113 protein-coding genes and 1 pseudogene (1 of these 114 running past the window's edge) are annotated in these 115343 nt (G+C 54.5%); 48 read left to right on the top strand and 66 right to left on the bottom strand.

Annotated elements, in window-relative coordinates:
- The 3 genes in view from prmC to hemA are tightly spaced (at most 40 nt apart) and all read right to left on the bottom strand, a layout consistent with a single transcriptional unit that may run on beyond the window.
- Positions 1-425, bottom strand: the 5' portion of a protein-coding gene (gene prmC / locus ABLU80_RS24435; protein ID WP_015705084.1) for a peptide chain release factor N(5)-glutamine methyltransferase. The gene continues 427 nt to the left of window position 1, outside the view; only the first 425 of its 852 coding nucleotides appear in the window; its start codon is at positions 423-425; the stop codon falls past the left edge of the window.
- Complete coding sequence (gene prfA / locus ABLU80_RS24430; protein WP_015367109.1) at positions 425-1507, bottom strand: peptide chain release factor 1; 1083 nt, start codon at positions 1505-1507, stop codon at positions 425-427. Before prfA ends, prmC begins: the two co-directional genes overlap by 1 nt.
- A gap of 40 nt (positions 1508-1547) precedes the next feature.
- The gene (gene hemA, locus ABLU80_RS24425) at positions 1548-2804 is read right to left on the bottom strand and encodes a glutamyl-tRNA reductase (protein ID WP_015367110.1); all 1257 of its coding nucleotides are present in this window, start codon (positions 2802-2804) and stop codon (positions 1548-1550) included.
- Positions 2805-3075: 271 nt separating this feature from the next.
- Between hemA and lolB the strand changes: the two genes are divergently transcribed.
- From lolB to dauA, 4 genes are all read left to right on the top strand, one after another.
- Positions 3076-3690 carry a lipoprotein insertase outer membrane protein LolB gene (gene lolB, locus ABLU80_RS24420; protein WP_015705083.1) on the top strand — a complete coding sequence of 205 codons (615 nt, stop codon included), beginning with the start codon at positions 3076-3078 and terminating at the stop codon, positions 3688-3690.
- Positions 3690-4541: a 4-(cytidine 5'-diphospho)-2-C-methyl-D-erythritol kinase gene (gene ispE / locus ABLU80_RS24415; protein ID WP_015367112.1), complete on the top strand. Its 852-nt coding sequence runs from the start codon at positions 3690-3692 to the stop codon at positions 4539-4541. Before lolB ends, ispE begins: the two co-directional genes overlap by 1 nt.
- A 181-nt stretch (positions 4542-4722) precedes the next feature.
- Complete coding sequence (gene prs / locus ABLU80_RS24410) at positions 4723-5670, top strand: ribose-phosphate diphosphokinase (RefSeq protein ID WP_015367113.1); 948 nt, start codon at positions 4723-4725, stop codon at positions 5668-5670.
- Between the two features lie 124 nt (positions 5671-5794).
- Positions 5795-7486, top strand: coding sequence for a C4-dicarboxylic acid transporter DauA (gene dauA, locus ABLU80_RS24405; protein WP_026612348.1), 1692 nt, complete (start codon positions 5795-5797; stop codon positions 7484-7486).
- Positions 7487-7529: 43 nt separating this feature from the next.
- Here the strand turns inward: dauA and ychH are convergent, their stop codons facing one another.
- A complete protein-coding gene (gene ychH, locus ABLU80_RS24400) occupies positions 7530-7805 on the bottom strand; it encodes a stress-induced protein YchH (protein WP_015367115.1) in 276 nt (91 codons plus the stop codon).
- A 270-nt stretch (positions 7806-8075) separates the two neighbouring features.
- Between ychH and pth the strand changes: the two genes are divergently transcribed.
- Both pth and ychF read left to right on the top strand, forming a co-directional pair.
- A complete protein-coding gene (gene pth, locus ABLU80_RS24395) occupies positions 8076-8660 on the top strand; it encodes an aminoacyl-tRNA hydrolase (protein ID WP_063446713.1) in 585 nt (194 codons plus the stop codon).
- A 117-nt stretch (positions 8661-8777) separates the two neighbouring features.
- Complete coding sequence (gene ychF / locus ABLU80_RS24390; protein ID WP_015705079.1) at positions 8778-9869, top strand: redox-regulated ATPase YchF; 1092 nt, start codon at positions 8778-8780, stop codon at positions 9867-9869.
- Positions 9870-9911: 42 nt separating this feature from the next.
- Here ychF and ABLU80_RS24385 read toward each other — a convergent pair whose 3' ends face one another.
- The 7 genes from ABLU80_RS24385 to ABLU80_RS24355 form a co-directional block, all read right to left on the bottom strand.
- Positions 9912-10640, bottom strand: coding sequence for a DUF6708 domain-containing protein (locus ABLU80_RS24385; RefSeq protein WP_063446714.1), 729 nt, complete (start codon positions 10638-10640; stop codon positions 9912-9914).
- Between the two features lie 480 nt (positions 10641-11120).
- Complete coding sequence (locus ABLU80_RS24380) at positions 11121-11684, bottom strand: DUF1440 domain-containing protein (protein ID WP_015367118.1); 564 nt, start codon at positions 11682-11684, stop codon at positions 11121-11123.
- A gap of 160 nt (positions 11685-11844) precedes the next feature.
- Positions 11845-12870 carry an LLM class flavin-dependent oxidoreductase gene (locus tag ABLU80_RS24375; RefSeq protein ID WP_045410867.1) on the bottom strand — a complete coding sequence of 342 codons (1026 nt, stop codon included), beginning with the start codon at positions 12868-12870 and terminating at the stop codon, positions 11845-11847.
- A 155-nt stretch (positions 12871-13025) separates the two neighbouring features.
- The gene (locus ABLU80_RS24370) at positions 13026-13784 is read right to left on the bottom strand and encodes a class I SAM-dependent methyltransferase (protein WP_063445825.1); all 759 of its coding nucleotides are present in this window, start codon (positions 13782-13784) and stop codon (positions 13026-13028) included.
- A 10-nt stretch (positions 13785-13794) separates the two neighbouring features.
- Positions 13795-14052, bottom strand: a complete 258-nt coding sequence (locus ABLU80_RS24365; protein ID WP_015705074.1) for a YjhX family toxin — start codon at positions 14050-14052, stop codon at positions 13795-13797.
- Between the two features lie 299 nt (positions 14053-14351).
- Positions 14352-14891: a DUF2058 domain-containing protein gene (locus ABLU80_RS24360; protein WP_015367123.1), complete on the bottom strand. Its 540-nt coding sequence runs from the start codon at positions 14889-14891 to the stop codon at positions 14352-14354.
- Positions 14892-14941: 50 nt separating this feature from the next.
- Positions 14942-15424, bottom strand: coding sequence for a cold shock domain-containing protein (locus ABLU80_RS24355; RefSeq protein ID WP_020079125.1), 483 nt, complete (start codon positions 15422-15424; stop codon positions 14942-14944).
- Between the two features lie 171 nt (positions 15425-15595).
- Here ABLU80_RS24355 and ABLU80_RS24350 point away from each other — a divergent pair, with 171 nt between their 5' ends.
- Both ABLU80_RS24350 and ABLU80_RS24345 read left to right on the top strand, forming a co-directional pair.
- The gene (locus ABLU80_RS24350) at positions 15596-16486 is read left to right on the top strand and encodes an oxidoreductase (protein WP_348850558.1); all 891 of its coding nucleotides are present in this window, start codon (positions 15596-15598) and stop codon (positions 16484-16486) included.
- Positions 16487-16590: 104 nt separating this feature from the next.
- Positions 16591-17070: an Rrf2 family transcriptional regulator gene (locus ABLU80_RS24345; RefSeq protein ID WP_077203256.1), complete on the top strand. Its 480-nt coding sequence runs from the start codon at positions 16591-16593 to the stop codon at positions 17068-17070.
- A 64-nt stretch (positions 17071-17134) separates the two neighbouring features.
- On the opposite strand, the gene oqxB is transcribed toward ABLU80_RS24345, so the two are convergent.
- Both oqxB and ABLU80_RS24335 read right to left on the bottom strand, forming a co-directional pair.
- Entirely contained in the window at positions 17135-20287 is a 3153-nt protein-coding gene (gene oqxB, locus ABLU80_RS24340; protein WP_047465826.1) for a multidrug efflux RND transporter permease subunit OqxB, read from the bottom strand.
- Positions 20288-20310: 23 nt separating this feature from the next.
- Positions 20311-21486 (bottom strand): efflux RND transporter periplasmic adaptor subunit, encoded by a 1176-nt coding sequence (locus tag ABLU80_RS24335; protein ID WP_015367128.1) that lies wholly within the window; start codon positions 21484-21486, stop codon positions 20311-20313.
- Positions 21487-21816: 330 nt separating this feature from the next.
- On the opposite strand from ABLU80_RS24335, the gene ABLU80_RS24330 reads away from it, so the two are divergent.
- The 4 genes from ABLU80_RS24330 (at position 21817) to ABLU80_RS24315 (ending at position 24623) form a co-directional block, all read left to right on the top strand.
- The gene (locus tag ABLU80_RS24330; protein WP_015367129.1) at positions 21817-22167 is read left to right on the top strand and encodes a helix-turn-helix domain-containing protein; all 351 of its coding nucleotides are present in this window, start codon (positions 21817-21819) and stop codon (positions 22165-22167) included.
- 126 nt (positions 22168-22293) lie between these two features.
- Positions 22294-22704 (top strand): cell envelope integrity protein TolA, encoded by a 411-nt coding sequence (gene tolA, locus ABLU80_RS24325; protein WP_087877284.1) that lies wholly within the window; start codon positions 22294-22296, stop codon positions 22702-22704.
- A gap of 82 nt (positions 22705-22786) precedes the next feature.
- Positions 22787-23515 (top strand): MerR family transcriptional regulator, encoded by a 729-nt coding sequence (locus ABLU80_RS24320; protein ID WP_015705067.1) that lies wholly within the window; start codon positions 22787-22789, stop codon positions 23513-23515.
- Positions 23516-23663: 148 nt separating this feature from the next.
- Positions 23664-24623 (top strand): DUF523 and DUF1722 domain-containing protein, encoded by a 960-nt coding sequence (locus ABLU80_RS24315; RefSeq protein ID WP_015367132.1) that lies wholly within the window; start codon positions 23664-23666, stop codon positions 24621-24623.
- Positions 24624-24657: 34 nt separating this feature from the next.
- Here ABLU80_RS24315 and yajD read toward each other — a convergent pair whose 3' ends face one another.
- The 3 genes from yajD to icd form a co-directional block, all read right to left on the bottom strand.
- Positions 24658-25005, bottom strand: coding sequence for an HNH nuclease YajD (gene yajD / locus ABLU80_RS24310; RefSeq protein WP_015367133.1), 348 nt, complete (start codon positions 25003-25005; stop codon positions 24658-24660).
- Positions 25006-25138: 133 nt separating this feature from the next.
- Entirely contained in the window at positions 25139-25438 is a 300-nt protein-coding gene (locus tag ABLU80_RS24305; RefSeq protein WP_015367134.1) for a hypothetical protein, read from the bottom strand.
- A gap of 197 nt (positions 25439-25635) precedes the next feature.
- Positions 25636-26886, bottom strand: a complete 1251-nt coding sequence (icd, locus tag ABLU80_RS24300; RefSeq protein WP_015705065.1) for an NADP-dependent isocitrate dehydrogenase — start codon at positions 26884-26886, stop codon at positions 25636-25638.
- Between the two features lie 239 nt (positions 26887-27125).
- Here icd and rluE point away from each other — a divergent pair, with 239 nt between their 5' ends.
- The 8 genes from rluE to ABLU80_RS24260 all read left to right on the top strand — a co-directional run bounded on the left by rluE (position 27126) and on the right by ABLU80_RS24260 (position 35004).
- Complete coding sequence (gene rluE, locus ABLU80_RS24295; RefSeq protein ID WP_213796284.1) at positions 27126-27776, top strand: 23S rRNA pseudouridine(2457) synthase RluE; 651 nt, start codon at positions 27126-27128, stop codon at positions 27774-27776.
- 21 nt (positions 27777-27797) lie between these two features.
- Entirely contained in the window at positions 27798-28256 is a 459-nt protein-coding gene (locus ABLU80_RS24290) for an NUDIX hydrolase (protein ID WP_015367142.1), read from the top strand.
- Positions 28257-28312: 56 nt separating this feature from the next.
- On the top strand, positions 28313-29419 hold the full coding sequence (gene mnmA / locus ABLU80_RS24285; RefSeq protein ID WP_348850554.1) for a tRNA 2-thiouridine(34) synthase MnmA: 1107 nt from the start codon (positions 28313-28315) through the stop codon (positions 29417-29419).
- Positions 29420-29475: 56 nt separating this feature from the next.
- A complete protein-coding gene (gene hflD, locus ABLU80_RS24280; RefSeq protein WP_015367144.1) occupies positions 29476-30117 on the top strand; it encodes a high frequency lysogenization protein HflD in 642 nt (213 codons plus the stop codon).
- A 3-nt stretch (positions 30118-30120) separates the two neighbouring features.
- Positions 30121-31491, top strand: coding sequence for an adenylosuccinate lyase (gene purB / locus ABLU80_RS24275; RefSeq protein WP_015367145.1), 1371 nt, complete (start codon positions 30121-30123; stop codon positions 31489-31491).
- Positions 31492-31659: 168 nt separating this feature from the next.
- Positions 31660-32334, top strand: coding sequence for a two-component system response regulator PhoP (phoP, locus tag ABLU80_RS24270; RefSeq protein ID WP_015367146.1), 675 nt, complete (start codon positions 31660-31662; stop codon positions 32332-32334).
- Positions 32331-33797 (top strand): two-component system sensor histidine kinase PhoQ, encoded by a 1467-nt coding sequence (gene phoQ, locus ABLU80_RS24265; RefSeq protein ID WP_015705063.1) that lies wholly within the window; start codon positions 32331-32333, stop codon positions 33795-33797. The genes phoP and phoQ overlap by 4 nt, the downstream gene beginning before the upstream one ends.
- A gap of 85 nt (positions 33798-33882) precedes the next feature.
- Positions 33883-35004, top strand: coding sequence for a cupin domain-containing protein (locus ABLU80_RS24260; RefSeq protein ID WP_015367148.1), 1122 nt, complete (start codon positions 33883-33885; stop codon positions 35002-35004).
- A gap of 298 nt (positions 35005-35302) precedes the next feature.
- Here ABLU80_RS24260 and ABLU80_RS24255 read toward each other — a convergent pair whose 3' ends face one another.
- A complete protein-coding gene (locus ABLU80_RS24255; protein ID WP_348850553.1) occupies positions 35303-35794 on the bottom strand; it encodes a transposase in 492 nt (163 codons plus the stop codon).
- A gap of 86 nt (positions 35795-35880) precedes the next feature.
- Entirely contained in the window at positions 35881-37104 is a 1224-nt protein-coding gene (gene pepT / locus ABLU80_RS24250) for a peptidase T (RefSeq protein WP_045361297.1), read from the bottom strand.
- 254 nt (positions 37105-37358) lie between these two features.
- On the opposite strand from pepT, the gene potA reads away from it, so the two are divergent.
- From potA to potD, 4 genes are read left to right on the top strand one after another with little or no spacing between them, the layout of a single operon-like run.
- Complete coding sequence (potA, locus tag ABLU80_RS24245; RefSeq protein ID WP_020079134.1) at positions 37359-38495, top strand: spermidine/putrescine ABC transporter ATP-binding protein PotA; 1137 nt, start codon at positions 37359-37361, stop codon at positions 38493-38495.
- Positions 38479-39336 carry a spermidine/putrescine ABC transporter permease PotB gene (gene potB / locus ABLU80_RS24240; protein ID WP_015705059.1) on the top strand — a complete coding sequence of 286 codons (858 nt, stop codon included), beginning with the start codon at positions 38479-38481 and terminating at the stop codon, positions 39334-39336. The genes potA and potB overlap by 17 nt, the downstream gene beginning before the upstream one ends.
- Entirely contained in the window at positions 39333-40118 is a 786-nt protein-coding gene (gene potC / locus ABLU80_RS24235; RefSeq protein WP_012968557.1) for a spermidine/putrescine ABC transporter permease PotC, read from the top strand. Before potB ends, potC begins: the two co-directional genes overlap by 4 nt.
- Positions 40115-41161 carry a spermidine/putrescine ABC transporter substrate-binding protein PotD gene (potD, locus tag ABLU80_RS24230; RefSeq protein WP_020079135.1) on the top strand — a complete coding sequence of 349 codons (1047 nt, stop codon included), beginning with the start codon at positions 40115-40117 and terminating at the stop codon, positions 41159-41161. Before potC ends, potD begins: the two co-directional genes overlap by 4 nt.
- Before the next feature lie 79 nt (positions 41162-41240).
- Here potD and ABLU80_RS24225 read toward each other — a convergent pair whose 3' ends face one another.
- The 6 genes from ABLU80_RS24225 to lolC form a co-directional block, all read right to left on the bottom strand.
- The gene (locus ABLU80_RS24225) at positions 41241-42869 is read right to left on the bottom strand and encodes a long-chain fatty acid--CoA ligase (protein WP_320944320.1); all 1629 of its coding nucleotides are present in this window, start codon (positions 42867-42869) and stop codon (positions 41241-41243) included.
- 233 nt (positions 42870-43102) lie between these two features.
- The gene (gene cobB, locus ABLU80_RS24220) at positions 43103-43927 is read right to left on the bottom strand and encodes a Sir2 family NAD+-dependent deacetylase (protein ID WP_047037522.1); all 825 of its coding nucleotides are present in this window, start codon (positions 43925-43927) and stop codon (positions 43103-43105) included.
- A 14-nt stretch (positions 43928-43941) separates the two neighbouring features.
- Positions 43942-44853: an N-acetylglucosamine kinase gene (gene nagK / locus ABLU80_RS24215; protein WP_348850552.1), complete on the bottom strand. Its 912-nt coding sequence runs from the start codon at positions 44851-44853 to the stop codon at positions 43942-43944.
- Positions 44854-44958: 105 nt separating this feature from the next.
- Positions 44959-46203 carry a lipoprotein-releasing ABC transporter permease subunit LolE gene (gene lolE, locus ABLU80_RS24210; RefSeq protein WP_047739883.1) on the bottom strand — a complete coding sequence of 415 codons (1245 nt, stop codon included), beginning with the start codon at positions 46201-46203 and terminating at the stop codon, positions 44959-44961.
- A complete protein-coding gene (gene lolD, locus ABLU80_RS24205) occupies positions 46203-46904 on the bottom strand; it encodes a lipoprotein-releasing ABC transporter ATP-binding protein LolD (RefSeq protein WP_015367168.1) in 702 nt (233 codons plus the stop codon). The genes lolE and lolD overlap by 1 nt, the downstream gene beginning before the upstream one ends.
- Positions 46897-48096, bottom strand: coding sequence for a lipoprotein-releasing ABC transporter permease subunit LolC (lolC, locus tag ABLU80_RS24200; protein WP_275518970.1), 1200 nt, complete (start codon positions 48094-48096; stop codon positions 46897-46899). Before lolC ends, lolD begins: the two co-directional genes overlap by 8 nt.
- A 338-nt stretch (positions 48097-48434) precedes the next feature.
- Here lolC and mfd point away from each other — a divergent pair, with 338 nt between their 5' ends.
- Positions 48435-51881, top strand: a complete 3447-nt coding sequence (gene mfd / locus ABLU80_RS24195; RefSeq protein ID WP_015705052.1) for a transcription-repair coupling factor — start codon at positions 48435-48437, stop codon at positions 51879-51881.
- A 165-nt stretch (positions 51882-52046) separates the two neighbouring features.
- Positions 52047-53006 (top strand): L,D-transpeptidase family protein, encoded by a 960-nt coding sequence (locus ABLU80_RS24190; protein ID WP_015705051.1) that lies wholly within the window; start codon positions 52047-52049, stop codon positions 53004-53006.
- A gap of 230 nt (positions 53007-53236) precedes the next feature.
- Here the strand turns inward: ABLU80_RS24190 and bhsA are convergent, their stop codons facing one another.
- The gene (gene bhsA, locus ABLU80_RS24185) at positions 53237-53494 is read right to left on the bottom strand and encodes a multiple stress resistance protein BhsA (RefSeq protein ID WP_015705050.1); all 258 of its coding nucleotides are present in this window, start codon (positions 53492-53494) and stop codon (positions 53237-53239) included.
- Positions 53495-53618: 124 nt separating this feature from the next.
- Here bhsA and ABLU80_RS24180 point away from each other — a divergent pair.
- From ABLU80_RS24180 to ABLU80_RS24170, 3 genes and pseudogenes are all read left to right on the top strand, one after another.
- Positions 53619-53681, top strand: a pseudogene (locus ABLU80_RS24180) (hypothetical protein); the annotation flags it as partial.
- A gap of 62 nt (positions 53682-53743) precedes the next feature.
- Positions 53744-54379, top strand: coding sequence for a TetR/AcrR family transcriptional regulator (locus ABLU80_RS24175; protein WP_015705049.1), 636 nt, complete (start codon positions 53744-53746; stop codon positions 54377-54379).
- 226 nt (positions 54380-54605) lie between these two features.
- The gene (locus ABLU80_RS24170; RefSeq protein ID WP_020079138.1) at positions 54606-56795 is read left to right on the top strand and encodes a TonB-dependent siderophore receptor; all 2190 of its coding nucleotides are present in this window, start codon (positions 54606-54608) and stop codon (positions 56793-56795) included.
- A gap of 56 nt (positions 56796-56851) precedes the next feature.
- On the opposite strand, the gene ABLU80_RS24165 is transcribed toward ABLU80_RS24170, so the two are convergent.
- The 16 genes from ABLU80_RS24165 to pabC all read right to left on the bottom strand — a co-directional run bounded on the left by ABLU80_RS24165 (position 56852) and on the right by pabC (position 70554).
- Positions 56852-57391, bottom strand: coding sequence for a glycine zipper 2TM domain-containing protein (locus ABLU80_RS24165; protein ID WP_072050328.1), 540 nt, complete (start codon positions 57389-57391; stop codon positions 56852-56854).
- Between the two features lie 205 nt (positions 57392-57596).
- Positions 57597-58901, bottom strand: a complete 1305-nt coding sequence (locus ABLU80_RS24160; RefSeq protein ID WP_015367177.1) for an NAD(P)/FAD-dependent oxidoreductase — start codon at positions 58899-58901, stop codon at positions 57597-57599.
- A 244-nt stretch (positions 58902-59145) separates the two neighbouring features.
- Positions 59146-59688: an alpha/beta hydrolase YcfP gene (gene ycfP, locus ABLU80_RS24155; RefSeq protein ID WP_015367178.1), complete on the bottom strand. Its 543-nt coding sequence runs from the start codon at positions 59686-59688 to the stop codon at positions 59146-59148.
- A 36-nt stretch (positions 59689-59724) separates the two neighbouring features.
- The gene (nagZ, locus tag ABLU80_RS24150) at positions 59725-60735 is read right to left on the bottom strand and encodes a beta-N-acetylhexosaminidase (RefSeq protein WP_348850551.1); all 1011 of its coding nucleotides are present in this window, start codon (positions 60733-60735) and stop codon (positions 59725-59727) included.
- A 23-nt stretch (positions 60736-60758) separates the two neighbouring features.
- Positions 60759-61586, bottom strand: a complete 828-nt coding sequence (gene thiK / locus ABLU80_RS24145) for a thiamine kinase (RefSeq protein ID WP_048228649.1) — start codon at positions 61584-61586, stop codon at positions 60759-60761.
- On the bottom strand, positions 61567-62205 hold the full coding sequence (gene lpoB / locus ABLU80_RS24140) for a penicillin-binding protein activator LpoB (protein WP_162182273.1): 639 nt from the start codon (positions 62203-62205) through the stop codon (positions 61567-61569). The genes thiK and lpoB overlap by 20 nt, the downstream gene beginning before the upstream one ends.
- Before the next feature lie 21 nt (positions 62206-62226).
- The gene (locus ABLU80_RS24135) at positions 62227-62601 is read right to left on the bottom strand and encodes a YcfL family protein (protein WP_015367182.1); all 375 of its coding nucleotides are present in this window, start codon (positions 62599-62601) and stop codon (positions 62227-62229) included.
- 4 nt (positions 62602-62605) lie between these two features.
- Positions 62606-62962, bottom strand: a complete 357-nt coding sequence (hinT, locus tag ABLU80_RS24130) for a purine nucleoside phosphoramidase (protein ID WP_015705043.1) — start codon at positions 62960-62962, stop codon at positions 62606-62608.
- A gap of 186 nt (positions 62963-63148) precedes the next feature.
- On the bottom strand, positions 63149-63673 hold the full coding sequence (locus ABLU80_RS24125; protein WP_348850550.1) for a hypothetical protein: 525 nt from the start codon (positions 63671-63673) through the stop codon (positions 63149-63151).
- A complete protein-coding gene (locus ABLU80_RS24120; RefSeq protein WP_348850549.1) occupies positions 63673-64401 on the bottom strand; it encodes a hypothetical protein in 729 nt (242 codons plus the stop codon). The genes ABLU80_RS24125 and ABLU80_RS24120 overlap by 1 nt, the downstream gene beginning before the upstream one ends.
- 151 nt (positions 64402-64552) lie before the next feature.
- Entirely contained in the window at positions 64553-65986 is a 1434-nt protein-coding gene (gene ptsG / locus ABLU80_RS24115) for a PTS glucose transporter subunit IIBC (protein WP_015367184.1), read from the bottom strand.
- 296 nt (positions 65987-66282) lie between these two features.
- Positions 66283-67077 carry a metal-dependent hydrolase gene (locus ABLU80_RS24110; protein WP_020079141.1) on the bottom strand — a complete coding sequence of 265 codons (795 nt, stop codon included), beginning with the start codon at positions 67075-67077 and terminating at the stop codon, positions 66283-66285.
- Between the two features lie 10 nt (positions 67078-67087).
- Entirely contained in the window at positions 67088-68092 is a 1005-nt protein-coding gene (gene holB, locus ABLU80_RS24105; protein WP_032711395.1) for a DNA polymerase III subunit delta', read from the bottom strand.
- A complete protein-coding gene (gene tmk / locus ABLU80_RS24100) occupies positions 68089-68730 on the bottom strand; it encodes a dTMP kinase (RefSeq protein WP_020079143.1) in 642 nt (213 codons plus the stop codon). Before tmk ends, holB begins: the two co-directional genes overlap by 4 nt.
- The gene (yceG, locus tag ABLU80_RS24095; protein ID WP_047079602.1) at positions 68720-69742 is read right to left on the bottom strand and encodes a cell division protein YceG; all 1023 of its coding nucleotides are present in this window, start codon (positions 69740-69742) and stop codon (positions 68720-68722) included. The genes tmk and yceG overlap by 11 nt, the downstream gene beginning before the upstream one ends.
- Before the next feature lie 2 nt (positions 69743-69744).
- The gene (gene pabC, locus ABLU80_RS24090; RefSeq protein ID WP_348850548.1) at positions 69745-70554 is read right to left on the bottom strand and encodes an aminodeoxychorismate lyase; all 810 of its coding nucleotides are present in this window, start codon (positions 70552-70554) and stop codon (positions 69745-69747) included.
- Positions 70555-71003: 449 nt separating this feature from the next.
- On the opposite strand from pabC, the gene ABLU80_RS24085 reads away from it, so the two are divergent.
- The 5 genes from ABLU80_RS24085 to ABLU80_RS24065 all read left to right on the top strand — a co-directional run bounded on the left by ABLU80_RS24085 (position 71004) and on the right by ABLU80_RS24065 (position 76436).
- Complete coding sequence (locus ABLU80_RS24085; protein ID WP_047079604.1) at positions 71004-71540, top strand: fimbrial protein; 537 nt, start codon at positions 71004-71006, stop codon at positions 71538-71540.
- Positions 71541-71619: 79 nt separating this feature from the next.
- A complete protein-coding gene (locus tag ABLU80_RS24080) occupies positions 71620-72297 on the top strand; it encodes a molecular chaperone (protein WP_047079605.1) in 678 nt (225 codons plus the stop codon).
- A 26-nt stretch (positions 72298-72323) separates the two neighbouring features.
- Entirely contained in the window at positions 72324-74885 is a 2562-nt protein-coding gene (locus ABLU80_RS24075) for a fimbria/pilus outer membrane usher protein (protein WP_260841769.1), read from the top strand.
- An 8-nt stretch (positions 74886-74893) separates the two neighbouring features.
- Positions 74894-75895, top strand: a complete 1002-nt coding sequence (locus tag ABLU80_RS24070; RefSeq protein WP_285178265.1) for a type 1 fimbrial protein — start codon at positions 74894-74896, stop codon at positions 75893-75895.
- 100 nt (positions 75896-75995) lie between these two features.
- Positions 75996-76436: a fimbrial protein gene (locus ABLU80_RS24065; protein WP_227505444.1), complete on the top strand. Its 441-nt coding sequence runs from the start codon at positions 75996-75998 to the stop codon at positions 76434-76436.
- 64 nt (positions 76437-76500) lie between these two features.
- On the opposite strand, the gene fabF is transcribed toward ABLU80_RS24065, so the two are convergent.
- The 8 genes from fabF to yceD all read right to left on the bottom strand — a co-directional run bounded on the left by fabF (position 76501) and on the right by yceD (position 82935).
- On the bottom strand, positions 76501-77742 hold the full coding sequence (gene fabF, locus ABLU80_RS24060; protein WP_047079608.1) for a beta-ketoacyl-ACP synthase II: 1242 nt from the start codon (positions 77740-77742) through the stop codon (positions 76501-76503).
- An 88-nt stretch (positions 77743-77830) separates the two neighbouring features.
- A complete protein-coding gene (gene acpP / locus ABLU80_RS24055; RefSeq protein WP_000103754.1) occupies positions 77831-78067 on the bottom strand; it encodes an acyl carrier protein in 237 nt (78 codons plus the stop codon).
- A 210-nt stretch (positions 78068-78277) separates the two neighbouring features.
- Entirely contained in the window at positions 78278-79012 is a 735-nt protein-coding gene (gene fabG, locus ABLU80_RS24050; protein ID WP_015367190.1) for a 3-oxoacyl-ACP reductase FabG, read from the bottom strand.
- A gap of 12 nt (positions 79013-79024) precedes the next feature.
- Positions 79025-79954, bottom strand: coding sequence for an ACP S-malonyltransferase (gene fabD, locus ABLU80_RS24045; protein WP_020079146.1), 930 nt, complete (start codon positions 79952-79954; stop codon positions 79025-79027).
- Positions 79955-79969: 15 nt separating this feature from the next.
- Positions 79970-80923, bottom strand: coding sequence for a beta-ketoacyl-ACP synthase III (locus ABLU80_RS24040; protein WP_015367192.1), 954 nt, complete (start codon positions 80921-80923; stop codon positions 79970-79972).
- A gap of 53 nt (positions 80924-80976) precedes the next feature.
- A complete protein-coding gene (plsX, locus tag ABLU80_RS24035; RefSeq protein ID WP_086557245.1) occupies positions 80977-82077 on the bottom strand; it encodes a phosphate acyltransferase PlsX in 1101 nt (366 codons plus the stop codon).
- A gap of 146 nt (positions 82078-82223) precedes the next feature.
- Positions 82224-82397 carry a 50S ribosomal protein L32 gene (gene rpmF / locus ABLU80_RS24030; protein ID WP_000290724.1) on the bottom strand — a complete coding sequence of 58 codons (174 nt, stop codon included), beginning with the start codon at positions 82395-82397 and terminating at the stop codon, positions 82224-82226.
- 16 nt (positions 82398-82413) lie between these two features.
- The gene (gene yceD / locus ABLU80_RS24025) at positions 82414-82935 is read right to left on the bottom strand and encodes a 23S rRNA accumulation protein YceD (protein WP_015705036.1); all 522 of its coding nucleotides are present in this window, start codon (positions 82933-82935) and stop codon (positions 82414-82416) included.
- 141 nt (positions 82936-83076) lie between these two features.
- Between yceD and ABLU80_RS24020 the strand changes: the two genes are divergently transcribed.
- The gene (locus ABLU80_RS24020) at positions 83077-83661 is read left to right on the top strand and encodes a nucleoside triphosphate pyrophosphatase (protein WP_348850547.1); all 585 of its coding nucleotides are present in this window, start codon (positions 83077-83079) and stop codon (positions 83659-83661) included.
- Positions 83662-83714: 53 nt separating this feature from the next.
- On the opposite strand, the gene rluC is transcribed toward ABLU80_RS24020, so the two are convergent.
- The gene (gene rluC, locus ABLU80_RS24015; RefSeq protein ID WP_072205611.1) at positions 83715-84668 is read right to left on the bottom strand and encodes a 23S rRNA pseudouridine(955/2504/2580) synthase RluC; all 954 of its coding nucleotides are present in this window, start codon (positions 84666-84668) and stop codon (positions 83715-83717) included.
- Between the two features lie 825 nt (positions 84669-85493).
- Here rluC and rne point away from each other — a divergent pair.
- Positions 85494-88718: a ribonuclease E gene (rne, locus tag ABLU80_RS24010; RefSeq protein WP_348850546.1), complete on the top strand. Its 3225-nt coding sequence runs from the start codon at positions 85494-85496 to the stop codon at positions 88716-88718.
- 39 nt (positions 88719-88757) lie between these two features.
- Here the strand turns inward: rne and ABLU80_RS24005 are convergent, their stop codons facing one another.
- On the bottom strand, positions 88758-89696 hold the full coding sequence (locus ABLU80_RS24005) for a LysR family transcriptional regulator (protein ID WP_045367190.1): 939 nt from the start codon (positions 89694-89696) through the stop codon (positions 88758-88760).
- Between the two features lie 109 nt (positions 89697-89805).
- Between ABLU80_RS24005 and ABLU80_RS24000 the strand changes: the two genes are divergently transcribed.
- Entirely contained in the window at positions 89806-91020 is a 1215-nt protein-coding gene (locus tag ABLU80_RS24000) for an MFS transporter (protein WP_047079612.1), read from the top strand.
- A 54-nt stretch (positions 91021-91074) separates the two neighbouring features.
- On the opposite strand, the gene murJ is transcribed toward ABLU80_RS24000, so the two are convergent.
- From murJ to rimJ, 4 genes are all read right to left on the bottom strand, one after another.
- Entirely contained in the window at positions 91075-92610 is a 1536-nt protein-coding gene (gene murJ / locus ABLU80_RS23995; RefSeq protein WP_348850545.1) for a murein biosynthesis integral membrane protein MurJ, read from the bottom strand.
- Positions 92611-92723: 113 nt separating this feature from the next.
- Complete coding sequence (locus tag ABLU80_RS23990; protein WP_348850544.1) at positions 92724-93647, bottom strand: Gfo/Idh/MocA family oxidoreductase; 924 nt, start codon at positions 93645-93647, stop codon at positions 92724-92726.
- Between the two features lie 2 nt (positions 93648-93649).
- Complete coding sequence (locus ABLU80_RS23985; RefSeq protein WP_015367202.1) at positions 93650-94297, bottom strand: YceH family protein; 648 nt, start codon at positions 94295-94297, stop codon at positions 93650-93652.
- Between the two features lie 9 nt (positions 94298-94306).
- Positions 94307-94891 (bottom strand): ribosomal protein S5-alanine N-acetyltransferase, encoded by a 585-nt coding sequence (rimJ, locus tag ABLU80_RS23980; protein ID WP_015367203.1) that lies wholly within the window; start codon positions 94889-94891, stop codon positions 94307-94309.
- A 227-nt stretch (positions 94892-95118) separates the two neighbouring features.
- On the opposite strand from rimJ, the gene mdtH reads away from it, so the two are divergent.
- The 7 genes from mdtH to ABLU80_RS23945 all read left to right on the top strand — a co-directional run bounded on the left by mdtH (position 95119) and on the right by ABLU80_RS23945 (position 100472).
- Positions 95119-96327, top strand: a complete 1209-nt coding sequence (mdtH, locus tag ABLU80_RS23975) for a multidrug efflux MFS transporter MdtH (protein ID WP_348850543.1) — start codon at positions 95119-95121, stop codon at positions 96325-96327.
- Positions 96328-96441: 114 nt separating this feature from the next.
- Positions 96442-97002: a lipoprotein gene (locus tag ABLU80_RS23970; RefSeq protein ID WP_015367205.1), complete on the top strand. Its 561-nt coding sequence runs from the start codon at positions 96442-96444 to the stop codon at positions 97000-97002.
- Between the two features lie 130 nt (positions 97003-97132).
- On the top strand, positions 97133-98179 hold the full coding sequence (gene pyrC / locus ABLU80_RS23965) for a dihydroorotase (protein ID WP_063446674.1): 1047 nt from the start codon (positions 97133-97135) through the stop codon (positions 98177-98179).
- Between the two features lie 73 nt (positions 98180-98252).
- On the top strand, positions 98253-98498 hold the full coding sequence (gene dinI, locus ABLU80_RS23960; RefSeq protein WP_015367207.1) for a DNA damage-inducible protein I: 246 nt from the start codon (positions 98253-98255) through the stop codon (positions 98496-98498).
- A gap of 304 nt (positions 98499-98802) precedes the next feature.
- Positions 98803-99057 (top strand): biofilm formation regulator BssS, encoded by a 255-nt coding sequence (gene bssS, locus ABLU80_RS23955; RefSeq protein ID WP_015367208.1) that lies wholly within the window; start codon positions 98803-98805, stop codon positions 99055-99057.
- Between the two features lie 124 nt (positions 99058-99181).
- Entirely contained in the window at positions 99182-100300 is a 1119-nt protein-coding gene (gene solA, locus ABLU80_RS23950) for an N-methyl-L-tryptophan oxidase (RefSeq protein ID WP_213796298.1), read from the top strand.
- Between the two features lie 58 nt (positions 100301-100358).
- The gene (locus tag ABLU80_RS23945; RefSeq protein WP_015367210.1) at positions 100359-100472 is read left to right on the top strand and encodes a YceO family protein; all 114 of its coding nucleotides are present in this window, start codon (positions 100359-100361) and stop codon (positions 100470-100472) included.
- On the opposite strand, the gene ABLU80_RS23940 is transcribed toward ABLU80_RS23945, so the two are convergent.
- Entirely contained in the window at positions 100458-101522 is a 1065-nt protein-coding gene (locus ABLU80_RS23940) for a rhodanese-related sulfurtransferase (RefSeq protein ID WP_047079616.1), read from the bottom strand. The genes ABLU80_RS23945 and ABLU80_RS23940 overlap by 15 nt on opposite strands.
- A gap of 207 nt (positions 101523-101729) precedes the next feature.
- On the opposite strand from ABLU80_RS23940, the gene ABLU80_RS23935 reads away from it, so the two are divergent.
- The 3 genes from ABLU80_RS23935 to ABLU80_RS23925 all read left to right on the top strand — a co-directional run bounded on the left by ABLU80_RS23935 (position 101730) and on the right by ABLU80_RS23925 (position 104552).
- The gene (locus tag ABLU80_RS23935; protein WP_015367212.1) at positions 101730-102650 is read left to right on the top strand and encodes a Kdo(2)-lipid IV(A) acyltransferase; all 921 of its coding nucleotides are present in this window, start codon (positions 101730-101732) and stop codon (positions 102648-102650) included.
- 173 nt (positions 102651-102823) lie between these two features.
- On the top strand, positions 102824-104074 hold the full coding sequence (mdtG, locus tag ABLU80_RS23930; RefSeq protein ID WP_015705027.1) for a multidrug efflux MFS transporter MdtG: 1251 nt from the start codon (positions 102824-102826) through the stop codon (positions 104072-104074).
- A 91-nt stretch (positions 104075-104165) separates the two neighbouring features.
- Positions 104166-104552 carry a MysB family protein gene (locus tag ABLU80_RS23925; protein ID WP_015705026.1) on the top strand — a complete coding sequence of 129 codons (387 nt, stop codon included), beginning with the start codon at positions 104166-104168 and terminating at the stop codon, positions 104550-104552.
- On the opposite strand, the gene ABLU80_RS23920 is transcribed toward ABLU80_RS23925, so the two are convergent.
- The 3 genes from ABLU80_RS23920 to mdoG all read right to left on the bottom strand — a co-directional run bounded on the left by ABLU80_RS23920 (position 104553) and on the right by mdoG (position 108916).
- Complete coding sequence (locus tag ABLU80_RS23920) at positions 104553-104780, bottom strand: YceK/YidQ family lipoprotein (RefSeq protein ID WP_015367215.1); 228 nt, start codon at positions 104778-104780, stop codon at positions 104553-104555.
- A 61-nt stretch (positions 104781-104841) separates the two neighbouring features.
- Positions 104842-107370: a glucans biosynthesis glucosyltransferase MdoH gene (mdoH, locus tag ABLU80_RS23915; RefSeq protein ID WP_047045269.1), complete on the bottom strand. Its 2529-nt coding sequence runs from the start codon at positions 107368-107370 to the stop codon at positions 104842-104844.
- Positions 107363-108916 (bottom strand): glucans biosynthesis protein MdoG, encoded by a 1554-nt coding sequence (gene mdoG, locus ABLU80_RS23910; protein WP_015367217.1) that lies wholly within the window; start codon positions 108914-108916, stop codon positions 107363-107365. Before mdoG ends, mdoH begins: the two co-directional genes overlap by 8 nt.
- Positions 108917-109168: 252 nt before the next feature.
- Between mdoG and mdoC the strand changes: the two genes are divergently transcribed.
- Positions 109169-110329 carry a glucans biosynthesis protein MdoC gene (gene mdoC / locus ABLU80_RS23905; protein WP_015705023.1) on the top strand — a complete coding sequence of 387 codons (1161 nt, stop codon included), beginning with the start codon at positions 109169-109171 and terminating at the stop codon, positions 110327-110329.
- Positions 110330-110373: 44 nt separating this feature from the next.
- On the opposite strand, the gene ymdB is transcribed toward mdoC, so the two are convergent.
- The 7 genes from ymdB to ghrA form a co-directional block, all read right to left on the bottom strand.
- Positions 110374-110898 carry an O-acetyl-ADP-ribose deacetylase gene (gene ymdB / locus ABLU80_RS23900; RefSeq protein WP_015367219.1) on the bottom strand — a complete coding sequence of 175 codons (525 nt, stop codon included), beginning with the start codon at positions 110896-110898 and terminating at the stop codon, positions 110374-110376.
- Positions 110899-110988: 90 nt separating this feature from the next.
- Complete coding sequence (locus ABLU80_RS23895; RefSeq protein ID WP_348850542.1) at positions 110989-111291, bottom strand: type 1 fimbrial protein; 303 nt, start codon at positions 111289-111291, stop codon at positions 110989-110991.
- Positions 111292-111521: 230 nt separating this feature from the next.
- Positions 111522-111818 (bottom strand): fimbrial assembly protein, encoded by a 297-nt coding sequence (locus tag ABLU80_RS23890; RefSeq protein ID WP_223575861.1) that lies wholly within the window; start codon positions 111816-111818, stop codon positions 111522-111524.
- A 287-nt stretch (positions 111819-112105) separates the two neighbouring features.
- Positions 112106-112588 carry a DUF1097 domain-containing protein gene (locus ABLU80_RS23885; protein WP_015705019.1) on the bottom strand — a complete coding sequence of 161 codons (483 nt, stop codon included), beginning with the start codon at positions 112586-112588 and terminating at the stop codon, positions 112106-112108.
- Between the two features lie 102 nt (positions 112589-112690).
- A complete protein-coding gene (locus tag ABLU80_RS23880; RefSeq protein ID WP_063446671.1) occupies positions 112691-113245 on the bottom strand; it encodes a molecular chaperone in 555 nt (184 codons plus the stop codon).
- A 23-nt stretch (positions 113246-113268) separates the two neighbouring features.
- Positions 113269-114006 carry a phosphatase gene (locus ABLU80_RS23875; protein WP_015367224.1) on the bottom strand — a complete coding sequence of 246 codons (738 nt, stop codon included), beginning with the start codon at positions 114004-114006 and terminating at the stop codon, positions 113269-113271.
- An 85-nt stretch (positions 114007-114091) separates the two neighbouring features.
- Positions 114092-115030, bottom strand: a complete 939-nt coding sequence (ghrA, locus tag ABLU80_RS23870; protein ID WP_015705016.1) for a glyoxylate/hydroxypyruvate reductase GhrA — start codon at positions 115028-115030, stop codon at positions 114092-114094.
- Between the last annotated feature and the right edge of the window lie 313 nt (positions 115031-115343).

Genomic DNA, 115343 nt, shown 5'->3' with positions numbered 1-115343 from the left:
ATAAAATCAACGGCAGTGACCTCGCAGTCCGCCCGCTCGCTGGCCAACGCCAGGGCGATAGCGCCGGTGCCGGTGCCAAGATCCAGGATACGGCAGGCCGTCTGCGGCAAGCGTACCAGCGCCTGCTCGACCAGGCATTCGGTGTCGGGCCGCGGGATCAGCGTCGCCGGCGAGACAAACAGCGGCAGCGACCAGAACTCGCGCTGACCAACCAGATGAGCCACCGGCTCGCCGTTGGCGCGGCGCGCCAGCAATGCTTCCAGCTCCGCCAACTGTTCCGCCGTCAATACGGTTTCGTCAAAAGCGAGGATCCAGGTCCGCGCTTTGCCGGTGACGTACCCCAGTAAGATCTCGGCGTCGCGACGCGGGCTGTCGCTCGCGCCGAGCCGGGCTATTGCCTGAGTAAGCCACTGTCGAAAGGTCATCATTCCTGCTCGGAAAGCGCCGCCAGCTGGTCAGCCTGGAATTCCTGCACAATCGGTTCGATCAGCATATCCAGTTTGCCTTCCATGGTTTCATCCAGACGGTAAAGAGTCAGGTTGATACGGTGGTCGGTCACGCGCCCCTGTGGGAAGTTGTAGGTACGATTGCGGTCGCTGCGGTCGCCGCTGCCCAGCAGGTTACGGCGGGTAGACGCTTCCGCCTGCTGACGCTTGGCGACTTCGGCGGCGCGAATACGCGCACCCAGCACCGACAGCGCCTTGGCTTTGTTTTTATGCTGTGAACGTTCGTCCTGACACTCAACGACGATACCGGTCGGCAAGTGGGTAATACGGATAGCGGAGTCGGTGGTGTTGACGTGCTGACCGCCCGCGCCCGAGGAGCGGAAGGTATCAATACGCAGGTCCGCCGGGTTGATATCCGGCATTTCGGCTTCCGGCAGCTCCGGCATCACCGCCACGGTACAGGCGGAGGTGTGGATACGCCCCTGGGATTCGGTCGCCGGAACGCGCTGGACGCGATGGCCGCCGGATTCAAATTTCAGCCGCCCATAGACGCCGTCGCCGCTGATCTTGGCAATCACTTCTTTAAATCCGCCATGTTCGCCTTCGTTGGCGCTCATGATTTCGACCCGCCAGCGGCGGGCCTCGGCGTAGCGGGTGTACATGCGGAAGAGATCCCCGGCGAACAGCGCCGCTTCATCGCCGCCGGTGCCGGCGCGAACTTCGACAAAAGCGTTACGTTCATCGTCCGGATCTTTCGGCAGCAGCAGCACCTGCAGCTGTTGTTCCAGCGCTTCGCTTTTTTCTTTGGCATCGCGCAGCTCTTCCTGCGCCATTTCGCGCATTTCCGGATCGTCGAGCATCATCTGCGCGGTTTCGATATCGTCCTGCACCTGGCGCCAGTCGGTATAGCAGCGGGCAACATCGCCAAGCTGCGCATATTCGCGCGACAGCGCGCGGAAACGGTCCTGGTCGGCAATGGTGGCGGCGTCGCCAAGCAGCGCCTGAACTTCTTCATGGCGTTCGTACAGAGCTTCCAGTTTAGCAACAATAGAAGGCTTCATAGGCGTGAATTCACCCTGTCTTTAAATAGAGAAATGTGCGCTATTCCAGCCCGAGGCTGTTGCGCAGAATATGCAGGCGTTCATCATCCCCGTCACGGGCAGCCTGCTGAAGAGATTTGGTTGGAGCGTGGATCAGGCGGTTGGTCAGCTTACGGGCCAGATCTTGCATAATTTCCTGCGCATCGCCGCCCTGCTCCAGCGCGGCAAGCGCTTTCGCCGTCAGCTCCTCGCGAACCTGCTCGGATTGGGAACGATATTCGCGGATAGTCTCGCTGGCGCTTTGGGCGCGCAGCCAGGCCATAAATTCGCTGGTTTCCTGCTCGACGATCGATTCCGCCTGCACCGCCGCGGCCTTACGCTGCGCCAGATTGTGCTGAATGATATTTTGCAGGTCATCAACGCTGTACAGATAGGCGTTGGCCAGCTTGCCGACTTCCGGCTCGACGTCGCGGGGCACCGCGATATCCACCAGCAGCATCGGCTGATTGCGGCGCGCCTTCAGCGCGCGCTCGACCATCCCTTTGCCGATGATCGGCAGCGGGCTGGCGGTAGAACTGATAATTATATCGGCGTCTTTTAAGCGCTCGTCGATATCGCTGAGGGCGATAACTTCCGCGCCGACTTCATCCGCCAGCGCCTGGGCGCGTTCACGGGTGCGGTTGGCAATCACCATTTTGCGAACGTTATGTTCGCGCAGATGGCGGGCGACCAGTTCGATAGTTTCCCCCGCGCCAACCAGTAACACCGTGACGCTGGAGAGCGATTCAAAAATTTGCCGAGCCAGCGTACAGGCGGCGAAAGCAACGGAAACGGCGCTGGCGCCGATATCGGTTTCGGTCCGTACGCGCTTAGCCACCGAGAACGATTTCTGGAACATGCGCTCCAGTTCGCTGACGTTCAGATGGCCGCGGCTGGAATCCGCAAACGCTTTTTTCACCTGCCCGAGGATTTGCGGCTCGCCAAGCACGAGTGAATCCAGGCCGCTGGCGACACGCATCAGATGGCTGACGGCGTCGTTATCCTGATGCCAATAAAGACTTTTACGTAGGTCTTCTTCATTCAGGCCGTGGAAGTCACATAGCCAGCGGATCAGCGCTTCCTGCAGGTTGTCCTGCTCTTCAACGCTGAGATACAGCTCCGTGCGATTACAGGTAGATAACACTACCCCGCCCTGCACCATCGGCTGAGCCAATAAGCTCTCCAGCGCCTTGTCGAGCGTATCCGGCGAAAACGTTACGCGTTCTCGCAGCGCTACCGGAGCTGTTTTGTGGTTGATGCCAAGAGCTAAAAGGGTCATGGTGAGGGAATAGTACCAGCGTTGCTAAGGTTAGTCTGAGCGCATCATACAGGATGCGCGTACTCAATAAAAGAGACGCCCCCCTTTTGGAGTAATAGTCAGGGCTTAATAGCCACTAACGGTAATTTTTTGATTTCAGACAACTTGAACGTAGACGCTATCGGCCAGCGACGCTAGCATTAAGGGTTATTATTGCAACCCGCTACACAAATCGGTGTGCGAACCATCAGTCGCCGCATTTCACTGTAGACATCAAGGATTTGTCATCATTATGAATCGACTGTTCCGCCTGCTGCCGTTGGCAAGCCTCGTTCTGACCGCCTGTGCAATCAATACTCCGCCGCAAGGGCCCGGCAAAAGCCCGGACTCCCCGCAATGGCGCCAGCACCAGCAGGATGTCCGCAACCTTAACCAGTTCCAGACCCGCGGGGCGTTTGCCTATCTTTCCGATGAGCAGAAAGTGTATGCCCGTTTCTTCTGGCAACAAACCGGCCAGGACCGCTACCGCCTGCTGCTGACCAACCCGCTTGGCAGCACCGAACTGTCATTAACCGCGCAGCCGGGCGGCGTCCAATTAATTGACAACAAAGGCCAGACCTACAATGCCACCGATGCCGAAGAGATGATTGGCCGCCTGACCGGCATGCCGATCCCGCTTAACAGCCTGCGTCAGTGGATTATCGGCCTGCCGGGCGATGCAACCGACTATTCGCTGGATGACCAGTACCGCCTGCGCGAACTCAACTACACGCAGAACGGTAAAACCTGGCACGTGACCTACAGCGGCTACACCAGCGACACCAAACCCACCCTGCCGTCAAATATGGAACTCAACAACGGCAGCCAGCGCATCAAGCTGAAAATGGATAACTGGATTGTGAAATGATGAGTCGCTGGCCCGCCCCCGCAAAATTGAATCTGTTTTTGTATATCACCGGTCAACGCGCCGATGGTTATCACACGCTACAGACGTTGTTTCAGTTTCTCGACTATGGCGACACGCTGACCATTGAACCGCGCCGCGACGGCAAACTGCGGTTGTTAACGCCGGTCGCCGGCGTGCCGGATGAAGAGAACCTGATTATTCGCGCCGCCAGGCTACTGATGGCGGCGGCGGAGTCTCACGGTCAACTCCCCGCAGGCAGCGGCGCGGATATCAGCATCGACAAACGCCTGCCGATGGGCGGCGGCTTAGGCGGCGGCTCTTCTAACGCCGCGACGGTGCTGGTAGCCCTCAATCATCTGTGGGGCTGCGGGCTTAGCGAAGACCAGCTGGCGACGCTTGGGCTACAGCTCGGCGCCGATGTCCCGGTTTTCGTTCGCGGTCACGCGGCGTTTGCCGAAGGGGTTGGCGAGATTCTCACCCCGGTCGATCCGCCGGAAAAATGGTATCTGGTCGCCCACCCGGGCGTGAGTATCCCGACGCCGATCATTTTTCGCGATCCGGAGTTACCACGAAATACCCCGAGCAGGTCAATTAATACCTTACTAAACTGTGAATTCGGCAACGATTGCGAGGTTATCGCAAGAAAACGTTTTCGTGAGGTTGATGCAACGCTTTCCTGGCTGTTAGAATACGCGCCGTCGCGCCTGACTGGCACAGGAGCCTGTGTGTTTGCTGAATTTGACACCGAATCCGCCGCTCGTCAGGTGCTGGAAAAAGCCCCGGAATGGCTGCAAGGCTTTGTTGCGCGAGGAATAAATGTCTCGCCGCTGAAGCAAGCCCTACTGAAGTAATTCTGCTTTTTGCATGAATAACGGCAAGTTTGCCGGGCAAACAGAGTATCGGTGACAACGTCACCCTGTTCCAGACGTTGCATCGTGCTCTTTAATACACCGCCTGGATGAGATGGCGCCGGCCCGCACAGTTTAATGGCCCGTTTCATCCACCACTGGACGCATGCCTGAGGTTCTTCTCGTGCCTGATATGAAGCTTTTTGCTGGTAACGCCACCCCGGAACTAGCACAACGTATTGCCAACCGCCTGTACACTTCTCTTGGCGACGCCGCTGTAGGTCGTTTTAGCGACGGCGAAGTCAGCGTACAAATCAACGAAAACGTACGCGGTGGTGATATTTTCATCATCCAGTCCACTTGTGCTCCCACCAATGACAACCTGATGGAATTGGTTGTTATGGTTGATGCCCTGCGTCGCGCTTCTGCAGGTCGTATCACCGCTGTTATCCCTTACTTCGGCTATGCCCGCCAGGACCGTCGCGTACGTTCCGCTCGTGTGCCAATCACCGCTAAAGTCGTCGCTGACTTCCTGTCCAGTGTCGGCGTTGACCGCGTACTAACCGTTGACCTGCACGCTGAACAGATTCAGGGCTTCTTTGATGTTCCTGTTGATAACGTATTCGGTAGCCCAATTCTGCTCGAAGATATGCTGCAGCTGAATCTGGACAACCCGATCGTGGTTTCTCCGGACATCGGCGGCGTGGTTCGCGCTCGCGCTATCGCGAAGCTGCTGAACGATACCGACATGGCGATCATCGATAAACGCCGCCCGCGCGCTAACGTTTCTCAGGTGATGCATATCATCGGCGACGTCGCTGGCCGTGACTGCGTGATGGTTGATGACATGATCGATACCGGCGGTACCCTGTGTAAAGCAGCGGAAGCGCTGAAAGAACGCGGTGCGAAACGTGTCTTCGCCTACGCGACTCACCCGATCTTCTCCGGCAATGCTATCCAGAACATTAAAAACTCTGTGATTGATGAATTCGTCGTCTGCGATACCATTCCGCTGACGCCGGAAATCAAAGCGCTGGACAAAGTCCGCACCCTGACCCTGTCAGGTATGCTGGCCGAAGCGATTCGTCGTATCAGCAACGAAGAATCCATTTCCGCTATGTTCGAGCACTAATCGAGCCCAGCCGAAAAACCCGCTGCGGCGGGTTTTTTTGTCTCTGGTTCATATTTGTATGACTAATGCCTCCTTCACCTGCCATTCAGTTGACAGATGATGCGCTCATGGATGAAACATTATTGTGAATAGATTATTTTCCTCACATGTGATGCCTTTCCGCGCCCTCATCGACGCTTGCTGGAAAGAAAAATACACTGCATCGCGCTTTACCCGCGATCTCATCGCCGGGATAACCGTCGGGATCATCGCTATCCCGCTGGCGATGGCGTTAGCAATTGGCAGCGGCGTAGCGCCTCAATATGGACTCTACACCTCGGCGGTGGCGGGAATCGTCATCGCCCTGACCGGCGGTTCACGCTTTAGCGTTTCCGGCCCCACCGCGGCCTTCGTGGTGATCCTCTATCCGGTGTCACAACAGTTTGGCCTGGCCGGCTTGCTGGTGGCGACGCTAATGTCGGGTATCTTCTTAATCCTTTTCGGCCTCGCCCGCTTTGGCCGTCTGATTGAATATATCCCGCTTTCAGTCACCCTTGGCTTTACCTCCGGTATCGGCATCACCATCGGTACCATGCAAATTAAAGACTTCCTTGGTCTGCAGATGGCGCATGTCCCAGAGCACTATCTGCAGAAAGTCGGCGCGCTGGTGATGGCGCTGCCGACAATTAACGTTGGCGATGCCGCCATCGGTATCGTGACGCTGGGTATTCTGATTTTCTGGCCGCGTTTGGGCATCCGCCTGCCGGGGCACCTGCCGGCGCTGCTGGCGGGCTGTGCGGTGATGGGCATCGTTAATTTACTCGGCGGACATGTGGCGACCATCGGCTCGCAGTTCCACTATATCCTCGCCGATGGCAGCCAGGGCAACGGTATCCCGCAATTGCTGCCGCAGCTGGTGTTGCCGTGGGATATGCCGGGCTCGGAGTTCACCCTGAGCTGGTCGTCGCTGCGCGCGCTGCTGCCTGCCGCCTTCTCTATGGCGATGCTGGGCGCCATTGAATCACTGCTCTGCGCGGTGGTGCTCGATGGTATGACCGGCACCAAACACAAAGCGAATAGCGAGCTGGTCGGCCAGGGCCTGGGCAATATCATCGCGCCATTCTTTGGCGGCATTACCGCCACCGCGGCGATTGCTCGCTCCGCGGCTAACGTGCGCGCCGGCGCGACCTCGCCGATTTCCGCGGTGATCCATGCCCTGCTGGTGATCCTCGCGCTGCTAATCCTCGCCCCGCTGCTCTCGTGGCTGCCACTGTCGGCCATGGCTGCCCTGCTGCTGATGGTAGCGTGGAACATGAGCGAGGCGCATAAGGTGATTAACCTGCTACGCCACGGGCCAAAAGACGACATCGTTGTGCTGCTGATGTGCATGTCGCTGACCGTGCTGTTCGATATGGTCATCGCTATTAGCGTCGGTATCGTGCTGGCTTCGCTGCTGTTTATGCGCCGCATCGCGCGCATGACGCGACTGGCGCCGGTCAACGTTGAAGTGCCGGACGATGTACTGGTGCTACGGGTGATCGGCCCGCTGTTCTTCGCCGCGGCGGAAGGATTGTTCACCGATTTGGAAAGCCGGATTGCAGGCAAGCGCGTGGTGGTGCTGAAGTGGGATGCGGTGCCGGTGCTGGACGCCGGCGGTCTTGACGCTTTCTTGCGCTTTGTGAAGCGCCTGCCGGAAGGCTGCGAGCTGCGGGTATCGAACCTTGAGTTCCAGCCGCTGCGTACTTTAGCGCGCGCAGGCGTCCAGCCGATTCCGGGACGCCTGAGCTTCTACCCGGACCGTACCGCGGCGCTGGCGGATATTGAATTAACGCAATAAAAGAGAGGCTCGCCGGAAGGGAGATCCGGCGAGCTGAATTCAGTTAGCTGTGACGATGCTGGTCGCGACGGCAGCGTTTATCGTAGTGGCGTACCCACCAATAGCGGTCGGAGACTCTTTCATGACCGCCAACGCGAGCGCCCGCCAGCCACAAAACGGCGCCGACGAAAATACTCAACACCGCGCCATGAGCAAAGAATTGCGGCAGGTTAAATTGTGGAAGCTGGTTTAAAATAGAGTAACCAACGCCGACCACCATCACAACCAACCCTAAACCCATCAGTATGTTACCGAGTAACGAAGCGTTTCTGCGTTTCATATGTCACCTCCGGACCTTGGGCTACATGGGAATATCCCCAAAATTTATAGGTTAAGTATAGACAATAGGGATATGAGTGATTGCGTGAGTGATCACATTCGGGAACATCTGATCAACAAAAGTTTACAAATAAGCCACTGAACAACATCAAATTCTAATGGTTCAAAGTGGAAATTATCAGCAACGGTAGCGTTTCGCTGGCAGAATTTTGTCAAGCGCCGACGCAGGCAGTACACTACGCGGCAAAGTACGCCTATGCAGGAATAAAAAGTGACGATAAAACTGATTGTCGGCCTGGCTAACCCCGGAGCGGAATACGCGGCAACGCGCCATAACGCCGGCGCCTGGTACGTAGATTTACTGGCTGAGCGCCACCGCGCGCCGCTGCGAGAAGAGAGCAAATTCTTCGGCTATACCTCGCGCCTGAGCCTGGCGGGGGAAGACGTGCGCCTGCTGGTGCCGACCACCTTTATGAATCTCAGCGGCAAAGCGGTGGCCGCGATGGCTACCTTTTACCGTATTAATCCGGATGAAATTCTGGTCGCCCACGACGAGCTCGATTTACCCCCCGGCGTCGCTAAATTCAAACTTGGCGGCGGACACGGCGGTCATAATGGCCTGAAGGACATTATCAGCAAGCTGGGTAATAACCCAAACTTTCACCGCTTACGCGTCGGAATTGGCCATCCGGGCGATAAAAATAAAGTTGTCGGCTTTGTGCTGGGTAAACCACCGGCCAGCGAACAGAAGCTAATTGACGAAGCGGTTGATGAAGCGGCGCGCTGTACCGAGATGTGGCTGAAAGACGGTTTAACCAAAGCAACCAACCGTTTACACGCCTTTAAAGCGCAATAAGCGTCCGACGTGCGGAATTTTTGCCGCACACCGTGTATAATAGGCGAAGCTATTTACTTTTCTACAGTCTGTTATTCATAACAGACTGATTATCCAAAGATTAAGGTGATTTAAATCATGGGATTCAAATGCGGTATCGTCGGTTTGCCCAACGTCGGCAAATCCACCCTGTTCAATGCGCTCACCAAAGCAGGTATTGAAGCGGCCAACTTCCCGTTCTGTACCATTGAGCCGAACACCGGTGTCGTACCGATGCCCGATCCGCGTCTGGACAAACTGGCTGAGATCGTCAAGCCGCAGCGTATCCTGCCGACGACCATGGAATTCGTTGATATTGCCGGTCTGGTTAAAGGCGCGTCCAAAGGCGAAGGCCTGGGTAACCAGTTCCTGACCAATATTCGTGAAACCGAAGCCATCGGCCACGTAGTGCGTTGCTTTGAAAATGACAACATTATCCACGTCGCGGGTAAAGTCGATCCGGCGGAAGATATTGACGTTATCAACACCGAGCTGGCGCTGTCCGACCTCGACACCTGCGAACGCGCCATTCACCGCGTGTCCAAGAAGGCCAAAGGCGGCGATAAAGACGCTAAGGTTGAACTGGCCGCGCTGGAAAAATGCCTGCCGCAGCTGGAAAAAGCAGGCATGCTGCGCGCGCTGGATCTAAGCAAAGAAGAGAAAGAAGCGATCCGCTATCTGAGCTTCCTGACCCTGAAGCCGACCATGTACATCGCCAACGTTAACGAAGACGGTTTTGAAAACAACCCGTATCTCGACCAGGTTCGCGCTATCGCTGAGCAAGAAGGTTCCGTGGTGGTTCCGGTTTGCGCCGCCGTTGAATCCGACATTGCCGAGCTGGACGACGAAGAGCGTGACGAGTTCATGGCCGAGTTGGGCCTTGAAGAGCCGGGCCTGAACCGCGTGATCCGCGCAGGCTACGCTCTGCTGAACCTGCAGACCTACTTCACCGCTGGCGTGAAAGAAGTTCGCGCATGGACCATTCCGGTTGGCGCTACCGCGCCACAGGCTGCCGGTAAAATCCACACCGACTTCGAAAAAGGCTTTATCCGCGCCCAGACCATCGCCTATGAAGATTTCATTGCTTATAAAGGTGAACAAGGCGCGAAAGAAGCCGGTAAAATGCGTGCGGAAGGGAAAGACTACATCGTTAAAGATGGCGACGTGATGAACTTCTTGTTCAACGTCTAATCCCGGACGATAAAATCCGCGCTCCGGCGCGGATTTTTCATTCTATGAGGCGGCCGTTGTTGATTCCCGGTCAATCTCTTCTGGCCAGTGTATATTTTTAAATGGCGTCCAGCTAAGCGGAATTTCCGTCTTCAGCGGTTTATCCGACACGGCCTTGCCCTGCATATATTGACAGCAGTGGCTCCATAGCCCGTAAATCATTTTTATATCGCCCACCGTCCAGCTAAGAATAAATCGGTCGACAACCTCGTCTGTTCCTGGTTTACAGACTGCACAATACAAGCGGTGGCCATAATCTGCGCGTCCGGCCATAAATATCCTTTCGCCACGAATATCTGCCCAGTTGAACACCTTAATGGTTGTTGGCCAACGCTTCCATGGCCAGACGCTACGCTGATGCTCATAGACATACACCTTCTGGCGTTTACGATTAAAACGGACAGGAGCACCACGAGGAACGAATAATAATGTTCGAAAACAAAACAGTGGGAATGAGATACATATAAAAAAATATATTAAATTGCCAAATAAATCATATATAAAGCCTAAGCTAATAGTCATAGCAAAAAAATTGCAAAGGGGTATAAGTGAAATAATTGCAAAAAACCATAGCCCTCCCCATCCGTGATTTTCGTAACGCGGGATCTCCATCCATACATCATTAATTTCATTTACCCGAATCAACCGGGGATAGTAACGCTGTTCTTCCGTTGGTTCGGATAGATCTTCATCCCAGTATTTTGCCTGCGGGATTAAACGGGATTTTTTCATGACTAATTCACCATTATAGAGTCAACTTTTTCTGGCATCGCTTTTCCAGGTAACCGCACTTTCAGGTATATTCTTTCGTTTTCCCTCAGTAAACCATACTCTGGAGTTTTGCCGTATTCTGTCTGCAGTTATTGACATTTTATCAAAACCAATCGACGCTGGAATTAACAATACCAGTGGCAATAGATAAACTCAGAAACAATAACGAAGAGGAATATATCCATGTAAATTTCAAATAATTTATATGAGTCGTCACACTAATAGTTTCGTCAATAAATATTAGTAGGACTAATAAAACACCGCAAATAAACCATCGTAGTTTTAACATTACTTATCGGCAAAGTAAAATCATCCGTCAACATTTCACACTATAGCAATTTGCATCATTGCTTCTCAACTCGATAATAATGAAGTATCCCGGATAACAAATCTACGCCGAAGCATAGATTTGTTTTATAGTCTTATCTACTATATTTTGACTTATCTGAATGGCGCATCTAACGGAATTTCTGCGTCAGGCTCATGGGTAATTCGGTTACGCAGATCGCGGCGGATCATCTCAATTGCCCAGAACCAAAAAATATGGCCAAGCAGTTCGGAAATATATTCATCAGCCGGAATGTTTAATAACGACGGCGTAAGTCCTAATAGCGGAAATGAAATCCAGTGTACCGCAATGGTGGCGACAATCCCGGCCCACACTCCCTGCCATAATTTAACTTTTGGGAATATCTCCGCCACCACGCAATAGCCAATCGCGAACACCAGCGAAAAGATGATATGCGTGACCATTACCGGGTTGATGATATGCTCAGAGAAGGTGTAGACGGTATGTGTAGGGTCAATGCCAAGATAGTCGCGTAAAAAGAGATAAGGAGGATTAAATTCATCACGCCCACCGGAAAATGTTCGCGGCGGCAGAGGTACTTCCGCCCCCCACTTAACGAATGCCGACATAATTCCGGCAATAACCCCAACTAATAATGCGACGCCATAGCGACGCCGACCTGGTGCAGTTTGTACAAAAAAATCCTTAATTGCCATAAATCCCTCGCCATGAATAATATTGTTACAGCATTGCAATATTCTTTAAGTCTGCGCGGGTATGGCTTGATCAAGATCACTTTTTTTGTTCAAAAGATAAACAAAGCTAATATTTTTATGTCATCGCGGAGCATCAATTAATGCCCCGCGTGGCATTCTTTTAATCACGCCAACCCATTGCCGGTGCAACGTGCTTCAGAATAGACTCAATCACGTGAGCGTTATAATCCACGCCCAGCTGATTCGGCACCGTCAGCAATAAAGTATCCGCTTCTGCGAGCGCCTCATCCTGTTTCAGTTGCTCGATGAGCTTATCGGGTTCAGCGGCATAGCTGCGGCCGAAAATGGCGCGGGTTTTCTCATCAAGAAAACCAATACTGTCGCTGTTATCCCGGCTGGAGCCAAAATACATCCGGTCGCGATCGTCCATCAGGGCAAAAATACTCCGACTGACCGATACCCGCGGCGTACGCGTGTGCCCCGCCTCCGTCCAGGCCTGACGATAAGCGCGGATCTGTTTCGCCTGTTGGATATGGAATGGTTCGCCCGTCTCATCATCTTTAAGCGTCGAGCTCTGCAGGTTCATACCGAGCTTCGCCGCCCACATCGCCGTGGCATTAGAGCCAGCGCCCCACCAGATACGCTCACGTAGTCCGGCGGAGTACGGCTCGAGACGCAGCAATCCCGGCGGGTTGGGGAACATCGGTTGCGGGTTGGGTTTAGCGAAACCTTCGCCGCGCAGCACGTCCAACAGCACCTCAGTGTGGCGCCGCGCCATGTCAGCGTCGGACTCGCCATCCTGCGGTTGAAAACCGAAATGACGCCAGCCATCAATCACCTGTTCCGGCGAGCCCCGGCTGATGCCAAGCTGTAAACGCCCACCGGCTATCAAATCTGCAGCGCCGGCATCCTCCGCCATATATAGCGGGTTTTCGTAGCGCATGTCGATAACGCCGGTGCCAATCTCAATCTTTTTAGTTTTCGCGCCGATAGCGGCCAGCAGCGGGAACGGTGAACTGAGCTGGCGGGCGAAATGGTGAACCCGAAAATAGGCGCCGTCCGCGCCTAACTCTTCGGCGGCAACGGCCAGATCGATGGATTGTAAAAGCGTGTCGGCAGCGGAACGGGTCGCCGACTGCGACGATGGCGTCCAGTGGCCAAATGACAAAAATCCAATCTTTTTCATGAGGATAGCCCCTGATTTCGGCAAAACATTCAGCAGACGCGGAGATAACGTTCCGCGTCTGCTTGTGGTTCTCCTACTCTACCCCTTAGCCAAAATGTATAAATGGCGTTTATTTAACAGAATGGTTCAAATAAATTGACCAAATATAACGAGAGTTATTTCTGCATCAGCGCAAAAACGCCCCAACCGAAATATTCCCGGGTATAAGTGACGTGGCGAAGCGGTGCGGCATCGAGCTCCGCACGTACCTCAACCGCAAATTCATCATCGGGATTCGCCCGCAGCCAACGGCGCATCGTTAGCCATTTAGCGGCTTCATAACGGTCCCACCCTTCGCGGTCAGCCAGCACCATCTCAACAATGTCATAGCCCAGTTCGCCAAAAGTGGCGACCAGCGCTGGAAGCGGCAACAAATCGGCCACCGCAGAAACGCCGCAGGCGCGCGCTTGTTCTTCTGTGGCGGGTACCTTACGCCACCAGGGTTCCCCGATAAGTAGCATACCGCCAGGCTTAAGGCTGCGGGCTAACTGCGCCACGGTTCCAGCGACGCCGCCGGCAATCCACGTCGCGCCGATACAGGCCGCTACATCGTATTGCCGTTCGGCAACGTAACCTGCCGCATCGCTATGGAGAAAAGTGACGCGATCGCTAACGCCAAGCGCTGCGGCGCGTTGTTTAGCCTGCGCGGTAAACAATGGGCTCATATCAATGCCCAGACCGCCGATAGCATGGTCCCGCGCCCAGGTGCAGAGCATTTCTCCAGAACCGCTGCCAAGGTCGAGGATTTGCGCCCCTGCCTGCAGGCGAAGTACGCGGCCAAGCGTGGCATATTTTTCCGCCGTGAAGGGGTTATGGATACGATGTTCACTTTCGCTGATGGTAAAGATACGTGGGATATCGATAGTTGTGGTCATGTCACTCTCCTTAGCGGTTATCCGGCTGGGCGCGAACGTTATTCAGCCCGCTGGTGTTGATGCGGTACGGTTGGCCGTTAACGGATTTAATCAGTTTTTTAGTGCGGAGTTTTTTGAAGACGGCGAGCGTACAGTCGCTGAGCAGTAGGCCTTCGCGGCTATAGCACTCCACGGCGATGACGCGGCCTGAGGTATCGCGAATGTGCGCAATACGTCCGCCTTTCGCGAGAACGTGTAAGGTACGTTGTTCCTGACGGGATAAATTCATACTGGAAAACCTGTTTAATCATCATGTGCAAAACGTGCAAACACGCAGCGGTGTCCGCATTCGATTTCAGCGCAGTGATAACCAGCCCGGCCTGAAAGGTCGGCAAACTGATTATCAGATGATTACATTCTCCAGCATCAAAGCCTCGGTAGAGTTGAAAGGTATTTACCGGCTGGATGATAACATCCAGTGACAGAAAGGATATTTATAAACGGGAAAATTGTGATCGGTATCTGAAATTGCGCCCCCGCCCCATGACGAAAGGCGCACAATGAATGGCAGCAACGCATTGCTCCTGATTACCACATCAAATCATCAGGTACTTTAAAGTCAGCGTACGGATCGTCTTCGTCCTCTGCTTCCTGGCTCAGGGCGCTGTTCAACACAATACTCTCGGCGTCGCGCTGGGCGATTTTATCCGCCACGCTGGCAGGGATAATCGCGTATTCATATTTACCGTTATTATCAACAGCGAGACGGGCAATCGCCAGACGGCCGCTAATGAGCTGCGCCTGGGTGGTTTTATCCACATCAATGTTTTTGATGAGATTATTATCCGTAAAGTTAAAAGCGATATGGCCTTTCGCAATCGTGATTCGGTTCATTTCGATCAGCTGCTTAACCTGCGCTTTATACTCTTTTGCTAAAGCCGCTTGCTTTTGCTGCTCGCTGAGCTGCTTGTCGCGCTCAAGCTGGGCTTTTTTGTTTTCCTCAACGGCCTCGCGGGCTTCACGCGCCTGCACACGTGACTTTTTCGCCGTTCTCTGAACCTTAGCCATCTTTTTACTGGTGACCAGACCCGCTTTCAGCATCTGCTCTTGTAAGGTAAGTTTTGTCATCGTCGTTTCTACAATCGTTTGAATTATGATTCGGATACGGAAAATCAGGGTCAGACTTTAAGGAGCTTCACCGTGGCGTCGATGTCGATTTCATCTTCAGAGAAGATGAGCGTGGTGCCCTGAAAGGTAGTGATCGCCAGCTTTTTCAGCGTACGCATTTCACCCGGCTTCACGCTCGCTTTGGGCTTGATGCTGTTCATCAGCAGCCCCACGGAGAGCACCGCATTTTCCTTGTCGATACGCGTATCTGCCGGCACTTCCTCACTGTAGACCAGGTAAGACTTGATCGATGTCAGCTTCAGGCGCTCACCGGCAATATACAGATGTTTGCTTTCCGGGATGACCTTCACCGCGTAAGCCGATAGACCTTTATTATTGGTCGTAGGTTCAAACGTGACCGCCGCATCTTTCTTAATCAGTTCCGGATTGGCGACCTTAATCACGTGAAAATAGCGGTTATCACCATTTTCATCTTTGATAAATCCGAAACCTTTATCTTTAAACCACGTTGTGATCGTACCGTTCATCGCCATTACCGCCTGATTAATCGTTTATCTACTCAATTTTGCAGCGCGCAGTTTAAAGCACAATGCCAGCGTAGACCATGCCTTTGCTCTAAGTGTTGCCCGATATCGGCAATTGATCCTGGCTTTTGCCGAAAATTTGATTCATTAATGAATACGGTTCATTCAGGAGAATGCATGATGCCTAATCTACCCTCCATTGCGTTGCTAGGTCCTGGCGCTATTGGCACGACCATTGCCGCCGTACTGCATGAAGCGGGCCGCAAACCGGTGCTCTGCGGGCGCACCGCGCATCAACGGTTGGTTTTGCGCCACGAAGACGGCGAAACGATCATTCCAGGACCAGTATTGACCGATCCGCATACGCTGGAACACCCGATTGAGCTGCTGTTTGTGGCGGTGAAAACCACCCAGGTAGCGGATTGCGCGGGCTGGCTTACCGCGCTGTGCGATAAAAACACGGTGGTATGCGCACTACAGAACGGTGTCGAACAGGAAAGCCTGCTTAAACCCTATGTTAACGGTGCAAAGGTGTTGCCTTCGGTCGTCTGGTTTCCGGCACAACGTGAGGCGGATGCTTCGGTATGGTTACGCGCCAAACCGCGCCTGACGCTACCCGATACGCCGCAAGGGCAGAAGATAGCCGAGGTTCTCGACGGTACCCGCTGCACGGTTGAGTTGACGGCAGATTTCACATCGGTCGCCTGGCGGAAACTGCTGCAAAACGCCGTCGCGGGCCTGATGGTACTGGCAAATCGTCGCGCCGGGATGTTTTCGCGCCAGGACATCACCGGGCTGGCGCTGGCCTATCTACACGAGTGTCTGGCGGTGGCCCGCGCCGCAGGGGCGGTACTCGCCGATAGCGTGCCGCAGGAAATTGTTGAAGGGTTTCATCAGGCGCCGGCGGATTTAAGCACCTCAATACTTGCCGACCGTCAGGCCAATCGTCCGCTGGAATGGGACATCCGCAACGGAGTCATACAGCGCTATGGCCGAACGCTGGGCGTTGCCACCCCCATCAGCGATGTCGTCGTGCCGCTGCTGGCGGCTGGAAGCAAGGGGCCTGGCTAAGATTGCTTCAAAAAAATTACCGTATTTGTTATAGTGTTACTCACTGATTATTTACCTCTGCGGTGCCAAAAAGAACAAGATTCACCGCAACCCAGGACAAGAAAATGCTAGATTACCGCTTCCCGACAGCTTTGCAGATGGTTCTCAGCGTAGCGATGGCGGAGCAATTGGGTGAACGTTCGACGAGTGCGATCCTGGCCTACGGCCTGGAAGCCAACCCGAGCTTTATCCGTAAACTCATGGTTCCGCTCACCCGCGACGGCATCATCGTCTCCACACTTGGCCGCAACGGCTCTATTCATCTTGGCCGTCCTGCCGATCAAATCACGCTGCGTGATATCTATCTTTCCGTTATTGAAGATAAAAAACTGTGGGCGTCTCGCCCTGAGGTCCCGGCTCGCTGCGTAATCAGCGCCAACGCCTGCTGGTACTTTAAGTCCGTAGCCGATGAAGCCGAGCAGGCGTCGCTCGCGGTGTTAGCTCGCCATACCGTGGCAAGCGCCCTGGAAGAGGTCAAAAAAGCCGATACCAGCGGCTGCGACCCGCTGCCTGAGCTGACTGCCCGCTATAAAGAAGCGCATTAACTTTTCTTGTTGCGAAAAAAAACCGCCTTAAACGAAAAGGCGGTTTTTTGTTATTAGCAGCGACCTACTCAGGCAGGACGTCCCTAACCGGTTTGCCGCGCGTCACCAGTTTTCGCAGCGTCACGTAAAACACCGGCGTCAGGAACAGCCCAAACAGCGTCACGCCGAGCATACCGGAGAACACCGTGATCCCGGTGACGCCGCGCACTTCCGCCCCCGCGCCGTGGCCAAGAATCAGCGGAATCGTCCCGGCAATAAAGGCAATCGAGGTCATGATAATCGGGCGTAAGCGCAGACGACAGGCTTCCAGCGCCGCTTCCATAATCCCTTTGCCCTGAATTTCCAGTTCGCGGGCAAACTCGACAATCAGAATCGCGTTTTTACAGGCCAGCCCCATCAGCACTACCAGCCCCACCTGCACAAATACGTTATTGTCGCCGCCGGTCAGCCAGACGCCAAACAGCGCGGAGAGCATGGTCATCGGGACGATAAGGATCACCGCCAGCGGTAGCGTCCAGCTTTCATATAGCGCCGCCAGCACCAGGAACGCCAACAATACCGCGACCGGGAAGACGATCAGCGCCGTATTGCCCTGCGTGGCCTGCTGGAAGCTGAGATCCGTCCACTCAATATTCATCCCATTCGGCAGTATCTGCTTAGACATGCCCGCCAGCTGCGTCATCGCCTGCGTGGACGAGAGCACGCGGGGATCGGCATCGCCAATCAAATCCGCCGCCGGATAACCATTGTAGCGAATCACCGGATCCGGCCCGTAGGTGGTATTAATATTCACCATACTGCCAATTGGCACCATTTCGCCCTGATTATTGCGGGTGCGTAAATTAGCAATATCTTCCACGCTGTCGCGGAACGGCCCGTCAGCCTGCGCCATTACGCGCCAGGTACGCCCAAACTGGTTAAAGTCATTCACATACGATGACCCCAGATAAGTTTGCAGCGTCCCGAAAAGGTCGGTCAACGACACGCCCTGCGCTTTCGCTTTATCTCGATCGACCTGCACATCCAGCTGCGGCACGTTCGCCTGATAGGTCGAGATCGGGAAATGCATCCCCGGCGTCTGCATAATCGAACCCGACATCGCGTTCACCGCGTTTTGCAACGCGCCATAACCCAGACCGGCGCGATCCTGAATATACAGTGAATAGCCGGAACCCTGACCCAGTCCTAAAATCGGCGGCGGCAGAATCGAGAAACCAAAGCCCTGCTGAATTTGCGCGATTTTGGCGTTAATCTCGGCATTAATTTCCGCAGCGGTGTGTTTTCGCTGATCGAACGGTTTCAGACCAAAAAAGACCGTCCCGGTATTCGGCGTATTGGTGAACTGCAGCGCATTAAGCCCCGGAAACGCCACCGCATAATCTACGCCTTCGGTATTCATACCGATTTCGCTCATTTTGCGGATTACGGCGTCGGTGCGCGCCAGTGAAGAGCCTTCGGGCATTTTCACACCGCCAATTAAATACAGTTTATCCTGCGTCGGAATAAACCCGCCGGGTACGACTTTAAACATCACGCCAGCGGCGCAGAGCAGCAGGACGTAGACCACAAACACCGCGCCGCGTCGCCCGAGCGTTTTGCCTACCAGCCCCTGATAGCCGTTTGAGCTACGATGGAAAAAACGGTTAAACGGACGGAAAATCCAGCCGAACAAGCGATCGATAAGCCGGGTCGGGAAGTCTTTCGCTGCGCCGTGCGGTTTTAACAGCAGCGCAGCCAGCGCTGGCGAGAGCGTCAGGGAGTTGATGGCGGAGATCACCGTCGATATCGCAATCGTCACCGCAAACTGCTTATAAAACTGCCCCGTTACCCCGGAGAGGAACGCCATCGGCACAAACACCGCGCACAACACCAGCGCGATAGCGATAATCGGCCCGGAGACTTCGCGCATCGCCTGATGCGCCGCCGCTAGTGGCGCCAGCCCCTCTTCGATGTTTCGTTCAACGTTTTCCACCACCACGATGGCATCATCCACGACGATACCGATCGCCAGTACCAACCCGAACAGACTCAGGGTATTCAGCGAAAAGCCCAGCAGATAAAGAATGCTGAAGGTACCCACCACCGATACCGGCACCGCGATAAGCGGAATAATCGACGCACGCCACGTCTGCAGGAACAAAATCACCACCAGCACCACCAACACCACCGCTTCCAGCAGCGTTTGCACCACCGCGCGAATCGAATCACGCACAAACACGGTCGGATCGTACGGCGCCGCCCATTTCATATCTTCCGGGAAACGGGTGGAGAGTTCGTTCATTTTCGCGCGTACGGCGTTAGACAAATCGATAGCATTCGCCCCCGGCGACTGGAAAATACCAATCCCGACCGCGTCTTTATTGTTAAGCTGGGAACGTAGCGCATAGCTACCCGAGCCCATTTCGATACGCGCCACGTCGCGCAGGCGCACCAGCGAACCGTCTTGCGCCGTTTTCAGAATAATATTGCCAAACTCTTCTTCCGTATGCAGACGCCCCTGGGCGTTAATAGAGATCAAAAAATCGCTCTCTTTCGGCAGCGGCTCGGCGCCCAGCTGTCCGGCGGAAACCTGAACGTTTTGCTCCTGCATCGCCGTCACCACATCCGATGCGGTTAACCCGCGCGCCGCAACCTTATTGGGATCCAGCCAGATGCGCATCGCATATTCACCCGAGCCAAAAATCTGGATCTGCCCGACGCCTGGCAAACGCGCGAGTTCATCTTTTACTTTCAACGTGGCGTAGTTACGCATATACAGTGAATCGTACTTACCGCCGGGTGAAAACAGATGCACCACCAGCGTCAGCGTTGGCGATTGCTTCTGGGTGGTGATGCCTAAACGGCGCACATCTTCCGGGAGACGCGCCTCGGCCTGCGAGACCCGGTTTTGCACCTGAACCTGCGCCTGATCGGGGTCGGTTCCCGGACGGAAAGTGACGGTAGTGACCAATACGCCGTCAGAGCCTGCGACGGACTTCATGTACATCATATTTTCGACGCCGTTGATGGCTTCTTCCAATGGCGTCGCCACGGTTTCGGCGATCACTTTCGGGTTGGCGCCGGGATATTCCGCCCGCACCTGCACGCTAGGCGGTACGACATCAGGATATTCGCTGACCGGCAACAGCGGAATGGCGATCAAGCCGGTGATAAAAATCAGAATCGACAGCACGGCGGCAAAAATCGGCCTGTCGATAAAAAAGCGGGAAAAGTCCATATGGCGGATTCTCAGATAAGGGATCAGTTGAGGGCGGCGCTGGTGGTCATGGCAACGGTCTTCGCGTTAACCGGCATTCCCGGCATAAACACTTTTTGCAAACCATCGACGATGACTTTATCCCCAGGGTTCAGCCCCTGCTTGACGATACGTAAACCGGCAGCCAACCGCCCCGGCGCAATATCGCGACGCTGGGCTTTACCCTCTTTATCAACGATATAGACATATTTACGGTCCTGATCGGTCAGTACCGCTTTGTCGTCGATAAGCGTGGCTTTGAATTCAGCGCTACCCGGCAAGCGGACACGGGCAAAGAGTCCCGGCGTGAACAGACGCTGCGAATTGTCCAGCAGCGCGCGCATGCGGATCGTACCGGTGCTCGGCGTTAACTGATTATCCAGAAAATCCACTTTGCCCTGATGAGGGTAGCCCTCTTCGCCCACAAGGCCGATCTCAACCGGTAATGCCTGGTGGCTGCTGGAGGCCCCCTGCCCCCTGCGGGCAAGATTTTGGTAGTGAAGATAGGTCGACTCATCCACGTCAAAGTAGACATAAACCGTTTTCTGCGACACCAGCGTGGTAAGAACGCTGGCGGTATCACCAGCGGTGACCAGATTACCGCTGGTGATTAACGCGCGGCTGGCACGGCCATCAATAGGCGCGGTCACTTTGGTGAAGTCCAGATTAAGCTGCGCGGCATCAACCGCCGCCTGGGCGGCGCGAATATCCGCTTGCGCCTGGACCGCAGCGGAGCGGCGCTGCTCCCACTCTTCACGGGAAACCAGATTGGTATTGATTAATTTATCGGTGCGGTTTGCTTCACTGCGCGCCAGGCTGGCTTGCGTTTTCGCTCTCGCCAGGGTTGCCTGCGCCTGTTCCAGCGCCGCGCGATAGGTTCGATCGTCAATGGTGAATAACACCTCCCCCTTCTTCACCTCCTGACCGTCGGTGTAATTCACTTTATCAATATAACCAGAAACGCGGGGACGGAGCTGCACGCTTTCCACCGCCTCAATCCGGCCATTAAAGCTATCCCACTGGCTAATGGATTTCACCACCACCTCAGCGGCGCTGACGGCAGGCGCTTGCGGCGCGGCGTTTTGCGCGACGCCTTCATCGCAGCCGGCGAGCAGCGCCGAGAGTAGCACCATACCTACTGCAGTCAGATGACGTTTTCCCCAGGTTTTTTGCAGGCTCATTATTTTTATTCCGGTAATTGTCGCCGCCGGGCAAGACGCTGCGGGAGACGCTGCGCCACTTCCTTTGTCCGGGCAGGCTTAAGGCCATTTGTGTCGTTCATCGCCACAAAACTGTAACAGTTGCGAATACACTATCGCGGCGATTGTAGGAAGGCGCTAAACTAAGTGCAAGAATAATTGTTGCACTTTATGTGCTATTCATCTGGATCGAAAAAAGCCCATTTCAGGCAGGGAATTAATTGCAACAATAAAACTTGCAATTAATGCTAAAACGAGCCACCTTAAATGCAACAATTAAAGATGCTTTTATTATCTGCGTGGAGCAACAAGATGAACACTGCTGCGGTTATTCACGATCTACTCGATTGGATCGACAACAATCTCGAGAGCCGTCTGGATATTGAGACCGTTGCCAGGCGTGCGGGCTATTCGAAATGGCACCTGCAGCGGATCTTCAAGGAGCACACCGGTTACCCTCTCGCTGAATATATTCGCATGCATAAGCTACAAAGATCGGTCGAACGCTTAGCCAACAGCGACGAGCCTATTTTAAACGTGGCGATCGCACTGGGTTTCGACTCCCAGCAATCCTTTAACCGCAGCTTCAAGCGCCAGTATGGTCAGGCGCCCGGCGCCTGGCGACGCAGTATCTGCGGTGCAGAAACACAGCATTTACGCTAACCGTCGTGATAATCGTCCTCAGGGAATCGGCGAGCGAACAGTAGAAGCACCTATGTTTAGCAGCTATCAGGGCGTAGCGCCTACCGTTATGATTGGCACATACCAAACAAACAAGGACGCGTTACCATGCTGAACAAATCGCCGTTGGTGTTGTTATTGTTCCCTTTACTGCTGGCAGGTTGTCACCATCATCAGCCCACGCCGCGCGCGGCGGCGAGCGCCACTGAAGTAGACGATCTGTTCGCCAGCTTCCCTTCGTCGAAACCATCAAGTCGGGCGACCTACGCCCGACAGATAATGACCGCCATCAGGGCAAAAATGCCTGATTCCGTGGAATATCCCGGGCAAACCTGTCGGATTCGTTTGTCGCTGCAGCGTGATGGCACCGTGAATTCCGCGACCGTGGAAAAAGGGGATGAAGAACTATGCAACACTGTTGTATCCGCATTTATGCAAGCCGACATTCCCGCCGCGCCGGATGATGACGCTTATCAGACGTTTAAAAATACCAGTATCGATTTTAAAGCAAAAGACTAGCGCTTTATTACCAGCGCCACGGCATTCAACCGGCCGTAATTCGTAGTATATTAAAAGCAATCTCTGTTATCAGGTATACGGAATGTCTTACTCCATCGGCGAATTTTCCCGTCTTTGCGGCATCAATGCGACCACGCTGCGGGCCTGGCAACGCCGATACGGCCTGCTTAAACCCGAGCGTACCGATGGAGGCCACCGCCTGTACAACGATGATGATGTCCAACTGGCGCTAAAAATTCTCGACTGGGTAAAAAAAGGCGTGCCTGTAAGCCAGGTTAAACCGCTATTGACCCGCCCTGACGCGGGCCCTGGTGATAACTGGCTTGTCCTGCAGGACAATATGCTGCAGCGGCTGAAAGAGGGAAAAATCGAATCCCTGCGCCAGCTGATCTACGATGCCGGTCGGGAAAATCCCCGGCCTGAGCTGGTTTCCAACGTATTGCGCCCGTTACGCAGTAAAGTATCGGCTAATGTGCCGGCGATGCAGACCCTGCGTGAGATCCTCGACGGCATCATTATCTCCTACACCTCTTTTTGTCTTGAAGGCGATAAACGCGCGCCGGGCGATAACTCTCTGATTACCGGCTGGCACCTGAGCGACCCATGTGAAATCTGGCTGGAAGCGCTCATGCGTACCGGACAAGGTCATCGCATCGATGTGCTACCGATGCCGTCCACCGCGCTGGCCCCGGAAATCTTTCCTCAACGCCACTGGTTGCTGGTGACCACGGGCCAGCTCACCGCCGCACGCCAGAGACAGATAGATCTCTGGCGTCAATTGGTGATTTCTCTGGACGTTATCTCCTTGTAAAAAAGCTTTGCTCCCCTACGCCATGTTCTCCGCTAAAAAAGCACGCCAAAAACTTGGACAAAAATACGTGATTGTGTAAGTTTAATGTATCGGGCTAAACGTTTTTGCGCGATGGCCCATCCAGTGAGAACAAAGCGAGGAGTACGCCATGAATAAGCAACCTGTCATTGGCATCAGCGGCTGTTTAACCGGCTCGTCCGTGCGCTTTGATGGCGGACATAAACGATTGCCATTTGCGATGGATGAACTGGCGCCGTGGGTAACCTTCAAACCCATTTGTCCGGAAATGGCCATCGGTCTCAGCTCTCCTCGTCCGGCTCTGCGCCTGGTGCGGACCGACGAAGGTGAGATTCAGATGCGTTTTAGCAGCGAGCCGCACGACGATGTCACGGGCAAAATGGCGGACTTTACCGCCGGTTACCTGCCTGGGCTTGGCGAATTAGCAGGTTTTATCGTCTGCGCCAAATCACCTAGCTGCGGCATGGAACGCGTGCGCCTGTATGATGAAAAAGGCAACCGCGGGCGCAAAGAAGGAACCGGCCTGTTTACCCACGCGTTGATGGAAGCCTATCCGTGGTTGCCGGTAGAAGAGGATGGACGACTGCACGACCCGCAGTTAAGAGAGAATTTTGTCGAGCGTCTTTTCGCCCTGCATGAACTGAATACGCTGCGGGCCAATGGCCTGACCCGTCGGGCGTTAATGGATTTTCATAGCCGCTATAAACTGCAGCTACTGGCGCATCATCAGGCCGGCTATCGAGAAATTGGCCCTTTCGTCGCGTCGATGCATCAATGGCAAGACCTGGATGCCTTTTTCGTCGCCTACCGCGATAAGCTGATGGCGATCCTGAAAAACACCGCCTCCAGGAAAAACCACACCAATGTGCTGATGCATATTCAGGGCTATTTCCGCGAACGGTTGAATAGCCGCCAGCGCGGCGAGCTGCGTGACGTGATACTGCATTATCGCGCGGGGCTGCTCCCAATCCTGGCGCCCCTTACGCTGCTTAAGCATTACCTGGCCGAGTATCCTGATCGCTATCTACAGACGCAAAACTATTTTGATCCCTACCCGCAGGCCTTAGCCCTGCGCCTGGGCGTTAATTAACCGCCAGGCGGTGTGCAATTACGACGAAGCGCGACTACTTCTTCTTGTTCATCATGGCTTTTAAATCGGCAAAAGGATTGTAGGTGGCTTCACCGACATCCTTTTGCGCATCTTCACCGGCCACCACTCTGGTACCGTACTGGTCGGCCTCAGTGTACTTGGAGTGCTCATGATCGTGGCAATAGAGGCACAATAGCTCCCAGTTGCTGCCATCTTCCGGGTTATTGGTATGATCGTGATCGATGTGATGTACCGTCAGTTCACGCAGGTTGGAGTAGACAAATTCGCGCGAGCAGCGTCCGCATACCCATGGATAAATTTTAAGCGCCTTCTCGCGATAGCCACTTTCCAGGCGGGCGTAGTTTTTGGGGATCAAAGCCATGGCAGATGTTACCTGTGATAAAGAGAGAATTTACGATAATAACGCCAATATAGCGTAAAACGGAGCAGGAAAGGAAATCGATGCGCTGAGGTGGCGGGGGCAAAATCCCGGCATGGCGCCGGGAAGATGATTATTAATGGCTGGTCACTGCCGCCGCCGCGACCGGATGATCCGCTGAAGCGACAACCGTGGTACGCGCCACAGGATGGCGACCGTTATCGCTGGTTGCCGCCGCCACCGCCACCGGATGGTCCGCTGTGGCGACAGCCGTAGTACGCGCCACCGGATGGTTGCCATTATCGCTGGTTGCCGCCGCGACCGCCACCGGATGATCGGCTGAGGCTACAGCTGCGGTCCTTGCGACCGGATGGTAACCCGCGAAGGCAGAAATACTTGCTGATGCTAATACCAGGGTCAGAATAATCTTTTTCATAATATCACCTCTAATAATAATAACCTGAAAAAAACCAGGCAAAATATGGCAATAAATACAGCCAATGGATGATTTACCGTAGCAAGCGGCAGCGGGCATGAATAGCTCACTGTTATTTAATTATGGATAACCCGGTACACAACAAATAAAAACGGGAACCCTTTGGCTCCCGTTTCGCATTAATCCAGAAAAATGGATTACATGTTTTTGATGATAGCGTCGCCGAACTCAGAGCATTTCAGCAGTTTCGCGCCTTCCATCAGACGTTCGAAGTCATAGGTCACGGTCTTAGCGGCGATTGCGCCTTCCATGCCTTTAACGATCAGGTCTGCGGCTTCGAACCACTGCATGTGACGCAGCATCATTTCTGCAGACAGGATGATGGAACCTGGGTTCACTTTATCCTGGCCGGCATACTTCGGCGCGGTACCGTGGGTGGCTTCGAACAGCGCGCACTCGTCGCCAATGTTGGCGCCCGGCGCGATACCGATACCGCCAACCTGCGCCGCCAGGGCGTCAGAGATATAGTCGCCGTTCAGGTTCATACAGGCGATAACATCGTATTCAGCCGGACGCAGCAGGATTTGCTGCAGGAACGCATCGGCGATCACGTCTTTAACGACGATCTCTTTGCCGGTGTTCGGGTTCTTGATTTTCACCCACGGGCCGCCGTCGATCAGCTCACCGCCGAACTCTTCGCGAGCCAGCTGGTAACCCCAGTCTTTGAACGCGCCTTCGGTGAACTTCATGATGTTGCCTTTGTGCACCAGGGTCACTGAATCACGATCGTTGGTGATCGCATATTCGATAGCGGCGCGTACCAGGCGTTTGGTCCCTTCTTCAGAGCACGGCTTGATGCCGATACCGCAATGTTCCGGGAAGCGAATTTTCTTCACGCCCATCTCATCGCGCAGGAATTTGATAACTTTGTCAGCTTCGGCAGAATCTGCTTTCCACTCGATACCCGCATAAATATCTTCGGAGTTTTCACGGAAGATAACCATATCGGTCAGCTCCGGGTGTTTAACCGGGCTCGGAGTGCCCTGATAGTAACGTACCGGACGCAGGCAAACGTAGAGATCCAGTTCCTGACGCAGCGCCACGTTCAGAGAACGGATGCCGCCGCCAACTGGCGTCGTCAGAGGACCTTTAATAGCAACACGGTAATCACGAATCAGATCGAGGGTTTCAGCAGGCAGCCAGACATCCTGGCCGTAAACGTGGGTAGATTTTTCACCGGTGTAAACTTCCATCCAGGAAATTTTACGCTCGCCTTTATAGGCTTTCTCAACGGCGGCATCAACCACTTTCAGCATCGCTGGGGTAACGTCAACACCGATACCGTCGCCTTCAATGAACGGGATAATCGGGTTATGAGGGACGTTCAGTTTGCCGTTTTGCAGGGTGATTTTCTGACCTTCCGCCGGAACTACTACTTTGCTTTCCATTAACCTCTCCTTCGAGCGCTTCTGGTTCTGCTCTTCCCTCTTCACGCGAGCCTGGTGTTGGCTTAGTCGGCCTACTCCTGAGTACCGGGTTGCCCCGCTAACCGGAGATTCGCGTCCGTGTTGCCTTCCTGCCTGTATTGCGAATCGGTTTGAGCAATTTTTTGTTAATAATTTGTAATGAGCATGTCAATACTACCTGAATGTTTGCGTCCATGAAAGGCATTCGTAATTAGGCTATAATGCGGCAATTGAGAGAGCCTGAAAATACCATGCAGAAAACTTCATTTAGAAAACATCGCGTTGAGCGATTCAGCACACAACAAGTGACCAGACAACGTAAAGAACGCCAGCTTAAAACTGTGATCTTGTTCAATAAACCCTACGATGTGTTGCCGCAGTTTACCGACGAGTCCGGGCGCCGCACGCTGAAGGATTTTATCCCTGTCGCCGGTGTTTACGCCGCCGGTCGTCTTGACCGCGACAGCGAAGGTCTGCTGGTGCTGACCAACGACGGCGCGCTACAGGCAAAACTGACCCAGCCCGGTAAGCGCACCGGCAAAATTTACTACGTTCAGGTGGAAGGCGAACCTACGGAAGACGCGCTCCGCGCGCTGCGCGACGGGGTGACGCTCAACGATGGCCCCACCCTACCCGCCGGCGTGGAGCTGGTGGATGAACCCGCCTGGCTTTGGCCGCGCAATCCGCCGATTCGCGAGCGTAAATCGATTCCCACTCGCTGGCTAAAAATCACCCTCTATGAGGGGCGCAACCGTCAGGTTCGCCGGATGACCGCCCACGTCGGTTTTCCGACGCTAAGGCTAATTCGCTACGCCATGGGCGGCTATACGCTTGATGGCTTAGCCAACGGCGAGTGGCGTCAAACCGAATAACCGCATTCATAAGGAAGCTCGATGTTTAAACCGCACGTCACCGTCGCCTGCGTGGTACACGCCAAAGGCAAATTCCTGATTGTTGAAGAGACGATTAACGGCAAAGCGCTATGGAACCAGCCAGCTGGTCATCTTGAGGCCAATGAGACCCTGGCGCAGGCCGCCGAACGCGAACTGTGGGAAGAGACCGGTATTCGCGCCGCGCCGCAGCACTTCATCCGCATGCACCAGTGGCAGGCCCCGGATAACACGCCGTTCCTGCGCTTCCTGTTTGCCATTGAGCTTAACGATACGTGCGCTACTGAACCGCACGACAGCGACATCGATCGCTGTCTGTGGCTCAGCGCTGAGGAAATTCTTAACGCAAAAAACCTGCGCTCGCCGCTGGTGGCGGAAAGCATTCGCAGCTATCAGCAGGATCCGCGGCATCCGCTGTCGCTGATTGCGGAATTTAACTGGCCGTTCACAGGGGGTGCCTGAACGGTTGACGCGTGCTAGAATACGCCGCCTTGAAGTTCAATGTGGTGAGTATTCCAATGTCAGAAAGTCCAAAAAAAGTGATCGTCGGCATGTCCGGCGGCGTCGATTCCTCTGTTTCCGCCTACCTGTTGCAACAGCAAGGGTATAAGGTGGAAGGCCTGTTCATGAAGAACTGGGAGGAAGACGACGGTGAGGAATACTGCACCGCCGCTGCCGACCTCGCCGACGCGCAAGCCGTCTGCGATAAGCTCGGTATTGAACTGCATACCGTCAACTTTGCCGCAGAATACTGGGATAACGTCTTCGAGCTGTTCCTCGAAGAATATAAAGCAGGCCGTACGCCGAACCCGGATATCCTGTGCAACAAAGAGATCAAATTTAAAGCCTTCCTTGAGTTCGCCGCAGAAGACCTCGGCGCTGACTACATCGCCACCGGCCACTACGTACGCCGCGCCGATGTCAACGGCAAAAGCCAACTGTTGCGCGGGCTCGACGGTAATAAAGACCAGAGCTATTTCCTCTACACCCTCAGCCACGAACAAATCGCGCAAAGTTTGTTCCCGGTCGGTGAGCTGGAAAAGCCGCAGGTGCGTAAAATCGCCGAAGAGCTGGAACTGATCACCGCGAAGAAAAAAGACTCTACCGGCATCTGCTTTATCGGCGAGCGTAAATTCCGCGACTTCCTGGGCCGCTATCTGCCTGCGCAGCCGGGCAAAATCATCACCGTCGACGGCGATGAGATCGGCGAACACCAGGGGCTGATGTATCACACCCTCGGCCAGCGTAAAGGGCTTGGCATCGGCGGCACCAAAGAAGGTAGCGAAGATCCGTGGTACGTGGTCGATAAAGACGTGGAAAACAACGTGCTGATCGTCGCCCAGGGTCACGATCACCCGCGTCTGATGTCCGTCGGCCTGATTGCCCAGCAGTTACACTGGGTCGATCGTCAGCCGCTGCAGGGCACCCTTCGCTGCACGGTGAAAACCCGCTACCGCCAGACCGACATCCCCTGCACCGTGAAGGCGCTGGATGACGACCGCATCGAGGTTATCTTTGATGAACCCGTCGCCGCCGTGACGCCGGGACAGTCGGCTGTTTTCTATAGCGGCGAAGTGTGTCTCGGCGGCGGAATTATCGAACAGCGTCTGCCGCTGGCGTCTTGATCGACCATTTTCCGCCGGATGCCTGATTAACGCCCGGCGGGTTACAAGGAGTAAGCGTGGCGAAGAATTATTATGACATCACTCTGGCGTTGGCGGGCGTATGCCAGGCGGCGCGGCTGGTTCAGCAACTGGCGCATCAGGGGCATTGCGACAGCGACGCCCTGCACGTTTCGCTGAACAGCATCATCGATCTCGACCCGGATTCAACGCTGGCGGTATTCGGTGGGAGTGAAGCCAATCTTCGTCTCGGGCTTGAGACTCTGCTCGGCGTGCTGAATACCAGCAGCCGTCAGGGCCTCAATGCGGAGCTCACCCGCTACACATTAAGCCTGATGGTGCTGGAACGTAAACTCGCCGCCAGCAAAGGGGCGATGGATACTCTCGGCAACCGCATCGGCGGCCTGCGCCGTCAGTTAGAACATTTTGATCTACAATCTGAAACGCTGCTCAGCGCGATGGCCGGCATTTACGTTGACGTCATCAGCCCGCTGGGGCCGCGCATTCAGGTCACAGGTTCCCCTGCCGTGCTGCAAAGCCCGCAGGTTCAGGCGAAGGTACGCTCTACCCTACTCGCCGGCATTCGTTCCGCAGTGCTCTGGCATCAGGTTGGCGGCGGACGTCTGCAGCTCATGTTTTCTCGCAATCGTCTGGTTAACCAGGCAAAACAAATTCTTGCTCATTTAACCCCGGAGTTATGATTTATGGAATTATCCTCACTGACCGCCGTTTCCCCCGTAGACGGCCGCTACGGCGATAAAGTCAGCGCGCTGCGCGGTATCTTCAGCGAATTCGGTTTGCTGAAATTCCGTGTACAGGTAGAAGTCCGCTGGCTGCAAAAACTGGCCGCGCACGCAGCGATCAAGGAAGTTCCTGCTTTTGCTGCCGACGCAAACGGTTTCCTTGATAAAATCGTTGCCGACTTCAGCGTAGAGGACGCGGAGCGTATCAAAACCATCGAACGCACCACCAACCACGACGTGAAAGCGGTAGAATATTTCCTCAAGGAAAAAGTCGCCGATATCGCCGAGCTGCACGCGGTGTCAGAATTCATTCACTTCGCCTGTACTTCTGAAGACATTAACAACCTGTCGCACGCGCTGATGCTGAAAACCGCACGTGACGAAGTGGTGCTGCCGTACTGGCGCAAGCTGATTGACGCGATTAAAGATCTGGCGACCCAATACCGTGACGTGCCGCTGCTTTCTCGTACCCACGGTCAACCGGCTACCCCGTCCACCATGGGCAAAGAGATGGCCAACGTCGCCTACCGTATGGAGCGCCAGTACCGTCAGCTGAATCAGGTGGAAATCCTTGGTAAAATCAACGGCGCGGTCGGTAACTACAACGCCCACATCGCTGCCTATCCGGAAGTTGACTGGCACCAGTTCAGCGAAGAGTTCGTTACTTCGCTTGGCATTCAATGGAACCCGTACACCACCCAGATCGAGCCGCACGACTACATTGCCGAACTGTTCGATTGCATGGCGCGCTTCAACACCATCCTGATCGATTTCGATCGCGATGTGTGGGGCTACATTGCGCTCAACCACTTCAAACAGAAAACCATCGCCGGCGAAATCGGCTCTTCGACCATGCCGCATAAAGTGAACCCGATTGACTTCGAAAACTCCGAAGGCAACCTCGGCCTGGCGAACGCCGTGATGCAGCATCTGGCCAGCAAACTGCCGGTTTCCCGCTGGCAGCGCGACCTGACCGACTCCACCGTGCTGCGTAACCTCGGCGTAGGTATCGGCTATGCGCTGATCGCGTACCAATCCACGCTGAAAGGCGTGAGCAAACTGGAGCTGAACCAGGATCGTCTGCTGGACGAACTGGATCACAACTGGGAAGTGCTGGCTGAGCCGATCCAGACCGTCATGCGCCGCTACGGTATCGAAAAACCGTACGAGAAGCTGAAAGAGCTGACCCGCGGTAAGCGCGTTGATGCCGAAGGCATGCAGCAGTTCATCGACGGCCTGCCGCTGCCGGAAGCAGAAAAAATCCGCCTGAAGGCGATGACCCCGGCTAACTACATCGGCCGCGCGACCACCATGGTCGACGAGCTGAAGTAACCGGCCTGACTCAGGTAGCATGGGCAATCTATTCGCGCATGCTACCTGGCAATCCCCCGCTTTCCACGCAGAAAAACGCGCTCTCCCGCCTGGTTTAAATAATGTTTACCCCCAGCCCCACATAATGGCGTTAAACTATTAAAATCGAAAATGAAATGGAGAATGGGCATGCGCGTACTCGTCGTTGAGGATAATGCTCTGCTGCGCCATCACCTCAAGGTCCAGCTACAGGAATTGGGGCATCAGGTGGATGCTGCGGAAGATGCAAAGGAAGCAGACTACTACCTGGGCGAGCACATCCCGGATGTCGCCATCGTTGACCTCGGCCTACCGGATGAAGACGGTCTGTCGCTAATCCGCCGCTGGCGCAGTCACGACGTATCGGTACCGGTACTGGTGCTGACCGCCCGTGAAGGCTGGCAGGATAAAGTCGAGGTGCTGAGCGCTGGCGCCGATGATTACGTCACCAAACCCTTCCATATCGAAGAGGTCGCCGCCCGCATGCAGGCGTTGCTGCGTCGCAATAGCGGTCTGGCCTCGCAGGTTATCTCGATCCCGCCGTTCCAGGTGGATTTATCGCGCCGCGAGTTGTCGGTCAATGAACAGCCGATCAAGCTCACCGCCTTTGAGTACACCATCATGGAAACGCTGATCCGTAACCGCGGCAAAGTGGTGAGCAAAGATTCGCTAATGCTGCAGCTCTACCCGGATGCCGAACTCCGCGAAAGCCACACCATCGATGTGCTGATGGGGCGGCTGCGTAAGAAAATCCAGGCGCAATATCCGCAGGACGTGATCACCACCGTGCGCGGCCAGGGCTACTTATTCGAACTGCGCGGATGAAAAGCGTGTTACGACATATTCTTCCGCTTTCTCTGCGCGTCCGCTTTCTGCTGGCGACCGCCGCCGTGGTACTGATCCTGTCGTTGGCGTACGGCATGGTTGCGCTGGTAGGCTACAGCGTGAGCTTTGATAAAACCACCTTCCGCCTGCTGCGCGGCGAGAGCAACCTATTCTACATGCTGGCGAAGTGGGAAAATAACCACATCGATGTCGATATCCCCGAACACCTGAACATGCAGAGCCCGACGGTGACGCTGATTTACGACGCCAAAGGTAAACTGCTGTGGGCGCAGCATGACGTCCCGTGGCTGGTGAAGCGGATCCAACCTGAATGGCTGAAAAGCAACGGCTTTCATGAAATAGAGGCCGATGTTGGCAGCAGTAGTCTGCTGCTGCGCAATAATGATGAAATGCGCGAACAGCTTGACGCCATCCGCGAGGAAGACGACTCCTCGGAGATGACGCACTCGGTGGCGATTAATCTCTATCCAGCCACCGCGACGATGCCGCAATTGAGTATTGTGGTGGTCGACACCATTCCGGTGGAGCTAAAACGCTCTTACATGGTGTGGAGCTGGTTTATTTACGTGCTGGCGGCCAACCTGTTGCTGGTCATTCCGCTGCTGTGGCTTGCCGCCTGGTGGAGTTTACGCCCTATCGAATCACTGGCGAAAGAGGTCCGCGAGCTGGAGGAACATCATCGTGAGAGGCTCGATTCTCACACCACTCGTGAACTTACCGGCCTGGTCAGTAACCTCAACCGGCTGCTGAAAAGCGAGCGTGACCGCTATGACAAATACCGAACCACCCTCACTGACTTAACCCACAGCCTGAAAACGCCGCTGGCGGTGCTGCAAAGCACCCTACGCTCGCTGCGCGGCGAGAAAATCAGCGTCAGCGAAGCTGAGCCGGTAATGCTCGAGCAGATTAGCCGCATCTCGCAGCAAATCGGCTACTATCTGCACCGCGCCAGCATGCGCAGCGGCAATGCGCTTCTCAGCCGGGAACTGCACCCGATCGCCCCGCTGCTGGATAGCCTGACCTCTGCTTTAAATAAGGTCTACCAGCGTAAAGGGGTCAACATCACGCTGGATATTTCGCCGGAGATAAGCTTTGTCGGCGAGCAGAACGACTTTATGGAAGTGATGGGCAACGTTCTCGATAACGCCTGCAAGTACTGTCTGGAGTTTGTCGAAGTCTCGGTACGCCAGACCAACGACAACCAGTTGCATATTCTGGTGGAGGACGACGGCCCTGGTATCCCCCGCAACCAGCGCACGGCGGTGTTCGATCGCGGCCAGCGCGCCGATACGTTGCGTCCGGGTCAGGGGGTAGGCCTGTCTGTCGCCCGCGACATTGTCGAACAGTACGACGGCGATATCCTGACCGGCGACAGCCTGCTCGGCGGCGCCTGCATGGAAGTTATCTTTGGCCGCCAGCTTCCTGATGATAAAGAGAGCTAACGCAACAGTTTTTTAACGGCGCCTGCATCGCCGCGGCGCCGCATCCGTTATAATCCCAGACAGACACCTGCTGTGGAATATAAATATGGACTATCAATTAACGCTTAACTGGCCCGACTTCATCGAACGCTACTGGCAAAAACGCCCGGTAGTGTTAAAGCGCGGCTTCGCCAATTTCATCGACCCAATCAGCCCGGATGAACTGGCCGGCCTGGCCATGGAGAGTGAGGTCGACAGCCGCCTGGTGAGCCATCAGGACGGAAAATGGCAGGTCAGCCATGGTCCATTTGAAAGCTACGATCATCTTAGCGAGAACAACTGGTCGCTGCTGGTGCAAGCAGTAAACAACTGGCACGAGCCGACGGCGGCATTGATGCATCCCTTCCGCGCCCTGCCGGACTGGCGTATCGATGACCTGATGATCTCTTTCTCCGTTCCCGGCGGCGGTGTGGGTCCACACCTTGATCAATACGACGTGTTTATTATTCAGGGTACCGGCCGCCGACGCTGGCGCGTGGGCGAAAAGGTGCCGATGAAGCAGCACTGTCCGCATCCCGATCTGCTACAGGTTGATCCATTCGAGGCCATCATCGATGAAGAGATGGAACCTGGCGATATTCTCTACATTCCGCCAGGATTCCCACATGAAGGCTATTCTCTGGAAAATTCGCTTAACTATTCGGTCGGCTATCGTGCGCCGAATGCCCGCGAGCTGTTCAGCGGTTTTGCTGACTATATTTTGCAACGAGAGTTGGGCAGCCAGCGCTATGCCGATCCGGACGTGCCATCCCGCGACCATCCGGCCGATATTCTGCCGGTTGAACTGGATCGCCTGCGTGAGATGATGCTGGGGCTGATTAACCAACCTGAACACTTTAAGCAGTGGTTTGGTGAGTTCATTACCCAATCCCGCCACGAGCTTGACGTAGCGCCGCCGGAGCCGCCATACCAGCCGGATGAAATTTACGATGCGCTGCAGCAGGGCGATAAGCTCGCCCGCCTTGGCGGCCTTCGCGTGCTGCGGATCGATGGCGAAGTGTTCGTCAACGGCGAGAAAATCGACTCTCCGCATCGCCCGGCGCTTGACGCCCTGGCAACGCATCTGTCGCTGCGCGCCGAACATTTCGGCGATGCGCTGGAGGACCCATCTTTCCTCGCCATGCTAGCGGCGCTGGTCAACAGCGGATACTGGTTCTTCGAGGACTGAGTCGACACCCTGCCCGGTGGCGCTACGCTTACCGGGCCAACAAACCACATCAACCCACACCCTGCCCGGTGCGCTGCGCTTACCGGGCCTACAACGGCATCAACAACACCCTGCCCGGTGGCGCTACGCTTACCGGGCCTACAAACGGGCATCAACCCACATCCTGCCCGGTGGCACTGCGCTTACCGGGCCGACAAACGGCATCAACCCATACCCCGCCCGGTGGCGCTACGCTTACTGGGCCGACAAATGGCATCGGTACCGTAGGCCGGATAAGGCGTAGCCGCCATCCGGCATATTACCGCCGCTCTCCGGCACCTATTTCGACCATACCCCCAGCCCAATCCTCAGGATATAACCCCTGCCTCACATCACGATGGAACGTTGAATATGGCCAATCACTCACGCGTCCGACAAGCCGGTGTTTCACTGGATTGATATAAACGTAATCCATATGACGCCGATAATCTTCATCATTACGGATGGTATGTTCCCAAAAACGCGGCTGCCAAATCTGGCTTTGCGCTAACGCACGCGTAAAAGACTTTTTAATCTCCCGCCAACGACCGGAATAATCGGAATCGCGTTCCGGCAACGTCCAGATACAGTGCATATGTTCAGGTAACACAACCCAACTGTTAATCTGGAAAGGTCTTTTACGTTTAGTACAGGCTATTGCGGCACGAAGATGATCAATATGTCGTGTCAGCAGATCGCTGTGGCGATTTTGCAGGTTTACGGTGAAGAACCAGCAGCCGCCGGGGATATAGCTACGGCGATAATTTGACATCAGAGGTTCCCTCCTCTTCAGCTTATATGGACTCTTTTTGCCCGGTGGCGCTGCGCTTACCGGGCCTACAGGACCGGGCTCTGGGTTTAACGTTTTGCCGTCAGCTCCGCAATCCGCACAATCACCTGCACGGCTTTTTCCATGCCCTCCAGAGTGACAAACTCGTGCTTACCGTGATAGTTGTAGCCGCCGGTAAATAGGTTCGGGCACGGTAAGCCCATGAAAGAGAGCTGGGCGCCGTCCGTACCGCCGCGGATTGGCTTTATCTGCGGCTCGATATCGCAGTCCACCATCGCCTGACGCGCGATGTCCACTACATGCGGATGGGCAATCACCTTCTCATGCATGTTGTAATAACTATCTTCGATCACCAGTTCGATGTAGCAATCCGGATGTAGCCCTTTACCGACCTTTTTGGCGATCTCCATCATTTTGCGTTTACGCGCTTCAAACTGCTTGCGATCGAAATCACGCAAAATGTAGTGCATCTCCGCCCGGTCAACGCTGCCCTTGATGCTGGTCAGGTGATAAAAGCCTTCATAACCGTCGGTAGTTTCCGGCGCTTCATTGGCGGGCACTTCGGCATGAATTCGCGCCGCCAGCGATAAAGCGTTAACCATCACCCCTTTCGCGGTGCCGGGATGCACATTATTGCCAACGATTTTGATAGTGACCGACGCGGCATTGAAGTTTTCAAATTCCAGCTCACCGACCCCGCCGCCATCCACGGTGTACGCCCAGCGGGCATCAAACGCGGCGACGTCAAAGTGCTTCGCGCCTTTGCCGACTTCTTCATCCGGCGTAAAGGCGACGCGAATATCGCCGTGAGGGATCTTTTTCGCCTGCAGCGTCGCCAGCGCCGTCATGATCTCTGCGATGCCCGCTTTATCGTCGGCGCCAAGCAGCGTTTTACCGTCAGTGGTGATCAGGGTCTGGCCTAACAGCTGATGCAGGACCGGGAACATCACCGGCGACAACACTTCATCGCCGATGCCGAGGGCGATATCGCCGCCGCGGTAGTTTTCGACAATTTGTGGGTTCACGTTCTTACCGCTGAAATCCGGCGAGGTATCGACGTGGGAAATAAAACCGATGGCCGGGATTTCGCCTGCGACGTTGGCCGGCAGCGTCCCCATCACCGTGCCCTTTTCACTTAGCGTCACGTTGACCAGCCCCATCTCTTCCAACTGGCTCTGCAGCAAACGCAGCAGCTTCCACTGCCCTTCGGTACTGGGAACCTGACGCACGCCAGGCTTCGATTGCGTATCTAAAGAAACATACTGCAGAAAACGCTCAAGCAATTTATCCATGTGGCCACCCTCTTTTTTTGTGACAACATTATCAATAAGGGCGAAAAGACAAATATTGCGTCAGGTCATTTTTAGCCCGTAAACCAAAATTTAATACATTTACATGCATTATGTGTAAAGGTGGTACACCGCGGTACAACAATGATTGGCGATTACAATCGTTTGCCGTAAAATGCTGGCCCTTATTAATTATGTGCAACCCCAAAGGTGGTTAATCACAAACCCCGCAGCGATTCCTTTTCCGTTGCGTCTACATGGGACAGAGTCAAAAATTGAATATACAACCGCGTTCGCTTTCTCCGCTGGTACAACTGGCGGGAATTCGCAAAAGCTTTGATGGTAAGACAGTTATCTCCGATCTCAACTTAACCATCAATAATGGTGAATTTCTCACCCTGCTTGGCCCCTCTGGCTGCGGTAAAACAACCGTTCTTCGTCTAATCGCTGGTCTGGAAAGCGTCGATGTCGGACGTATCCACCTTGAAGACCAGGATATCACCCATGTCCCGGCGGAAAACCGCCACGTCAATACCGTATTCCAAAGCTATGCGCTTTTCCCGCACATGACCGTGTTTGAAAACGTCGCCTTCGGCCTGCGGATGCAGAAAACCCCGGCGGCAGAAATCACCCCGCGGGTGGTGGACGCTTTGAAAATGGTACAGCTGGAGACGTTTGCCCAGCGTAAGCCCCACCAGCTCTCCGGCGGCCAGCAGCAGCGTGTCGCCATCGCCCGGGCGGTGGTCAACAAACCGCGTCTGCTGTTGCTTGATGAATCCCTCTCGGCGCTCGACTACAAGCTGCGTAAGCAGATGCAGAACGAACTCAAAGCGCTACAGCGCAAGCTCGGTATCACTTTTGTTTTCGTCACCCATGACCAGGAAGAAGCTCTGACCATGTCCGACCGCATTGTGGTAATGCGCGATGGCAAAATTGAGCAGGACGGCACTCCGCGTGAAATCTACGAAGAGCCGAAGAATCTGTTCGTCGCCAGTTTTATTGGCGAAATCAACATCTTCAACGCGACCGTCATTGAACGTCTGGATGAACAGCGTGTACGCGCCTGCGTCGAAGGCCGCGAGTGCAATATCTACGTCAACTTCGCCGTTGAAAAAGGGCAACAGCTGAACGTACTGCTCCGTCCGGAAGATCTCCGCGTGGATGAAATTCATCACGGCAGCGAAGCTGACGGCCTTATCGGCTACGTGCGCGAGCGCAACTACAAGGGGATGACCCTTGAGTCGGTTGTTGAGCTGGAAAACGGCAAGATGGTTATGGTCAGCGAATTCTTCAATGAAGACGATCCGGACTTTGACCACTCGCTCGACCAGAAAATGGCGATTAACTGGGTAGAAAGCTGGGAGGTTGTGCTGGCCGATGAAGAACACCAGTAAATTCCAGAATGTGGTGATCGCCACTATCGTGGGTTGGCTTGTGCTGTTCGTTTTCCTGCCCAACCTGATGATCATCGCCACCAGCTTCCTGACCCGCGACGATGCGAACTTCGTCAAAATGGTCTTCACGCTGGATAACTACTCGCGGCTGCTGGATCCGCTCTATTACGATGTGCTGCTGCACTCGTTGAATATGGCGCTGCTGGCGACCCTCGCCTGCCTGGCGTTGGGCTACCCGTTCGCGTGGTTCCTGGCGCGCTTGCCGCAAAAGGTACGCCCGCTGCTGCTGTTCCTGCTGATCGTCCCGTTCTGGACAAACTCGCTGATCCGCATCTATGGGCTGAAGATTTTCCTCAGCACCAAAGGCTATCTGAACGAGTTCCTGCTGTGGTTAGGGGTTATCGATACGCCGGTACGCATTATGTACACGCCGTCAGCAGTGATTATCGGCCTGGTCTATATTTTGCTGCCGTTTATGGTGATGCCGCTCTACTCCAGCATTGAGAAACTGGATCGCCCGCTGCTGGAGGCGGCAAAAGATCTCGGCGCCAGCAAGCTGCAGACTTTTATCCGCATCATTATTCCACTGACCATGCCGGGAATTATCGCCGGCTGTCTGCTGGTGATGCTGCCGGCAATGGGGCTCTTTTACGTCTCAGACCTGATGGGCGGCGCCAAAAACCTGCTGATCGGCAACGTTATTAAGAGTCAGTTCCTTAATATCCGCGACTGGCCATTCGGCGCGGCAACCAGTATTACCTTAACGCTGGTGATGGGGCTGATGTTGTTGATTTACTGGCGCGCGGCGCGCCTGCTGAATAAAAAAGTGGAGCTGGAATGATCGGTCGACTGCTGCGCGGCGGCTTTATGACCGCCATTTACGCGTATCTCTACATCCCTATTATTATTCTGATCGTTAACTCGTTTAACCGCTCGCGCTTTGGCATTAACTGGCAAGGCTTCACCACCGACTGGTATAGCCTGCTGATGAATAACGATAGCCTGCTGCAGGCCGCCCAGCACTCGCTGACCATGGCAGTGCTGTCGGCAACCTTCGCCACGCTTATCGGCTCGCTCACCGCCGTGGCGCTGTATCGCTACCGTTTTCGCGGTAAGCCGTTCGTCAGCGGAATGCTATTCGTCGTGATGATGTCCCCGGATATCGTGATGGCTATCTCCCTGCTGGTGCTGTTTATGCTGATCGGTATCCAATTGGGTTTCTGGTCGCTGCTGTTTTCGCATATCACCTTCTGTCTGCCATTCGTGGTGGTGACCGTGTTCTCTCGCCTGAAAGGCTTTGATGTGCGCATGCTGGAAGCAGCGAAAGATCTCGGCGCCAGCGAGATGACCATCCTGCGCAAAATCATCCTGCCGCTGGCGCTGCCGGCGGTAGCGGCCGGGTGGCTATTGAGCTTTACCCTGTCGATGGATGACGTGGTGGTCTCTTCGTTTGTCACCGGTCCGGGTTATGAAATCCTGCCGCTGAAGATCTACTCCATGGTGAAGGTCGGCGTTTCACCAGAAGTGAACGCGCTGGCGACGATTCTGTTGGTTCTTTCGCTGGTGATGGTTATCGCCAGTCAGTTAATTGCACGTGATAAAACTCAGGGGACGTTAAAATGAAAAAATGGTCACGCCACCTGCTCGCCGCGGGCGCTCTGGCTTTGGGCATGGGCGCCGCGCAGGCGGACGATAGCAAAACGCTCTACTTCTATAACTGGACCGAATACGTGCCGCCAGGCCTGCTGGAACAGTTCACCAAAGAGACCGGCATCAAGGTGATCTATTCGACCTACGAGTCGAATGAAACCATGTACGCCAAGCTCAAAACCTATAAAGACGGCGCTTACGATCTGGTGGTGCCATCAACCTATTTCGTCGACAAAATGCGCAAAGAAGGCATGCTGCAAAAGATTGACAAGAGCAAGCTGAGTAACTTCAGCAACCTCGATCCGCAGATGCTGAACAAACCTTTTGACCCGAATAACGACTACTCGATTCCCTACATCTGGGGCGCGACGGCAATCGGCGTCAATAGCGATGCTATCGACCCGAAAACCGTGACCAGTTGGGCTGACCTGTGGAAACCGGAATATAAAAGCAGCCTGCTGCTGACCGATGACGCGCGCGAGGTGTTCCAGATGGCGCTGCGCAAACTGGGCTATTCCGGCAACACCACCGATCCAAAAGAGATTGAAGCGGCTTATAACGAGCTGAAAAAGCTGATGCCAAACGTCGCGGCGTTCAACTCCGATAACCCGGCAAACCCGTATATGGAAGGCGAAGTGAACCTTGGCATGGTCTGGAACGGTTCCGCTTATGTCGCGCGTCAGGCAGGTACCCCGCTGGAAGTGATTTGGCCAAAAGAAGGCGGCATTTTCTGGATGGATAGCCTGTCGATTCCGGCGAATGCCAAAAACGTTGACGGCGCGCTGAAGTTGATTAACTTCCTGCTGCGCCCTGATGTCGCGAAACAGGTAGCCGAAACTATCGGCTATCCGACGCCAAACCTGGCCGCGCGCAAAATGCTCAGCCCGGAAGTCGCCAACGATAAATCGCTGTATCCGGATGCCGCCACTATCGAAAAAGGCGAATGGCAAAATGACGTCGGCAGCGCCAGCGCCATTTATGAAGAGTATTACCAGAAGCTGAAAGCCGGGCGCTAACCCGGTAAGGCGGAACCCTGGTTCCGCCTTTTTCCCCTGCCCGCCTGATGCTGTAGATAATGCACAGACTCAGCGGTGGTCATCTTTCCTCGCGCATTAAAATCTGGCCGTACTCGTCACGAAGGCGATTTTTCAGCACCTTACCGGTAGCGCTAACCGGCAACGCATCGATAAAAATTATGCGGTCGGGGATCTGCCATTTCGGCACCCGCTCCTGATACCAGGCCAGCAGATCGGCCTCTTCGACTTCGCCCCCGTCAGCGCGGACGCATAGCAACACCGGGCGTTCATCCCAACGCGGATGACGTGCGGCAATCGCTGCGGCGCTGCGCACCGCTGGATGGGCGATGGCGATATTCTCCAGCTCGACGGTCGAGATCCATTCCCCGCCAGATTTAATAATATCTTTCGCCCGATCGTGGATAACCAGATAGCCGTTAACGTCGAGGGTGCCGATATCGCCGGTATCAAACCAGCCATCAGCGGTCAGCGCACTCTCGTCGCGACCAAAATAGTGATCGACCACCCAGTGGCCACGAACCTGCAAATATCCCTGACTTTTGCCATCACAAGGCAGCGCTTTCCCGTCGATATCCACCACCCGCAGATCGATACCGAAAATCGGCCGTCCCTGCCCATCACTCTGCTGACGCTGCTGCTCCGCCGGGAGTGCGGCGTGCTTACTGAGCAGCGTATTGATCGTACCGATGGGCGACGTTTCCGTCATCCCCCAGGCATGGATCAGCTCAATATCATAATCGCGCTTAAACGCTTCTCTCATCGATGGCGGTAACGCCGAGCCACCGACGAAGGAGCGTTTGAAATAAGGCAGGCGAAGATCCGATTTTCGCAGCGCCGCCAGCAGTCCGGCCCAAATCACCGGCACGCCAAAAGCCACGCTGACCTTCTCGGCGCTCAGCAGACGCAACAGGCTATCGCCATCCAGGTGCGGCCCCGGCAACACCAGCCGCGCGCCGACCATCGCGGCAATAAACGGCGTTCCCCAGGCGTTGACGTGGAACATCGGCACTACCGGCAACAGCGAATCTTGCGCTGAAATGCCTGCACCGTCCGGCTGGTTGCCGCTTAGCGCATGCAGCACCAGCGAACGATGGGTATTCAGTACGCCTTTCGGCCTGCCGGTGGTCCCTGAAGTATAACAAAGCGAAGCAGGCGTCAGCTCATTCAACCCAGGCCAGCAATAGTCGGCATCCCCCTGCTGTAACAGCTGGTCAAAAAAGCGTAACGACGGCAGCAAATCCTGCGCGTCTTCACTATGCGGCTCCATCAATACGATATGTTTAACCGTCGGTAGTTGTGGCTGCAGTTGCCGTATTAATGGCAGGAAAGTCTGGTCAATAAACAGCACCTCATCGGCGGCATCATTGATGATATACAACAGATGTTCGACCGACAGCCGCGGATTGATCGTGTGCGTCACCCAACCGCCGGACGCGACGGCGAAATAGATTTCGAGATGACGACGGTTATTCCACGCTAACGTACCGCAGCGGGCGCCAGCGGGCAGGCCCAACGTCGCCAGCGCCGAGGCCAGCCGTCGGGCGTTGCGGGCAACTTCTCCCCAACAGCTACGTTCTATTTCTCCGGCAGTACTCACCGAGACGATTTCCGTCTCGCGATGATACTGCGCCGCGTGTTCGAGTAGCGCTGAGGTAGTTAAGTGCTGATAAATCATCGGCGAAGGCATCACTGAAGCTCCTGGACAGGCTGAGGATATAGCTGCTGGGATTATCGGAGTTAAAGCTGGTGCCTTTAAATCTGGTTCAGATTCGTCGCTGCGCGCAAAAAAACGTACGGAAATCAGCGCTAACGCACAAAATTTGAGTTACCAGGGGGACGATTGAGGGATTACGCAAGAGTAAAACCGCGGGCCATGAACCAGAAAGCCGCGCCCGTAGTAAAAGGCGCGGCGTATGACCACTAAAGTCCTTTCAGCAGCTTATCAATGAACTCGGGCACCACTTCGCTTGCCAGCCCGTAATGTTTCTCAGCGAATTCGCTGCCGACCTGGCTGGGTTCAAGGTTTAGCTCGACGGTATGCGCGCCGTGCAGACGGGCTTCATGGACGAAACCCGCCGCCGGATAAACGTGACCAGAGGTTCCGATAGCAATAAAGATATCGGCCTCGGCCAACCCGCTGTAGATCTCATCCATCCCCAGCGGCATCTCGCCAAACCATACCACGTGCGGGCGCAGCGCCGCCGGGAACTGGCAGCAGTGGCATTTGTCATCCGCCGTCACGTCGCCGGTCCATTCCAGCACCTGCCCGCTCCACGAACAGCGTACTTTCAGCAACTCGCCATGCATATGGATAACCCGGCGGTTACCCGCACGCTCGTGCAGATTATCGATGTTCTGCGTCACCAGCAGAAAACGATCGCCAAGCGCCTCTTCCAGCTTCGCCAGCGCCAGATGCGCGGCATTAGGCGCGATTTCTGCGCTCTGCAGCTGGCGGCGGCGGGCGTTATAAAACGCCTGCACCAGCGCCGGGTCGCGGGCAAAACCTTCCGGTGTCGCCACGTCCTCCACCCGGTGTTCTTCCCACAGGCCGTCGGCGGCGCGGAAGGTTTTAATCCCCGACTCTGCCGAAATACCGGCGCCGGTTAACACCACCACCCGCGGTTTGTCTATTGCCTGCGGCGGCGTTTTGTCTTCGCCGAAGAAGACACGTTGCCGTAAGCGATCGCGTAACTGGCGTTTTTTACGGCGGAAACGGCTTAAGCGATGTAAGCGGCGCGACAGCATAGCTACCCCTGTAATTAATGAGTCAAATGAAGGAAGGCCGCACCGCGCATACCTCCGGCGTCGCCATGACGCGCGCGCTCAATGCGCGGCACCCGGGCGACCGGAAGCAAATGACGCGGCAGGCGCTGCGCCAGCCCTTCGGTTATAGCAGTAAAATTAGATAATCCGCCACCCAACACCAGCAGATCCGGATCGACAATGGTGAGGATATTGCCCAGACAAACGGCCAGTAGATCGAGATAACGCTCGACGTGCTCCCGCGCCTGCGCATCACCCTGCAGCCACAGATCGACGATCTGCGGCGAAGTTAAGGATTGATGGTAAAAATGCTGATACAGCCAGGCGAATCCGCGACCGGAAAGATAGTTCTCGATGCAGCCGAGCTGACCGCAACCGCAGCGGGTCAGCGGAAAATCGCGCCCCACCACTTCCAGGGCGTCTACCGGTAGACGAATATGGCCGAACTCGCCGGTGATGTAGCTGTGACCGGTTATCGATTTGCCGTTAAGCACGATCCCGCCGCCCACGCCGGTGCCGAGGATTAATCCCATCACCAGCGGATATTGAGTAAATTCATCATCCCACGCTTCAGATAACGCAAAGCAGTTGGCGTCATTATCAAGACGCACTTCACGCCCCAGGCGCGCGCTGAGATCAACGCGCAGCGGTTGGCCGCTGGCGGCGGGTACGTTGGCGGCATACAGCTTGCCGTCCGCGGTTTCCGGCATGCCAGGGATACCGATACCGACCGCGCCCTCCACGCCAAAGCGCCGATCGGCTTCGCGAACCAGCGCTTCAATCGCCTGCAGGAAAGCCTCATAGCTTTCCGTTGGAGTGGGGACACGTTTTTCCCACTGCAGTTGCCGGACGTTATCAAATACGCCCAATGCTATCTTGCTGCCGCCAATGTCAAATCCGTAGTACATTTCAGCCATTCCTCTTATTGGCCCCAACCCCTCATCCTTTGGGCTGTATCTGCTTTCACAGCACTGGCCTAAGGGATGCGGCGTTTGACGGGCCACGACGATAAATTACTGGCCACTCAGCACCCTCGCCGGGTCAATACGACTGGCGCGGCGGGCGGGATACCAGCTGGCCAGCAAACTCAGCAACAGTGCTGTCACCAGCACATAAACGACATCCAGCCAGTGCAATTCAGACGGCAGGAAGTCAATAAAATAGATGTCGCCGGAAAGGAATTTATGCCCGATCAACGCTTCGATACCGTTGATAATCGATGTCAGCTTCAGCGCGGCTACCACGCCGATCACTACCCCGATCAGGCTCCCGACCGAACCGGCCAATAAACCATACCATACGAAAATCGCGCGGATTAAGCCGTCTTTCGCGCCAAGCGTGCGCAGCACCGCAATATCGCCGCTTTTATCTTTCACCGCCATCACCAGCGTCGAGACAATGTTGAAACAGGCGACGCCGATAACCAGTACCATGGCGAGATACATAATGGCGCGGATCATCTGAATATCACGGTACATATAGCCATAAGTGCCGATCCAGCTCTTGATATAGACGTAGCTGTTGGTCACTTCGCCGGCGTCGCGTACCAGCGTATTCGCGTGAAACACGTCGGTGACTTTAATGGCGATGCCGGTCACGCTGCTGCCCATATCCAGATACTGCTGGGCGTCCGCCATTGGGATCATCGCGAAGCTATGGTCCAGTTGGCCGCTCAGTTGCAGAATCCCGGTCACGTGTAGCCTGACGCGTTTCGGCTGCAACAGCTGGTGCTCGGAATCTGAATTGGGGATCATGATCGACACCCAATCGCCCTGCTTCACGTGCAGCGCATCGGCGACGCCTTTACCCAGAATTACCTGCTGCTCGCCGGCCTTAAAGTTGGCCCATGCGTTGTTCTGCACAAAGTTTGGTAGCGAACTCAGGCGGCTCTCCTGCTGCGGATCGACGCCTTTGACCTGAATAGCGCGCATATTGCTGCCGCTCTCCACCAACCCGGTAAAGTTGATATAAGGCGCAGCGGCGACGATGCCTTTCACTTTTTCAACTTTCGTCAGCGCTTCGTTCCAGTTATTCCACGGCTGGTTAACCGGCTCGATTTCGCCGTGCGGCACCACCGCCAGAATGCGGTTGTTGAGCTCGCGCTCGAAACCGTTCATCGCGCTCAGGCCGACGATCAGTACCGCCACCCCTAATGCGATACCGATAGTAGAGATGACGGAAATCAGCGAGACCATACCGCCGCGGCGTCTGCCGCGGCTAAAACGCAGCGCAATCAGTAACGATAACGGTGAAGCCATTACTGGGCCCCCATCAGGGTCAGGTCAGCCGTCAGGCGGCCATCGCGCATCTCCAACTGGCGGTTCATTCGTTTCGCCAGCTGCAGGTCATGGGTCACCACCAGGAAAGCGGTACGCTGCGCCACGTTGAGCTCGCCCAACAGCTCAAAAATACTGTCGGCATTGCGGGCATCGAGGTTGCCGGTCGGTTCATCCGCCAGTACCAGCCGCGGTTTGTTCACCAGCGCGCGAGCAATCGCCACGCGCTGGCGCTCGCCGCCGGAAAGCTCCGACGGACGATGATGGCTACGGTGTTCCAGGCCGACCGCCTGCAGCATCGCTTTCGCCTGGCGTTCGATATCCGCCGCTTTTTTCTTGCCAATCAGCAGCGGCATCGCCACGTTTTCCAGCGCGGTAAAATCCGGCAGCAGATGGTGGAACTGATAGATAAACCCGAGTTCGCGGTTACGCAGATCGGCGCGAGCCGCCGCGGAAAGCGAGCTCATCGGCTGACCGGAGAAAATAACATCGCCGGAGGTCGGCGTATCCAGCCCGCCAAGCAGGTGCAGTAGCGTACTTTTGCCGGAGCCTGAAGAGCCGACAATCGCCATCATTTCACCCTCTTGAATGCTGAAGCTGACATCGTGCAGCACATCGGTTTGCACGTTGCCTTCCTGATAGCGTTTGCACAGGTTGTCGCATTGCAGCAGGATCTTATTCATAACGTAAAGCCTCAGCGGGTTGGGTGGCGGCGGCGCGCCAGGAAGGATACAACGTAGACAGCAGGGCCAGCGCCATCGCCACCAGAGCGATAATAATCACCTGCAGCGGCTCAATCGCCACCGGCAGGGCCGCGCCGTCCAAAAACGCGCCGATAATCGGCATTAAATTATTCAGCTGGCTGGCCAACAGCACGCCGAGCAGCGCGCCAAGCAGCGCGCCCACTATCCCGGCGCTGGCGCCCTGTACCATAAAGACGGCCATGATCTGCCGCGGCGTCAGCCCCTGGGTCTGCAGAATAGCCACCTCGCCCTGCTTCTCCATCACCATCATGCCAAGCGAGGTAATAATGTTAAAAGCGGCAACGGCGACGATCAGGCTCAGCAGCAGCCCCATCATATTTTTTTCCATCCGCACGGCCTGGAACAGCTCGCCTTTACGCTCGCGCCAGTCCTGCCATTTGGTGCCTTCAGGCAGCGTCTGCTGGCTGAGGGTATCAACCTGCAGCGGTTGGCTGAGCCACAGACGCCAGCCGGTAATATTGCCCAGTGGATAGCGCATCAGACGAGAGGCATCATCGATATTGGTCAGCATTTGATAGCCGTCGACTTCGCTGTTGGCGGCGAAGGTGCCGATGACGTTAAACAGACGCTGGCTCGGGACGCGCCCCATCGGGGTAAACTGGCTGGCGGAAGGCACCATCACGCGAATTTTATCGCCGCGGTTAACCCCCAACTGACCCGCCAGCTGTTCGCCGAGAATGACGTTATATTTGCCTGCCTGTAGATCGGTTTGTTTAACGTTCACCAGGTAAGGCGTCAGCGGATCTTTTTGCGCCGGGTCGATACCCAGCATCACGCCGACGGCGACGCTGCGGGCGCTTTGCAGCACCACATCACCGGTGGTGATCGGCGCGACGCGCGTCACGCCCTGCAGCTTAACGGCGCTTTCCGGCATTTTTTGCGGGTTGATAGAGCCCTGCTGGGCGCTAATGATAGCCTGCGGCATCAGCCCCAGGATGTTGTTTTGCAGCTCGCGCTCAAAACCGTTCATCACCGACAGGACGGTCACCAGCGCCATCACGCCAAGCGTAATGCCGATGGTCGAAAGCCAGGAGACGAAACGGCCGAAGCGGTCGGCTGCGCGCCCGCGCATGTAGCGAAGGCCGATAAATAGTGCGGCAGGTTGGTACATGTAATCCATCTGGTTGCTGATAGCCGATGTTCGAGTATATATGGCATAGCCCAACGCGTAAATCGCTGATACGGTAGATTTTTTCGCCAAAATAACAAAATAATAGTTTTAAATCAGAAAGTTAATTTAGAGTGTATATATTTATCAATCGCCACGCGCTGTAGAAAACATGGCGTAGAAGGCCATTCGGGTTGGCGAAATCAGACCAATTGCGGATAATCAGAGACATTGAATATCAGCAATTTGCCCCTACATCGAAGAGCGAGTTGGCCGACTGCGGCCAAACAGTACACACAATCGCCTGATGGGATAGGCGCTAAGGGATCCTGACAACCGTTATGCCTGAACAATATCGCTATACTCTGCCGGTCAAAGCCGGCGATCAGCGCCAGCTTGGCGAACTCACCGGCGCCGCCTGCGCCACGCTGGTAGCCGAAATGGCCGAACGCCATCATGGCCCGGTGGTGCTGGTGGCGCCCGACATGCAAAACGCCCTGCGTTTGAATGATGAAATCAGGCAATTTACCGATAGCATGGTGATCGGCCTCGCTGACTGGGAAACCCTGCCCTACGATAGCTTTTCGCCACATCAGGATATTATCTCTTCGCGCCTTGCGACTTTATACCAGTTGCCGACCATGCAGCGCGGCGTGCTTATCGTTCCGGTCAGCACTCTGATGCAGAAGGTCTGCCCGCATAATTATCTGCACGGTCACGCGCTGGTAATGAAAAAAGGGCAGCGTCTGTCGCGCGATGCGCTACGCACTCAGTTGGACAGCGCCGGTTACCGCCATGTCGATCAGGTAATGGAACACGGCGAATACGCGACCCGCGGCGCCCTGCTCGACCTCTTCCCGATGGGCAGCGAGCAGCCCTATCGCCTCGATTTCTTCGATGACGAAATAGACAGCCTGCGGTTATTCGATGTTGATAGCCAGCGTACTCTGGAAGAAGTTGAGGCCATCAATTTGCTGCCGGCGCATGAGTTCCCGACCGACCAGGCGGCGATCGAACTGTTCCGCAGCCAGTGGCGCGATCGCTTTGACGTGAAGCGCGATCCGGAACATATCTACCAGCAGGTAAGCAAAGGTACCCTGCCTGCCGGGATCGAATACTGGCAACCGCTGTTCTTCAACGAGCCGCTGCCGCCGCTGTTTAGCTATTTCCCCTCCAGTACGCTGATTGTGAATACCGGCGATCTGGAGCACAGCGCCGAGCGTTTCCAGAATGAAACCCGCGCCCGCTTTGAAAACCGCGGCGTCGATCCGATGCGCCCGCTGCTACCGCCGGAACAACTGTGGCTGCGCAGCGACGAACTTTTTAGCGAGCTGAAAAAATGGCCGCGGGTCCAGTTAAAAACCGAGCGTCTGGCGGAGAAAGCCGCTCATACTAATCTCGGCTATCAACCCCTGCCCGAGCTGGCGATTCAGGCGCAGAATAAAGCGCCGCTGGACAATCTGCGTCGCTTCCTTGAATCCTTCAGCGGCCCGGTGATTTTCTCCGTTGAAAGCGAAGGCCGCCGCGAGGCGCTGGGCGAGATGCTGGCGCGCATCAAAGTTGCGCCAAAACATATATTGCGCCTGCAGGAAGCCAGCGGAAATGGTCGCTTCCTGATGATCGGCGCCGCCGAGCACGGATTTATCGACAGCCAGGCTAATCTGGCGCTGATTTGCGAAAGCGATCTGCTGGGCGAACGCGTCGCCCGCCGTCGTCAGGATTCCCGCCGTACCATTAACCCCGATACGCTCATTCGCAACCTGGCGGAACTGCATATCGGACAGCCGGTGGTGCACCTTGAACATGGGGTGGGTCGTTATGCGGGGATGACCACCCTCGAAGCCGGGGGCATCAAAGGCGAATATCTGATGCTGACCTACGCCAACGACGCCAAACTGTATGTGCCGGTATCATCGCTACATCTGATCAGCCGCTACGCCGGCGGCGCGGAAGAAAATGCGCCGCTACACAAACTGGGCGGCGATGCCTGGGCGCGGGCAAGGCAAAAAGCGGCGGAGAAAGTGCGCGACGTCGCCGCCGAACTGCTGGATATCTACGCCCAGCGCGCGGCCAAAGAAGGCTTCGCCTTTAAGCATGACCGCGAGCAGTATCAATTATTCTGCGACGGTTTCCCGTTCGAAACCACGCCGGATCAGGCGCAGGCAATCAACGCCGTTCTCAGCGATATGTGCCAGCCGCTGGCAATGGACCGCCTGGTCTGCGGCGACGTTGGCTTCGGGAAAACCGAAGTGGCGATGCGCGCCGCCTTCCTCGCCGTCGAAAACCACAAACAGGTGGCCGTGCTGGTGCCGACCACCCTGCTCGCCCAGCAGCACTACGATAACTTCCGCGACCGCTTCGCCAACTGGCCGGTACGCATTGAGATGCTATCGCGTTTCCGCAGCGCCAAAGAGCAGGCGCAGATCCTCGAACAGGCGGCAGAAGGTAAAATCGATATTCTGATCGGCACACATAAGCTGCTGCAAAATGAAGTCAAGCTGCGCGACCTGGGGTTATTAATCGTCGATGAAGAGCACCGCTTCGGGGTGCGCCATAAAGAACGCATTAAGGCAATGCGCGCGGACGTCGATATCCTGACGCTGACCGCCACGCCTATTCCGCGTACGCTGAATATGGCGATGAGCGGAATGCGCGATCTGTCCATTATCGCCACCCCGCCAGCTCGCCGTCTGGCGGTAAAAACCTTTGTCCGCGAATATGACGCGCTGGTGGTTCGCGAGGCGATCCTGCGTGAAGTCCTGCGCGGCGGTCAGGTTTACTATCTGTATAACGATGTTGAAAATATTCAGAAAGCGGCGGATCGTCTGGCTGAACTGGTACCGGAAGCGCGAATTGCCATCGGTCACGGCCAGATGCGCGAACGCGAACTGGAACGGGTGATGAATGATTTCCATCACCAGCGTTTTAACGTGCTGGTCTGCACGACGATCATTGAAACCGGCATCGATATCCCGACCGCCAATACCATCATCATTGAGCGCGCCGATCACTTCGGCCTTGCCCAGCTGCACCAGTTGCGCGGCCGCGTGGGCCGTTCGCACCATCAGGCCTACGCCTGGCTGCTCACCCCGCATCCGAAAGCCATGACTACCGACGCGCAGAAACGCCTGGAAGCTATCGCTTCGCTGGAAGACCTTGGCGCCGGCTTTGCCCTCGCGACCCACGATCTTGAAATTCGCGGTGCTGGCGAACTGCTGGGAGAAGGCCAGAGCGGACAGATGGAAACTATCGGCTTCTCACTGTATATGGAGCTGCTGGAGAACGCCGTCGATGCGCTGAAAGAGGGTCGCGAGCCGTCACTGGAAGACCTTACCAGCCAGCAGACGGAAGTGGAGCTGCGCATGCCGGCGCTGCTGCCGGATGATTTTATTCCCGACGTGAACACCCGTCTGTCGTTCTATAAGCGTATCGCCAGCACCAAAAACGAACACGATCTCGATGAGATCAAAGTCGAGCTGATCGATCGCTTTGGTACATTGCCGGATGCGGCACGTAATTTGCTGGATATCACGCGCCTACGCCAGCAGGCGCAAAAACTGGGGATCCGTAAGCTGGAGTGCAATGAAAAAGGCGGCGTGATCGAGTTTAACGAGAAAAATAACGTGAACCCGGTCTGGCTTATCGGTCTGCTGCAGAAGCAGCCGCAGCATTACCGGCTGGATGGGCCAACTCGTCTTAAATTCTTCCAGGAGCTGGATGAGCGTAAAACACGTATGGACTGGGTACGCCAGTTTATGCGTCAGCTGGAAGAAAACGCCACCGCTTGATAAAAAAGAGATGCGGTTGTCAGGACCGCATCTCTTTACCTGTCACAGTTAGCAAACTTTACAAACATTTTGCAATCCACCTGGATTTCCCAACACTCTCCCGCGCCATAATTGACATTGATTATCTTATAAAAATAACCATTTGCTTATTGTGGAATTATGGTAATGATAAATATCTCGCGTGTTTCAACCTGGCTTACGGCATTCGCTCTCGCGGCGACGCTGGCCCTTCCCGCCCGCGCCAATACCTGGCCGTTACCGCCGAGCGGTAGCCGTCTGGTCGGGCAGAATCAGTTTCATGTAGTGCAGGATAATGGCGGATCGCTGGAAGCGATTGCCAAAAAATACAACGTTGGTTTTCTCGCGCTGCTGCAGGCTAATCCCGGGGTCGATCCTTATGTGCCGCGCGCCGGGAGCGTGCTGACCATCCCGCTGCAGACGCTGCTGCCTGACGCCCCCCGTGAAGGTCTGGTGCTCAATATCGCCGAGCTGCGCCTGTACTACTATCCGCCTGGACAGAATAGCGTGACCGTTTATCCGATCGGTATCGGCCAGCTTGGCGGCGATACCCTGACCCCGACGATGGTCACTACCGTTTCCGATAAGCGCGCCAACCCCACCTGGACACCAACCGCCAACATCCGCGCGCGATATAAAGCGATGGGGATCGATTTGCCGGCCGTAGTCCCTGCCGGGCCGAATAACCCGATGGGACATCACGCGATTCGTCTCGCGGCCTATGGCGGCGTCTATCTACTGCACGGCACCAACGCCGATTTTGGTATCGGGATGCGCGTCAGTTCAGGCTGTATCCGCCTGCGCGATGCTGATATAAAGTCTCTGTATAACAAAATCACGCCGGGCACCAGGGTGAATATCATCAACGAACCTATCAAAGTTTCGGTAGAGCCAAACGGTACCCGTCTGGTGGAAGTCCACCAGCCGCTGTCCGAACATATCAATGACGATCCGCAGACGCTGCCAATCGTCCTGAATGCCGGCATGAAGAACTTTAAACAGGCACCGCAGACCAATCAGCAGGTGATGGAATACGCGATGGAGCTGCGCTCCGGAATGCCGGTCGATGTGACCCGCCATCAGCTTCCCGCTGAGCAAGCCATGTAGTGCATTTCCGGATGGTAGAATGTAAAAAACCCGCCAGGCACGGCGGGTTTTTTTGTGGCAATAGCCAGCTTCGCTGACGAGGTTTCGCGGGGCGCGGTCCCATGAAGGGGTGTGGACCGCGTCGCGAGAGTGGCATAACAAAGGGAACGACTTTTACTGCTTACTACACGCGTTCTGCTGAAGGGGGTCAGGAACGCGTTTTGTCAGTGGCATGACAGGGGTTACAACATTTATTTATAGATAACTGCGGTACCGTGCAGGGTATTAGGACCGGTTACCGAGGTAATACGGTAAGAGGTCGCCCCCATCTCGTCGGCTTTCTGCGCCAGCTGCTCTTCAAGCGAACCCAGATTGGTGCCGGCGGATGCGGAAACGGTACCGATTTTATGTTGACCTGCTGGGGTGGATTGCACCTCAACAGCGGCGAAACTTGCGAATGAGAGTGAGCTCAGTACGGCAGCAAGTGCCAGTTTTTGGACGTTTTTCATGATTATTATACCTATGCAGATGATTTTTATAGTAGGGTCGCAAGAATTAACTTAACGATCGATAGGTAAATGATAATGTGATCCATGTCACAGGTCAACTCATTTTTATAACGATCATTTAACTATTTATAAAATGCTTAATTTTCATACATATATGAATTATTTATTTTTGGACTTCTGCCGCTGGTAGCGTGACGCGTTTATTTTTATAATGGCCGTTCAACAACCCAACATAGGTACAACGGCATCATGACAACTGACGTTCAAAGTTGCGCAAAAAAAAGCCGTGGCCGACCTAAAGTGTTCGACAGGGACGCGGCGCTGGACAAGGCCATGACACTTTTCTGGCAGCACGGCTATGAAGCAACTTCGCTGGCCGATCTCGTCGAAGCGACCGGTGCGAAAGCCCCGACGCTATACGCCGAGTTCGTGAACAAAGAAGGCTTATTCCGCGCGGTGCTGGATCGCTACATTTCCCGCTTCGCCGCCAAACACGAAGCCCTGCTATTCGATGACCACAAAACCGTCGATCAGGCGCTGCGCGACTATTTCACCGCTGTCGCCACCTGCTTTACCAGCAAAGATACCCCGGCAGGCTGTTTTATGATTAACACCTCCGCGGCGCTGGCCGCCTCTTCAACCGATATCGCCAACACCATTAAGTCGCGGCACGCGGTGCAGGAACAAACGTTGACGCAATTTTTACAGCAGCGTCAGCAACGCGGCGAACTCCCTGCGCAGGGCAATGTCTTGCAGCTGGCGCAGTTTTTAAACTGCATGCTGCAAGGAATGTCGATCAGTGCGCGCGAAGGCGCTGATTTTGCCACCCTGAAACAGATTAGTGACACGACGCTGCGCCTGTGGCCGCAAATCCTGCAACCTTGATCCCCTACCGGCGGCCGTCCGCTCGCCGGTTTTTTCCCCATCTGCTGAATACCCTTACTTTTCTCAATATTTTCATTATGTTGATTTGTTGTAAATGATATTGATAACGATAATCAATATGTGCAAAATTCGCATTTGTCTTTCTATATGTTTCACGCTGTAACAGCCGCGCCTGTGGCTGAAAAAAATAACAACAGTAATGACTAACTCATATCAAGGAATGCGAATGAACAAGCGCCTCTGGCTGCTCAATCCTCTGCTGCTGGCCACCGCTCTGCCAGCCTTTACCGCGCAGGCCGCCGATGAAGACGATATTATCGTCAGCGCCAACCGTAACCACCGTACCGTCGCCGAGATGGCGCAAACCACCTGGGTGATTGAAGGCCAGGAGATTGAGCAACAGGTTCAGGGTGGCAAAGAGTTTAAAGATGTCCTCGCGCAGCTGATCCCCGGGATAGATGTCAGCAGCCAGGGGCGTACCAACTACGGCATGAACATGCGCGGACGCGCCATCGTCGTGCTCATCGACGGCGTGCGTCTCAATTCATCGCGTACCGATAGCCGCCAGCTTGATGCCATCGATCCGTTTAACATCGAACATATTGAAGTTATTTCCGGCGCCACGTCGTTATACGGCGGCGGCAGTACCGGCGGTCTGATTAATATCGTCACGAAAAAAGGCCAGCAGGAACGCCAGGTGGATCTGGAGCTGGGTGGTAAAACCGGCTTTGCCAATAGCAACGATCATGATGAGCGAGTAGCGGCGGCCGTCAGCGGGGGTACCGATCATGCTTCCGGCCGTCTGTCGGTGGCCTATCAGCGCTTCGGCGGCTGGTATGACGGCAACAATGACGCGCTGATCCTCGATAATACGCAAACCGGCTTACAGCATTCGGACCGACTCGACGTGATGGGTACCGGAACCATCGAAATCGATGACCAGCGCCAGCTCCAGCTTGTCACGCAGTACTATAAAAGCCAGGGCGATGATTATGGTCTGAATTTGGGCAAAGATATGTCTGCGGTACTTGGCGAAAGTAAAGCCTGGACCTCTAACGGGCTTAACTCCGATCGCGTGCCTGGTACCGAGCGTCATTTGATCAGTCTGCAATACTCCGACGCCGACTTCTTCGGCCAGAATCTGGTCAGCCAGATTTATTACCGCGACGAATCACTGACCTTCTACCCCTTCCCGGCCCTGAGCAAAGGGCAAATCAGCAGTTTTTCCGCTTCACAGCAGGATACCGATCAGTACGGCGCTAAGATCACCTTCAACAGCCAACCGCTGACGGGATGGGATCTGACCTGGGGCGTTGATGCCGACCATGAAACCTTCAACTCCAACCAAATGTTCTTCGACCTGGATAAAGCAATGGCTTCCGGCGGCCTGAATAATCAGTCAGCCTACACCACCGGCCGCTATCCAGGCTACAGCATCACTAATCTCGCGCCGTTCCTGCAAACCAGCTATGACCTGAACGACATCTTCACCCTTAGCGGCGGCGTGCGCTATCAATGGACGGAAAACCGCGTCGATGATTTTGTCGGCTACGCGCAGCAGCAGGATGTCGCTAAAGGCAAATATCAGTCGGCGGATGCCATTCCTGGCGGTAAGACCGATTATGATAACTTCCTCTTTAATGCCGGGATCGTCGCCCACATTACCGAACGCCAGCAGACCTGGTTTAACTTCTCTCAGGGCGTCGAACTGCCGGATCCGGGCAAATATTACGGTATCGGCAGCTACGGCGCCGCGGTCAACGGCCATCTGCCGCTGGTTTCGAGCGTTAACGTCGGCGACTCGCCGCTACAGGGGATCAAAGTTAACTCCTGGGAGCTGGGCTGGCGTTACACCGGCGACAACCTGCGCACCCAGCTTGCCGCTTATTACTCGACATCAGACAAAACCATCGTGGTTAACCGCAGCGATATGACCATTGATGTGCAATCGGATAAACGACGCATTTACGGCGTGGAAGGCGCGGTGGACTACTTCGTGCCTGATAGCGACTGGAGTCTGGGTGCTAACTTCAACGTACTGAAATCGCAAGTTAAAACCGATGGCAGTTGGCAGAAATGGGACGTCACCCTGGCCTCGCCGTCGAAAGCCACCGCCTGGGTCGGTTGGGCGCCGGACCCGTGGTCTCTGCGCGTGCAAAGCCAGCAGGTATTTGATTTAAGCGACGCCAGTGGGAATAAGCTTGATGGGTACAACACCGTCGATTTTATCGGTAGCTATCTGCTCCCGGTGGGCAAACTGACCTTTAGCATCGAAAACTTGCTGAACGAGGATTACGTCACCATCTGGGGACAGCGCGCGCCGCTATTGTATAGTCCAACCTATGGCAGCGCCGGGCTGTACGAATACAAAGGCCGTGGCCGGACCTTCGGCCTGAACTACGCGTTAACGTTCTGATAAAAAAAGCCCCTCACCCTGAGTGATTGAGGGGCTAATAGCTTAAAACTGCTGTTTTACGCTTTGTTATTCAGAATCAGCTGACCGTTGCTGTCCAGCGGGATTTGCGCTCCCGGCTGGTGGTCCATACGAATCTTGCCCTGCTGGTCACCGATTTTATAGGTGACATCATAACCGAGCATTTTTTCCGACTTGTCGTAGACCGTCTTACACCGCTGCTGGGTGGTGGTATAGGTATCGTTTTCCTGCATCGAACCCTGAATTTGGTTACCGGCATAGCCGCCGCCCAGCGCGCCAACGACGGTAGCGACATCACGCCCTCGCCCGCCGCCAAACTGGTGGCCAATCACACCGCCAGCAACCGCGCCGAGAACGGAACCGGCAATACGGTTTTCATCCTGCACCGGACGACGATGGGTAACGGTCACGTTACGGCACTCCTGACGCGGCGTTTTTATGCTTTCTTTTATCGGCGTACTGGACACCACTTGCGCATATTGCGGGCCACGATCTAATACATTGAGACCGGCAACGGCGGCGACGCCCAACGCGGCGGCAACGCCAATCCCAATACCCGCCAACATTGATTTATTCACGGGAATTCCTCCTTCATTGCTGTTACTAGCAATTCTGCGTTCTGCTCAGGGGGGATGCAAATCAGAAAGCGGATGAAAAATGCGGGAACCTACGGCAAATCAAGGGGATTCAGAGGATTCCTAACAGAAATTAGCGATTCTGGCAGAAGGATATGCTGTGTTTTCAGGATAGCGCCGCGATGGCGCTATCCAGCTTGCTGACAGCTTAGTGCAGCTTGAGACGCGGACGAATGATACGGTTAATACGCCCCACCAGCATCATCAGGCCGGTTTTGAAATAGCCGTGTAACGCAATCTGATGCATGCGGTACAGCGAGATATACACGAAGCGCGCAATTCGCCCTTCAACCATCATCGAGCCGCGCATCAGATTACCCATCAGGCTGCCAACGGTGGAGTAGTTCGACAGGGAGACCAGTGAACCGTGATCTTTATAGACATACGGTTTCAGCGCTTTACCTTTCATCTGCGCCAGAATGTTATTCAACGCGCAGGTCGCCATCTGGTGCGCCGCCTGGGCGCGTGGAGGTACAAAGCCGCCTTCCGGACGAGCGCATGAGGCGCAGTCGCCGATAGCGTAGATATCCGGATCACGCGTTGTCTGCAGCGTCGGCTCCACCACCAGTTGGTTAATGCGGTTGGTCTCCAGGCCGCCAATCTCTTTCATAAAATCAGGCGCTTTGATGCCCGCCGCCCACACCATCAGGTCGGCATCAATAAATTGACCATCTTTAGTGTGCAGGCCGTTAACGTCTGCGCTGGTCACCATGGTCTGCGTCAGGACACGTACGCCAAGCTTAGTCAGTTCATTGTGCGCGGCGCCGGAAATGCGCGGCGGCAGCGCCGGAAGAATACGTTCGCCGGCTTCGACCAGCGTCACGTTCAGCGCTTCGTTGGTCAACCCTTTGTACCCGTAGCTATGCAGCTGTTTCACCGCATTATGTAGCTCGGCGGACAGCTCAACCCCGGTGGCTCCGCCGCCGACGATGGCGATATTGACCTTACCGTTGGCGCCGAGGTTTGCAGAATACTTGAGGAACAGGTTAAGCATTTCCTGATGGAAACGGCGCGCCTGGTGCGGGTTATCAAGGAAAATGCAGTTTTCCTTCACCCCTGGCGTGTTAAAGTCATTGGAGGTACTACCCAGCGCCATCACCAGCGTGTCGTACGGCAGCTTACGCTCGGCAACCAACAGCTCGCCTTTCTCGTTGCGCAGTTCCGCGAGAGTAATGGTCTTTCCTTCGCGATTGATATCCACCACCGAGCCTAACTGGAACTGGAAACCGTGGTTACGCGCATGCGCCAGGTAGCTCAGCGCATCAACGCCCTCATCCAGAGAACCGGTCGCCACTTCATGCAGTAGCGGCTTCCACAGGTGGCTATGGTTGCGATCCACCAGCGTAATTTTCGCTTTTTTGTTGCGGCCCAGCTTTCTACCCAACTGAGTAGCCAGTTCCAGTCCGCCAGCACCACCACCTACAATAACGATTCTTTTCAATGGCGTAGTCACAAGACCCCCTAAAAGTATTAACCAATTGTTAATTAAAAGTTATCCAAATAACTCTTAGTTAACAATAAGTTGCAGCAATGAAACCATTCAGCAGGACCGAGAATAGCATGAACGGAACATTGGTCATACCAAAATTGATGTGCATCAAGTTTTACCGCATATTTTTTAAACGAACAACGTCAATTATGGACAAGAAAAAGCCCGCGGCGTTTGCACGCGGCGGGCTGAGTAAGTGAAAACAAGATTAGCCGAGGGTCTTAAAAGCCTTTATTCGCTGCAGATGCGGTGAAAGACTTTTAAATTTGTGCGTCTGTTCTTCATCCCAGATGATTTCGTAATAATGATGCAGCACTTCAGCCGAACGTTGGCTATCAAGCGCCTCATCATGACGTGATAGCATCACCAGGCAGCGGTCGCGATTTTTTTCGCGGAAGTTGTTCACGCACTTGGTGGCGATATCCTGATACTCTTCCGGCCTGTCGATTTTCCCTTCCATGTTCTCGTAGGGGAACAGGTTCGGGTTGAACACGGCCTGCCGAATATCGCAGAGGAAACCGATCCTTTCCGCCCAGTAACCGCCTAACCCGACGCCGCATATCAGCGGCCGATCGTCGGCAGTGAGCTGCAGCATTTTGTCGACTTCCTTCAACAAATGCTGCATATCATGTTTTGGATGGAGCGTACTGTAGCTAATCAACCGCACGTCAGGGTCGATAAACTGCAGCTGCAGCACCTTTTCATGGTTACCGGGGCTGTTAGAGTCAAAACCGTGTAAATAGATAATCATCGTATCCTCACCAGACAACAACGCCCTTCAGGTTAATTACGCAGACTTCGCTTCTTGCCAGCGCGCATGGAGCTGTTCCAGCTGTGCGCTGACCGTTTGCCAACGGGCGGAATCTCGTAGTTCCTGACGGGTAAATGAACCTTTATGATACAATTTTGTAACACGCTCTGCTTTGATCGGGGACAGGTTATCCAATACGCTCACCGCGCCTTTACGATTATTGCAGACCAGGATCATATCGCAACCGGCATCGAGCGATGCCTGCCCACGTTCAGCATAGCTGCCCATGATCGCCGCCCCTTCCATCGACAGGTCGTCTGAGAAGATGACGCCATCAAAACCCAGCTCGCCGCGCAGCACCGTTTTCAGCCAGTATTCTGAACCACTCGCCGGGCGCGGATCGATGTCAGAGTAAATCACATGCGCCGGCATAATCGCATCCAGGCGTTGTTCATCGATCAGGCTCTTGAACACCGCCATATCTTTAGCACGGATTTCCGCTGCCGGACGCGGATCAAACGGTGTCTCTTTGTGTGAATCCGCCGTCACCGCGCCGTGGCCCGGGAAGTGTTTACCGGTGGTTTTCATACCGGCGGCATGCATACCGTCAATGAAATGACGCGCCATCACCAGCGCCTTTTGCGGGTCTTCATGCCATGAGCGTTCGCCGATCGCAGCGCTGATGTGCCCCACATCCAGCACCGGCGCGAAGCTGATATCAATATCCATGGCAATCATTTCGCTGGCCATCAGCCAACCGGCTTCTGCGGCGAGCTTACCGCCCTCTTCCACCCCCAGCAGCGCGGCAAAAGACTGCGCGGCCGGCAGACGGGTAAAACCTTCGCGAAAGCGCTGCACACGCCCACCTTCCTGATCCACCGCCACCACGAGATGATTACGCGAGGCCTCGCGGATTTGGCGTACCAGTTCGCGCAACTGCGCCGAATCGTGGTAGTTGCGGGTAAACAAAATTAAGCCGCCGACCAAAGGATGAGCCAGAATCTCACGCTCTTCCGCATCCAGTTCAAAACCTTCGACATCCAACATTACCGGACCCACACAGACCTCTCTTATCCTTTATTTTCTGTTTTTAACTGACGCCATGTCGCATCCGCCAGTGCAATAAATTGCCGGTCGCCGCTCTGCTGCCAGCGCCGCTCATACCAGCCCGCCATCAATATAAGGACCCACGGCCGCCAACGCTGTATTTGCCGCCGCAGTTGCTGCTTATCAATTCGGGCAAAGCGCGAATACTCATTGAGCAGCTGGCAACGCGTATGGGCATCGCACCATACCGCCGCCAGTTCAAGCGCGATATCGCCGTCTCCCGCATACTCCCAGTCAATCAAGCGCAGACCGTCGCGGCTATGAATAATATTACCAGCGTGGACGTCCATATGCAGAGGCGCTAAACGCAACGGCCGCGGTTCACGCTGGCGCAATAACCGTTTATGCCAGCGCAGCCAGAAAACGGTGCGCCTGGTCGGATCGCACTGCTGCCAGTACAACTCAAGCAGCGGCGCCAGCTCGATGCGCCAGCCAAAACGCGGCTGTTGGTGCAGATGATACAATAACCCGGCAAGCGAAGGGCACTCCGGCAGCGCGCTTTTCACTTCTCCTGCGCAATACTCCACCACCATCCAGCGTGGCGAAAAGAACACCGCCGCCGGCGAAAGCGACGCCGGAAGGTGCTGAAGCGCGCGGTACTGGCGCAGAAAATGGCTGAGCGGCGCCAGCGGATCGTGAGGCTGGCGCAACACCAGCCGACGGACGCCATCGCTGATAACGCAGCTGCCGCCGCTAAGACCGTTTTCAGTCAAGGCGGCGACAGGTGAATAGCGAGGAAAGAAGCGCGACAAGAGCTCGTCGCGCGTAAGCTTATTGTTGCTGAACCGCACCTTTGCCTGACCAGATAATCTCGCCGGACTGCACCAGCATCAGCTGCATTTTCAGCTCCGGCGCATTCACGTTGCCGGTGGCGTTGGAATACAGTACGTACTGTGCGCCAACGGTGCGCGCAATCCCCATCGCTTTGCTGCGGCTGCCGAGGCTATCCTGCGGCGACAGGCCCAGCTGTTGTTTAGCCACCGCAAGCTGCTGAGTCGATACCAGCGTAAACTTGCCGTTGCCCGCCAGCGCGTTGCGCAGCGCGGAGGTCGCTTCGGCCGCGTTCAGCGATCCGTTGGTACGGTTATTGACGCTATCCACCAACAGAATGCTGCCAGCGTTCACTCCGCCGGCCTGCAGCATCTGGCCGACCATTGGTTGTACGGCGGCGTCCCAGTTGTAGTGACGAACGCGCGGCGCAGGCTGTGACGGCTGCGATGGCTGTTCGCCGCCGTGTTCGATCGGCCCCGGCTGCGTTGGCACCGTCGGCACGGCAGGCACCGTCGGCTGCGGCTGCGCAGGTTGTTCCGGCTTCGGCTTCGCCTCCTCGACCGGCGCAGGTTCATTACGTTGCCCCACACAGCCTGCCAGGAATATCGCCAGTGCTGTGATTAACGCATAGCGACACATTTTAATCATTATGATGACCTCTTAGAGATAAAGATAAAGGCGGGCTTTGTGCGCCCCGAGAATATTGGCACTGCCGTAGAGCACGACGGACGAGCGGGCTGGAACCGTCACGCTACGCGCAGGGTCCAGCGGATGCATCTCAAGCCCATGGGCGTCATACCAGAAAAAACGGTAGTGCACGGTAATGGGCTCTTGCCGTTCATTAAATAATCTTGAGGTAGCGGTGGCCTGAATTTCCGAAGCGGTCACCGACGGCGGATCGGCGCTGATGCCAGCCGCCAGAACGCTGGATTCCATCACCAACGTCTGCTGCTCGCCAACCGGAATTTCCGGGTGCGAGCTACATCCGGCCAACAGCGCCGCCAGAACCAGGACGCCTGAATAAGCAGCACGCATCGATTTAGCCTTTATGCGCCAGCATCGGGCCCAACGGACGCCCGCCCAACAGGTGCATATGAATATGGTAAACTTCCTGCCCGCCGTGGCGGTTACAATTGACGATCAGGCGGTAGCCGTCGTCAGCCAGACCTTCATCACGGGCAATCTTCGCCGCGACGGTCATCATTCGGCCTAGCGCCTGTTCGTGTTCGGCGGTGACGTCATTTACGGTTGGAATCAGGATATTCGGGATAATCAGAATATGGGTCGGCGCCTGCGGAGAGATATCGCGAAAAGCGGTGACCAGTTCATCCTGATACACAATATCCGACGGGATTTCCCGGCGAATGATTTTGCTGAAAATCGTTTCTTCTGCCATGACTGATTCCTTATTAGTTTTATACCGTGCCCCGGCCTGCCTCTGCAGATAAACACGAATGCACAGGATCAGCTAAGAGTATGAGCGACTTCCTCCCTCTCTTTCAACCTGAATGCAGTTTTTCTTATTCAACTATAGACTTAGCCGCTGAGGGAATGAGCGTTTAACTGATGATTTTCAGGCTTCTCACAGCGTCATGGCCTGGATACAACCGTAAAAAAACCGCCCCTGTGCTTTCTGTACGGCATTCTGACCGATAACGATTTTACTGACCGCTGTTTCATTTCCCGCGCCTGCTCCAGCTACGGTTTTCAGAAACATCACGCCGCTAACGCCGAGCACATCCTCATTTTCTGCAAGCGGATGGGCCGCCAATTGATCGGCAAAATTTTGCACCTTGCCAGCTGTCTCGGCCAGTAACACGACACCGCCTTCCCCTACGTTCTGTTGAACGCTATACAGCGCGAGTTGGTTTACCGCTATAGGTTCTTTGAAGCTGTAAAGAAACTGGTTGTAAAAGGGATCATCGTTCTTTTGTACGGTTATGCCGGTGATGTTACGCACAGCGTCGGCGCCAATAGCGACGTCGTTTTTCTGGCACAACAACGCCTTTTCCAGGCCTATTGCCAGCATTTCTCTTGTCAAACTGCTCTCAGACGCTAAAGCCGATACGCTTGCGGCAATGCATAACAGCGTAATAAGAATTTTCATTAATAACCGCCTTGCAGGTTTTCAGCAATGCGATATTCGCCCTTATCCATTGCATACTGAAAAGACCAGGTTTTATCGATTTTTTCATTATTGCTTAACCCCGTTGAGTGAATCACTACGGGATAAAATTCAGCATCCGGCTGTGAAGTATCGACAGACAAGGTATTTTTAATTTTTTCCATCCCCTCATCATTAGCCGCAAGCGCTCCCTCATTGCTCAGCCACGAAGTCCATTGGGCGATGGGAATAAATTTATTGCCTACGAACAGGAGTAATACATCGTGAGTCTGGCCATATCCCTGATTCATCGCGCTGTTAGCGGCATGTATAGCCCATTTGCCCGCACCAATATGGACAATGCCCTCGAAACGATAACCCACGTTTTGCTCGGCCAGCACGAGCTGCATGCCCTGCTCGCTTTCTTCAAGCACGTAAAGATCGGTCGGTTCTGGTTCGTTATCAAAGGTGCTTTGCGACATATCCGGGCACATCACCACCAGCGTTTGTTGCGGATGCTGGTTAGCCATTTTGTTAAAACACAAGGCGTAATCGGTGACGCTAACGGCATCTTCCCGACTCTTGCGCCACGGCGCTGCTTTATTGTCAATCGGCTGATAATAATGGCTGATGACCTCTTCCGCACGGAGATAGTGCGCGTCTGCAAGGGACAAACATGGAAAAGTGGCGGCAGGGAATGCGGCCAGAGCCACAGGTAAAAATCGCTTCATTTTTAATCCCTTAAATTGTCGGGGCTGGTCCTTAGCGTATTACGTGACAATCGAGTATACGGCGTATCTGGATGAATGTTTTCTGAATTTGTCTTAGCCCACATGTAAAAAAGGCAGCCATTTGGCTGCCTTAGTCTCCCCACACTACGTCTTAGCTATTGCGGATGTACTCATCCATCTCGGTTTTCAGGTTATCGGACTTGGTGCCGAAAATAGCCTGAACGCCGGAACCTGCAACAACTACGCCAGCAGCACCCAGTTTTTTCAGGCCAGCCTGATCAACTTTCGCTACGTCAGCCACGCTTACGCGCAGACGAGTAATACATGCGTCGAGGTTTGTGATGTTCTCTTTACCACCGAAGGCGGCAATCAGCGCCGGCGCCATTTCACTGGTCGCAGCGGATTTGCTGTCCTCAGTTGCATCTTCACGGCCTGGAGTTTTCAGGTTCAGCGCTTTAATCAGCACACGGAAGACTACGTAGTACACGATCGCATAGCAAATACCGACAATCGGGAACAGCCACAGCTTGCTGCTGTTGCCGGAAAGAACGATAAAGTCGATCAGACCGTGAGAGAACGACGTCCCGTCACGCATACCCAACAGGATACAGATCGGGAATGCCAGGCCTGCAAGAATCGCGTGGATGATATACAGGATCGGCGCAACGAACATGAAGGAGAACTCGATCGGCTCGGTAATACCGGTCAGGAACGAGGTCAGCGCAGCGGAGATCATAATACCGCCGACTTTGGCACGGTTTTCTGGTTTAGCAGAGTGCCAAATCGCGATAGCTGCAGCCGGCAGGCCATACATTTTGAACAGGAAGCCGCCAGACAGTTTACCAGCAGTCGGGTCGCCTGCCATGTAACGAGGGATGTCGCCATGGAACACCTGACCTGCAGCGTTGGTGTATTCACCAATTTGCATCTGGAAAGGTACGTTCCAGATATGGTGCAGACCAAACGGTACCAGGCAGCGCTCGATGAAACCGTAGATACCGAACGCCACAACCGGGTTCTGGTAAGCAGCCCACTGAGAGAAGGTCTGGATGGCGGAACCAATCGGCGGCCAGATGAAGGACAGGATCACGCCGGTGAAGATAGCGGCGAGACCAGAGATAATCGGCACAAAACGCTTGCCCGCGAAGAAGCCCAGATATTCAGGCAGCTTGATACGGTAGAAGCGGTTGAACATGTAGGCTGCAATCGCACCGGAGATAATACCGCCAAGCACGCCGGTATCAGCCAGGTGTTTGGCTGCGATTTCCTCAGCAGGTAAATGCAGAACCAGCGGCGCGACTACCGCCATGGTTTTCACCATGATGCCGTAAGCTACGACTGCAGCCAGTGCGGATACACCGTCGTTATTGGTGAAGCCAAGCGCAACACCGATTGCGAAGATCAGCGGCATATTGGCGAAAACTGAACCGCCTGCTTCCGCCATGACGTGGGAGACCACGGCTGGCAGCCAGCTGAAGTTGGCAGAACCGACGCCCAGCAGGATACCTGCAATAGGCAGTACGGATACTGGCAGCATCAGCGATTTACCGACCTTCTGCAGGTTAGCAAATGCATTCTTAAACATAATTGAGAGTGCTCCTGAGTATTTGGTACTTTTTTACGCTTTCACGCATTGGCCCGGGGGGAGAACCGTGCCGTGGACAGGACATCTAAGCGCCCTTTATTTATTACACAGAGTAAAATAATTAACGCGGACATTGTTTGACGGCTATCACGTTTCATTCAGTCAACATATAAAAATTTACACTGATTTACATAATGTGTATCTGTATGTTGCAAAAATGCGCTCACCGCCTCTGTCGCGGCGGTGAACTTTACTCGCTTTAACTATTAATTACGAGCCTTAAAATAATAGAAAGATCAGGCAGGTTGCAGTCTGGCAGGGTCGATGTGGAACAAGCTGGCAAAATTATCGGTGGTTTGTTGCGCGAGCTGCTCCAGCGACACGCCCTTCAGCACCGCCATGTATTCAGCGACATCGCGCACCATCGCCGGCTGGTTCTCTTTACCACGATGTGGTACCGGCGCCAGATAAGGCGAATCGGTCTCTACCAGCAAGCGATCGAGCGGAACATAGCGCGCGGCATCCCGTAGCTGCTCCGCGTTACGGAACGTGACGATACCGGAAAACGAAATATAAAACCCCATGTCCAGCAATTTACCCGCTGTCTCCCTGTCCTCAGTGAAACAGTGTAGTACGCCACCGCAATCCGTCACCTTTTCTTCCTGTAAAATCGCCAGCGTATCGGCGCGCGCATCGCGGGTATGCACAATCACCGGCTTATTCAATTCGCGGCCAATGCGGATATGCTGGCGGAAAGACTCCTGCTGGCGGAGTTTCGTTTCCGGGGTATAAAAATAATCGAGCCCGGTTTCCCCCATCGCCACTACGCCCTCTTCCGCAGCCAGCGAACGCAGCTCTTCGAAGTCATACGCTTCATCCTGGTTCAATGGATGAACACCGCAGGAAAAGACGACATTTTCTCGCTGGCCGACTAACTCGCGCATCCCGCGATATCCCGGCAGCGTGGTGGCGACTGCCAGGCAAAACTTAACATCACGCGCGGCGGCTTTCGCCAGCACATCATCGACATCTTTATGCAGCGTTTGATAATCCAGGCCATCAAGATGGCAGTGGGAATCGACTAAAAACATGTTCTTATTCTCAGAGATGTGAGACGGGCAGAACCGCCCCGGGTTGCAGGTAATGTTCCCAGCGCAGGAGGCGCTCGGTGAGTAGTAGTTCGCGGTTGACGCCGACCACGCTCAGCAACTGCTCGCGACAGGCGCTAACATCGCGCGTGATAGCTTCAAGACGCGGGCCCGAAAGTGTTTGCGCCAGTTGGTTAACCAGCGTCCAGGCATCTGGATTACTCAGAAGCGTAATCCCCTGTTGCCGCTTCTGCGCATCCAGCAACAGCGATGCCAGCCAGTGCAGACGCACCGGGGCCTGTTCGTGATTCAGAACCGGCAATAATGACAGCCAGTCACCGCTGGTTAACGCGCTGGCTAACGCCTGGCAAAGCTGTTGTCGCGGAGCCCAGTTAGCCTCTTGCAGTAACTCCAGCGCTGCCGCGGGTGCGTTAGCGCTGAGGCGCAACGCGGCCAATAAAGCTTCTTGTGACATTGTCACTTCACGCGCTAACCACCCTAACGCCCAAGCTTCAGAAGGCGGAGTAAGGTGATATGAGAAGCACCGGCTGCGCAAGGTGGCGAGCAGACGCGCCGGCTCCGGGCAGGCCAGGAAAAACCAGGTATTTTCCGGCGGCTCTTCCAGCGTCTTCAGCAAAGCATTGGCGGCGGCATCGGTTAACAACGTCGCATCGTTGATCCACACCACCTTCGCACCGCCGAGACGCGCGCGCTCATAGAGTTTTTCAGTGATGCCGCGCACCGCATCAATGCCTAGCGCGCTCTTGCCCTTCTCCGGAACCAGAGTGTAGTAATCAGGATGGGTCCCCGCCTGCATAAGCTGGCAGCTATGACAATGGCCACAGCTTTTATGCCCTTCCGGCTGGCGGCACATCAGGAAACGGCATAACGCGTAGATAAGCGCATCGCCCCCCATCCCCGGTAATGCCTGGAGTAATAACGCATGGTGACCCCGTCCTGCCTGATAGCCAGCCACTAGCTGCTCGAAGGACGGGCGTAACCACGGATACCATTTCATGCGCGTTGCTCCGCAACCCATTGAGTGATAACGGCGCGAATGTCGCGCTCAACCGCTTCCAGAGGCTGCGTCGCATCCACCGTGCGGATAGTCGGATCCTGAGCCGCCAGTTCAAGGTAGCGCGCGCGGGTACGATTGAAGAAATTCATCGACTCCTGCTCTATACGATCCAGATCGCCTCGCGCGCGGGCGCGCTTAAGGCCAACTTCCGGCGTCACGTCAAGATAGAGTGTTAAATCAGGGCGAAAATCACCGAGTACCGCATCGCGTAGGGTCGCCAGCATCCCCTGATCGATACCGCGCCCTCCGCCCTGGTAGGCCTGAGTCGACAGGTCATGGCGATCGCCAATCACCCACTGTCCGCGAGCCAGAGCAGGCTTAATCACCGTTTCCACCAGCTGTACGCGGGCGGCGTAAAACATCAGCACTTCAGCTTTGTCATTAATCACTTCATCGCCGGTGGACTGGATATCCAGCACCAGACTGCGCAGCTTTTCAGCCAGGATGGTACCGCCCGGCTCACGGGTAAACACCATATCGCGGATACCCAACTGTTCCAGAGCCTCAACGACCAGATTGCGTGCGGTGGTTTTCCCCGCCCCTTCCAGGCCTTCGATAACGATATAGTTACTGCGCATTTTTTTCCTTAAGTACTTTTAAATAGTCCTGAACCGAACGGTTATGGCTGGCCAGATTGGTATTGAACGTATGGCCGCCTTTGCCGTCGGCAACAAAATAGAGGTACGGCGTTTTCGCCGGATGGGATGCCGCATTGAGAGACGCTTCGCCCGGCACGGCGATTGGTCCTGGCGGCATACCGCTAATCACATAGGTGTTATAAGCGGTCGGCGTCTCCAGATCTTTACGCGACAGTTTACCATTATAGCGCTCTCCCATGCCGTAAATTACGGTAGGGTCGGTCTGCAAACGCATGCCAATGCGTAGACGGTTGATAAAAACCGACGCCACGCGATCGCGCTCGGCGGGAACCGCAGTCTCTTTCTCAACGATAGAGGCCATGGTCAGTAATTGGTTTTGATCTTTATAGGGTAGATTATCCGCCCGCCCTTCCCAGGCTTTCGCTACCGCTGCGACCATCTTCTGATGCGCGCGTTTAAGAATAGCGATATCGCTGGTGTTGGCGGTGTACATCCAGGTATCCGGCCAGAACCAACCTTCAACCCAGTCGGCATGCTCAAGCCCCAGCGCTTTGGCGACCGTTTCGTAACTGTCGTCTTCTAAAGTGTGCTTCACATACGGCGCATCGCGCAGCTGACGCAAATAGTCGCTAACGCGCATCCCTTCAACAAACCGTAGCGGGAACTGCGCTTCTTTACCGCTCGCTAAAAGCTGCAGCATCTCGCGCACCGTCATTTGCGGTGTGAAGCGGTAGGTACCCGCTTTGAAATGAGATAATTCAGGTTTAACGCGCAGCAGCCACTGGAATACTCGTGGGCGATTAATAATTTTATCGCTATAAAGTTGCTGGCCAAGCCCCACTCGCCCGGTTCCCGGCGCAAGGGTAAAGACAGTCTCTTCTTTAATCAGCAACTTACTATCTGCCAGTTGGCGGACTTTCCACATTCCGGCCGCAGCGGCAATACCGAACACCACCACTAACAGCAAGACAAAACGTAACATTTTCTTCATGACTAACCAGGCAGTTCACACAATGGAGCTAAAAAATGGTAAAGCTCGCGTTCGGACCAACAGATATCATCCCAACCTCGAGCCGGTACCAACGGCATAAGCGCATTGCAAATCAGCACTTCATCGGCATCACGCAGCGCATCAGGACGCACGGATACTTCGACAACATCAAAAGGGGAACGTGCCAACATGTCCATGCAGTGCTGGCGCATAATGCCATTGACGCCCGCCTGATCGAGACGCGGCGTGAAAACCTGGCTTCCTTTGCGCCAGAACACATTCGCGGCACAGCATTCCGTAAGCCACCCGTCGCTGTCAAGAACCAGCGCCTCATCGGCGTCTGTCTGCTCAAGATGAGAACGAATCAGCACCTGTTCCAGGCGGTTAAGATGCTTAAGCCCTGCCAGTGAGGGATTACGCCCAAGATGAACGGGGCTTAATGTCAGAACAATTCCTTGCTCACGCCACCGGGCATACTGCGCAGGGTACGACGAAACGCTCACCACGCGCGTCGGTGTGTTGCAACCCATGCCACTATAGCCACGTCCGCCGCTACCACGTGTAATAATAACCTTAAGCACTGCTTCGTTGTGGTTTAAAGCGACTTGCCGCATCTCATCAGCTAATAATTCCCATTGTGAAAAGTTTATGAATAGCCTTTCACAAGCCGCCTTTAAGCGCTTCAGGTGGCGATTCAGCATCACCACCTGCCCTGAACGAATGCGCGCGGTGGTGAAACACCCATCACCGAACTGCAGTCCGCGATCGCTGATCGGCAAAACCTCAGCCTGTTGTCCATTAATCAGAAACATTTGCCCCCCCTCTGTTTTACAACTGTCCAGAGTGCCCGCTGGAGAATCTGTGCGCAAGTCTCTGTTCACTGAAACATAAGGAATTAATTTTAAATTGCTTAATTGTTATGATGCGCCATAAAATCAGACCCTGTTCAATGCTCAAGTCGCTGGGCTTATTGAAATGAAGCTTCATTAAGTCTGTATAATTAATAATATAGAAACACATCAATTCACATCATTAATACTCACATAATATAAATTCATACATCATATAATATAATCGCCGTGATTTCTTTCACTCTATCTACATCCCCCCTTCAGAAAATCGAAATATCCTTATCACTGAACTAATACTAGAATCACTAACACTTAATATTACTAACGTCTAATAATATTAAGTGTTAGTCCAACTATTGAATGGAAAAATCAATAGGTTACTTTTATAAATATTATTAAGGATAATACCCATGAAAGGAAAATTGGCCGCTTTAGCTCTACTGACAACAATGGGCATCAGCACTGCCGTGTTAGCAGATGATGGTAAAATCAACTTCACTGGCAACATTATTGAGACCGGTTGTGAGGTAAATAGCTCTATCGCGTCTCCTCTAACCGTTAAATTAGGCGATGTGGCCAAAACTGCTTTCACCGCTGCAGGCGATACGGCAGCCAACACTAAGTTCACCCTTGTGCTGACCAACTGCCCGGAAACCCTGGAAGGGAAACCGGTTGTTGTGAAATACGACGGTACGCCAGATGCCACCAATAATGACTACCTGCAGTTGACCGATTACGGTAATGACGGCGTAGCCAAAGGCGTAGCAATTCAGCTGCTGAATGGTAATGGTACCGCGCTGCCGCTGGGCGTCGAATCTGACAGCAAAAACGTCAGTGCGGCGTCTGACACCGAGATCGACTTCTTCGCTCGTTATATTGCCACCAGCTCCACCGTTGCCGCAGGCACTGCAAACGGCACGGTAAACTTTACCCTGGCATACAATTAATAGCTCCGGCTATTAACTCCTGCTTTTGGTTATAAACAAAACCGGGAATACCCGGTTTTGTTTTTTTGAGGGTCATCCTATGAAACTGATGAATTCACTTATTGCTACAACTTTTATTCTCACCATAACCAGTGCGCAGGCCGGGATCATCGTTGGTGGTACTCGGGTTATTTATGACGGTAATAAAAAAGAGGCCTCACTTAATGTTAAAAATCCGGATAAATACTCTTACCTGATTCAGTCATGGGTTGATAACGAAAGCGATGGTAAAAAAGCGCCATTTATTATTACCCCACCGTTGTTCCGTTTAGGCGCCACAGAAGAAAACAAGCTGCGTATTATTCGCGCCGGGGGTAATTTACCGACCGATCGTGAATCAATGTATTGGATGAACATTAAAACGATCCCGGCAACGGAAAATCAGCAAAATGCCAACACCCTGCAAATTGCCATCAAAACCCGTTTGAAATTGATCTATCGCCCGCAAGGGTTGTCAGCGATGTCGGATAAAACCACCGATCAACTCACCTGGCAGCGCAACGGTCAACAGCTCACCGTCACCAACCCAACGCCTTATTACATGAATTTCAGCATTCTGAAGGTCGGGGGAAAAGTCGTTAAGGATGCAACTTATGTCGCGCCCAAAGCCAGCGCCAGCTTTACGCTGCCTGCCGGTGCCGCAGGGAATATTAGTTGGCAATTAATTAATGACTTCGGTGCTGCAGGTAGCGAACACCATGCCAACAGCAATGGATAAGCTCTCAACTCCGTAAGGATCGCGGAATGAAACCAAAAATACACTATAAGAGACTGACACTAAGTAAAATAGCCTGCTTTATTGCCCTCCAGTGCGCATTGCCGTGTTTTAACACGGCCGAAGCGCGTGAATACTTTAACCCCGCCCTGTTGGGTATTGATGGCCCAGGCAAAGACATCACCGACCTGACTATATTTGAAGAAGGCGTCGGACAGATGCCGGGCATTTATCATGTCGATGTTATTGTCAATAACGCCTCTCTCGGTGCCTATGACATTTCATTCGCTATGCAAAAAAATGCCAGCGGGCAGGACGAATTGCAACCTTGCATCAGCAGCGAACTGCTAAAACAGATCGGCATCAAAAGTGAAAATTACCCTGGCCTCGACGCCGGAGCACAATGCGTCAACCTGTCAGCCATCCCCATGGCAAGGACTGAATTTGTTTTTAACCGCCAGCAGCTATTAATCACTATTCCCCAGGCGGCAATAAATACACAGGCGCGCGGTTACGTTTCCCCTGAACGTCTCGATGAAGGCATTAATGCGCTCTCCTTAAACTACAGCTTTACCGGCGCGAATACCGAAGCGCGCCAGGCACACTCTACCGATTCCGATAGCTATTACCTTAACCTTCGGCCTGGCCTGAACATTGGTCCGTGGCGACTACGGAATTACAGCACCTGGACCCGTAACACATCTAATGGTGATACACAGGACAGTTGGGAGTCGGTATATACCTATGCGCAGCGTAATATCATCGCACTGAAAAGCCAACTGACGCTGGGGGACAGTTCTTCGCCATCGGATATGTTCGACGCCGTGCCTTTCCGCGGCGCTCAACTTGCCTCTGATGACGATATGCTGCCTGACAGCCTACGCGGTTATGCGCCGGTGGTCCGCGGCATCGCACGTACCAACGCCCAGGTTATCGTCAAGCAAAGCGGCTACACCATTTATCAGACATATGTTTCCCCAGGCGCATTTGAAATAACTGATATCTACCCAACCGGTAGCAGCGGCGACCTCGACGTCACTATTAAAGAAGCCGACGGCAGCGAACAACATCAGGTGGTACCCTATGCTTCGCTGCCGGTATTGCAGCGTGAAGGACGGCTAAAATATGGGCTGACCGCAGGCCAGTACCGCCCATATAGCAATGGCATAGACAAAGACTTTTTCTCTCAGGCATCAGCCATTTATGGGCTTCCAGCCGGGATCACCGTCTATGGCGGCGGACAGTTTTCACAACATTATCAGTCCCTGCTTGCGGGTATTGGTAAAAACTTTGGCACTATTGGCGCGGTTTCCGTCGATACCACCCAGGCATGGTCGCAACAACAGGATGAAGAGAAAGAACGCGGCCAATCCATTCGTGTTCGTTATAGTAAGAATATTCAGGCCACCGGGACCAATATATCTATATCCGGCTACCGCTATTCCACCTCAGGCTATTACACCCTGCAGGAAACTCTGGATACCTGGCGCGACAGCGGTTGGCAGGACAATACCGAGCGTCGTCGCAACCGCGCTGAATTCCTGGTTAACCAGAACCTGGGCGATAGTGCCGGTTCGCTATCGCTGAGCGCGATCAGTGAAAACTACTGGAACAGCGATCGTAATATGCGTTCGCTCAGCGTCGGCTACAGCAACAGCTGGAACGGCATTACCTATAACCTCAACTACAGCTATAACCGTAACACCAACGACAGCAGTAATAGTCAGAAGACCTATGATGAAGACCAAGTCTTCTCCCTGGGTATCAGCATACCGCTCAATCGTTGGTTAAATAACAGCTGGGCCAGCTATAACCTCAACACCAGCAAGCGCGGCGCTACCAGCCACACCGTTGGCCTCAACGGCACGGCGCTGGAGGACCAGAACTTAAGCTGGAGCCTACAGGAGAGCGAAACCAATAAGGGCCAGGGTAACGGCGGCAACGCCAGCCTGACCTACCAGGGTACCTATGCACGTATCAACGCCGGATATGGTTATGACAAAATGCAGCGCCGTACCAACTATGGTATCGAAGGCGGCGTAGTCGCACACGCTCATGGCATCACCTTTAGCCAGTCGCTGGGTGAAACTTCCGCGCTGGTTGAAGCGCCCGGGGTAAACGGCGTCAACATCAATAACCAAACCGGGGTAAGAACCGATTTCCGCGGCTACACCATCGTGCCGTACGTCAGTCCGTATCGCAATAACGACATTTCGTTAAATACCGAAGCCATGCCGGATGATGCCGATATTGATAAATCGGTACAGACGGTCACGCCAACCCGCGGGGCGATTGTCCGCGCACGCTTTAAAACACGTATTGGTAAACGCGTTCTGATGACGCTTACCCGGGCAAACGGTGAGGTGGTCCCCTTCGGCGCTATCGTATCAGACAATACCTCAGACGCATCATCCAGCGCCATTGTTGGCGACGGCGGCCAGGTTTATCTCTCCGGTATGGCGGATAACGGTACGGCAACGGCGAAATGGGGTCATTCGGCAAACGAGCAGTGTTCGGTTAACTGGCATTTACCAGAGAAAGCGCCTGCCGGCGGGGTATATGAAATCAGTGCGTCTTGTAGGCAGGAATAGGTCATCTTATGAAAAAAATCTCTCTTTTAATGATATTACTCGCTGGCACCATGGCAAATATTCCGGTTGCCAAAGCAGATTATTTCTTTTTTATCAGCACAACCACGCAAACCTATGACTTCTCCTCAACCAGTATTCCAAATACCGTGGGCGGAACCACTGCATGGTTAGGGACGACAGTTTATCCAACATCATTTCAAATTGGCCAGGATAAACTAAACTCAGTAGGCAGTTATATTAAATTGAATGTCGGCACCACGCTTTTAGGGGATGGTGTGACCTGGACTACCAGCAATCCTGCTATCGGCATTCAATATAAATTGTCAACTTCTCCCGTTATATCCGGACTCGACTCTGCCTCGAGTGTTGCACCTTCATACCAGTTAACAATGACAGGCTACCCTACTGGAGGACAAGCAATAACCGTAGATGGTAAACTTAACCTTGCGTATCGTCTGGTAAGGCTAAAAGAACAAATCCCTGCCGGGAAAATTACCGGTCCGAGCGTATCCGCAACATTTTATAATACTTATGACGGAGCGACAAAAACGGACGTGCTTTATAGCGGCGCGGCCACCCAACCTACCTATACGCCCTGCACCATTGATGCGCCAACGGAAATTAAATTACCCACGTTATATGTCGATGATTTAGTTAACGGTGCTCAGGGAGCATCATCAACATACAGCATAAAATTAACCAATTGTCCTGGCGCGCAAAATAACATTACTTATATGTATGCCCCCTTATATGGAGCTTACGGTGATGGCACCCAAGGGTATATGTACACAGCGACTGGCGAGGGAAGCGCTAAATACGTCTATCTGCAGTTGCAAAATCCAGATGGTACAGGTCAGGCAGTAAATAACAATATAACTTTAAACAATTATACCGGCAGCGGAGACTACACTCTGCCGGAATTTAAAGTGGCTTATTACATAAAAGATGTAAATAAAGCCACAGAAGGAAATGTTACATCAGCCATTGTAATTGGTATTACTTACAATTAATACTTAAGGAATAAGTATGCAACTCAAAAACAAAGCAATAATAATAGCCTTGACCTGCGGGAGCCTGTTTTCCGCTGCTAGCTCTGCAAACTCTGCGACGATGAATATCACTGGTAAAATCATTGCCGGTCCATGTGTTGTAAATGGTGGTACTGATACCCTTGATGTCAATCTCGGCGACAGCATCCAGGCCGACACTCTCGCGACTTCCGGCAGCGCGACTGACTGGACTAACTTCAGTCTGGCGCTGACCAGTTGCCCGAGTTCAACTACCAGCTTTAGCGTCGCTTTCAGCGGCACTGCGGACGATACGGTAACCAGCAACTACAAAAATAGCGGCACGGCGACTAACGTCTCTATCGCGCTAACCACGCAGGACGGCGTAACGACTCTTGGCAACGGTAGTTCACTAGCTAACGTAGCGATACCGACTGACACTCACGCCTATGACCTGAAACTTCGCGCCCGCGCAGTTTCAAAGGGCAGCGTCATGCCGGGAACTATTTCCAGCCAGGTGCAGGCCACCTTTACCTACCAGTAAGATTTTAAGCATAAAAAAAGCGAAACACCTTGGTGTTTCGCTTTTTATCGCTTCAAACTGCCAACTAGACGCGTTTGAAGATCAGCGAGCCGTTAGTACCGCCAAAGCCGAAGGAGTTACACAGGGTGTACTCCATACCGGAAACCTGACGCGCCTCATGAGGAACGAAGTCGAGGTCGCAACCTTCATCCGGGTTATCCAGGTTGATGGTCGGCGGAACCGCCTGATCGCGCAGCGCCAGAATGGAGTAGATAGACTCCACTGCGCCTGCCGCGCCTAACAGGTGGCCGGTCATTGATTTGGTGGAGCTCACCATCACGCGGCTTGCCGCATCGCCAAACACGGATTTCACCGCCTGGGCTTCTGCTTTATCGCCTGCTGGCGTAGAAGTACCGTGGGCGTTGACGTAGCCAATCTGGCCCGGCTCAATTGCCGCATCGCGAATGGCGTTAACCATTGCCAGCGCAGCGCCAGCGCCATCTTCCGGCGGAGAGGTCATATGGTAGGCATCGCTGCTCATACCAAAACCAACGATCTCTGCGTAGATTTTCGCGCCGCGTTTTTTCGCATGCTCGTACTCTTCCAGCACGACCATGCCCGCGCCGTCGCCCAGCACGAAGCCATCACGCTCTTTATCCCACGGACGGCTTGCCGCCTGCGGGTTGTCATTGCGGGTAGACAGTGCGCGCGCAGCGCCAAAGCCACCTACGCCGAGCGGAGTACTCGCCTTCTCTGCACCACCGGCAACCATCGCGTCAGCATCACCGTAAGCGATGATACGCGCCGCGTGGCCGATGTTGTGTACGCCTGAAGTACACGCGGTCGCGATGGAGATACTCGGTCCACGCAGACCAAACATGATGGTCAGATGACCCGCCACCATATTAACAATTGTGGACGGTACGAAGAACGGGCTGATCTTCCGCGGTCCGCCGTTTACCAGCGAACTATGGTTTTCTTCGATCAGGCCGAGGCCCCCGATACCGGAACCGATAGCGGCGCCGATGCGGGTTGCGTTTTCTTCCGTCACTTCAAGGCCAGAATCCTGCATGGCCTGAACGCCAGCGACAATTCCATATTGAATGAAGGCATCCATCTTGCGCTGTTCTTTGCGCGAGATGATATCATCACAGTTAAAATCCTTTACTAAGCCAGCAAATTTCGTTGCATAGGCGCTAGTATCGAAATGGTCGATCAGGCTGATGCCACTCTGACCGGCAAGGAGAGCTTTCCAGGTAGACTCTACGGTATTGCCGACAGGAGACAACATGCCCAGTCCGGTCACAACTACACGACGCTTAGACACGGTTGTCCTCCAGGGAGGGAAAATAGATTCTTGTGGGACAAAAAAAGATAAAACTCAGGCGGTCGAATGACCGCCTGGAGATGTTCACTTACGCCTGGTGACCGTTGATGTAATCAATGGCAGCCTGAACGGTGGTGATTTTCTCAGCTTCTTCGTCCGGAATCTCAGTATCAAACTCTTCTTCCAGAGCCATTACCAGCTCAACGGTGTCAAGAGAATCAGCGCCCAGGTCTTCAACGAAGGAAGCATTGTTGGTAACTTCTTCCTGCTTAACGCCCAGCTGTTCGCCGATAATTTTCTTAACGCGTTCTTCGATAGTGCTCATACTCTTAAATTTCCTATCAAAACTCGCTTTCGCGATGGTTTTCGTAGTGTATAAAATGTTGAAAAATTTGCAACTAAATCCCGGCAGGTCTTACCACGATTTTACGCTATTTTGCGGCTGTTTGCCCTAATAACGCAAATGATTTCGCACAAAACTGTACCTGCAAGCGTGCAGACTGCGCGCTTCCTGAACATTTTGCGCAAATCTCGGTCAGACCATATACATCCCGCCATTAACGTGCAGGGTTTCACCAGTGATGTAACCCGCTTCGTCAGAGGCTAAGAATGCAACCGCGCTGGCGATTTCATTTGGGGAGCCAAGGCGCCCCGCAGGAACTGCAGCCAGCGTACCCGCACGCTGCTCATCGGTCAGCGCACGCGTCATGTCCGTTTCAATAAAGCCCGGAGCAACAACGTTTACAGTAATACCGCGAGACGCAACTTCACGTGCCAGTGACTTACTGAAACCAATCAGACCCGCTTTCGCCGCAGCGTAGTTAGCCTGACCAGCATTTCCCATGGTACCAACCACAGAACCGATAGTGATAATACGCCCATGACGCTTTTTCATCATAGCGCGCATTACCGCTTTTGACAGACGGAATACAGATGACAGGTTGGTTTCGATAATATCGTTCCACTCATCATCTTTCATTCGCATTAACAGGTTATCACGAGTAATCCCGGCATTATTGACCAGGATATCAACTTCGCCAAACTCTGCGCGAACATTTTCCAGAACAGATTCAATAGATGCCGGGTCGGTCACATTCAACATCAGACCTTTACCGTTGGCGCCTAAATAGTCGCTGATTGCCTGCGCACCGCTTTCGCTGGTGGCAGTACCGATAACTTTCGCGCCGCGCGCGGCGAGGGTTTCAGCGATTGCGCGGCCGATACCGCGGCTCGCACCGGTAACCAGCGCGATTTTTCCTTCAAAACTCATGGTATTCCTCTTTTATTGCTCAAGCGCCGCAGACATCGCAGCCGGCTCGTTGAGCGCAGAAGCAGTCAGGGTGTCAACAATACGTTTGGTCAGGCCGGTGAGGACTTTACCCGGGCCCATTTCATACAGGTGCTCGACGCCCTGAGATGCCATAAACTCAACGGTCTTAGTCCACTGAACCGGGCTGTACAGTTGGCGAATCAGCGCGTCGCGGATAGCATCAGGCGCGGTTTCGCACTTCACGTCGACGTTGTTCACAACCGGAACGGTCGGTGCGTTAAAAGTGATTTTCTGCAGCTCTACCGCCAGTTTTTCAGCGGCAGGTTTCATCAGCGCGCAGTGAGACGGTACGCTGACCGGCAACGGCAGCGCACGTTTGGCGCCTGCGGCTTTACACGCCGCGCCTGCACGCTCAACGGCTTCTTTGTGCCCGGCGATAACCACCTGACCCGGTGAATTGTAGTTCACTGGCGAAACCACCTGCCCTTGTGCAGATTCTTCACAGGCTTTAGCGATGGACGCGTCGTCGAGGCCAATAATTGCAGACATCGCGCCGGTACCTTCCGGTACCGCTTCCTGCATGAATTTGCCACGCAGTTCAACCAGACGAACGGCATCAGCGAAATTAATCACGCCCGCGCAGACCAGCGCAGAGTATTCGCCAAGGCTATGACCGGCTAACAGCGCCGGCGCTTTACCGCCCTGCTGCTGCCATACGCGATATAACGCGACGGAAGCGGTCAGCAGCGCTGGCTGCGTTTGCCAGGTTTTGTTCAGTTCTTCTGCTGGGCCCTGTTGGGCAAGCGCCCACAGATCGTAACCCAACGCTGCGGAAGCTTCGCCGAAAGTCTCTTCAATAACTGGCCAGGTCGCGGCCATATCTGCCAGCATACCGACAGCCTGAGAGCCCTGTCCCGGGAACACAAAAGCAAATTGCGTCATGTTTAAATCCTTATACTAAAAACGAACCAGCGCGGAACCCCAGGTGAAACCACCACCGAAGGCTTCCAGCAGAATCAACTGGCCGCGTTGAATACGGCCATCGCGAACGGCTTCATCGAGCGCGCAAGGGACCGAGGCGGCGGAAGTGTTACCGTGACGATCGAGCGTGACCACCACATTATCCATCGACATTCCCAGCTTTTTCGCCGTCGCGCTGATGATCCGCAGGTTAGCCTGGTGCGGCACCAGCCAATCCAGCGCCGAGCGCTCAAGATTATTGGCCGCCAGCGTCTCGTCAACGATATGCGCCAGTTCGGTGACCGCGACTTTAAACACTTCGTTGCCGGCCATCGTCAGATAAATCGGATTTTCCGGCTCTACGCGATCGGCGTTCGGCAGCGTTAACAGCTCACCGTAGCGGCCATCGGCATGCAGATGCGTGGAAATAATGCCTGGCTCTTCAGAAGCGCCAAGCACCACTGCGCCCGCGCCGTCGCCGAAGATAATGATCGTGCCGCGATCGGTTGGATCGCAGGTGCGCGCCAGCACGTCAGCGCCGATCACCAGCGCGTAATCTACGGCGCCGTTTTTCACATACTGGTCGGCGATGCTCAACGCGTAGGTGAAGCCCGCGCAGGCGGCTGCGACGTCAAACGCCGGACAGCCTTTGACACCCAGCATAGATTGAATCTGGCACGCAGAGCTCGGGAAGGCATGAGTACCCGAGGTGGTCGCAACAACGATCAGACCAATTTGTTCCGGGTTGACATTCGCCATTTCCAGCGCTTTCTTTGCGGCTTCGAAGCCCATCGTAGCAACTGTCTCGTTCGCTGCGGCAATACGGCGTTCACGAATACCTGTACGGGTAACAATCCACTCGTCAGTCGTTTCAACCATTTTTTCCAGGTCGGCGTTAGTACGCACTTGCTCAGGCAGGTAGCTGCCGGTGCCAATAATCTTTGTATACATGTACGCTCAGTCACTCTTGGGTAATATACCCGCGTTGTTCAAACCGCAGGGCGTCAGTCGTATCCGTTGGTCCCGGTGTGCTGTCGGGCATTCCCGTTACCGCTGCTGCTCCCTGGCAGTTCAAAGCCTGCTGGGTATAACGATTCCAGGCGAGCGGCGATCCGCTGTGGAACCTGCCGCTGCACCGCCTGCACTGCCTGCTCTATTGCGACGCAAAATGCGCGCTGGTTGGCAGCGCCATGACTTTTGATCACAGAACCGCGCAATCCTAACAGACAGGCGCCATTATACTGGTCGGGGTTGAGGTGACTGAATCGCCTGCTCAGGCTTTTTTGTAACCAACGCTTTAATAAAATCAGCCACCACGACCGTTTTTTTCCCTCTCCCTGTGATTTCAGCAGCGAAAGGAACATCCTGACAACACCTTCCATCGTCTTTAATGTGACGTTGCCTGTGAATCCGTCACAAACCAGAACATCCGTTTTCCCCGTCAACAGTTCGTTAGCTTCAAGGTAACCAATATAGTTGAAGGACGGCAGTTTTTTGAGCATCGCCGACGCATCGCGAATGCTGGTGAGACCTTTCATCTCTTCTTCACCGATATTCAACAACGCAATGCGTGGGTTTTTAATCCCCACCACTTCTTCAGCTAACACTGCGCCCATTACGGCGAACTGCACCAGCATTGTACTGTCGCAATCGACGTTAGCGCCTAAATCCAGCACTACCGTTTTGCCCTTTTGCTGATGCGGCAGTACCGTCACCAGCGCCGGGCGCTCAATCCCCTCAATGGGCTTAAGCAATAACTTCGCCAATCCCATCAGCGCGCCGGTATTTCCCGCGCTAACGCAGGCTTCGGCTCGCCCTTCTTTCACCAGCTCCAGCGCCAGGCGCATCGAGCTTCCGCGGCTACTGCGGATAGCCTGCGCGGGTCGCGCATCACTGGCAATAACTGACTGTGCAGGGATAATCTGCAGTCGCGAACGTTGTTCGAAATCAGCTTTGGCAAGTAATGGCGTGATGGCGTCGGGGTCGCCGACTAAAAGAAGTGTGAGTTGCGAATTAGAGTTCAGTGCCTGCAGTGCTGCAGGCACTGTCACGGATGGGCCAAAATCGCCCCCCATGACATCTAACGCCAGGGTTAGACGTGTCAAGGTATCGTCGCTGCCCGGTTCGGTTATTCCCCAGTTACCTGGGGAGATCCTCACTAAGCTTCACCACGCTTTTACTCTTGTCTTTCACGTTACAAGGACGTTGACTACGTTTTCTTGCAACGTGAAATCCACGGAGTAAGGCGTGATTACTTAGCGATTACCTTGCGACCGCGGTAGAAACCGTCGGCAGTGATGTGGTGACGCAGGTGTTTCTCACCAGAAGTTTTGTCTACAGACAGGCTGGTGACTGCGGTCAGAGCGTCATGGGAACGACGCATGCCACGTTTGGAACGGGTTGGTTTATTCTGTTGTACGGCCATGGACCTTACTCCTCAATTACTTATGCTTTAAGCTGGCTAATACGGCAAATGGGTTTGGTTTTTGTGCCTCTTCAGGCAGTTCGCCAAAGACCATGTCCGCGTCGGACACTTCACAGTGTTCAGAATCATGCACCGGAACTACCGGCAAGGAAAGAATGATTTCATCCTCAACCATCGCCTGCAGATCGATTTCACCGAATTCGTTAACCTCAATCGGCTCATACGCTTCCGGTAGTGCTTCTGCCTGTTCGTCATTTCTGACAGGGCTGAAACAATACGTTGTGTGAACATGATGAGGGAACGGTTTCCCGCAACGCTGACATTCGAGGGTTACCGACACCTTCGCATCACCGGTAATAACGGCGAGACGCTGGTTATCGATAGCGAACGACATGCTGCATTCCACATCACTGTCCACGCTGACGACTGAATCGGCGACACGGCCAACCTGATCACGGGCGTAGATACCCTCGTAATCAAGGCGTTTTTGAGCCGTGCGAACCGGATCGAGAGTCAGGGGTAATTTTACCTTTTGCATAGGGCGCGCATATTAACTTTGTAATGTCATAGAGTCAAAGAAAAAGGCAGCCTCAGGTTGCCTTTTGCCATTTATTCGCACACATTGCGGCGCATAGTTTAAAATGATGCTCTGCGAAGCGCTATATGTGGATGAAAAAATATGTCTAATCTTCTCCTGGCCTCAACCTCGCCTTGGCGGCGGATGCTGTTGGAAAAACTCACGCTGCCGTTCGAATGCGCGGCGCCGGAGGTTGACGAAACGCCTCAGCCCGGCGAATCCGCCCGCCAGTTGGTTGTGCGTCTGGCGCAAGCCAAAGCCCAGGCGCTGGCATCCCGCTTCCCTCAGCACCTTATTATAGGTTCCGATCAGGTTTGCGTCTTAGACGGCGAAATCACCGGTAAACCGCACACTGAAGAAAATGCCCACCGCCAGCTACGCAAAGCCAGCGGCACGATTGTCACTTTTTATACCGGGCTGGCGCTGTATAATTCCGCCAACGGGCACCTGCAAACGGAATGTGAACCCTTCGACGTCCATTTTCGTCATTTAAGCGATCAGGAGATCGAGGCCTATATCCGTAAAGAGAACCCTCTGCAGTGTGCCGGTAGTTTTAAAAGCGAAGGCTTAGGCATAACGCTATTTGAGCGACTGGAAGGACGCGATCCTAATTCGCTGGTTGGATTACCGCTGATTGCGCTATGCCAGATGTTGCGCCGGGAAGGCTTTAACCCGCTGCTTCGCTAGCCATATTCGCTAGCCATAAAAGAAAGCGGCGGAGTATGAATCCGCCGCTGTGCTTATTTGCTATTGCGCAAAACCTGCAAGCAGTGTTTCAGTTGGTTATCCAACGGCGCTTCAATACGCATCACTTCACCGGTGCCTGGATGAGTGAACTTCAGCGCTGCCGCATGCAAAAACAGACGGTTTAAACCTGTCCCTGAAAGCTGCTTGTCAAACTCGCGATCGCCATAACGATCGTCAAAAGCAATAGGATGTCCCGCATACTGGGTGTGAACGCGAATCTGATGCGTACGCCCGGTAACCGGGCTGCAGCGCACCAACGTGGCAAACGGGTAACGCTCTTCCACTTTAAAGCGCGTTTCGGAAGGCTTACCTTCCTGGCTCACGCGCACGATGCGCTCGCCGCTCTGCAGAATATTTTTCAGCAGCGGCGCTTGTACCACCTTGGTGTGGGACTGCCACTGACCGCGGACCAGCGCCAGATAATCCTTCTGCATCCCTTTCTCACGCAACTGCTCGTGAAGCGAGCGAAGCGCCGAACGTTTTTTCGCTACCAGCAGAACGCCTGAGGTATCACGATCGAGACGGTGGACCAGTTCCAGGAAACGGGCCTCAGGGCGTAGCGCGCGCAGCCCTTCAATCACGCCGAAGCTCAGACCGCTACCACCGTGCACCGCGGTACCGGAAGGTTTATTCAGCACCAGGATATGATCGTCTTCATAGAGGATAACATCCGACAACGCCGCCACTTTTTGCAGATGCGGCGAAACGGCCTCTTCTTCGCGCTCGGCGACCCGCACCGGCGGGATACGCACTTCATCGCCATCTTCCAGTTTATATTCCGGCTTGACGCGTTTTTTGTTCACCCGCACCTCGCCTTTACGCAGGATGCGATAAATCATGCTCTTCGGTACGCCCTTAAGTTGCGTACGCAAAAAGTTGTCGATACGTTGCCCCGCTTCATCGGCGGAAATGGCAACCATTTTTACGGTTGGAGTCTCAGTTTTCATGGTCGGCGATTCTAAATAGCCGAGGGCATTAGCGCCACTCATTTTTATATGCTTATATTTATCAGTATCCGGTTTTCATCGCATGCTTCATCGGCGTTTTGTTTGTTATTAGAACAATCTGTAGACGCTGGTGAAAAAACTGTGAGTAACCCGGTGATAAAAGGTAAAAGTGAACTTGCTATAACAAGGTTAGCAATGGAATAATGAAGCCGTTTTCCGTGTTGACACTTGTTAGAACAAGAAATTAGCGGAATGACCAATTTTGTCTGACCGATCATCCACGCAGCAATGGCGTAAGACGTATTGATCTTTCAGACAGTTAGCGGGCTGCGGGTTGCAGTCCTTACCGGCACAGGCTCTATAAGATTTTTGCGTGGCAGGATGGCGTCGACTCCGGAACCACCGGGAGTTCATCTGAATCCTCCGATTGAGGTGAACAGGTTAAGCCATTACTCCTGCGACGTGAGAGACGATGAGAATATACGCAACATCGTTTGAGGTGCGTCAAGGCTGCAAAAGAGAGAATCTTCAGTCGGTTGTACAAGCAATCGATTGAGGTGAACAAGCGCGGCCAACGCGAAATCACTTAAAGGATGAAGTGTATAAATGGAATATTCTCTGGTGATACATCCCAGGCTGTTCCCCTGAATAATTGCGCTGTGTTTCCGTTTGAAACACAGGCGACCGACACTCTGCGCCTCTTAAGCGCGCGACAACCGTGAGGTTGGCGACGTGAACCAGACTCGAGGCCATCGGTTTTCACCCGGTAAGGCGTTACTCTGCCCGTAGCTTAGTCGTCAATGTAAGAATAATGAGTAAGTTACGATGAAAAGAATGTTAATCAACGCAACTCAGCAGGAAGAGTTGCGCGTCGCTCTTGTTGATGGGCAGCGCCTGTACGACCTGGATATCGAAAGCCCCGGGCACGAGCAGAAAAAAGCGAACATCTACAAAGGCAAAATCACGCGTATTGAACCTAGCCTTGAAGCCGCGTTTGTCGATTACGGCGCTGAGCGTCATGGTTTCCTCCCCCTCAAAGAAATTGCCCGCGAATACTTCCCAGCCAATTACAGCGCTCATGGCCGCCCTAACATTAAGGACGTTCTGCGCGAAGGTCAGGAAGTCATTGTTCAGATTGATAAAGAAGAGCGCGGTAATAAAGGCGCCGCGCTGACCACCTTTATCAGCCTGGCAGGCAGCTACCTGGTACTGATGCCGAACAACCCTCGCGCCGGCGGCATTTCGCGCCGTATCGAAGGTGACGATCGTACCGAGCTGAAAGAAGCGCTGGCGAGCCTTCAGCTGCCGGACGGCATGGGTCTTATCGTGCGTACCGCAGGCGTTGGCAAATCCGCTGAAGCGCTGCAGTGGGATCTGAGCTTCCGCCTGAAGCACTGGGAAGCGATTCAGAAAGCCGCTGAGAGCCGCCCTGCTCCGTTCCTGATCCACCAGGAAAGTAACGTTATCGTGCGTGCCTTCCGCGACTATCTGCGCCAGGACATCGGCGAAATCCTGATCGATAATCCGAAAGTGCTTGAGCTGGCGCGCCAGCATATCGCCGCCCTCGGTCGTCCGGATTTCAGCAGCAAAATCAAACTGTACACCGGAGAAATTCCGCTGTTCAGCCACTACCAGATTGAATCCCAGATTGAATCCGCGTTCCAGCGTGAAGTGCGTCTGCCGTCCGGTGGTTCTATCGTTATCGATAGCACCGAAGCGCTGACCGCTATCGACATCAACTCCGCTCGCGCGACCCGCGGCGGCGATATCGAAGAAACGGCGTTCAACACTAACCTCGAGGCGGCTGACGAAATCGCACGCCAGTTGCGTCTGCGCGACCTTGGCGGCCTGATCGTTATCGACTTCATCGATATGACCCCGGTTCGCCACCAGCGTGCGGTTGAAAACCGCCTGCGTGAAGCCGTCCGCCAGGACCGCGCGCGTATCCAGATCAGCCATATCTCGCGCTTCGGCCTGCTGGAGATGTCCCGCCAGCGTCTGAGCCCGTCGCTGGGCGAATCCAGCCACCACGTGTGCCCACGCTGTAGCGGCACCGGTACCGTGCGTGACAACGAATCGCTGTCGCTCTCTATCCTGCGCCTGATTGAAGAAGAAGCGCTGAAAGAGAACACCAAAGAAGTCCACGCGATCGTTCCGGTACCTATCGCTTCTTACCTGCTTAACGAAAAACGTGCCGCAGTCAGCGCGATAGAAACCCGCCAGAGCGACATTCGCGTCATCATCGTCCCTAACGATGAGATGCAAACCCCGCACTACTCCGTACTGCGCGTGCGTAAAGGCGAAGAAACCTCCACGCTGAGCTATTTGCTGCCGAAACTGCACGAAGAAGAGATGGCGATGCCGTCTGACGAAGAACCGGCTGAACGCAAACGCCGCGAAGAGCCAGCGCTGGCTGCTTTCGTGATGCCGGATGCGCCGCCTGCGCCGGTACAGGAAGAAACCGCAGCCGCGCCGGCCGCAGCGAAAGCCGCCGCTGCTCCGGCAGCGAAGGTAGCAACGCCTGCCCAGCCTGGTCTGCTGTCCCGCTTCTTCGGCGCGTTGAAAAACATCTTCTCCGGCGCAGAAGAAGCTAAACCGGCTGAAGTCAAAGCCGAGCAAAAAACTGAAGAGAAACCTGAGCGTCAGCAAGAGCGCCGTAAACCGCGTTCTAATAATCGCCGCGACCGTAACGACCGTCGTGATAACCGCGATAATCGTGACAACCGTGATAATCGTGATAATCGCGGAGAAAACACAGAAGGTCGCGAATCTCGTGAATCACGCGAGGAGAACCGCCGTAATCGTCGTGACAAACAATCACAGAACGCTGAACTGCGCGAATCTCGCCAAAACGCGGGCGATGAGTCTGATAAAGGCAAGTCACGCGATGAGCAACAGCAACCGCGCCGTGAACGCAACCGCCGTCGTAATGATGACAAGCGTCAGGCACAGCAGGAAGCGAAAACTCAGACCCGTGAAGAACCGGTAGTACAGCAGGAAACCGAGCAGGAAGAGCGCGTTCAGAGCATGCCGCGTCGTAAGCCGCGTCAGCTGGCGCAGAAAGTCCGCTTTGAATCCGCAGAAACCGAGCAGGTTGTCGAAGCCGTTGCTGAGCAGCAGGCGGAATCCACTACGCCGCGTACGGAATTGGCAAAAGTCGATCTGCCGGCCGTCGTTGAAACTGCCGCTGAGCAGGATGAAAACGGCGACGCTCGTGAATCTAACGGTATGCCGCGTCGTTCACGTCGCTCTCCGCGCCACCTGCGCGTAAGCGGCCAACGTCGCCGTCGCTACCGCGATGAGCGTTATCCGACCCAATCGCCGATGCCGCTGGCCATCGCCTGCGCGTCGCCTGAGCTGGCGTCAGGTAAAGCGTGGATCCGCTATCCGATTGCCCGTGCGCATGATCAGCAGCAGGAAGAGTTACCGGTACAGGAAACCGCCAACGTTGAGCCTATCATTACGCCAGTCGTCGCGGAGACTATCGCTCCGGTTGTCGTTGCGGAAACCGTCGCAGCTGAAACCGTCGCACCGGCAGTGGCCAGCGAACCGACCGCAGAAGCGACCGTCGTTGAAGCTCCGGTCGTCGAAGAAACGGCGGTGGTTGAAGAGACCGCAGTTGTTGCGGAAAGCGTTGCGCCGCAGGCAGAAGTCAGTGAGCCAGCAGAGCCGGTAGTCGAAGAAACTGAGACCACACCTGCTCCAGCTACTGAAGAAACCGTCACTGCGCAGCCAACGATTGCCGAAGAAGAAACCGCTGTTGTCGAAGAAACGACCGTTGCCGCCGTTGAAGAAGCCGCGCCGGTTGTTGAACCGACGCCGGTCATCAGCACCGCGCCAGTGGTGAAAGCGCAACCGGCGACCACCGCTACTCGCCATGCGACCGCGCCGATGACCCGCGCACCGGCTCCGGAATACGTGCCGGAAGCCCCGCGCCAAAGCGATTGGGTTCGTCCTCCGTTTGCCTTTGAGGGTAAAGGGTCTGCAGGCGGCCATAGCGCCACTCATCAAGCCACGGCGGAAGCTACCCGTCCGCAGCCTGTAGAGTAACGGTGCTCAACGAAAAAACCGGCCAACTGGCCGGTTTTTTTATTTCTTCTCGTCCGGGCGCTGCATCCCCGCCACCTGTGGCATCACTTCGCGCATCAAATCGAGAAACTTGCGTAGCCGCGTCGGATAATAGCGCGCCCAGGGATAAACCAGATGCACCGGCAGCGGCGAAGCCCGCCACTGCGCAAACGGCTCAATCAGCCTGCCTGCCGCAATATCCTCCTCCACCGCCCAACTGGAAACAATTGCCGCCCCCAACCCCGCCAGGGCGGTGTTACGCGCAACGTAGACGCTATCGGTACTCAGACAAGGGACAATCGGGAAATTCATCAACTGCCCGTCCACCTGATGCTGTAGCGTGACTTCATGCTGATAAAAGGTGCTGATAGCGACCCAGGGCAGCGCGGAGAGCGCCTGCGGTTCGCTGAGTTCCGGATGGCGCGCCAATAGCTCAGGCGCAACCACCAGGCTGCGGGGAACCACAGCCAACAGTACCGATACCGTTGATGGATCGACTTCCGCGCCAACGCGGATCGCGCAATCAATATTATCGCTAAGAAAGTCGACGGTTTTATCATTCAGCATCCACTCAACGGAGAGCTCGGGATATCGCTGCAGAAAACTCACCAGCGGACCCAGCAACTGCTGTTGGCCAAAAGCGTGCGGCGCCCGCACCCGCAGCACGCCAACCGGCCGGTCTTCCTCGATGCGCAAATCATCTTCCAGCGCCAGCCAGCTGTCCACCAGCCGCCGCGCATGTTGATAACAGCGCTCGCCGTCATCGGTCAGTTTCATCGCATGGGTCGTGCGCAGAATAAGCCTCGCGCCAAGTAACGTCTCCAGCGACTGCAAACGTCGGCTGACGGTCGCCTGAGTCGTACTCATCTGCAGAGCCGCCGCCGAGAGCGAACCCGCTTCGACGATGCGAATAAAGGTCCGCATCAGCTCAATCCGATCTATACGCTCTTGTTTCTTCATTTATAATTTGCCTATACGTGCTACGTATAACCGTTTTACCACTACCCTATCTTCCGCGCCAGTCTGCTTCAGGGAACAATAGCGCCAACGCATTTACGAGGGCACTACCATGACACCGCTTCCTTTATCCCCCCGCCAGGCCGGCTGGGTTATTTTTATTCTCGCGCTCGGCGCTGGCTTCAGCGTCGCATCCATCTACTACGCCCAGCCGCTGCTGCCGTTAATCGGCGCCAACCTGCATCTCAGCGTTGAGGGAATGGGGCTGGTGCCCACGTTGACCCAGGCTGGCTATGCATTGGGAATATTATTTCTGCTGCCGCTCGGCGATCGCCACGATCGCCGAACGCTTATCCTGCTGAAAAGCGCCGTGCTGGCGGTACTGTTGCTACTCTGCAGCCTGACCGGTCAGCTTACCTCGCTACTGGTCGTCAGCCTGCTGATTGGCATGGCGGCGACCATGGCGCAGGATATTGTCCCGGCGGCGGCGATTCTGGCGCCGGCGGGCAAACAGGGGAAGATGGTCGGTACGGTGATGACCGGCCTGCTACTGGGGATCCTGCTTTCACGTACCGTCAGCGGGCTGGTCGGCGCGCTATTTGGCTGGCGGGTCATGTACCAGGCTGCGGCAGTCAGTATCGCCTTTATCGGCCTGTTAATGTGGCGTGTTGTGCCGCGTTTTGAGATCCACTCTACCCTCAGTTATCCGCAGTTGCTGAAGTCAATGGCCCATTTGTGGCAGCGCTATCCCGCGCTGCGCCGCGCGGCATTCGCCCAGGGCTTTTTATCTATCGCCTTTAGCGCGTTCTGGTCGACGCTGGCGGTGATGCTCGCCGAACATTTTCAGATGGGTAGCGCGGTCGCCGGCGGCTTCGGTATCGCTGGCGCGGCAGGCGCCCTGGCGGCACCGCTGGCAGGCGGTTTGGCGGATAAAGTTGGCGCAGGGAGAGTCACCCAGCTCGGCGCGGCGTTAGTCACCGTCTCCTTTGCCCTGATGTTGCTACTGCCCGCGTTGCCGGTACACGGCCAACTGGCGCTGATTGCGTTATCGGCTATCGGTTTTGACCTTGGTCTGCAGTCGAGCCTGGTGGCGCATCAAAACCTGGTTTACAGCCTGGAGCCCCAGGCCCGCGGCAGGCTTAACGCCTTGCTATTTACCGTGGTCTTCATCGGAATGGCTCTGGGATCGGTGCTGGGAAGTAAACTGTACGTGCTGGCTGGCTGGAACGGTGTGGTGATTCTGGCGGTGAGCAGCGGCGCGATTGCTCTGATTATCCGCCTGCTGGAAAATGCTCGTCTACAGGCCGCAGAACGCGCCGTGAGATAAAAAACCCGCTCCGCATAGCGGAACGGGTTAATCAGGCCCGACGTTACGGTGAATTTAAATCGTGCGGCGGGCAAACTCTTTCAGACGGAAGCCGAGCAGCAGCAAGGTCGCGAAATAGGCGACTACGCCAGCCACCACCACCACCATCAGACGCATCAGGCGGAACGGCATCGTCCCCTGCGACCATTCCGGCATCAGATACATCACGCCGACGAGCGCTGCGGCCATGACCAGCACCGCGATGACCAGACGCAGCAGGAAGACGAACCAGCCCGGCTGCGGCGTGAAGATTTTCTGCTTACGCAGTTGCCAGTAAAGCAGCGCGGCGTTCAGACAGGCAGCCAGACCAATAGACAGCGACAAGCCGGCATGCTTCAACGGGCCAATAAACGCCAGGTTCATCACCTGGGTCATTATCAGAGTAACAATGGCGATTTTAACCGGCGTCTTGATATCCTGGCGCGAGTAAAAGCCCGGCGCCAGCACCTTCACGACGATAAGCCCCATCAGTCCAACCGAATAAGCCACCAGCGCGCGTTGCGTCATCGCCGCATCGAAAGCGTTAAACTTACCGTACTGGAATAGCGATACCGTCAGCGGTTTGGCGAGAATGCCTAAGGCAACCGCGCTTGGCAAGGCCAGCAGGAAGCACAGGCGCAGCCCCCAATCCATCAGTCGGCAGTACTCATCGTGATTGCCGCTGGCGAAACTTTTTGATAGCGATGGCAACAGAATGGTGCCCAGCGCCACGCCCAGCACGCCGGAGGGGAACTCCATCAGACGGTCGGCATAATACATCCAGGAGACCGAACCTGAAACCAGGAAGGAAGCGAAAATGGTATTGATAATCAGCGAGATCTGGCTGACAGAGACGCCGAGGATCGCCGGCCCCATCTGCTTAACCACGCGAATCGCCCCGGCATCTTTCAGGTTAACCCGCGGCAGAACCAGCATACCGATTTTTTTCAGATGCGGCAGTTGATACGCCAGTTGCAGGATACCGCCAACCGTGACCGCCCAGGCCATCGCCAGCATTGGCGGATGAAAATAAGGCGCGGCAAATAGGGCAAAACCAATCATGCTGACGTTGAGGAAGGTCGGCGCGAAGGCGGGAACCGAGAAGCGGTTCCAGGTGTTAAGGATCGCCCCCACCAGCGACGCCAGCGAGATCAATAAAATGTAGGGGAAGGTGATGCGCAGCAGCTGGGTGGTTAAGGCAAATTTATCTGGCGTATCGGCAAAGCCCGGAGCGGTAACGGTAATCACCCACGGCGCAGCCAGCATCCCTGCCACCGTGACCAGCGCCAGAACCAGCGTCAACAGCCCGGAAACATAGGAGACGAACACCCGCGTCGCGTCTTCGCCCTGCTTGCTTTTATATTCAGCGAGAATCGGCACAAAGGCCTGAGAAAAGGCGCCTTCGGCAAAAATACGCCGCAAGAGGTTTGGCAGTTTGAAGGCCACAAAAAAGGCGTCGGTCGCCATCCCGGCGCCAAAAATACGCGCGACGATAGCATCGCGGACGAACCCCAGTACGCGCGAGAACATGGTCATCGAGCTGACTGCCGCTAATGATTTTAATAGATTCATTACTGTCTTATTCCACAACCCATGGAGTAAAACGCCCGCAAAAGCGGGCGCTGGAAAGTGGCGATAGTCTACCGGGTTCGCAATGAATTACTACTGTCAGTTGTTACAACCAGTTATTCGCTCATCGCCTCGCGCCAGAGCTTTTCCACGATCCGCTGGGCTAAAAGCGCCTGCTCGCCGGCGGTTTCCGGAACCGTCTGATTTTGCACGCATTCGATAAAGTGGCGAGCGCAGCCGTCGAATCCGCGCTGTTCAAGTGTCGTTTGCCAGCCGGGCGCCGGGCGCTGCAGGATACAGCTGCCCCGCTCTTCACGCCACTCGCGCATATCGTACACCTCATACAGTCCGCCATCGGTCACCGCCTGCACCCACTCACGCTGGCTTCCCGCGCGACGATGCATACTGGTGGTGATCTGCAGTTGCCCCGCGCTGAAGTGATGCTCGGCGTAGAGCATTTCCCCTTGAGAAGTGGTTTGCAGGACCCCGCCGTCCACCCGCGTTTTATCTCCCGCCAGCCACAGCGCGGTATCGACAACATGCAGATAATCATCCAGCAGGGTAAAGCGCAACTCTTTGCCCACGCTATCGCTACGGTGCTTATCCATGCGCAATGACGCCGCGTCATTGAGATGCGCTTTCAATTCACGATACAACGGCGCAAAGCGGCGATTGAAGCCCACCATTAACGTTAAACGCCGACGTGCCGCCAGTTCAACCAATGATTCGGCTTCGCTGAGCTTGTCCGCCAGCGGCTTGTCCACGCAAACATGAACGCCTGCATTCAGCAGATGATGAACCACTTCATAATGTGAAGCGGTTGAGGTATGGACAAATACCGCATCACATTGCGCCGCCAGCGCATCCAGAGACTCGGCATAGGGCAGACGCCAGGTTTCGCAGATGCGTAACGCTTTCTCTTTTCCTGGCGACCAGGCGGCCTGCAGCGTCCAGCCATCAGCGGCGCCCAGCACCGGCAGCCATGCCTTTTGCGCAATGCCGCCAAGTCCCACCACGCCAACACGTAATTTCGCCGTCACGGTTACTCTCCTAAATGAGCCAGTAGTGAATCAAGGCGTACTTTGAGCTCAGCGACTTCACTTTCCAGCGCCTCAACGCGCGCCTGCAAATCGTCATTCGGCGGCGACACCGCCTCGACCACGGTGATGAGCGAATCCATGTCATCACAAAACAGGTGCATATAGCGGCTTTCGCGTTTACCCGGTTCGCGCGGAAGGCGCGCGACGTAAGGACCGTCTTCACGACTGGCCAAATTGTCGAGCGTGCTTTCCACCTCGGCCATGTCGCGGAATTCATACATCCGCTGCGCGCGGCTACGCAGCTCGCCTGGCGTTTGCGCACCGCGCAGCAGCAGCGTCGTGACAATGGCGACTTCCGCCGCCGTTAATTTGAGATCGCCAAATTCCGAATTGCAGAAGCGCTGTTCATATTTGGTCACCCGGTTGCCAAAACCGCTTACCGTACGCAGGTAGTGGCGTTTGACCAGCTCATCCAGCAAATCCTGGACGTCGCTTTCCGCCAGCGACATTACCGGCTCACGGTTGGTTTTCTGGTTACAGGCGGTAACCACAGCATTCACTGATAGCGGATATTGTTCCGGCGTGGTCACCTGCTTCTCCAGCAGGCAACCAATGATGCGCGCTTCATGCGCGGTTAGCTGATATTTCATGTTTTCTCCTTAGCGCCCTGGTGTCCAGTCAGTGGCCGTTAACGCCGTCAATACGTGATCTCGCCATTGCCCATCAATGAGGAGGTAGTCCTTTGCATAACCCTCTTTTTCGAACCCGAGCCGGGCGAGCAGATCGCCGCTGCGTTTGTTATGCGGCATATAATTGGCCATGATACGGTGAATATGCTGCGTACGTTGCATATAGCGAATCGCCGCGGTCAGCGCTTCAAACATCAGCCCCTGCCCTTGCCACTTTTCACCAATGGAATAGCCGAGATAACAGGCATGAAATGAACCACGCACCACGTTTGAGAAATTCGCTACGCCAATAATCTCTTTCTCATCAGGATCGAGTAGCGCGAAATAAAAAGCCGAACCCTGTTTATGAAACTCCGTAATCATCGATAATCGCGCCTGCCAGCCGGAGGGATAACAGTGGCTTTCATCGCGCACCGGCTCCCAGGGTTTCAGGAACCCCTTGTTTTCCGCGTAGTAATCGGCCAGACGCCAGGCGTCACGATCGTGAACCAGCCGCACCACCAGCCGGTCCGTCGTCAAACGCACCTTGGGTACGTTACTGCGATAGCCAAACATTCCTCACTCCTGTTCCCTGCCCCAAACTAATATCTTTCACTATACCTTCCCTGAGTGAAGGTGGGAAAACAGCAACATACCATTTTCTGCACCATCTCCATTTTTCGATGAATAGGCTCAATCGATCTTGCTTTTTGATAAAAAAATATTGTCGCCAGTATGCTGGGAAAATAACCGCCGCCCCCGCAGAATATCTAAGCTTATCTTTCTTTTTCCCTGGAGGGGAAATGTCCCGCATATCGCAGGCAAGGAGCCTGGGTAAATATTTCCTGTTAGTCGATAACATGCTGGTTGTTCTCGGCTTTTTTGTCGTTTTTCCACTGATATCGATCCGTTTTGTCGACCAAATGGGTTGGGCGGCGCTGATGGTCGGTATTGCCCTCGGTCTACGTCAGCTGGTGCAACAAGGTTTAGGCATCTTCGGTGGGGCGATTGCCGATCGTTTCGGCGCCAAACCGATGATCGTCACCGGCATGCTGATGCGCGCCGGTGGTTTCGCGGCGATGGCCGTCGCCCATGAGCCCTGGGTGCTCTGGCTCTCATGCATTTTGTCCGGTCTCGGCGGCACCCTGTTCGACCCGCCGCGAGCGGCGCTGGTGGTCAAACTGGTGCGCCCGCATCAACGTGGTCGTTTCTTCTCTATCCTGATGATGCAGGATAGCGCCGGCGCGGTCATCGGCGCCCTGCTCGGCAGTTGGCTATTACAGTACGATTTCCGTCTGGTGTGCAGCGCAGGGGCAGCGCTCTTTATTGCCTGTGCCGCATTTAACGCCTGGTATCTGCCAGCATGGAAACTCTCGACGGTCAAAACACCAATCCGCGAAGGACTGGGGCTGGTGTTACGTGATAAGCGCTTTGTCACTTACGTGTTGACCCTGACCGGTTACTACATGCTGGCCGTGCAGGTGATGCTCATGCTGCCGATTATGGTTAACGATATTGCGGGCTCTCCGGCGGCGGTGAAATGGATGTATGCCATCGAGGCGACAATCTCCCTGACGCTGCTGTATCCCATCGCCCGCTGGAGCGAGAAACGTTTTCGTCTTGAGCATCGTCTGATGGCGGGTTTGCTGGTGATGACGGCGGCGATGCTGCCGATTGGCTTAACCAGCACGCTACAGCAGCTGTTTACCTTAATCTGTATTTTCTATATCGGCTCGATCATTGCCGAACCTGCGCGCGAAACGCTGGGCGCTTCACTGGCTGATGCCCGCGCTCGCGGCAGCTATATGGGTTTCAGCCGCCTTGGTCTGGCATTTGGCGGCGCGCTGGGGTATGCCGGCGGCGGCTGGCTGTTTGATGCAGGTAAAGTGCTTAATCAACCTGAACTACCGTGGCTGATGCTGGGCATTATCGGCTTTGCAACTTTCATTGCGCTATGGTGGCAGTTTAGCCAGAAACGGTCGGCTTCCGGCATGCTGGAACCGCGCACCTGACAATCAGCCAAAGTGGTAATCCTTTTTTTCAGCATTTTCCGCTAGTACAAGCGGGGCTAGCAGACCATGCTGCTTTGTGTCAGGATTAGCTATGGCATGACGTTAAGGAACCCAATGAAAAAGATGTTGATCGCGGCCGCGCTGATTGTCAGCGGCCTTCTGAGCGGATGTAACCAGCTTACGCAATACTCCGTTAGCGAGCAGGAGATTAACCAGGCGCTGCAGAAACGTAACCACTTCGCTAAAGATATCGGCCTGCCTGGCGTAGCGGATGCGCACATTGAGCTGCAAAACCTGACCAGCGCCATCGGTCGTGAAGAGCCGAATAAAGTGGCGCTGAGCGGAACCGCTAATCTGGATCTGAATTCGCTGTTTGGCAATCAGAAAGCGACCATCGACCTGAAGCTCAAAGCGCTGCCGGTGTTCAATAAAGAACAAGGCGCAATTTATCTGCGTGAAATGGAAGTCGTCGATGCGAAAGTTAAGCCGGAAAAGCTCACCTCCGTGGTACAGACGCTGATCCCTTATCTGAATCAGTCGCTGCGCAGCTATTTCAATCAGCAACCAGCCTACGTTCTGCGTGAAGATGCCAGCACCGGTGAAGCCTTAGCGAAGAAATACGCTAAAGGCATTGAAGTGAAACCGGGCGAGATCATCATCCCCTTCACTGATTAAACAATAAGGGCGCTGAATATGGCGCCCTTAATTTTTTACGGAAATGAGTGCAAAGGAAAACGTTTACGCTTATCCTTAGTGCCCGGCAAAAAACAGCCCTGATGACTGAACCAATTAGCCGGAGCCTTCCATGACAGCACAACCCCAGGTATTGAAAATCCGCCGCCCTGACGACTGGCATATCCATCTACGCGATGATGATATGTTGCAAACCGTCGTGCCTTACACCAGTGAGTTTTATGGCCGGGCGATCGTGATGCCGAATCTGGTACCGCCGGTAACGACCGTCGCTGCTGCCATTGCTTACCGCCAGCGCATCATCGATGCGATTCCCGCCGGGCATGATTTCACTCCGCTGATGACCTGCTACCTGACCGACACGCTCGATCCGGACGAACTGGAGCGCGGATTCCGTGAAGGCGTATTTACCGCAGCCAAACTCTACCCGGCAAACGCCACCACCAACTCCAGTCACGGCGTGACCAGCACCGATGCCATTATGCCGGTGCTGGAACGGATGGAAAAACTGGGCATGCCGCTACTGGTACACGGCGAAGTTACCCATGCTGATATCGATATCTTCGATCGCGAAGCGCGCTTTATTGAGACGGTGATGGAACCGCTGCGCAAACGGCTGCAGGGGTTAAAAGTGGTCTTCGAACATATCACCACCAAAGATGCCGCTGAATACGTGCGCGACGGCAACGAACTGCTGGCCGCCACCATCACGCCGCAGCATCTGATGTTTAACCGCAACCATATGCTCGTTGGCGGTATTCGCCCGCATCTATATTGCCTGCCGATCCTCAAGCGCAATATCCACCAGCAGGCGCTGCGTGAACTGGTCGCCAGCGGGTTCAGTCGCGCGTTCCTCGGCACCGACTCCGCTCCGCATGCACGCCACCGTAAAGAGGCCAGTTGCGGCTGTGCGGGCTGTTTCAATGCCCCGACCGCGCTTGGTAGTTACGCCACCGTCTTTGAAGAGATGAATGCGCTGGAACATTTTGAGGCTTTCTGCTCGTTGAATGGCCCGCGTTTCTACGGCCTGCCGGTGAATGAAAGCTACGTTGAACTGGTACGCGAAGAGAGTACCGTCGCCGAAAGCATCACCCTTCCTGGTGATACGCTGATACCGTTCCTGGCCGGCGAAACCGTGCGCTGGACGATGAAAAAATAAAGTTTTTTGCCCCCTGTTGTAAATGTGCAAGCGTTACTGTATAAATAACCAGTATATTACCCAGGGGGCCATTATGCGCATAGAAGTGTCAATTGCCAAAACCACAGCCTTACCCAACGGCGCGCTGGAAGCGCTGAATAACGAACTCGCTAAACGTATCGCTCACTATTACCCTGAACGTGAAAACCAGGTCACTGTACGTTATGCCGCCGGCAATAATTTATCTGTCATCGGTGGCCTGAAAGAAGACAAAGACCGGATTAGCGAAATCCTGCAGGAAACCTGGGAAAGCGCCGACGACTGGTTTATCCACGACTAAGCCTCCGGGTCTGCTTACGCAAAATCAATTTGCTCCCTCATTGTGCTTTTTTTTGCCGGGTCGCCCCGGCTTTTTTATCTCCGCTTATAACTAAGACTTTCCTTAATATCCTGATAAATTCCTTAAAAAATAATGAGACCCAGGACGAAACTCGCTCAAAAAACCGCCAATCAGCGCAAAATTTGCCGCTATTTATTTATTTTCTCGAGTTTGTACTTAACTGCTGATATAATTAACCTGCTTCAGAAAACAAGCATTAAACCTCGAGAATTGTTGTCTTTTAACATGTGAATAAGGGGTTATGATGGAAAAGAATAATGAAGTCATCCAGACCCATCCCCTCGTCGGATGGGACATCAGCACCGTTGATAGCTACGATGCGCTGATGTTGCGCCTGCACTACCAAAACCCCACCCAAGAAAGCGATAAAGAAGCAGAAATTGGCCAGACGCTATGGCTAACGACGGACGTCGCACGTCAGTTTATTTCTATTCTGGAAGCAGGAATAGCGAAGATAGAATCTGGCGATTACCAGGCAAATGAGTATCGCAGACATTAGCATCACCGATGATGTCTAAATATTCACTGAACAGGCACCTGCGGGTGCCTGAATTATTTTTCGCGCTTGTACATCCGGCAGATGTTAATTACCCTGCTAATAAAACAATAACCCGGAACTCACCATGCAATACGACCTCATCATTATCGGTAGCGGCTCCGTTGGTGCTGCCGCTGGCTATTACGCCCGCCGCGCCGGTCTGAATGTCCTGATGACCGATGCCCACAAACCGCCGCATCAGGAAGGCAGCCACCATGGCAACACGCGACTGATTCGTCACGCTTATGGCGAGGGCGAAAAATACGTACCGTTGGTGCTACGTGCCCAGCAGCTATGGGACGAATTCGCGCAAGACAGCGGCGAGACCGTATTCGAAAAAACCGGCGTCATTAACCTGGGCCCGGCCAGCTCCGATTTTCTCAATAACGTGGCCCACAGCGCGCGTCAGTTTAAGCTTAACGTAGAGGAACTGGACGCTGAAGCTGTCATGAAGCGTTGGCCGGAGATTCGTATCCCACAAGATTATCGGGCAATTTTTGAGCCGGCTTCCGGCGTGTTACGCAGCGAACTGGCGGTTGAAACCTGGATCCGGCTGGCGCGTGAGGCGGGTTGTGCCCAGCTCTTCAACTGTCCGGTGACCGCGATCCATCATCATGCCGATGGCGTGACCATCGATACCGCTGACGGCAGTTACAATGGCAAAAAACTGCTGATCAGCGCCGGAACCTGGGTGACGAAATTATTGCCGGAACTGCCCATTCAACCGGTACGTAAAGTCTTCGCCTGGTTCCAGGCCGATGGTCGCTATAGCACGAAAAATAACTTCCCTGCTTTCACCGGCGAACTACCGAATGGCGATCAGTATTATGGCTTCCCGGCGGAAGACAACGAATTGAAGATCGGCAAACACAATGGCGGCCAGCTGATTTCCGAACCGGGCGAGCGGAAACCGTTTGGCGCTGTCGCCAGCGATGGGTCGGAGTCATTCAACTTCCTGCGCAACGTGCTGCCCGGAATTGGCGGCTGCCTGCACGGCGCCTCCTGTACGTACGATAATACGGTAGATGAAGATTTCATCATTGATACGCTTCCCGGTCACGACAACACATTACTCATTACCGGTTTAAGCGGTCACGGTTTCAAATTTGCCCCGGTACTTGGCGAAATTGCGACGCAATTTGCGCAAGGTGAAACGACGGAGTTTGATTTGACTCCCTTCTCGCTGGCGCGATTTTCACAATAATAGCCAGCCATAAAACGAAACGGCCTCAATGGAGGCCGTTTATTGATTGAGAACGTTTATGCGTCGCCTGTATCACTGGTTAGTCAACAATGTGCGCGAGCACTTTATGATTTATCTCGCGCTGTGGCTGCTGCTAGCAGTAATCGACCTCATCTGGTTATGGTTTTACTGACGGGTCGGGATCCGGGATACCTAATTTGGTATTAAGACGACCACGGGATTTATTAAAAATCTTATTGCCATTCTCTCGCCCCGCCCGCAGTTTGCGCTGCTCCTCTTCCGGCAGTTTATGCTCTTCCATACAGGCTTCGCTGCAGCAACCGGCAAATTTCTCGGCACAAGCCGGGCACTGAATAAACAGCAAATGGCAGCCGTCGTTCAGGCAATTGGTGTGGCTGTCGCACGGTGCGCCGCATTGATGGCAGTGGGCAATCACATCATCAGAAATACGCTCGCCCATTCTTTCGTCAAAGACAAAGTTCTTACCGATAAAGCGTACCGGCAATCCCTGTTCACGGGCGCGGCGCGCATACTCGATAATCCCGCCTTCGATGTGCCATACCTTATTGAAACCGCTATGCTTCATCCAGGCGCTGGCTTTCTCACAGCGAATACCGCCGGTACAGTACATGACAATCTTCTTGTCTTTGTACTCCTGCATCATCTCAACCGCTTTCGGCAATTGATCTCGGAAGGTATCCGCCGGAATTTCCATCGCGTTCTCAAAATGACCGACTTCGTACTCATAATGGTTACGCATATCGATGAATACCGCGTCCGGATCGTCCAGCATCGCGTTCACTTCCGCTGCTTTCAGATACTCGCCCACATTAGAGGGATCAAAGGTCGGGTCATCAATACCGTCGGCCACAATGCGGTCGCGGACCTTGAGGCGCAGGACCCAAAAGGATTTACCGTCATCATCCAGCGCGATGTTCAGACGTAACCCCTTTAGCGCCGGATCGAAGCTATCGAGAAATTCACGCAGCGCTGCGACCTTGCTTTCCGGCACGCTGATCTGCGCATTGATACCTTCATGGGCCAGATAGATGCGGCCAAAGACGTTCAGCTTAGTCAACGCCAGCCACAGAGCGTCGCGGGTCGCTTTCGGGTCAACGATAGTGAAATATTTATAGAACGAGATCGTCGTGCGCGGCTCGGTCTCAGCCAGCATTTGCGCCTTTAACGTCTCATTTGAAATGCGGTTGTGTAACACTGGCATGGTGTACCTGCTCGACATAGGAAATGAGTAAAATAAACGGCGGGCATCATATAGCAAACACCGTTAATTTACATCCCTACATTTTACGCTACATTTCATCCACGCGGTTTTCAGCCGTTAACAATCGGCTTCAGCCGGAGACTGCTTTTGGCGGTAGCGGAAAAAAATGCGATAATAGAACGCGTTGTTTAATCAGACAGGTATGAAATGACCCATTTACCGAAATTTTCCGCCGCGCTGCTCCACCCGCGCTACTGGCTGCTTTGGCTGGGCATAGGCCTGTTGTGGTTAGTTGTCCAACTCCCTTATCCGGTTATCTACCGTCTCGGTAATGCCATTGGTCGTCTGGCGATGCGTTTTATGAAACGCCGCGCAAAAATCGCTTATCGTAATCTTGAGCTCTGCTTTCCTGAGAAGAGCGAGCAGGAGCGTCATCAACTGGTAGTTCAAAACTTCGAGTCCGTCGGCATGGGCCTGATGGAAACCGGGATGGCATGGTTCTGGCCAACCCGACGCATTGCGCGCTGGACAGACACCATCGGCTTTGAACATGTCCGCGACGTGCAGGCACAAAACCGCGGCATCCTGCTGATTGGCATTCATTTCCTGACGCTGGAAATGGGTGCGCGCATGTTCGGCATGAACCAACCCGGTATCGGCGTCTATCGCCCGAACGACAATCCGGTTATCGACTGGCTGCAGACCTGGGGCCGCCTGCGTTCCAACAAAGATATGATTGACCGTAAAGATCTCAAAGGCATGATCCGCGCGCTGAAAAAAGGCGAAGTGGTCTGGTATGCCCCGGACCATGACTACGGCCCGACCGCCAGCGTCTTCGCCCCCCTGTTCGCCGTCGAGCAGGCCGCCACCACTTCCGGGACCTGGATGCTGGCGAAAATGTCCAAAGCGTGCATTGTGCCATTCGTCCCGCGGCGCAAACCGAATGGCAAAGGCTATGAGCTCATCATGCTGCCGCCGGAATGCGATCCGCCTCTGGAAAACGCAGAAACCACCGCCGCGTGGATGAACAAAATCGTCGAACAGTGCATTTTGATGGCGCCAGAGCAATATATGTGGCTGCATCGCCGCTTTAAAACCCGTCCGGAAGGCGTGCCTTCGCGCTACTGATTGACTCACTATCCGGGCGGTTCTCTGCCCGGATAAATTCTACCGCCAGTCCTCTTAAATACTCCTTTAGCTTTAAAAGCTATGCTCCATTGCGACAACCATTTCTCAGGCGCATAATTAGCAGGCTCATATTTTCCTTTATTTTGACCCGCGCCGCGGGCCAGTGAGACCTTATGTCGTCTGCTGATACACCTATTAACTGGAAACGAAATCTTACCGTCACCTGGCTTGGCTGCTTTTTAACCGGCGCCGCCTTTAGCCTCGTGATGCCTTTTTTGCCGCTCTACGTCGAACAGTTGGGCGTCACCGGCCATAGCGCGCTAAATATGTGGTCAGGGCTGGTCTTTAGCATAACCTTCCTCTTTTCCGCCGTTGCCTCGCCGTTCTGGGGCGGATTAGCCGACCGTAAAGGGCGTAAGATTATGCTGCTACGTTCGGCGCTGGGGATGGCTATCGTCATGATGCTGATGGGCATGGCGCAGAACATTTGGCAATTCCTGATCCTACGCGCGCTGCTGGGTTTACTGGGCGGGTTTATTCCCAATGCCAATGCGCTGATCGCCACCCAGATCCCCCGTCAGAAAAGCGGCTGGGCGCTAGGAACGCTTTCAACCGGCGCGGTAAGCGGCGCCCTGCTCGGCCCGCTGGCTGGCGGTTTCCTTGCCGACCACTGGGGGTTGCGCACCGTCTTCTTTATGACCGCCACGGTGCTGTTTATCTGCTTCCTGTTCACCCTGTTTTTAATCCGCGAAAACTTTGTTCCGGTGAACAAAAAAGAGATGCTCAATGCCAGGGACGTTTTCGGTTCGCTTAAGAATCCTAAACTGGTGCTGAGCTTGTTCGTCACCTCATTGATTATCCAGGTCGCTACCGGCTCCATTGCGCCGATCCTGACGCTCTACGTGCGCGACCTGGCAGGTAACGTCAGTAATATCGCCTTTATTAGCGGCATGATTGCTTCCGTACCCGGCATTGCCGCCCTATTGAGCGCGCCACGTTTAGGCAAGCTCGGCGATCGCATTGGGCCGGAAAAGATCCTGATAGTTGCTCTGGTTATCTCCGTGCTATTACTGATCCCGATGTCATTCGTTCAGACGCCGCTGCAGCTAGGCATTCTGCGCTTTTTGCTTGGCGCCGCCGACGGCGCGCTGTTACCCGCCGTACAAACCCTGCTGGTGTACAACTCCACCAGCCAGATTTCGGGACGTATCTTCAGCTATAACCAGTCGTTTCGCGATATCGGCAACGTCACCGGCCCGTTAATCGGCGCCTCGGTCTCGGCCAACTACGGCTTCCGCGCCGTGTTCCTCGTCACCGCCTGTGTCGTCCTGTTTAACGCTTTTTACTCGACCATCAGTCTGCGCCGCCCACGGCACGACGCTTCAGCGGATGACGGGGGCTCGGGTAAACGTTCGGTAAATTAAGCGCTTCAGCGCTTCTCTGCCTTGACGCCAGACTAACCGCCTTCTATAGATTGAAACGTGTTCCTTTTTCATTCTTCTTAGGGGGTTAGCTATGTCAACGGAATCAGTTTTCTACGCCACGCTCGAAGAGGCCATCGACGCCGCCCGGGAAGAGTTTTTGGCCGATAATCCCGACAGCGATGAAGAAACTGCCAACATCGAACAGTTCAATATGCAGAAGTATATTCTCCAGGATGGCGATATCGCCTGGCGGGCTGAATTCTTCGCCAGCGAAGATGAAGAAGGCGAGTGCCTGGCCATGCTCAGTGGCGAAGCGGCACAGAGCGTATTTGACGGCGATTATGACGAAATCGAGCTACGCCAGGAATGGGTGGAAGAAAATACGCTACACGAATGGGATGAAGGCGAGTTTCAGCTGGAGCCTTCCCTGGATACCGAAGAGGGGCAGACCGCAGCCGATGAGTGGGACGAGCGTTAATTACTCATAGGGGCCGTGGCTGGCGTCTAGCGGTAGCAACAGCGTATCAAATACCAGCGAGAATGGCAGATCGAGAATGGTCAGATAGCGCCAGGCTGAATCGCGAACATCCCACTGTACGCCGGGGTAATATTGGTTGCCATGGCCCTGCCCCGGTACCGTACGGCTAATAATGCTGCCGCAGCCGCTGAGTACCAGCGTCATGGCGATAAGCACAAATATTCTCATTCACTTCCTCTCAGGCAAAAAAATACCGGCACAATTGCCGGTATTTTCCTTAACGTACGGCTTACTTCGTTTTCAACGCCAGCGGGTTCAGCGTGAGCTGCTGATACGCCCCCACCCAGGAGGAGTATTTCTCCGGGGCGTTCCACACGCGATAGTGCAGACGCGACATCGTTACCGGATCGCTTAACAGCACCAGCCGACGATCGCGGTTGAGTTTATCAGGCGTTTCATTCAGCGCCTGCTCAACGTGGCGTTCACGGGCGATATCCAGAATACGGCCGTGGCGGTGACGCGCCGTTGCCATTGCCGTCGCCAGAGCGTTGAACGATGGGTTAAACACCGCGTGCATAAAGCCATCGCCCAGCGAACGCTGACGGTTCAAAGTCAGGTAAGCATCGGTATCTTTCAGTACCTGCGGCGGCGAATACTCTTCCGGGATCAGGAACAATTTCCAACGTTTAGTGCGCAGACCTACCGTCGCGCGGCTGGAAATCGCCGAGACAAACGGAGAGAGGATCAGCGACACGACGATAGGCGCCAGCCAGAACAGGAAACGCAGATCCAGCCACGCCATGCCAACCGCCCATACCAGCCCCAGCAGCAGCTGCGAACCGTGACGCATAAAGGCCTCGCCCCACGGCGTTGAGTCATCATCGCGCTGCGGTGAGTTCCACACTACCTCCCAACCGAGGAACGCGCTGACCACGAACACGGTATGGAACAGCATGCGCACCGGCGCCAGCAGCACCGAGAACAGTACCTCCAGCAACAGGGAGAGCGTCACGCGGAAGAAGCCGCCGTACTCTTTCGGCCCCTTGCACCACACCAGAATGATACTCAGCAGTTTTGGCAGGAACAGCAGTACCATGGTCGAAGCAAACAGCGCGATAGCCAGTTCCGGACGCCACTGTGGCCATACCGGGAACAGCTGACGCGGCTGCAGGAAGTATTGCGGCTCGGTCAGGGCGTGCACTACCTGTAACGCCGTCGACAGCGCGAGGAACATAAACCACAGCGGCGCCGACAGATAGGACATGACGCCGGTCAGGAACACCGCACGGTGTACCGGGTGCATCCCTTTCACCAGAAACAGGCGGAAGTTCATCAGGTTACCCTGACACCAGCGGCGGTCACGCTTCAGTTCATCCAGCAGGTTCGGCGGCAGCTCTTCATAGGAGCCAGGCAAATCGTAGGCGATCCAAACTCCCCACCCCGCACGGCGCATCAGCGCAGCTTCCACGAAGTCGTGCGAAAGAATCGAGCCGGCAAAGTTACCTTCGCCCGGCAGCGGCGCCAGCGCGCAGTGTTCGATGAACGGCTTCACGCGGATAATGGCGTTGTGACCCCAGTAGTGCGATTCACCTAACTGCCAGAAGTGCAGCCCGGCGGTAAACAGCGGGCCGTACACGCGGGTGGCGAACTGCTGGCAGCGCGCATAAAGGGTATCCATACCGGAAGCGCGCGGCGAAGACTGGATGATCCCGGCATTCGGATTCGCTTCCATCAGGCGCACCAGCCCGCTCAGGCACTCGCCGGTCATTACTGAGTCAGCGTCGAGCACCACCATGTAGCTATACTGGCTACCCCAGCGACGGCAGAAATCATCGATGTTGCCGCTTTTACGCTTCACACGACGACGACGGCGACGATAGAAGATCTGGCCTTCACCCTGCACTTCGGCAATCAATTCCATCCACGCTTTTTGCTCGGCAACGCAAATATCCGGGTCGTAGCTGTCGCTGAGCACGTAAACGTCAAAATGCGCAGCGTTACCTGTCGCTTTCACCGATTCCCAGGTGGCGCGCAGACCGGCAAACACGCGATCAACATCTTCGTTACAGATAGGCATGATAAGCGCAGTCCGGTGTTCCGGGTTCAGCGGCTCGTCGCCTACGGTGGATGCCGAAATACTGTACTTATCACGCCCGATCAGCAATTGCAGGAAGCCCATCAGCGCGGTCCAGAAACCGGCCGAGACCCAGCAGAAAAGTACCGCAAAGAGGATCAGGATGCCGGTCTGCAACACGTAAGGGAGTAGCTGCATGAAGGAAACCCACAGATCCTGGCCAACCATATCGGATGGATTGATCAGCGCCCAGCCCTGATAAGGGAGGATGGTCTTCATATACCAGGTGGCCACTACCGTTTGCGCCAGCGTCAGCAGCAGCAAAATGTAGCGACGAATGGTGCCGACGGTACGCCATTTCTGCTCGCTTTCACGCTCTTCTTGCGTGAGGCGAGAGAGATAGCGCGGAGTCACGTCACGGCCACGCAGGCGATCCCAGAAGCGGCCTACCGGGTTGGTGCGCCACGGGTCGGGGATCATCGAGGAACGTTTCGCTTTCGGCATCGCATGAAGCTGCGTGCGCCCTTCATCATCTTTCACCAGCTGATCGCCGGCCAGAGAGTCCGGCCAGCTATGCTCCAGCCGCGCTTTAACCGATCCTAACGGGGAATCTTCATCGCGCGGAAAATGATGATGCTCTGCGTCAAGCGCTTCATGTACGGCTTGCAGGCTCGCATCAGGTAATGCGGCCTTTTCAGCATCCGACAGCGGCAATGCGTCGATATAATTCGTTATCTTATTCATTGGCAGGCAGCTGATAGCTCCAGGTTTCGCTCAGCGTCTGATCGCCATTGACCAGCGCCGCACGCATTTCCGTGGTTTTCTTCGGATCTTTCACTTTCACGCGCAGGGTCATACGCCAACCTTTGATAACCGGGTTATAGCGCACGGAGTTTTCCACGATTTCGGCATTATCGCCGATGCTCGCCTGCGCCGTTACCGGCGTGTCCGCCGCCATTTTTTTCATGTCAGCGCCGGTGAAATCAACGATGAAAGCGATAGTGCCATCTGGCTGGCGAATGAGGTTAGACTGCTTCACATCACCGGTTGAGCGGCGAGTCTGCACCACATAAGCGCTATCTGGCGCATGCAGTTTGTCTTCATCGCGGCTGAAGGTAATAGAGTATTTGAAGTTCATCTCTTTGCCTGGTTCCGGCAGCTGATCCGGGGTCCAGTAGGTGACGATATTGTCGTTGGTTTCATCGTTGGTCGGGATTTCAACCAATTCGACTTTACCCTTACCCCAGTCGCCTTTCGGGGTGATCCACGCGCTCGGGCGCTGGTCGTAACGATCGTCGAGATCTTCAAAGCGGGAGAACTGGCGGCCACGCTGCAGCAGGCCAAACCCTTGCGGGTTCTCCATCGCATAACTGCTGACGGCCAGGTGTTTCGGGTTATTCAGCGGACGCCAGATCCACTCGCCGTTACCGGCAAGAATCGACAGACCGTTGGAGTCATGTAGTTCCGGACGATAGTTAGTCGTCGGCGACGGTTGGTTCGGCCCAAACAGGAACATACTGGTCAACGGTGCCACGCCGAGTTTACCGACTTTGTCACGCAGATAGACCTTCGACTGCACATCAACCACGGTGTCGCGCCCAGGCATAACCACAAAACGATAGGCGCCGGTCGCACGCGGGGAATCCAACAGCGCATAGATAGTTAAGCGCTTATCGGTCGCTTTCGGGCGCTCAATCCAGAACTCGCGGAAACGAGGAAACTCTTCGCCTGACGGCAGCGCGGTATCGATAGCCAGGCCGCGGGCGGAAAGCCCGTATACCTGACCCTGGCCAAGAACGCGGAAGTAGCTGGCTCCGAGCATGCTGACGATTTCGTCATTCTTGTCTTTGCTATTGATCGGATACAGTACTTTAAAACCGGCGAAACCAAGGTCTTTCACCGTGTCTTTATCGTGTTGCACATTGCCAAAATTAAAATAATCCGGGCTATATTTAATTTTACGTACGCTGGTGCTGGTCACTTCATTAATAGTAACCGGCGTGTCGAAATACATGCCCTGGTGGTAAAATTCCAGCTTGAACGGGGTTTTCAGGTTATTCCAGTACGCTTTGTCGTGATTGAACTGGATTTGCTGGTAATCCGCGTATTTCATATCGCGGAAGGCGGAGGGCAGGTTACTTTTCGGCGCTTCATAGCCTTTCCCGGCTAACGTTTTCGCCTGTTTTGCTACGTCATCAATGCTGAATGCCCATGCAGATGAAGTACACAGGGACAACATTACGGCTGCGCTTAACCAACGCATTTTCATCATCTGTGGTTTATGTTTCATAGTAAGTAAGCACTTCCCCCTTTGTGTGCTTAAATCGATCCGATCTATTTTAATGGAAACTCAGGCAATCCGACAACATAATCCCTGCATTGTTCAGCTTAGCGGACCAGGGAATAAACAGTTCTCTGTCCCATATTGCACTTTGCGTACTTATCCTGGAGACAGATACCCTGAGTTCATGTAGGGTTGCTGGGAATGTAACCGTTATCGCCGCGAGTGATAAGACGAATTGTCTGAGATTGTTGTGAATTTATGAATAAAACACCAGTAGAGCGTGAATATTTCTTCGACAGCATCCGCGCCTGGCTGATGCTGCTGGGGATACCCTTTCACATTTCGCTTATCTACTCCAGCCACAGCTGGCATGTGAATAGCCTGGAACCCTCCTGGGGGTTAACGCTGTTCAACGACTTTATCCATGCTTTCCGCATGCAGGTCTTCTTTGTTATTTCCGGCTACTTCTCTTACATGCTGTTTTTACGCTATCCCCTAAAGAAATGGTGGAAAGTACGCGTAGAGCGCGTTGGCATTCCGATGCTCACCGCGATTCCACTTCTGACTTTGCCGCAGTTCTTGATGCTGCAATACGTCAATGGTAAAGCGCAAAACTGGCACACGCTCTCCGGCTATGACAAATTCAACACCCTGGCATGGGAGCTTATCTCTCATCTGTGGTTCCTGCTGGTGCTGGTCGTGCTGACCACTCTCGGCGTGGTGCTGTTTAAGTGGCTGGCCAATCGAGGGAAAACGCAGACCGCCAGCTTTGGTGACACTGTCACATTTGGTCAATTATCGCTTATTTTCCTTGGACTTGGCGTGTTGTATGCGGTAATTCGTCGCACTATTTTTATCGTTTACCCGCCGATTCTCAGCAACGGACTGTTTAACTTCATCGTTATGCAGACCCTGTTCTATCTGCCGTTCTTTGTTCTCGGCGCTCAGACGTTCATCAACCCGCGGCTAAAAGCGATGTTCACCACCTCATCACCCTGGTGTTTTGTCGGCGCACTGCTGGGCTTTATCGCCTATCGTCTTAACCAGCAGTATGGTTCCGGCGATGGCTGGATGTATGAAACCGAATCGGTGATTACCATGGTGCTGGGGCTGTGGATGGTGAACGTGGTATTCTCGCTGGGCCACCGCCTGCTCAACTTCCAGTCCGCTCGGGTGACTTACTTCGTCAACGCCTCGCTGTTTATCTACCTGGTGCATCATCCCCTCACCCTGCTGTACGGGGCGTGGATTACGCCAATAATCAAATCGAATCTGTTAGGTTTTATCGCCGGGCTGGTGTTTGTGGTGGGTATTGCGCTGGTGCTGTACGAAATCCATCTACGTATTCCGCTGCTGCGCTTCCTGTTCTCAGGCAAACCGCAGCAAAAACCGGCGAAAGCGCCGGTATCGGTTAACTAAAATCCGCAACCGGCAGCGCGCCTGCGTGCTGCCGGTGCCGCGATTCATTCTGCCTGCAATAATCGCTGATAGATCTCCGCCGTTTCGTTATCAAAGCAGACGAAGCACACTCGTTCCAGTGGATTATATCGGGTGAGGAAAGCCTTCACCGTTTTCACCGCAATTTCCGCCGCCGCCTGTTTCGGATAGCCATATACGCCGGTGCTGATAGCCGGAAAAGCAATAGATCGATAATTATTGGCTGCCGCCAGCAACAAACTATTGCGATAGGCATCCGTCAGTAATTCGGCCTCTTGCTCGTCACCGCCGCGCCAGACGGGGCCGACAGCATGAATCACCGCGCTGGCCGGTAGATTACCGGCGCTGGTGATAACCGCATGCCCGGGCGGACATTCGCCCTGCTGCTGACGGACTATTTTGCAGGCTGCCAGTAGTTCCGGGCCCGCTGCGCGATGAATGGCGCCATCAACACCGCCGCCGCCCAGTAACGATGGGTTTGCCGCGTTGACAATAACATCTACCTGCAACGTCGTGATATCGCCGAGAACCACCTCAGGTTGAACAACCATTTCCCCCTCCTGTCGGCAAACGTCTTCATACTTAGCGTGGTGTCTACTATGGCATGATAGCCCCCCAGGCGGAAGCCTGAGGGGCAGTAATTAGCGATAATTCACTTCGAGGATAGCGCGGGTATGTTGCGGATCAATATACTTTAATTGTGCTGAACGGACGGCGTCATTGCTGTAATTCCCCGTCGTCAGCACCTGCGGCGAAAGCGCCCGTGTAGGCAGCTGCGGGCAGGCCATTTCAATCTTTTCGCCCACACTATTGGCTTCGCAGGACGGATCGACGACCTGCCCATAAATGGCGACAACGCCGTCGGTCGGCGCGGCGTGCACTGCTCCAGACAAGCACGACAACATCAGACATGGCATCGCTAAGGCGTGGATTTCTTTTATCACGGCAGTCTCCTCTGTTTAATAGCAAAGAAGCAACAGGCCATCCATGAGCGCACTGCGCCGCCAGAATACGGCAAGGCAATGATTGCGTTATGAAATACAAATACATTACTTTTTATTTTCTTTTTGCTAACAAAATCGATTCATCTTGATTTTGCTACAAAAAAGCGGCGTGAGAATGTCAGGTGAGAGGCGCGGCGAAAGCCCCCGCTGGATCTGCAGGGGCCTTGCTATTACCGATAACTCACTTCGAGAATAGCGTTGGTGTGCTGGGGATTGATAAAGGTGAACTGTGTAGATTTGATATTGGCATGTTGCAGATCCCCTCTGGCTACCTGCTGGGCAGAAAAAGTGACTGACTTCTGCTTAGCGCAAGCCATCGAGACCTGATCTTCTGAAGAGCGAATTTTACAAGGCGGTTCGACAACGCCGCCGTGGAAACGAATCACGCCGCTTGCGGCGTTAGAGGTAGTTGAAAAAGTCAATAAAGCGGGAAGGAAACAAACTGTAGCAAGTAGTACGCCAGTCATTTTTTTCACGGCAAAACCCCTCTGCGTAACGGTCAAAAAAACCTTACAAATCATCCATGAGCGCAGTTGAATACAAGCAACTACATACAAAATCAGTATATATATGAAGTACTCGTTGATACTTTTTTCTCTCCGTTTTTGCAAACGGTATCAAATTATTATGGTTTGTTTGCTCAAAATGTCTGCATTAAGAGGAAAAAACAATCGAAGAGGGGTTGATGCGAAAAGGCTTTCATGTAGTGAGTGACGGGAAGCTTACTCCCGTCGTCGAGGAAATGTGAAGAAAATCAGACGTTATCGTTAGCCAGAGACTTATTCTTTGCCGCTCGCGCCGCCAGCCACAGTCCGCTGTTTTTCATGGCATAGCCAAAGACCAATCCCAGCGCCAGTGATGGCACGACAATGCGCCAGTCGCCGCTCGCGGCAAAGGTCGCGCAGGCGCCGATAAAGGTTCCGGGAACAAAAGAGAGCAGCAGCTGACGCGCCTGAATACACATCAGGAAGGCGACTATTCCGGTCATCACATAGCTGAGGATTTCCAGCTGCGGCGCCAGCGCGCTACCGTAAATAATCACCAGCGCCCATATCACGCCGCTCATGACCGTGCAGGCGGAAATCAACAGCCCTTTCAGGCCGCCCTGTGGGCAAGCGAAATAGGCCGTACAGCCGAGGAAACCGGCCCAGCTCAGCAGGCCAAGTGAGACCGCCACCCATCCCCAAATACCGGAGAGAATGCCCGTCGTGAGTGCGATTGCGAAGAGTATGTTCATGCCGCGTATCATAGCAGATACGCGGCAACCAAATGCGATCCAGAACACACAATATGAATGCGTGAGTTTGCTGTTTCACACTAAAAGTGACTTACATCACAATTATTCGTCGTTTTCTTCCTGCAGCTCATCCCACATGGCGGATATAGCTTCACGCGTGAGTAGCGCCATGGTACGCCAGAATGCGGTTTGCGCATGCGCCTCGACTTTACCGAGGAAGGTGCCGCACCACGGTAAGAGGTAATCGGCAAACAACGTTTCCAACGTTTCGCTTTCGTCATCTGAGGCATGATCTTCAAGCCAGGATGCGGCCAGCAGTAGGGATCCAATATGATCGGTTGGCCCATCGCCAGTGGGAATACCGTGTTGAGTAAGAAAACCGCGGATTTCCGCTTCCGTGGCGCCTTCAACCCACGCGCTGCGATAAGGCGAGACCGCACATTCGTCACCAACGAACAGGGCGTTGTAATCAGCGGTTAACGGCTGGGTATCACAACTCTTCTGCAGACGCTCCAGTAATTCATCCTGTTCCAGCGGCCAACTGGCGGCCAGCTTGCCATCGCGAATCAGCGTGAACAGCGGCACCAACAGCGGGTCCTGCGGCTGACGATAGTACAGCGAGCCCAGCACGCGACAGAGGATTGAAAATTCATTCATACAATATGTTCCAGTGGTTCAAATTAAAGGTCTGCAAATTCCGCAATCGCCGGCATTCCGCGTGATTCGAGGAAATTCAGTAGTCGACGCGGACTGACGTTAAGGATCCGCTCTTCCGGGAAATTCACCGCGTCGAGGATTTTGCGACATTCGGTAAATTCGCCAAGCGTAAAGGCGGTATGGGAGTCCGAACCCAGCGCCACCCAACCACCCGCATCACGCACGGCGGCGGCGATTGCCCGGCAATTATCTTCACTACCGATACGCGATGAAAGGAAAGAGGAATTATTAATTTCCAGCGCCACATGATGCTTTGCCGCTGCTTCGGCTACTGCCGGAATATCGATCGGGAATTTCGGATTGCCTGGATGGCTAATCATGTGGACTGCGCCACTGGCAATCGCGGCAATCATCGCTTCAGTGTGGGTGGCTTTATCCTGAGGCGGGAATACCGGCTCATGAAAACCGGCAATAATCAGATCCAGCGAAGTCAGCATTGGTCCGGTACAGTCAATTTCACCCTGGGTATTTTTAATATTCGCTTCAATGCCGCGCAGGATGCCGACGCCATCTACCAGACGCGGCCAGATACGCATATTGACGAAATGCCAGTAGTGCGGGGCATCGGCCATATCCGGGCCGTGATCGGTGATGGCAAAAAGTTTAATGCCTTTACGTTTGGCCTCGGCAATATAGTCATGCAGGGTGCTATAGGCGTGGGTGCTGGCGACGGTATGCATGTGCAGGTCAACAGGATACATCACAATCTCCTCCTCTGTTTGTGGCAAGAATAGCAGGAATCAGGAGTCATGATCAGTAAAAACCCCGCCGTAGCGGGGTTATCGATTAGTAGCCGCGTTGGCGATCGACCTGCCCGCTGACCGTTTCACCACGCTCCAGGCGGCTAATGGTACTGGCAATATAAGCGATCGCTTCCTGTGGACGGGTAACGGCGGCAATATGCGGCGTCATGGCCACACGCGGATGCGCCCACAGCGGGCTCTCTTTCGGCAGCGGTTCGCGGCTAAAGACATCCAGCATCGCCCCTTTCACCTTACCGCTGTCAAGCGCGGCCAGTAAATCCGGCTCAACGATATGTACGCCGCGGGCGAGGTTCAGAACATAGCTGTTATCCGGAAGTTGAGAGAGTAAAGTTTCATTAATGATGCCGACGGTTTCAGCCGTATTTGGCAACAGGTTGATCAGCACGCGGGTTTGCCGTAAAAATGCGCCCAGTTCTTCCTGACCGGCAAAACTCTCAACTTGCGGCCAGGATTTGTGGCTACGGCTCCAGCAGCGCACTGGGAAACCCCAGCGCAACAGGCTTTCCGCGACTTTGCCGCCCAACACCCCTGCCCCCATAATGCCGATAGTAAAATCTTCGCGACGGTATTCCGGCAACGGCTGCCAGCGGGATTGCAGCTTCAGCGCCTGATAATCATCAAAGCGGCGGAACCAGTGCAGTACCTGGCTTACCGCATATTCCTGCATCTGCAGGCCCATACCGGTATCTTCGAGTCGGAACAGCGGGATCGAAAGCGGCAGCATTTCCGGATGCTCCCGCAGCTTGCTAAGAATAGAATCCACGCCTGCGCCGAGGGCAAAAACCGCCTTCAATTTGCGGCCTTGCAACATTTCTACCGGTGGATGCCAGACCAGCGCATAGTCGGCTGGTTGATTGTCGCCAGGTTTCCACTCACGAACGCGCGCTCCCGGCAGATGTTTTTCCAGCTCTGCGATCCAGTAGGGGGTATCGAACGTCGGGTGGTAAAAAATAATCTCCATAATGACTCCTGATTACTGACGCGTGAGTAGGTTGAGGTTTGCGTCGTGTTTTACTCTTTGTTTTGTATTGGTTTGCCAGCATAACAAATTTCGTATCGCTATCGAGGAATAAAGAGAATGGTGACAAAAAAAACGATTCCCGCGCGTTTAAGAAGCAAGTTGTTTGAAGTTTGGCTAAACGCATCTTTTTTTAAAAAAGTTGATTGACGGGAGATACGTATTTCCCTACATTAGCGCCCGTTCCCAGCAACAACGGGAAAGACAATATGGTGAGGTGTCCGAGTGGCTGAAGGAGCACGCCTGGAAAGTGTGT

The sequence above is a fragment of the Klebsiella sp. CN_Kp104 genome (assembly GCF_040064515.1).
Classification (GTDB): domain Bacteria; phylum Pseudomonadota; class Gammaproteobacteria; order Enterobacterales; family Enterobacteriaceae; genus Klebsiella; species Klebsiella aerogenes.
The sequence above is the reverse complement of the archived record's forward strand: the minus strand, read 5'-3'. Positions and strand labels throughout refer to the sequence as shown.

Bases quoted from the DNA above. Each gene is read 5' to 3' on its own strand.
- murJ (WP_348850545.1), bottom strand. From the start codon at position 92,610: ATGAATCTATTAAAATCATTAGCGGCAGTCAGCTCGATGACCATGTTC.
- mdoG (WP_015367217.1), bottom strand. From the start codon at position 108,916: ATGAAACATAAACCACAGATGATGAAAATGCGTTGGTTAAGCGCAGCC.
- ABLU80_RS24320 (WP_015705067.1), top strand. From the start codon at position 22,787: ATGTCTTACTCCATCGGCGAATTTTCCCGTCTTTGCGGCATCAATGCG.
- ABLU80_RS24190 (WP_015705051.1), top strand. From the start codon at position 52,047: ATGATAAATATCTCGCGTGTTTCAACCTGGCTTACGGCATTCGCTCTC.
- ABLU80_RS24305 (WP_015367134.1), bottom strand. From the start codon at position 25,438: ATGAAAAAGATTATTCTGACCCTGGTATTAGCATCAGCAAGTATTTCT.
- lolD (WP_015367168.1), bottom strand. From the start codon at position 46,904: ATGAATAAGATCCTGCTGCAATGCGACAACCTGTGCAAACGCTATCAG.
- ABLU80_RS24110 (WP_020079141.1), bottom strand. From the start codon at position 67,077: ATGTTTTTAGTCGATTCCCACTGCCATCTTGATGGCCTGGATTATCAA.
- mdoH (WP_047045269.1), bottom strand. From the start codon at position 107,370: ATGAATAAGATAACGAATTATATCGACGCATTGCCGCTGTCGGATGCT.
- mdoC (WP_015705023.1), top strand. From the start codon at position 109,169: ATGAATAAAACACCAGTAGAGCGTGAATATTTCTTCGACAGCATCCGC.
- rpmF (WP_000290724.1), bottom strand. From the start codon at position 82,397: ATGGCCGTACAACAGAATAAACCAACCCGTTCCAAACGTGGCATGCGT.
- ABLU80_RS24360 (WP_015367123.1), bottom strand. From the start codon at position 14,891: ATGACAAAACTTACCTTACAAGAGCAGATGCTGAAAGCGGGTCTGGTC.
- bssS (WP_015367208.1), top strand. From the start codon at position 98,803: ATGGAAAAGAATAATGAAGTCATCCAGACCCATCCCCTCGTCGGATGG.
- ghrA (WP_015705016.1), bottom strand. From the start codon at position 115,030: ATGGAGATTATTTTTTACCACCCGACGTTCGATACCCCCTACTGGATC.
- ABLU80_RS24370 (WP_063445825.1), bottom strand. From the start codon at position 13,784: ATGACCACAACTATCGATATCCCACGTATCTTTACCATCAGCGAAAGT.
- ABLU80_RS24125 (WP_348850550.1), bottom strand. From the start codon at position 63,673: ATGAAAATTCTTATTACGCTGTTATGCATTGCCGCAAGCGTATCGGCT.
- ABLU80_RS24345 (WP_077203256.1), top strand. From the start codon at position 16,591: ATGCTAGATTACCGCTTCCCGACAGCTTTGCAGATGGTTCTCAGCGTA.
- ABLU80_RS24020 (WP_348850547.1), top strand. From the start codon at position 83,077: ATGTCTAATCTTCTCCTGGCCTCAACCTCGCCTTGGCGGCGGATGCTG.
- solA (WP_213796298.1), top strand. From the start codon at position 99,182: ATGCAATACGACCTCATCATTATCGGTAGCGGCTCCGTTGGTGCTGCC.
- lolE (WP_047739883.1), bottom strand. From the start codon at position 46,203: ATGGCTTCACCGTTATCGTTACTGATTGCGCTGCGTTTTAGCCGCGGC.
- oqxB (WP_047465826.1), bottom strand. From the start codon at position 20,287: ATGGACTTTTCCCGCTTTTTTATCGACAGGCCGATTTTTGCCGCCGTG.
- ABLU80_RS24170 (WP_020079138.1), top strand. From the start codon at position 54,606: ATGAACAAGCGCCTCTGGCTGCTCAATCCTCTGCTGCTGGCCACCGCT.
- ABLU80_RS23885 (WP_015705019.1), bottom strand. From the start codon at position 112,588: ATGAACATACTCTTCGCAATCGCACTCACGACGGGCATTCTCTCCGGT.
- lpoB (WP_162182273.1), bottom strand. From the start codon at position 62,205: ATGTGTCGCTATGCGTTAATCACAGCACTGGCGATATTCCTGGCAGGC.
- tolA (WP_087877284.1), top strand. From the start codon at position 22,294: ATGCTGAACAAATCGCCGTTGGTGTTGTTATTGTTCCCTTTACTGCTG.
- ABLU80_RS24350 (WP_348850558.1), top strand. From the start codon at position 15,596: ATGCCTAATCTACCCTCCATTGCGTTGCTAGGTCCTGGCGCTATTGGC.
- rluC (WP_072205611.1), bottom strand. From the start codon at position 84,668: ATGAAAACTGAGACTCCAACCGTAAAAATGGTTGCCATTTCCGCCGAT.
- pepT (WP_045361297.1), bottom strand. From the start codon at position 37,104: ATGGATAAATTGCTTGAGCGTTTTCTGCAGTATGTTTCTTTAGATACG.
- pyrC (WP_063446674.1), top strand. From the start codon at position 97,133: ATGACAGCACAACCCCAGGTATTGAAAATCCGCCGCCCTGACGACTGG.
- purB (WP_015367145.1), top strand. From the start codon at position 30,121: ATGGAATTATCCTCACTGACCGCCGTTTCCCCCGTAGACGGCCGCTAC.
- ABLU80_RS24260 (WP_015367148.1), top strand. From the start codon at position 33,883: ATGGACTATCAATTAACGCTTAACTGGCCCGACTTCATCGAACGCTAC.
- lolB (WP_015705083.1), top strand. From the start codon at position 3,076: ATGAATCGACTGTTCCGCCTGCTGCCGTTGGCAAGCCTCGTTCTGACC.
- ABLU80_RS23925 (WP_015705026.1), top strand. From the start codon at position 104,166: ATGTCAACGGAATCAGTTTTCTACGCCACGCTCGAAGAGGCCATCGAC.
- yceD (WP_015705036.1), bottom strand. From the start codon at position 82,935: ATGCAAAAGGTAAAATTACCCCTGACTCTCGATCCGGTTCGCACGGCT.
- pabC (WP_348850548.1), bottom strand. From the start codon at position 70,554: ATGTTTCTGATTAATGGACAACAGGCTGAGGTTTTGCCGATCAGCGAT.
- hinT (WP_015705043.1), bottom strand. From the start codon at position 62,962: ATGGCAGAAGAAACGATTTTCAGCAAAATCATTCGCCGGGAAATCCCG.
- ABLU80_RS23880 (WP_063446671.1), bottom strand. From the start codon at position 113,245: ATGAATGAATTTTCAATCCTCTGTCGCGTGCTGGGCTCGCTGTACTAT.
- mdtH (WP_348850543.1), top strand. From the start codon at position 95,119: ATGTCCCGCATATCGCAGGCAAGGAGCCTGGGTAAATATTTCCTGTTA.
- mdtG (WP_015705027.1), top strand. From the start codon at position 102,824: ATGTCGTCTGCTGATACACCTATTAACTGGAAACGAAATCTTACCGTC.
- mnmA (WP_348850554.1), top strand. From the start codon at position 28,313: ATGTCAGAAAGTCCAAAAAAAGTGATCGTCGGCATGTCCGGCGGCGTC.
- acpP (WP_000103754.1), bottom strand. From the start codon at position 78,067: ATGAGCACTATCGAAGAACGCGTTAAGAAAATTATCGGCGAACAGCTG.
- phoQ (WP_015705063.1), top strand. From the start codon at position 32,331: ATGAAAAGCGTGTTACGACATATTCTTCCGCTTTCTCTGCGCGTCCGC.
- ABLU80_RS23945 (WP_015367210.1), top strand. From the start codon at position 100,359: ATGCGTCGCCTGTATCACTGGTTAGTCAACAATGTGCGCGAGCACTTT.
- ychF (WP_015705079.1), top strand. From the start codon at position 8,778: ATGGGATTCAAATGCGGTATCGTCGGTTTGCCCAACGTCGGCAAATCC.
- ABLU80_RS23970 (WP_015367205.1), top strand. From the start codon at position 96,442: ATGAAAAAGATGTTGATCGCGGCCGCGCTGATTGTCAGCGGCCTTCTG.
- ABLU80_RS24000 (WP_047079612.1), top strand. From the start codon at position 89,806: ATGACACCGCTTCCTTTATCCCCCCGCCAGGCCGGCTGGGTTATTTTT.
- ABLU80_RS24225 (WP_320944320.1), bottom strand. From the start codon at position 42,869: ATGCCTTCGCCGATGATTTATCAGCACTTAACTACCTCAGCGCTACTC.
- potA (WP_020079134.1), top strand. From the start codon at position 37,359: ATGGGACAGAGTCAAAAATTGAATATACAACCGCGTTCGCTTTCTCCG.
- hemA (WP_015367110.1), bottom strand. From the start codon at position 2,804: ATGACCCTTTTAGCTCTTGGCATCAACCACAAAACAGCTCCGGTAGCG.
- nagZ (WP_348850551.1), bottom strand. From the start codon at position 60,735: ATGTTGGATGTCGAAGGTTTTGAACTGGATGCGGAAGAGCGTGAGATT.
- ABLU80_RS24380 (WP_015367118.1), bottom strand. From the start codon at position 11,684: ATGGCAATTAAGGATTTTTTTGTACAAACTGCACCAGGTCGGCGTCGC.
- ABLU80_RS24135 (WP_015367182.1), bottom strand. From the start codon at position 62,601: ATGCGTGCTGCTTATTCAGGCGTCCTGGTTCTGGCGGCGCTGTTGGCC.
- ABLU80_RS23920 (WP_015367215.1), bottom strand. From the start codon at position 104,780: ATGAGAATATTTGTGCTTATCGCCATGACGCTGGTACTCAGCGGCTGC.
- ABLU80_RS24290 (WP_015367142.1), top strand. From the start codon at position 27,798: ATGTTTAAACCGCACGTCACCGTCGCCTGCGTGGTACACGCCAAAGGC.
- ABLU80_RS24375 (WP_045410867.1), bottom strand. From the start codon at position 12,870: ATGAAAAAGATTGGATTTTTGTCATTTGGCCACTGGACGCCATCGTCG.
- ABLU80_RS24335 (WP_015367128.1), bottom strand. From the start codon at position 21,486: ATGAGCCTGCAAAAAACCTGGGGAAAACGTCATCTGACTGCAGTAGGT.
- ABLU80_RS23875 (WP_015367224.1), bottom strand. From the start codon at position 114,006: ATGTATCCTGTTGACCTGCACATGCATACCGTCGCCAGCACCCACGCC.
- rne (WP_348850546.1), top strand. From the start codon at position 85,494: ATGAAAAGAATGTTAATCAACGCAACTCAGCAGGAAGAGTTGCGCGTC.
- ABLU80_RS24040 (WP_015367192.1), bottom strand. From the start codon at position 80,923: ATGTATACAAAGATTATTGGCACCGGCAGCTACCTGCCTGAGCAAGTG.
- fabD (WP_020079146.1), bottom strand. From the start codon at position 79,954: ATGACGCAATTTGCTTTTGTGTTCCCGGGACAGGGCTCTCAGGCTGTC.
- ABLU80_RS24315 (WP_015367132.1), top strand. From the start codon at position 23,664: ATGAATAAGCAACCTGTCATTGGCATCAGCGGCTGTTTAACCGGCTCG.
- holB (WP_032711395.1), bottom strand. From the start codon at position 68,092: ATGAAATGGTATCCGTGGTTACGCCCGTCCTTCGAGCAGCTAGTGGCT.
- ABLU80_RS24085 (WP_047079604.1), top strand. From the start codon at position 71,004: ATGAAAGGAAAATTGGCCGCTTTAGCTCTACTGACAACAATGGGCATC.
- potD (WP_020079135.1), top strand. From the start codon at position 40,115: ATGAAAAAATGGTCACGCCACCTGCTCGCCGCGGGCGCTCTGGCTTTG.
- ptsG (WP_015367184.1), bottom strand. From the start codon at position 65,986: ATGTTTAAGAATGCATTTGCTAACCTGCAGAAGGTCGGTAAATCGCTG.
- yceG (WP_047079602.1), bottom strand. From the start codon at position 69,742: ATGAAGAAAATGTTACGTTTTGTCTTGCTGTTAGTGGTGGTGTTCGGT.
- bhsA (WP_015705050.1), bottom strand. From the start codon at position 53,494: ATGAAAAACGTCCAAAAACTGGCACTTGCTGCCGTACTGAGCTCACTC.
- ispE (WP_015367112.1), top strand. From the start codon at position 3,690: ATGAGTCGCTGGCCCGCCCCCGCAAAATTGAATCTGTTTTTGTATATC.
- ABLU80_RS24005 (WP_045367190.1), bottom strand. From the start codon at position 89,696: ATGAAGAAACAAGAGCGTATAGATCGGATTGAGCTGATGCGGACCTTT.
- phoP (WP_015367146.1), top strand. From the start codon at position 31,660: ATGCGCGTACTCGTCGTTGAGGATAATGCTCTGCTGCGCCATCACCTC.
- ychH (WP_015367115.1), bottom strand. From the start codon at position 7,805: ATGAAACGCAGAAACGCTTCGTTACTCGGTAACATACTGATGGGTTTA.
- ABLU80_RS23890 (WP_223575861.1), bottom strand. From the start codon at position 111,818: ATGACTGGCGTACTACTTGCTACAGTTTGTTTCCTTCCCGCTTTATTG.
- tmk (WP_020079143.1), bottom strand. From the start codon at position 68,730: ATGCGCAGTAACTATATCGTTATCGAAGGCCTGGAAGGGGCGGGGAAA.
- ABLU80_RS24385 (WP_063446714.1), bottom strand. From the start codon at position 10,640: ATGAAAAAATCCCGTTTAATCCCGCAGGCAAAATACTGGGATGAAGAT.
- ABLU80_RS24255 (WP_348850553.1), bottom strand. From the start codon at position 35,794: ATGTCAAATTATCGCCGTAGCTATATCCCCGGCGGCTGCTGGTTCTTC.
- prfA (WP_015367109.1), bottom strand. From the start codon at position 1,507: ATGAAGCCTTCTATTGTTGCTAAACTGGAAGCTCTGTACGAACGCCAT.
- ABLU80_RS24075 (WP_260841769.1), top strand. From the start codon at position 72,324: ATGAAACCAAAAATACACTATAAGAGACTGACACTAAGTAAAATAGCC.
- ABLU80_RS23985 (WP_015367202.1), bottom strand. From the start codon at position 94,297: ATGAAATATCAGCTAACCGCGCATGAAGCGCGCATCATTGGTTGCCTG.
- ABLU80_RS24365 (WP_015705074.1), bottom strand. From the start codon at position 14,052: ATGAATTTATCCCGTCAGGAACAACGTACCTTACACGTTCTCGCGAAA.
- rluE (WP_213796284.1), top strand. From the start codon at position 27,126: ATGCGGCAATTGAGAGAGCCTGAAAATACCATGCAGAAAACTTCATTT.
- dinI (WP_015367207.1), top strand. From the start codon at position 98,253: ATGCGCATAGAAGTGTCAATTGCCAAAACCACAGCCTTACCCAACGGC.
- ABLU80_RS24355 (WP_020079125.1), bottom strand. From the start codon at position 15,424: ATGGCGATGAACGGTACGATCACAACGTGGTTTAAAGATAAAGGTTTC.
- ycfP (WP_015367178.1), bottom strand. From the start codon at position 59,688: ATGATTATCTATTTACACGGTTTTGACTCTAACAGCCCCGGTAACCAT.
- fabG (WP_015367190.1), bottom strand. From the start codon at position 79,012: ATGAGTTTTGAAGGAAAAATCGCGCTGGTTACCGGTGCGAGCCGCGGT.
- yajD (WP_015367133.1), bottom strand. From the start codon at position 25,005: ATGGCTTTGATCCCCAAAAACTACGCCCGCCTGGAAAGTGGCTATCGC.
- ABLU80_RS24070 (WP_285178265.1), top strand. From the start codon at position 74,894: ATGAAAAAAATCTCTCTTTTAATGATATTACTCGCTGGCACCATGGCA.
- nagK (WP_348850552.1), bottom strand. From the start codon at position 44,853: ATGTACTACGGATTTGACATTGGCGGCAGCAAGATAGCATTGGGCGTA.
- ymdB (WP_015367219.1), bottom strand. From the start codon at position 110,898: ATGGTTGTTCAACCTGAGGTGGTTCTCGGCGATATCACGACGTTGCAG.
- ABLU80_RS24330 (WP_015367129.1), top strand. From the start codon at position 21,817: ATGAACACTGCTGCGGTTATTCACGATCTACTCGATTGGATCGACAAC.
- rimJ (WP_015367203.1), bottom strand. From the start codon at position 94,891: ATGTTTGGCTATCGCAGTAACGTACCCAAGGTGCGTTTGACGACGGAC.
- potC (WP_012968557.1), top strand. From the start codon at position 39,333: ATGATCGGTCGACTGCTGCGCGGCGGCTTTATGACCGCCATTTACGCG.
- ABLU80_RS23940 (WP_047079616.1), bottom strand. From the start codon at position 101,522: ATGCCAGTGTTACACAACCGCATTTCAAATGAGACGTTAAAGGCGCAA.
- ABLU80_RS24065 (WP_227505444.1), top strand. From the start codon at position 75,996: ATGAATATCACTGGTAAAATCATTGCCGGTCCATGTGTTGTAAATGGT.
- potB (WP_015705059.1), top strand. From the start codon at position 38,479: ATGAAGAACACCAGTAAATTCCAGAATGTGGTGATCGCCACTATCGTG.
- cobB (WP_047037522.1), bottom strand. From the start codon at position 43,927: ATGCTGTCGCGCCGCTTACATCGCTTAAGCCGTTTCCGCCGTAAAAAA.
- lolC (WP_275518970.1), bottom strand. From the start codon at position 48,096: ATGTACCAACCTGCCGCACTATTTATCGGCCTTCGCTACATGCGCGGG.
- mfd (WP_015705052.1), top strand. From the start codon at position 48,435: ATGCCTGAACAATATCGCTATACTCTGCCGGTCAAAGCCGGCGATCAG.
- icd (WP_015705065.1), bottom strand. From the start codon at position 26,886: ATGGAAAGCAAAGTAGTAGTTCCGGCGGAAGGTCAGAAAATCACCCTG.
- ABLU80_RS24080 (WP_047079605.1), top strand. From the start codon at position 71,620: ATGAAACTGATGAATTCACTTATTGCTACAACTTTTATTCTCACCATA.
- ABLU80_RS23935 (WP_015367212.1), top strand. From the start codon at position 101,730: ATGACCCATTTACCGAAATTTTCCGCCGCGCTGCTCCACCCGCGCTAC.
- ABLU80_RS24120 (WP_348850549.1), bottom strand. From the start codon at position 64,401: ATGAAGCGATTTTTACCTGTGGCTCTGGCCGCATTCCCTGCCGCCACT.
- ABLU80_RS24175 (WP_015705049.1), top strand. From the start codon at position 53,744: ATGACAACTGACGTTCAAAGTTGCGCAAAAAAAAGCCGTGGCCGACCT.